We start from the raw sequence: 115,343 nt of genomic DNA, 5'->3' as shown, positions 1-115,343 counted from the left end.
AACAAGCACTTCGCCTCACCAACCAAACCGGCATGATTGGTAATTTCTTAATTGATGGCAGCAAGATTGGTCATCTGCTGGAGAAGCTGGTTCACAAAGGTGAGCTAGGGGATTTGGAGCGCCATCGTGCCCATCTGCTGCTCAAGGAGATCTCCACCACTCAGCGCAGCCGATCCATTCATTTTGATGAAGAGTTTGTCGAAAAGCTGGTGAATCACCCGAACATTCCAGAGCTAGTGCGCACTAGTCCACTCACGCAACGTGAATGGCAAGTGCTTGGGCTCATCTACTCCGGTTTCAGTAATGAGCAGATTGCCCATGAGTTGGATGTGGCCGGTACCACCATCAAAACCCACATTCGTAATCTGTATCAGAAACTCAATATCGCCAACCGCAAAGAAGCGGTACAAACGGCCGAGCAACTATTGCAGCTGATGGGCTACTAAATCGACCTGACAAACGCAAAAGAGCCAGCAAACGCTGGCTCTTTCTATTTAAATTCTTTGCCATATTTAGAATGGCTTAGGCGCAAAACCCGTCATCACTTCGACACGCAATGCTTTACCGATTTTGGTGGTCGGATGCACGATCACTAACCCTTTCACCGATTTTTTCAGCTTACCTAAATCCGCTTGCTCAAGCTTAGTCAGCTCACGAGAGAAAGGCATATCGGCAATGGTTTTACGCATTTTATTGAGTTCGTAATCTTGCTTGCCTTTCACGCTATTCAAACGCTTAGTCAAGGCTTCTAATTCATCGGTAAACTTGCTGACCATCTCTGAATCGGCACGACTTTTTGCAGCATCCAACTTACGGCGGCAAGTATCGATGCGATTGTTGAGTTGTTGAATATCGGTTTTAAGGTTCATGATGGTCGCTCTATCGAACTGAAAGGGCGCAGAGTATAGCACGCTCTCTTTGCTTATACTCAAACATCTTCCGCCACTCACTACACAATATCCCTTTTTGAACTAGGCTTATTAATAAAGTTCTCATATCCCCAAACGACTTGGAGTTGCAGATAGGTGCAAGCAAGTTGATCCCCATGAGCATAAGCAGACGATGTGATTGGGGTAAACGGACGTAGCCAATACCGATACCGCTTCAACGAGAAAGGGAATAATAACTAACGAAGTGAGCCACAACTATGAGCCTGACGATTCGACAACGCCTGTACATCCTTTCTTTGGTGCCTTTACTCACCATAGCATTAAGTATGATGTACTTTACTTTTAGCGAAACCCGCTTACTCAGCCAAGAGCAGATGCGCAATACCCGTGAGGCCATGATGGAAATGAAACAGGCCGAACTGAAATCCTATTTGCAAATCGCGGATACTGCGCTTGCTCCACTCAAAGCCCGCCAAGCCCCTCTCGATGATGCAATCGCGATATTACGTGAAATTCAGTTTGGACAAAGCGGTTATATCTTTGGTTATGATTCAAAAGGTACTCGCCTGTTATTAGGTAAAGCGACGAATGGCTTAGGCGACAACTTTATGAACATGCAAGACACCCAAGGCAACTATCTGATTCAAGATTTGCTGAAAAACGCCAAATTAAACCAATTCACAACCTATTATTTCCCCAAACCCGGCGAACAGACGCCCTTACCTAAACTGAGTTATTCGGTCTATCTCCCGCAGTGGGATCTCACTATAGGGACCGGTTTTTACACTGACGATGTCGATGCTGAAATTGCAGAGATGGAAGCGCGCGCAGAAGAGCAGCTCGAACAAGGACTATATACACTGGCTGGCATTACGCTGCTTATTGTCATTCTGGTTAGCGTGATGGCAATAATGATTAACCGAAGCATCATGCGCCCACTGGAGCTGTTTGATAATTCAATTAGTTCATTTGCCAGTGGCGATGCGGATTTAACCGCGCGCATGGAAAAATTCAGTGTTCCTGAATTTCATAAATTGAGCCACAACTTTAACCGCTTTGTAGAGAGCTTGCAAAACATCATTAAACGGGTCAATCAAGTTGGGCAGCAAGTGGTTGAAGAGACCAATGCCATGAGCCAACGGGCGACTCAAGTTGACCATTTAGCATCGAATCAAAGAGAAGAGACCGAACAAGTGGCCACTGCGATGACCGAGATGACAACGACCGCTCAAGAGATCTCTAACAACGCGAATAATGCCGCGCAGTCAGCCAAAGATGCTGAAGATAACGCGACCGACGTTCATAACATCGTTAACGCTGCGGCTCGCTCAGTCCAAGCTTTGGCCGAAGAAGTGGCCGATGCCAGCAGCGTCATTGCCAAACTTGAAGGCGATGTCAATAACATCACTAGCTCATTGGCCGTGATTCAAGATATTGCCGAACAGACTAACCTCCTCGCCCTCAACGCAGCAATTGAAGCCGCGCGTGCCGGAGAGCAAGGCCGCGGTTTTGCCGTGGTCGCCGATGAAGTCCGTAAGCTTGCTAGCCGTACTCAAGAGAGTACTCAGCAAATTCACACAATGATCCAACAGTTGAAAGCGGGCTCAGACGCAGCCGTAAAAGCGATGGAATCGAGCCAACAGCGCAGTATTACTACCGTGCGTGAAGCTAACGCGGCGGCCGAAGCGCTCCAAAAAATCCAAGCGTCAATTGGCACTATTATGGATATGAACGCCTTAATCGCGACGGCTACTGAAGAGCAGAGCATTGTCGGACAAGAGATCTCACAACGTATTGTGGTAATTTCTGACCAAAGTAGCGAATCGGCGGATTTAGCGAACCAGAACCGTCAAGGTAGCCAGACATTAAATGGACGAGCTCACGAGCTGTATGAGCTGGTGGCGCGCTTTAAGGTGTGAGTTGTTTACAGTGTAAATTGAACCGCTATACCACGAACTGCACCAAGGTCACTGTTGACCCAAAGCGCCTCTCACACTGAGGCGCTTTTTGTGGTCAGCATGGTTATTTCTTAGCAGCTTCTTTTACCGCTTGAATCAGTACGGAAGTATCCATACGACCTAACCCCTGCGCAGAAAGGCGCTGGTAAGCGGTCATCGTGTTTTCTGTCATCGGTAATCTCAGGCCTAACTGCGCGGCTTCATCTAGGCAAAAACCCAAATCTTTGATCATCCAATCAATCGCAAAGCCAAAATCAAACTTCTCTTGGCTCATGGTGAGCGCGCGATTTTCCATCTGCCAAGAGCCAGCCGCCCCATTTTTCAAACACGCCACCAGATTCGGGATATCCAAACCGGCTTGCTCTGCCAACATCAGTCCTTCAGACAGACCATTCAGCACACCGGCAATACAGATCTGATTGACCATCTTAGCGCGCTGCCCCTGCCCTGCCGCACCCATCAAAACCGAAGAGCGCCCGTAAGCGGCAAAGATAGGTTGCATCTTGGCAAAGAGTGCTTCGTCGCCACCACACATAATGGTCAAGACGCCATTTTCAGCGCCAGCCTGACCACCAGAAACAGGAGCATCCATAAAATGCAAACCCGCTTGCTGCGCCGCTGCCGACAACTCTTCAGCCAACAGTGCTGAGGTCGTGGTGTGATCGATCAATACTGCGCCCGGTTTCATCGCGGGAATAGCGCCAGTAGCTGCCGTGGTCATGCTGCGTACATCATCGTCATTACCTACGCAAGTGAGTACCACATCGGCGTTCTTGACACATTCTGCTACCGTTTCAGCATACTGCCCGCCAAACTGTTTCGCCCACGCCACCGCTTTCGCCTGAGTACGATTAAAAACCGTGACGTCAAAACCGGCTTTTTGTAGATGTCCCGCCATGGGATACCCCATCACGCCTAATCCAATAAAGCTGACTCTCATCTTGTTCTCCTTATGATTTTTGTTTTTATACCCAAATGACTTGGCGCTGAAGGTAGGATGCTGATATCCCAAAATGAAAAAGCCGAGCTTTCGCTCGGCTTTTTAAGATAACGATTATTCGATATCCGCGTTGTGGTAAACCTGCTGTACGTCATCGCAGTCATCCAGCATATCGAGGAACTTCTGGAATTTTTCTGCGTCTTCACCGCTTACAACAGTGCGGTTTTGTGGAACGAAAGTGATCTCTTCCACATCCAGAGTCAGATCTGGGAATGCTTCGTTCAGAGCAGTTTTCACTTTGAAGAATTCGGTGTTAGGTGCAAATACAGTGATCACACCATCTTCATGCTCGATGTCTGTCACTTCCGCGTCAGCCATCATCAGCGCTTCAAGAATAGCTTCTTCATCATCGCCTTGGAATTGGAAAACCGCTTGGTGATCAAACATGTGTGCAACCACACCTGGAGTACCAATTTTCGCGCCCGTTTTGACGAAGCATTGGCGCACGTCTTGGTAGGTACGGTTACCGTTGTCCGTTAGACAGTCAACGATCACACTCGCGCCACCAGGGCCGAAACCTTCGTAACGTGCTGGTTGGTAATCTTCACCTGCTCCACCGCTGGCTTTATCCAGTGCTTTTTCGATAACGTGTGCGGGTACTTGGTCTTTTTTCGCTTTCGTGATCAGATGACGCAGCGATAAGTTCATGTCAGGGTCAGTACCGCCGTTTTTCGCACAAACGTAAATCTCTTTACCGTATTTTGAGTAAACTTTAATCTTTGCGCCTTGAGTTTTCGCCATTGAGGCTTTGCGCACTTCAAAACTTCTTCCCATTGGGATGTTCTCTCTAATTCAATGTGTTGCGACGGATTTTAGCAGAAGGCTTGCTGTTTGCAATTTGCCACCTGCTGAGCATAGACGCTACGCAACGCCCATCACTCTTTTGTACTTCTCTATCGACTGTTGAAACCACTGTTTTTCGCTTTCAGAAGCAATCTTGGCCATCTGCTTAGTGATCTCTTCCGGTCCCGCTTTTGCTTGCTTAAGTCGCCAAACAAGGTAAGAAGCTTGTTTATCAAGTTCTACTCTGTTTTTTTCTGCCGCAGTCAGTAATGCAAGGTTGAAAGACATTAGTAAGCCCACAGTCAATAAAATCGTGGGGCGAAATATAACATAGGAATGCGGAAAATTAAGAGTCAAAATGTTGCTTTGGGTGCTTCAAATCAACTAAAGCAATAAAAATAAGTAAGGGTGACCTAAGTCACCCTTCATCGATATCTCTGATACCAAAGGCTAGTGCAACAAACCCAGCTCTTTAGCTTCCTCGATAGTCAGGCCGCTTTCGCGTATCTCACGTAGCGTTTCAATACGGCGTCGAGCTTCCGCTGACTTCAAGTTCTTTGTTGGTCGCTGGGATTCAATTTCTTCAATTGAATCCCATTTGTTGGCAATGTTCGTCATGTCATCATGGTCAATAGAATTAATGGACATAGATACCTCCGAAAAACCATGCTAGGAACAGCTAATCTGTAGCAAAGGCGCTGTGCTTTGTTAAGTAGATTTAATCCATATTGTGATTATGGCAATACTTCAGAAATCCTATCAATAAAACTATAGATATTCTTTTTGCTAATACCCAAACTCACCGCTAAATTGGCGCGTTATTTCGCAGTACAACGCCTCTCTTCTCGGTCATTTTATTGATCTTCCCCTTTCCCTATCAAGAGTATATGGCAAACATTGCCTTCGTGAACCACACTACAAGAATGAAAGCGTGGCATCAGCCATATGGTTTGCTTCAGATCGTTGATCTTATGGGATCAACTCTTTTTTTGATGATCGAGACTTACGGTATGAATGAACTACAGCACTGGTTACACACCATTCATCACTGGTATCAACATAACGATTGTGCTGCCGTCGCTGAATTACAACCTTTGATTTTTGGCGCACCGCAAGCACTCTGGCAGCCTGCGCTCAATTCCACTCAAAGCAAAGCGATTGCCTGCTGGCTTGATGCCTGTTTGCGTCAATTTGAGTTTTATCGCGAGACGGATACCGAGAAGGCCTTGCAATATCTCAATTTGGCTTACGGTCGATTCCAGCTCTGCGCCGCTCAACCTGAGTGTGACTTGGAGTTGAAATCTTGGTGTTTGCTACGGATGCAACAGCTGATGGTGCTGAGTCTTGAACATCTCAACCATCAAGTGGGTGGAGAATCTCAATCTCACGCCTTGATCGATGCGCATGTACGTTTTATGGCGTTTCATGCTTGGAACGATGATCAAGGAACTCGAGATCCGATGCGCGGATAGTCGGGATAGAAAGCACTGAGTCAGGATTTTGCCAAATCGTAGGCAAAAAAAGAGCGAGCTATTTAAACTCGCTTAAAACATATGAGCCAATCTACAATTCATCAGATAGGACAAAAGGTTGTCTATTCGTGAAGCAGTGTATCGGCGGTTATTCGGTTCAATGTCAGACTGTTGTCAGGTTTAAGTCACAAAACCAACGCCCAGCCTAATCCGTTTTGGTTAGGCTCCAGCGGCCATCTCATCTAAGGCTCGATACACCGTTTCGTCAATGTGCCCATCTTGAACCAATTTACAGACTTTACGGCGTACCGCTAAACCTGCGATCAATTTTTCGATCGACAGATGTTTACTCTCATTTTGGCTGTTGTAGAGCTCAAGCAGCTTGCTCAATGTCGGGTATTGGATCACATCGTTTTCAACACGCAGCCAATCTAGCTTGTCTATGAGCTCTACACACTCTTCTTTGATTGATGAAGGGGCGTGTCCAGTCATAGCCGCTAAAGCCGTTATACTGCGTTCTAGCGCTTCTGGAGAGGTATAACGCGATAGAGTAATGGTGATTTCATCAGCATTGATTTCGACAAGATGTTTACGTAGCTTCACGCGCCGACCTAAGCGGCCTCTCGGCGAAGGGGCTTTGCGCTGGATTGGTTCAAATTCACCATCGATGATGCTCGATAACTCAGCCAGTTTCTGCTTGGAAACCAGCTCGTTACGTAAAGGGTTAGGCAAGGTTGGAGCCATATTGCGTTTACCCGCGTTGGTGGTTTTGGCGCGTGAATAGCGCAGTACCTCTTCCACATCACATTTGATATCGACTTGGTAATCCACCACTTTGCCTTTCTCTTCAATGCTTTTCACAGTCAAGTGATAACCCCAGAGATTGACCACAAACAGATCTTCACTCCCCTTCCCTTCGGAGAGACGACGAAGTTCGCGGATCAGATCCATAGAAAACCGTCGCCATTCGATGTTTCTGGCTAATTTTTGGTTGAGTTCACTCAGCATCATTACATCGGTATGACGACGAGACATTCGGCTACGGAAATAGGAGTAGAGCTGAAATACCAAGGTATGTTGTTTCAAGATCTCCGGTGGAAATAGGAAGAAATAATCTCGCGTCAATAGCTCTTCAAAAAACGAAGGCTCCCACACCAAAATGTACAGATTGGGTTTGATGCGGATCTCGCCATCACTGCCTTCCACAGGTGCCTCTTCGGAAGCGGTGATGGTGCGCGCTAAAAAGCGAAAACGATCGCTTTTAAAGCCTTCTGGCATATTCTCACTGAGCCAACGACCCGTCAGTTCATGCAACTGAAAATCGGTAAATTCAATACGATCAATACTGTCACGGATCGAGTCACGTGCCGGGCCGCTGTCTTTTTTGCCACGTAAAGAGAGAATGTCGGTGATATACAGCGGCGTTTTGTTTGGTGCTTGTTTAGCATTGAAATGGTAATCATCTTGGTGATGATCATGGTATTGCACTGTTAAAGTGAATAAGGCAAACAAAGTCATCAGATCGTCGACCGTCATGATGTTTTTAGACGATCGTGTTTCAATCACAGCACGAGTACCCGATATCGAAACCATAGACTTTTGGTAGCTCTTGCGGGTTCTGGGTGGCGCTAACGCTTGATCAATGATCCCTGCCCAGTTAGTCGGTGAGACCACAAACTGATCAGCCTCATCTTTCATGGCTGGCGGTGTATTTAAACCATGCTCATGCAGTAAACGTTGATTGACTTGCGTCTGCGCTAATGCTTTTGAGCGCTTTTGCTTTTCATTTTGCTTAACCGATTCAGTGACTAAGCTGGTTGAGCCGAGTACCGAGATCAATTGGTTGGGGTTAATGAAACGATGGAGCATGGTTTTGCCAGCCAGCCCCTCTTCAAAACGCACTGGGATTTGTTTGAACAATCCAACAGCTACCGCTGCTCTCAAGCGCTGCTGGATGGCTGCACGCGTCAGCTGCCCATCGGTTGCATCAATCAGTTCTGTGGTTGAAACTAAGCCATCTCTACTGCGTAATCCACGCAGTGAGATCAGATTCAAAAGTTCAACAATGCTTTTCGTGACACCTTTAAAGTGTTGATACTGTTCAATCCAGTCAATCGCGGCTTCAGAGACTTCAAAAAGATGACCATCTTTGTGAGTTCTTGGCAATTTGATCAATCGTTTTTCTTCTGAGCTCATGGTTAGATCCGTATCACACTTACCGTAATATCACTATAGTTCCAAGAGAATAAAGAAAAAGAGATCATAAATAAAGAAAAATTTGTTGTTTTTAAATAACTGATCTTTCTGATTTAAATGATTAAATATGATTAGAGTGATCTAATGATCTGTGACGATTTTTAGTTCTAATTTATTGTAATTAAAAGAGATTATTTTAAGCCATTCAGAAGCATGATCATGTATCGATGGAAACCATGATCAATACAAGATCGAAAGCATGATCATTTGTTCCTCTAAGCATGATCATCAGTCAACAGAATCAATGATCAACGTAAGCTTCTAAGCATGATCAAGGTGCTCACACAGTTTATCCACAACCTGAGTGGATGACATCAAGATAGGTCGTTGTATCTCCTTCCTCTCGTACTCTCATGACCACGGAAAGATGATCAAGAGAGGATGATTTCTTGGCCATATCGCAATGAATACTTGTGACTTGTGCTTCCAATTGACATCTTCAGCGCCATATTGCGCTGGCCAAGGTGACGGAGCGGGATTACGAAAGCATGATCATGGCTGTTGTTCTGTTTATCTTGTTTTGACTGAGACTTGTTAGGATAGACGGTTTTTCATCACTGACTAGCCAAAGCCTTACTCTGCCTGACATCGACCGTAAATTGATAATGAATTTACATGCTTCCGCGACGATTTACCTCTTGATCATCGATCCGATTGAAGATCTTCAATTGTTAATTCTCTTGCCTCGACTCATAGCCATGATGAGCTCTTGATCATGTTTCCTTAACCCTCTATTTTTTACGGAAGAATGATCAAGCTGCTGCTCTTGATCATCGTTTCGGTGATACCTATTCGCTGGAGGAAAGATAGGCATTTTCTCATCTTGCTTGAATCCTGCGCATCATTTCAATCAGAATGGCATTCACCGTAACTTAGTGGCTCGGTTTAATCGTTCCGCTTACGGCTCGCTTTTATTTATTCATCATCACTTCAAAACGTGGCTTTACATTGTAAATAAGTGACACTGTAATATTTAAAATGTTTTCTCCTTATCGAAGAATATGTGGGTTATTTAAACGCGGTTTTTATACTTAACTTTGTTCGTTTGGTATCAATTTTCTGTTAATACTCCAATATGTGTGATTTTGATTCATTGTTTTATGTTCACCTTTTTGTTGTTTTAAATAAACTATGCTGTACAATCTGTTTAAAGCCCTAATAACGGAAATTGGCAATGAAAAGAGAACAAACGATAGAGAATCTCTACCAGCTTGCACAACTTACCCAACAAGTGCAGGCCGATCGAATTGAGATTGTATTAGAGGAGCGCCGTGATGAGCATTTTCCTCCAATGTCTAAAGCCCTTATGGAAACTCGTTCAGGCTTAACACGTCGCAAGCTTGATGAAGCTATCGCTAAGATGGAAGAAGCGGGACATCAATTTACCAAAAATAACGCGAATCACTACTCTATCTCTCTTTCCGAAGCGCATATGTTGATGGATGCCGCTGGCGTGCCTAAATTCCATGAGCGCAAAAAAAATAATGAGAATAAACCGTGGATCATCAACGTGCAGAACCAAAAGGGTGGTACGGGGAAATCAATGACCGCGGTACACCTTGCCGCTTGTTTAGCGCTCAATTTGGATAAGCGTTACCGCATCTGCTTGATTGACTTAGACCCACAAGGTTCATTACGCCTATTCTTGAATCCACAAATCAGTCTGGCTGAGCATACGAATATCTATTCCGCGGTTGATATCATGCTGGATAATGTGCCAGATGGGGTGCAAGTGGACACTGAGTTTTTGCGCAAAAACGTGATGTTGCCAACTCAATATCCGAATTTGAAAACCATTTCTGCGTTTCCTGAAGATGCGATGTTTAACGCAGAGGCGTGGCAATATCTCTCACAAAATCAATCACTAGATATTGTTCGCTTACTCAAAGAGAAGCTGATCGATAAAATTGCCAGCGATTTTGACATCATCATGATTGATACTGGTCCACACGTTGATCCACTGGTATGGAACGCGATGTATGCCTCGAATGCCTTACTGATCCCTTGTGCGGCGAAGCGACTGGACTGGGCTTCTACGGTCAATTTCTTCCAACATTTGCCCACGGTGTACGAGATGTTCCCTGAAGATTGGAAAGGGCTCGAATTTGTACGCCTGATGCCAACCATGTTTGAGGATGACAACAAGAAGCAGGTGTCGGTACTGACCGAAATGAATTATTTGTTGGGCGATCAAGTCATGATGGCCACCATCCCACGCAGCCGTGCGTTTGAAACCTGTGCGGATACTTACAGTACCGTCTTTGATTTGACCGTTAACGATTTCGAGGGCGGTAAAAAAACCTTGGCGACCGCTCAGGATGCGGTACAAAAAAGTGCTTTAGAGCTAGAGCGCGTACTTCATTCACATTGGTCTTCACTGAATCAGGGGTAAGTAACTTATGGCAATTAAAACTTCTGAACTGAACGCAAAGCTGTTTGGAAAGGCGGATAAGCGCCGTGCAACGACGCCTGCAGAAGCGCAATCTGCGGTGAAAGCACAAGCACAGATGATTGAGTTGGCTGTAGCGGGTGAAGAGGTAGTGACCTTTGAACTGATGCGAATTCCGGCTGATGAAGTCGCGGAAAAAACCGTGGTGTTTGCTCAAAATGCCCGTGAACAGGCGTTTTTAACCGAACATGCCTTGGCTGATGTTCTGACCACATTGCGTGAGCGTGGACAGCAATACCCAGCCGTTGGCCGTAAAACCGCAGATGGCAAAATCGAAGTGCTTGATGGTAGCCGTCGTCGCATGTCTTGTATCTTGGCGGGCAAAGAGTTTTTGGTGTATGTGGCTGAAAATATCAATGCTGAGCACGCTAAGTTTTTGTCTGATGTCGCGAATGCGCATAAACCTCTTTCTCTATATGAGAAAGGTAAAGAGATGCAAGCCAAGCTCGATAGTGGTGAAGCGGAAGACCAAAAAGCGCTTGCCAAAATGTTCCAGTGCAGCGAGGCATTGGTCAGTGGTGCCTTAAAAGCCGCCGCTTTACCGCTAGAGCTTTTGCAGGCGTATCCGAGTGTTGTCGAGCTGGGCCGCCCTACTATCGTTAAATTACATAAACAGTTTAACGAGCTGAATGAGGCTCAGCGTGAGCAATTATTAGCGAAATGCCATCAAGAAAATGGTTTCGTGTGGCAGCAATCTCAAGCTCAAGGTGTGGCGCGTATTACCAAAGAAGTCACGGAAACTATCGAAAGCTGGATTCAAGATGTGTTACCTCCTAAGCGCACCGAAACACCGAAGGTGGAGCTCATCAAAGGCCGCGCCAGCTATGCTCGTAAAGGCAATAATTTGGTGCTGAATTTGAAGAAAATTGATGATGAGCTGATGCAAGATATTCTTGATTTTGTGCAGCGTAAGCTAAACTGAGTCAACTCAAATAACAAAGCCCGCTGATGCGGGCTTTGTGCGTTTTAGGGGGCTTAGCCTTATTGGTTTCTTAGGCGCTGCCAGTACTTTTCATAAATCGCCAGCGTTTCTGGGCCGACATCGTTAATGAACTCGCTTTTTTTCATATCTTCATCCGATGGGAAGATAGTCGGGTTATCACGCAGTTCTGCCGGTAGCAGCGCTCGACCGCCTTTGGTGGCAGAGGCATAACCTAAGCTTTGTACAATCTCAGCTTGGTTTTCTGGTTGGTACATAAAGTTAATAAACTTGTGCGCCAACGGAATGTTCTTGCTGCCTGAAGGAATGGTGAAGTTATCCATCCACAGTACCGCGCCTTCTTCTGGCATAACGAATTTCAGCTCAGGCATTTCCACTTGGCCTTGGTAAGCGTTGCCGTTCCACTGCATGCCCAGTGTGGCTTCGCCAGAAACGTAAGGCACGTGTGGCGCATCTGAGTTATACAGCAATACGTTTTTCTTCAGTGCCACCAGAGATTCGTACGCTTTCTTGATTTCCTCTTCATTTTTGGTGTTGATGCTAAAGCCGTTAAGCTTTAGAGCCATACCAAACACGTCGCGGATATCGTCAATCAGCATGACTTGCTGTTCGTATTGCTTATCCCACAGATCTGCCCATTTTGTGATTCCGTTAGGCAGGGTAGACGAGTTGTAGTAAAGACCCGTAATCCCCCAAATGTAAGGGAGTGAGAATTTGTTTTGAGGATCGTGCGCCAGTCCTAATACGGTTGGCATTGCATCTTTCATGTTCGGGATTTGGTTATGATCGATTTCTGCCAGTAGCCCTTCACGGCCCATCTTTTCGATAAAATAAGCGGACGCAAACACGACATCGTAACCAGTGCCTTTCAGAAGTTTGAGTTTGGTATACATTGACTCATTATTCTCAAAGGTTGAATAGTTAATAGTAACGCCTTCTTGTTGTTCAAAAGCTTTCAGCGACTTCTCTGGCAGATAGCCACCCCACGCATACACGTTTAGGGTTTGCTCTGCATAAACCTGAGAAGAGGCAACGACTGCAGAAAGTACCAATCCTTTAATGAAAGTTTTCATTGCATTTTGATTCCTTTTTAGCCCAGCCCAATGCCGGGGTTCGAGTGCATAATTAGTGAATTTTTTGCTGTGATAAAGCAAATATAATTTGTCGTTAAGAAAAAATATTTTAGCCTTCTGTTAACAAATGTTTCCTCCTTCTTACGATGCCTTTCAAGGCGTTACAGCGATCGGTTGGGCTTGTGCTAACATGGCGCATCATTTTGGAATATCGCTCGTTATGACTCAGCCAATCACCTATTTATTGCAACTTCAGCAGCTCGCCAAGCAAGGACAGATTCGCTTTGGCTGTTGGCTGCGTGGTGATGCACAGTGGCAGCATCACTTATTGAAAACACTTGTTCCGCACTTTGCCGAACAACCGATATTGATGTTAGGACAAACTGAGCTAGAGGGTGTGACTTGTGTCGACTATCGCCAAGGTCAGCAATGGTTAGGGCGAGAATGCCAACTCCTGATCGTAGATTTAACGCAAGGTTGGGATGCCAATAGCTTTAATGCGGTGCTGGGTACCTTGGTGGGCGGCGGATTACTGTTGGTGGTTGGCGAACCGACTACGCTCAACCATTGTGCGCGAGTCTGGCTAGAGCGCGCTTGTCATCGCTTGCTTGTGATTACGCCACAAACGGTGCCGGCTTTACCCAATTCGGATTCGGTTACGCGAACGAATACCGAACAAACTTATACCGAACAAAGATTGGCGATCGACAGCATCATTAAAGTCGTGACTGGGCATCGCAAGCGTCCTTTAGTGCTGACTGCCGATCGCGGGCGTGGAAAAACCAGCGCACTGGGATTGGCGGCCGCAGAGCTGATGTCATCGCGCTCTATGCATATTGTGGTGACTGCACCTACTTTGGCTGCCGTGGAGCCGCTGTTTGTGCATGCCCAGCGCACATTACCGCAAGCCCATCGCCAGCGCGGTGAGGTGCAAACGGCACAGTCAAGCTTACGTTTTATGGCTCCGGATGAGCTACTGCGCACTCAACCTGAGAGTGATTTATTGCTGGTCGACGAAGCCGCTGCGCTGCCGTTGCCATTTTTAAAACGTTGGGTGGAGCGCTATCACCGCGCAGTATTTTCTTCGACCATTCATGGCTACGAAGGGTGTGGGCGCGGTTTTTCTCTAAAATTTCAGAGTTGGTTGCAAGTACAGCGCCCGCAGATGCGCTCACTGCATCTTGAGCAGCCGATCCGCTGGGCGGCGGGGGATGCGCTGGAACAGTGGCAAAATCAGGTATTTCTTCTACAAAGTGAGTTGCCTGAAGTTGCCCTAGAGCAGGCGAGAGAACCGCTGTCTTTTTCTTTATTCAGTCAGCCTGAGTGTGTGGAGCAACCTGAGCGATTAGCACAAGTGTTTGCACTTTTGGTCAATGCGCATTATCAAACCTCGCCCAACGATCTCTTTGCTTTACTGCAAGATGAAGCGATGACGTTGTTCGTCGCTTATCAAGGAGAGGTGTGCGTCGGTTGCGTTTTGGCGGTCCGTGAAGGGGAGTTAGACGCGCCGACGATTGAGGCGATTCAACTGGGAACGCGGCGTCCGAAAGGGCATTTAACCCCCGTGACTTTGGCGAATCAATTAGGAATTAGCCAAGCGGCGCGCCAATCTTGTTGGCGAATATTACGCATTGCCGTCCATCCCGACTGCCAACGCCAAGGTATAGGTAGCCAATTGTTGACCCATTTTATTGCGCAGCATCACGCGGATTATTACGCCACCAGCTTCGGGGTGAGTGAAGATTTGTTGCCATTTTGGCTAGCTAACCACTTCGTACCAATAAAACTCGGTTCGCATCGAGATCAGGCGAGTGGTTGTTACTCTCTCTTGATGGTGCGCGGAGAGCATCTCGATTGGTTGGAGCAAGCCAAACAGCAGTTTAGTGCGCATTGGATTTTTGAACTCAGTGATTCTCTACAAGCGTTGGAGCCACAAATCATCCAACAGCTTTTACCTAGCACTGTCGCATTGCCTCAACCTCTGATCCCTTTAGAATTGATCGAGCGTTACGCGCGAGGTGGAGCAAATTACGAAAGCGTGGCGGTGTGGCTTTATGCTTGGCTACTGGCAACGGCTCCATCACTAGAGAGCCTATCCCCTTTGTTGATCAGTAAAATTCTGCAGCGTAAAAGTTGGGCGGCCTGTGCCGAGCAGTTTCAGTTAAGTGGGAAGCGGCAAGTCGAGCAAGCGGTGCGAACGGAAATCTTGGCTTTGCTTGTGAATTTACAGTGTAAATATACTTTACCTATTTGACGTTGCGGCGGTGCTGGCTAGGTGGGTTTGCCTCAAGCATCGAACTTGTCTCTGCTCATCAGGATGAACGTATTGGCTGGCGAGCTGCTAATTTAAGTCGTTTCGGTATATTAAGGGATTCTTAAGTTAGGTGGATTACTTTTGACTTACAGAGTAAGCAAAGGGAAACACCAATGAAACCTCTACCTTGTCTAGCCGATTTGACACTGGAAGTCATTACACCCACGCATCCACGTTGGAATGAGGCGATCAAACTGGTTGATGAGCGCTATCAGCAAGCGTTTGATGCCCACCTCACCGCTTATATGCCTGCTTATTTAGCGCTACTTGATAAACAGGTCATGAAGTCTGTCTGTGGATACCGGATTGCAGAGCAAGAGCCGCTGTTTCTTGAACAATATCTCGATGAGCCTGCCGATCGTCTTCTTGCACAACGTTTTGCATGTCCGATACCTCGTGGCAAGTTGATTGAATTTGGCCATCTTGCTTCTTTTGGTCGCGGGCTTTCAGCGTTTCACTTTCGTTTGATGGCACAGCAGTTGGTCGCCATGGGGTTTGAGTGGTGCATTTTTACTGCAACCGATCCTCTGCATGCCCTGATGCGTCGTTTTGGCCTGCAACTCACCTTGATTGCCCAAGCTTCTCCAGCTCGTATTCCCAATGCTTCTCAAATCTGGGGAACTTACTATCAGCACCGTCCGCGTATTTTGGCGGGCAATTTAGTGCATGGTTGCACCCATCTCAATCAATTACACCTTAATCAAAAGCAAGCGTGAGTAGTGAAAGATGAATCGAATTCTCGCTGCGCTGCAGCAGCATGCCTTGCACCAACCGCAGAAAATGGCTTTTGTTGGCCATAACGCTCAGCAAGAGAGGATAGCTCTCAATTATTCTCAACTGTTAGAGCGAGTCGACCTGATCGCTAATCAGCTGCAGCGGTTATCCGCAAACTGCATCGCATTACGTGCACAAAACAGTGTCGACTGGGTTGCGCTCGATTTAGCCGCGATGTGGTCACACATCGTTATGGTTCCTGTCCCGACCTTTTTTACATCAGAACAAGTCGCTCATTTACTGAATGAGGCGAATGTTGAACTCTGTCTTGGTGATTGGCCTGAGTTGGGTTCGCCTTCACTGACAGTCGGTGGCTTTGACGCTTGGCACTATCAGGGCAATAAACCGAGGAATAGACCCAATCGCGTTTTGGCGGGTACACAAAAAATCACGTTCACCTCTGGCTCAACAGGCACCCCGAAAGGTGTTTGTTTGAGTGAAGAAAATCTAGAGCGCGTTACGCTGGCCATCGCAGAGCAGATGAGCGCGCAAGTTGAGCAGCATTTGGTGATGTTGCCGCTCGCCACGCTGCTGGAAAATATCACAGGAATTTACGTGCCTTTGTTGCTCGGGGTGACTTCAAGCGTACTGTTTGGTGAATCGGTAGGGCTGTCTGGCTCTAGTCAATTTTCTCCCACTCAGTTTGCCAACGTATTGAGCGTTTATCAGCCATCCAGTTTGGTTCTTACCCCAGCGTTATTGATGGCGCTGATTCAGGTGGTGAAACAGGCTCCCGAGTTGGCGAAGTCGCTGCAATGGGTGGCGGTAGGGGGCGCGCGCGTTGCGGCTGAACTTATCCATAGCGCACGAGCTCTGGGCATTCCTGCTTATGAAGGCTATGGACTTTCTGAATGCGCTTCGGTGGTTAGCATGAATACACCGCAACATGACCAGCCCGGTAGTTGTGGCAAGCCGCTGAGCCATCTACAAATCCAATTGGCTGAAGATGGTGAATTGTGGGTTCGTGGCAATAGTGCGCTGGGTTATATCGGCGAGCCATTGACCGACGAATGGCTTGCCACGGGTGATCTGGCGACACTCGATGAGCAGGGATTTCTTTGTATCGTAGGGCGCAAAAAAAATCTCATCATTACTCCGTTTGGGCGCAACATCGCACCGGAATGGATTGAGTCTCACGCGCAAGTTTGGTTACCGCAATGCCGTTTCGTGGTGGTCGGCGATGATGAGGTGGGGTTAGTGGCTGTGATTGATCGCCTAATGCCCGATCTGGAGCAACGTGTGCAACAAATAAATCATCAGTTACCCGACTACGCACAGATCCAACAACTGCTTTTCGTCAATCAGCCGAGCGCATGGCAGGCTTGGTTGACGGCCAATGGCCGACCCAAGCGAGCGTTGATTGAGAACGCGCAGCACACTTTTCGTCGAGTGCGTAATGCGCCCGACCTCAATTGGCAATACCTGTATCCCCTTCCGGCAAGAAGCGGTAGCGGTATTGGCGACATTTCACGGTAAGTCGTTCGGGCCTCTTTGAGGCTCACGATGAGGAGAACTCTCATGACAGGATTTTTTCAACGTTTACAAAAAGAGACGCAAGCGGCTCAGCAACAGATGTTACAAGCTCCAGTATTTGCAGCTTGTGCTCGCGGCGAGATCACGCTTGACATGTACTTAAGCTTTTTGACCCAAGCCTACCATCACGTCAAACATACCGTACCACTGTTAATGGCGTGTGGGGGACGATTGAGTGATCGTTATGAGTGGGTGCGCATTGCCATTGCCGACTATATCGATGAGGAGAAAGGTCACCAAGAATGGATCCTCAATGATATTCGAGTTTGTGGTGGTGATGCTCAAGCGGTGCGAAATAACCAAGGGGTGGGGCAAGTCAGTACACCGATTGAATTGATGGTCGCTTATCTTTACCACCAGATTGATCGCGCCAATCCGCTCGCGTTGTTTGGTATGGTCTGGGTGCTCGAAGGGACGAGTGTGGGCGTGGGCGGCAACATAGCGCGCTTGGTCAAACAGCAGCTCAATTTACCTGCTAAAGCCATGAGCTATCTCACCTCACACAGTGAACTGGATCAAGACCACATTCGCTTCTTCGAATCCTTAATGGACAAAATTACCGCGGAAGAGGATCAGCAAGCGATTATCCACTCGGCGAATCAGGTGTTTTATCTGTATGGGCAGATGTTGCGTGAATTACTGCCCCAGACCCAGCAACAGGCAGCTTAGGAGGCGTTTATGGACATTCATCAACAATATGTGTTGTTAACGGGCGCTTCAGGTGGCATTGGCGAGCCTATCGCCCATACTTTAGCGGCGCGTGGTGCGCGGTTAATCTTGTTAGCGCGTGATGCGCAAAAACTTGAAGCATTGCGTCAATCACTCCCCAAGCCTGAGCTGCATCGGGTTGTGAGCGCAGATTTAACCAGTGAAGCGGGAATGGAGCAACTGCAGGCTTTGGTGGAAGAATTAAACCGCGCCCAGCAGCGCATCGCCGTCGTGATCAATAATGCAGGGACCAATCAGTTCTGTTTGTTGGCGCGTCGTTCGATGGAGTCGGTGCAGCGTGAGTTAGCTCTGAATTTAATGACGCCAATCCAAATCATGCACCATGTTTTGCAATGGAGCCGTAAACCGCAGATGGTCATCAATATTGGTTCCAGTCTCGGGGCGATAGGGTATCCGGGCTATGCCAGCTATTGTGCCGCGAAAGCGGGATTGCACCGTTTTAGCGAAGCGATGAACCGAGAGCTCGCGGGGACGGGAATGAAAGTGCTCTATTTAGCGCCACGAGCCACCAATACTTCGCTCAACAGTGAGGCCGTTCAACAGCTCAATCGAGCACTGGGGAATCGCAGTGATGAGCCTTCCTTGGTTGCTGCGCAGGTGGCCAAAATGATTGAAACGGAGCAAAACGTCATGTGGATCGGTTGGCCGGAGAAACTTCTGGTGCGTCTTAACCAACTACTGCCGAGCTTGGTTTCTCGGGCAATTAGAAAGCAACAACCCGTCTTATTGTCATTTTTAAATCGCTAAAGCGTGATAATTCAAGGAGAAGAGTTTATGAACATTATGCTTAAATGGATGAGTCTTAGCGCACTGTTGCTCGGGTATGCCCACTCAAGTTACGCGATTACGCCTTTAGAACAAGTGCAAACGGATTGGGCAAAATGCCAATACCGTACCGCTTCTGCTAAGGAGCAAGAGCGCTGTTTTGAACGCACGATCGCGCGTAATCGACTGGAGTTAACGATTTCGGGCGATAACCCCGAGTTGAAAGTGTGGCTGGCCATCAACCAATCTTCTTTAGCGGGAGTGAGGGGCGGATTGGGGGCTTTATCGCTGGTGAAAGAGGCCAAAAGTTTATTTGAAGAGGTCATCGCGCAAGCGCCAAATACTCTGGAAGGCTCCGCGTTGACCAGTTTGGGCACGCTATACTATAAAGTGCCGGGTTGGCCTGTCGCCTTTGGGGATAAAGAAAAAGCAGAGCAGCTGCTTAAACAAGCCTTGACCGTGAATCCCAATGGCATTGATGCCAACTATTTCTACGGAGATTTTTTGCTACAAGAAGGCCGTAGCGCAGAGGCAAAGCGCTATTTACTGCAAGCTCAGCATGCACCCGCAAGACCGAAACGAGAAATTGCGGATGCGGGACGTCAGGAAGAGATTGCGCACTTATTGGAGAGCATCAAGTAACCTTATGCGTTTACTATTAGTTGAAGATGACACGTTGCTCGGTGAATCAATGCAAGTAGCGTTAAGCCGACAAGGCTATACGGTTGACTGGCTGGAGCGGGGTGGTGGCGTCGTGACCGCCCTGAAAACCGAGCAATTTACGGCACTGATTTTGGACCTCACCTTGCCAGATATGGATGGCTTGGAAGTCCTGCGCCAAATTCGGCGAGCGGGTTATACATTGCCTGTCATGATACTCACGGCACGGGATGATATCAGTGATCGGGTCAAAGGGTTGGATGGCGGTGCAGATGAGTACATAGGTAAGCCGTTTGCGCTCGAAGAGCTGCTCGCACGTTTACGCTTGATCATTCGTCGTAGCTCAGGGAGCGCAGAGGAGCTCATCTCCGTTGGGGAACTTGACCTTTCGCTCTCTAAACAAGAAATCTACTACGCTCAGCAAGCTCTGAAATTAACGCGAAATGAGTACAAAATCCTCGCCAGTTTGATGACCCAAGCGGGAAGAGTGATGAGTAAAGAGCTTTTGCAGCAAGCACTGCACGGCTGGGATGAAGGCAGCAGTGATAACGCAATCGAAGTACATATTCATAATCTGCGCAAAAAATTGCCGGATAATCTGGTTAAAAATGTACGAGGTGTGGGGTACATGATTGAAAAATAAACCTCTCTTTTCCATTAAACGCCGACTTACCCTGACTTCTGTTTTGCTGAGTACCGGTTTGATGCTGGTCTCGTTTGGGTTCAGTTATTCCAACGCCCAACATGAAGTGGGAGAAGTGTACGATGCCCGTCTTGGGCAGTCCGCCAAATTATTACTGATCGCCACTTCTGTTTCGGCCAATGAATTTGCAGATCGTAATCAGCATGAGCAGTTCAATCTGTGGATGCAGCATATTCAGCGCCTTTCCAAAGCCAACGATGATGTCGCCACGCTCTTTGGCCACCCGTATGAACAGTATTTATTATTCCAGTTTTATCGAGAGGGCGATCTTCTCTTTAGCTCTGATACTCATTTGCCTGCGCTGAGTCTTGGCCGTGATGCGAATGGTTTTAGTGATATCACGCTCAACGGCGAAAGCTGGCGTTATTTCCAGTTGAGTCTCCCTGATCAAGAAAAGGGTAAACAGTATGTTTTGGTTGCAGAAAAGCAAAGCATTCGTGATGAAGCGATTAATGAGATCGCCTTATCCACCGCACTTCCGCAATTAATTTTAATTCTGTGCTTGATTGTGGTTTTGGTGGTGCTGATTGAACGTAGCTTTCAGCCAATCCAAGCGCTGAAAGCAGCGATTGCTCTGCGCAGCATCCATAAGCTAGATCGAATTTATGTCGAAAAACCTACGGTGGAACTTTTGCCTTTGGTGGAGACGTTGAATCAACTGCTCAATGAGCTAGAGCAAGCATGGCAGCGTGAGAAACGTTTTACTCGAATGGCGGCACATGAGTTAAAAACCCCGCTGACCGTTTTAAGAGTGAATGCCGAAAATGCCCTGCGTAGCACCAATCAGGAACAGTTAAAGCAAGATTTAGAACGTATTTTCAAAGGTATAGAGCGCACCGATAGATTGATTCATCAGCTCTTAATGCTGGCCAAAGTAGAAAGTACACAAACCTTAAGGAAACAGCCGGTTGAGCTGGCAAACGTCATTAAACAAGTGATAGCGGATTTAGCACCTATCGCTTTTAAGCAGGATCAGCAGCTGAGTTTTCATGGCGAAAGTTCGCGTTTATGGGGAGATGAGTTACTCCTGGGCATTTTATTTAAAAATCTGCTGGATAATGCCATTCGTTATTCCGGCCACTCTAGCCAGATAGCGGTAGAGCTTAGCGACCACGATGGTGAGATTGAAGTGCGTGTGTCGGATACTGGGGCCGCGATTGACGATCTGACTCGTGAAAAAATGTTTGATAACTTCTACCGTGCCAACAGCCAAAAAGGCGATGGCGCAGGGCTTGGCATGTCGATCTGTCGTGATATTGCAGCGCTTCATGGCGGTCAAGTGCTCTTGCTGCCACGTACTGATGAGCGTAATACCTTTGTTGTTCGTTTTCGCAATTGCGAATAACGTCCTAACTTATCATGTGGCTTTATCCCCTTCCTGCTTAACGTTGTCGCGGTGTTGGCTACGTTCGTTTACCCCAAGCCATAGAGCTTGCCTATGCTCTTGGGGATGCACTCATTTGCCCGCTACCTAAGGCTAAGTTGTTTGGGTATGGCTAAGATTGGCTGGTTCTACACTTCGCAAACAGATCCAAATTGGCTTGGTACGCTTTGGTTGATACATCCATCACGCCGAGCAGTGAGTGAAACAGATTCTGGTGCGCATAAGGTAATTCACTGTTGCTGCGCAGGCATTCAACATCAATCCCTTTACTTTGGCTAAACCCAGAGGACATCCAGATAAGGAGAGGGACTCGAGTCTGGTACTCAGGCGCTAGGCTATAGGGCATACCATGCAAAAACAGGCCATTTTCACCTAATGATTCACCATGATCGGAGATATAAATCAGCGCGGTATTATATCGGTCTTGCAGTGAATCGAGCTTAGCGAGGAGCTGCGACATCACATAGTCGCTGTAGCGAATGGTGTTGTCATACGTGTTTACGATCTGCTCGACGCTACAGTTTTCAATATCTGCTCTTGGGCAGTCAGGCTGGTAAACTGCCATCTCTTTTGGGTAACGTTTAAAGTAAGTGGGGCCGTGGCTACCGATGAAATGCATGAAAATCATTCGGTTGCCCTGCTGCGTGGCGATCTCCTGATCTAAATTCTCTAACATCGCAATGTCGTAACAGGTGTCGCCATCGCAAATCCCTTCTCGGTTATCTCTAGCTAACTCTTTAAGCGGGATATTCTTCGCGACATTTTTATCGCCACCGTCATTTTCCTTCCAGAGCAGACTGATGCCCGCACGCTGCAGAATATCCAGCACATTGTCTTGGTTGTCCGCCCGAGAGCGATCAAAATTTTGGCGATTCATGTTGGAGAACATACAAGGCACTGAAACGGCGGTTGCTGTACCGCAACTCGCCACATCTTTAAAAAAGATCGGCTGGAAAGGGGCGGTATAAGCATTGGTATCACGCGGATAACCCAAGTATTGGTAGTTTTGTACTCGTGCAGTTTCACCTAACACAAAAAACACTAAGGTCGGCTTTTGGGTTGCCTGACGAACGGCGCTTGGCTTTTGCTGCGCATCCTGACCGATCTCCTGATACACCATTGGTTCCGTGAAATAGCGCTGTTTGACTAACCCAAAACTGCTGTAGAGAAAATGGGTCGGGATGATCATTTTTTTGAGTGAGCTGTTGTTGCGTCCAACGGACGAGTAATTCTGATAATAAAGCCCAGCGATCACGCCAATCACGACAACGGAAACCAGCATGGATAGCCCCTTTTTCATCAAAAAACGCAGGGCACTTTTTTCTGGGCGGATTGGGGTAAAAAGCAGAGCTAGCGCAGGCACGAGGCCAAACCCGAGCAACCAAAGTACAGAGTAGATTGTGAGATAAGATCCCGCTTCGCCGCGGTCGGTTTCCAACACATTCACTAACATATCTTGATCGACAATCACACCGTATTGAAAGCCAGCGAAGCTGATTAAGGCCGACAGCACAAGTAACACAGCAAAAAAGGCTTGAACAAGTAAGGCCAACTGAAAATCTGGAAGATAAAATTCAGTGCAAACAGGAAAAATAACGGAATAGAGAGGGCGAATCCCCAATCAAGGGACGTAGATTGGTTGAAAATATGCGCTAATTGAGCGTAAACCGGAAGATTGAGTGGCAGCGCAAAATAGGCTGCCAGCAAAAAGACTAATTGGAGATAGGAGAATGGCTTAATGTTGAATGTCGGCATGATGACCACGCTAAATTCTGTGAACGTTAAGCCATTTATAAATGGGGTTTCTTAATACTCGCTTAAGAAAACGGTATGAGATAAACCAAAGGGTTAATCCATGTGGATTATCGGTTTACCTGCACCATTGACTGTGTATCCCTTCCTATTTGCTGCTTATCAGCCACTTTAAGTTGCTTGGGGTAATCGTATTTACACTGTAAACGAGGGTGAAACAAACGAATTCATGAGGCCATTCGGCCCCATGAATGACAAGACTCGTCTTACAAAGAGAGTACACGATGGCAGGTTTTCTCAAGGGCGAGCTTGTCGTGACTGATCAAGACCAAAGCGCAGCCGATCTCTTGAGTTAACTCGATGATTAACTGCAAGGTACTGGCTGCCGTGATGGGGTCAAGTCTCGAGGTGGGCTCATCGGCGACTAAGAGTGTTGGCCGCGTCAGTAAAGCGCGCAGAATCGCAAAACGTTGTAATTCTCCGCCTGAAACTTGATTGGCTTTGCGTGACAGTAAGTTGGGTGACAAAGCGAGGCGTTCCAGTAAACGAGGAATTTGGCTGCGTTCGACCGAATGCTGACGACACACATCTTCCAATAGTGTCTGTAAAGTGACGCTTTTCGCCAAGGCGCTAGGCGGATCTTGATAGAGTTTCAGTGCCTTACCGAGAGGGATCGCTTGTAGGCGATGAATACGGCCTTGGCTGGGTTTAAGTAACCCGAGTAATAGATCGGCAAGAGTAGATTTCCCGCAGCCGCTATCACCACTGATGCCAAGAATTTCTCCGGCGCTGAGGGTGAAACTCAGCGAATCAAACAAGCACTTCTCCCCGCGATGCATGGCGATATTGTCCACGGTCAACAGGGGCTCTCCTGTTTTACTCTGCGGTGTGGTTGGCCAATATCTGGGGTCAGCGTTAATCAGCGCCTTGGTGTAATCTGATTGAGGATGACTCAGCACTTGTTGGGCTGGCCCTTGCTCTTGAATAACACCTTTGCGCATCACAATGATGGTTCCACCGAGCTTTTCGGCAACTTCGATATCGTGAGTGATGGTTAACAACGCACCACGAGTTAATTGTGCTTGCAATAAGGCAATGATTTGATCGCGGCGGCTGGCATCTAAACCTTTGGTTGGTTCATCGGCGATAAGCAAAGGTGCCTGCGTTTGGGTGGCACACAAATAGGCGACGCGTTGCGCCATGCCGCCAGAGAGCTGATGTGGGTACTTGCTCAGATCCTGATGAAGTGCCACTTGCTGAAAAGCGGAGTCGGTTAATGCTGCGCTAGCGGCGTGATTGCCCATCACCAAGCGATGCACCTCCGCCACTTGTTCGCCCGCGCGCATGATTGGGTTGAGTGCATGCCAAGGCTCTTGGGGCAAGACGGCAAGTTGTTTTCCCCATAGCGCTTCACGTTCTGCTTGAGTTCGCTGATGTTGATATTGGCCAAATAACGCAATCTTACCTTGGCTACGCAGCCCAGCGGGCAAATTGCCAATAATCGCGTTCGCCAACAAGCTTTTGCCTGATCCCGTTTCACCTAATATCGTCAGCGCTTGGTGAGCATGCAGTTCAAAGGACAAGCTTTCAACTAAGGTTTCTTGCGCAGTAGAAATCGCGAGTTGTTGTACAGAGAGGAGCGCGGTCACGATATTTTTCCTTTGGCCAGCATTTGAAAACTTAACACTAAAATAAATACCACTAAGATGGGTTGGGCGAGTACCCAAAGGGCTTGGTGATAGTAGCGAAAGAGCTCCACCATCATCATGCCTAATTCCGCTTGGGGTGGCTTAAGTCCAACATAAAGAAAGCCGATGGAGGCGAGCGCTAAAATCGCGTTACCCGCACCAAAACAGGCCAGCGTGAAGAGATCTTCCCTTAGCTCAGGCCAAAGATGTCGGCGAAATAGATACCAAGCATTGAAGCCATACAATCGTGAGGCTTCAATTTGTGGCTGTTCAAGTAATGAGAGGGTTTTGCTGCGCACTACGCGGAAAAATTCCACCCATAACATTAAGGCAATAGCGAGATAGAGGATGAAAAAAGAGCCCGGTACCATAGCGCCAAACAGTAACACCAAGATTAAACCGGGCATGGCCAGCAACATGTTGAGTAGCCAAGAAAAGCCTCTATCCCACCAACCGCGTTTCCATGCTGCGACCACGCCAGTGACTAACCCCAGTAACGCGGAACTGCTTACGCAAGCGACGGCCATGGTTAACGAGGTCGCAATTGCAGAGCTTAAACGTGCGAAGTTACTGCGCCCATAGTGATCGGTACCCAGCGGTTCACCCCAACTGGGGGCGGCTAAAGCGCGATTGAGATCTTGTTTGGCCGGATCGCCGCCATACAGCAGATGTTCGATCAGCACGAGCATCACGAGCAAAATCAGCAGGCTCACCCCAAGCCATTGTGGTTTCGATAAGTGCAGTTTCATGTTAGGCCTCTGGTTGAACATGTCGGCTTAAACGTAGGCGAGGGTCTAATGCGTATTGGACTAAGTCGACCAGCGTATTGAGCGCGACAAACAATAATCCCATCACCAGTGCAGAGCCTTGGATCATTGGAATATCGCGTTGGAAAATCGCATGTGACAAGGCATGTCCCACACCGGGCCAAGAGAACAGCGATTCAATCATCACTATCCCTTCTACTAAGCTCACCGCCTGAATGCCGACAAACGCCATAACAGGAAGGGCGATATTACGCTGTGCGTGGCGCGTAAAGGCTTGCTCGTGATTCAAACCTTTCAAACGCGCGAAAGCGTAATAGGGGGATTGCAACACTTGAGCAGTGGCATTACGGATCATGCGACTCGACATCGCTGCCATACCCAGCGCTAAAGCCAGCGCAGGCAGAATAAGGAATTTGGGATGACCAAATCCAGCAACAGGCAACCAATTCAGTTGTAAAGCAAACAGGATGACAAGCCCCAGACCAATCAAAAATACTGGCTGCGCTTTAATCATGATTGAGGTGAGCAGGGCAAGGTTATCTGCCCACCGATCGGTACGTTTACCGCAATAGACCCCAATTGGGATCGCGATAAACAGCGAGAGCAGTGTTGCAGCGCCTGCAAGTAAAAGGCTGTGTCCGAGATTATGCATAATCGCATGAATGACGGGTTCACTGCTGACCAGAGAATGGCCTAAATTAAGATGCAGTAAATCCCATAGCCATTGCAAGTAAAGCTCAAAAGCGGAGCGATCCAGCCCTAGCTCAGCACGCACTGCAAGTGCGGCGTCGGCATTGACATAATCATAGCCATAGCGACCTGCTGCAATGCGATAAGCCACATCACCCGGAATAAAGCGCATCAAAATAAAGGTCAGTGTGCCGACGGACCAGGCCACAAAGAGGGCCTGGTAAAAACGGTGAACAAGAATCTTAGTCATTGAAACTCATCTGCGCGACGCGGTAGTTAATTTCAAAGGGATCAAACGAAAATCCAGCGACTCGTTTATTGACCGACACAATCTGGCGGTAATAAGTCACAGGGATGAGCGGCATCTCATCGGCCAGTAATTGAGAGGCTTGGGCGGCCAATTGCTGATAACGCGCATTGTCTGATTCGGTCGAAAGCTCAGCCAGCAGTTGGCTAAACTGAGGTGATGACCAATTGGTTGGGCCCCAATCCGATCCTTGATGCGTTGCAAAATCACTCAAAAGCAGTGGCAGAGGATCGGCAATAGTACCGAAGTTGCGGGCAATCAAGGCCATTTCTAGGGTGCCATCATGATGTTTGGCGGGGATGGCACTTGAGTTATCGATCGCAATATCCACTTGAATACCAATCTCTTTGAGCTGGGCTTGTAGCGCGGTGGCGATCAAAGGTAGTTCAGGGCGATCAGCATAAGTCAGCAATTGAACTCGGAACGCTTGGCCTTCTCGCTCCAGTAAACCTTGGTCATTGAGCGTCCAGCCTTGATTGGCTAGCAGGGTTTGCGCGGTCGCTAAATGACGCTGCGGCTGTGTTTTGTCTGCTAAGTGCCAAGCTCCGAGTGCGGGAGAAAAGAGTTGATGCGCTTCTGATCCCGGTAACTTAAGTACCGATTGAGCAATACCTTCACGATTGATTGCCAAACTGATTGCTTGACGAACATCGGCGTGATTAAGCAAAGGGTGTTCGTTATTGAGTTTGATCAGAACTGTACGCGGCATCGACTCAATGTAGAGATCCAGATTGTGGCTCTGTTGTAAACTCGGAATGCTAATAGGGTCAAGGGTGTAGACCAGATCGGCTTGCCCAGTTTGTGCTAACAAAGCGCGGCTTTCTGAGCGATGGCCTGCCAGATAATTGATGGTTTCGATACTGGCGGGTTTACCCCAATAAGCGTTAAAGCGGATAACACTGGCTTTATGAGGCGCTTGCAACTGTGCGATTTGATAAGGCCCCGTGCCTAAGAGCCGAATCACGTTACCACTGGCATCATAAGAGCTGGGGGAGGCAATCGCGAGCGAGTAGTGAGCAAGCACCGCTGCGAGCGGGCGATAGACAGTGTTAAGTTCAATCACCACTTGATCGTTTTGCGCGGTAATCGCCTTGATCGGTACTTGTTTTATTACTCCCGGCTTACCTAGCGCATGATTAAGAGCCGTCGCCGCCGCTTGTGCCGTCAATTGGCTGCCATCGTGAAATTGTACTTCAGGACGTATTTGGAAACGCCACACTAATCCATCATCACTTACCGTCCAGCTTTTTGCCAGCAAAGGGTATGGTTGTGAGTTCTCATTGATGCCAACCAAGGATTCAACCACTTGTAGACGCGAAAACAGGAATCCGTCCTTGGCTAAATCTTGGCTGTTAAACTCAAAGGGGCCTGAAATCTCCAGCGAACTCGGTGCAGGCTCCGTTTTCGTCAACCAAATCCCTGCACCTCCTAGCGCTAAAATCAAACCGAACAACCTTTTTTTCATCAAAATGTCCTTAATTAAAATGTTATAACATAACAATTAATTAAAGCATGAGAATAAAAATCATGTCTATATGTGTCTGGTTGAAAAAATAAACAATCTTGAAACTCGGGATCCACTGGTATTTGTCGATTACTGCAGGCAGAGCACACGACGACTTTGGTGAGAGATATTCTTGCTGCATTTGATAATTGGCTAATCCCTCCTAAACTCAAAAATGGGAAGTAGGAAAATGGTTGACTATTCATTTCATCTTAAAGGTTTGGATTTCCATGTTGATACTGAATGAAGTTCTGGACATTGCGCATGTACAAGAGTGCAAGCAGCAGCTTTTGCCGTGGATGAGCCAAGAAGCACCGATAGTGATTGATGGTAGCGCCGTTGCTCGGGTGGATGCCGCGGGTGTTCAACTATTGGCTTCCTTATTTATCACCGCACAGCACAATGGGCAGCAGATCCATTTTGAACAATTATCTGACGTGTTAGCTGAAGGACTTGCCCTGCTGGGGATGGCAGACCTGATGCAGCTAAAGAGTGAATGAGGGAAACACTATGGCAAAAGTTTTGGCAGTAGATGATTCAATTTCGATTCGACAAATGGTTTCTCATACTTTGCAAGACGCGGGTTATGAGGTTGAAACGGCAGCCGACGGGCGTGAAGCTTTAGCCAAAGCGCAGAAGGCGCGTTTTGACGTCATCATCTCTGATGTCAACATGCCAGTGATGACAGGTTTTGAGTTTGTAAAAGCGGTGCGTATGCAAAGCCAGTATAAGTTTACTCCCATTTTGATGTTAACCACCGAAACCAGCCCAGAAAAAAAACAAGAGGGCAAAGCAGTCGGTGCAACAGGATGGCTAGTCAAACCCTTCAACCCAGAAACCCTGCTAAAAACTTTGCAGCGCGTTTTGTAAAAAGCTGAACTCTAAAAGAATCAAAACTAGTCAGTGGGCGGGTGAGTTATGGCTTTAGATATGGAACAACTGCGCAAGATTTTTCATGTTGAATGCCGTGAAAATCTTGAGACTTTGGAAGGGGAACTGTTGCAACTGGATCCTTCTCAGGTCGATCTTGAGGTACTCAATACGATTTTTCGTGCGGCTCACTCGATCAAAGGGGGAGCCGGCACCTTCAATTTGCATGAGATCAGCGAATTTACCCATGCGGTCGAAACCTACCTCGATTTAATCCGCAACCAGAAAAAGCAGCTCACCGCACAAGGTGTTGATACTTTGCTCAAAAGCTGCGATGTCATACGCAACATGTTGGATAGTCGGGAACAAGAGACAGCGATTGACGAAGCCTTGAAACAGCAAGTCGGGGCTGAACTGCAAGCCTTGTTAGCGGATCAGGGAGCCGATAGGGTAATGAGTCAAGCGCAGCCCGTATCATCCAATACGCACACATCGAATACGCACGCCGATGCTATTGCAATCCCAGATGCGACGGCACAAGGCTGGCGCATCCGTTTTGTTCCTCATGAAACACTGTTTTATAGCGGTAATGACCCGCTGCGTATCTTACGTGAGCTGCGTGAGTTAGGTTCTGAATATCAAATAGAGCTAGACCATCAAGCTCTACCAGAGTTAGCTGAAATCGATCCTGAACTCTGTTATCTGAGTTGGACGATCCGGTTAACAGGAGATGTGTCGGAAAACGATGTGCGTGAGCTGTTCGACTGGGTTGAAGATGAGTGTGATTTGCACATCGCCCCAATACTCAGTGACGAGGCTAGCGCTCATGTAGAGGATGAGCAGGCTGCTCCTGCAGCGACGCTTCAAAGCAATCCCCAAACTCAGGTCGAGCCTGTTGCCATCGTTGACTTACCTGCGGTAGAACCGCCGGTTGCAACTGTCGCTCCTGTCATCGCTAACCCCAAAGAGTCCGCGACTAACAAGCCTGCGAAAACCGACTCAAGTGTCTCCTCTATCCGCGTCGATATCGAGAAAGTCGATAACCTGATTAATTTGGTCGGCGAGTTAGTGATTACCCAATCCATGCTCACCGAACTCGGTAATGACTTTTCAATGGACAAATTGGACAAGTTAAAAGCCGGTTTAGCGCAGCTGCTGCAAAACAGTAAAGATCTGCAAGAAAACGTACTCAATATTCGCATGCTACCGATGAGTTTTGCGTTTAGTCGTTTTCCCCGTTTAGTTCGGGATTTGTGTGGTCGTTTGGGGAAAAAAGTCGATTTACAAATCCAAGGTGAACAAACGGAGCTGGATAAAACTGTGCTCGAACGGATTGTGGATCCTCTCGTGCATTTGGTGCGCAACGGTATCGATCATGGTGTTGAAATGCCGGATGTCCGCCTTGCCAAAGGTAAGCCTGAAACGGGAGTGATCACGTTAAAAGCCTTTCATCAAGGTGGCTCGATCATTGTCGAAATCAGTGACGATGGGGCAGGGATTGATTGCGACAAGCTTTGGCGCAAAGCGGTGGAAAAGGGGGTGTTAGAGCCTCAGACCCAACGTAGTGATCTGACCGATAAACAGATCATCAATTTAATTTTTGCGCCCGGGTTTTCTACCGCCGAGCAAGTCTCAGACATCTCAGGCCGTGGTGTCGGTATGGATGTGGTGAGACGCAACATTGAAGAGCTCGGTGGACAGATTGAAGTCGATTCAGAATTAGGTCGAGGAAGCCGTTTTACCATCAGTCTGCCTCTGACACTGGCGATTTTGGATGGTCAACTGGTCAAAGTGGCCGATCAGGTCTACGTCATCCCGCTACTGACGATTGTCGAATCGATTCAGATCAACACTGCCAGTGTCAAACATGCGGCAGGCGGGATCGAACTCTACCGATTGCGCGAAGAAAATATCCCGATTTTACGTTTGCAAGATGAGCTTGCGATGGGGCGCAGTGGCAGTTTAGAGAAGCGCTTGATCTGTTTTGTCGAATCAGCAGGACATAGGGTAGGTTTGCTGGTGGATGATCTGCTTGATCAGCAGCAAGTGGTGATCAAAAGCCTAGAATCCAATTATGCGAAAGTGGCTGGGATCTCAGGAGCCACGATTTTGGGTGACGGCTCCGTCTCTTTGATCCTCGATATTCCTGGCTTGATCGCCCACTTTATGAAGCGCAGTTCATCTTCCACGACCAAAGGCAAAGCGGCATAGGAGCAGGTATGAATTCAGCGAATTTGACCACATCATCCAGTGCCGCTCTTGAGCCAATCTTGTCGATGGATATGGGGCTGACTGGGGGCGCAGATTTTTTAAGTTTTATGCTCGGAACTGAGCTTTACGGGGTGACCTTATCTCATGTCGAAGAGATCCGCGTTTGGGAAAAACCTACGCCGATCCCGAGAGCGCCGCATTTTGTTAAAGGCGTGATTAACCTGCGCGGCATGATTGTTCCCATTATCGATTTACGTCAACGCTTTGGACTCACCCAATACGAGTATTTGCCAACAACGGTTGTCTTGATCTTGAGTGCTCGCGAACAAGAGCAAAAACGCCTGATGGGTTTAGTGGTTGATTCCGTCAGCGATGTGATTGGCCAAGGCGATATGCCGCTGCATCCGGCAATCGGTGAGAGCATGGTGGTGCCTTTTTTAAGTGGCATTTTGAATGTCGGGGATGAGGTGATGTCTTTGCTAGACAGTGATGCATTGCTGGATATGGACCGAATCCTTAATGAGGGACAAGCATGATGCAGCGTGAATTTCTCAGTTTCGTTTTAGATGATGAAGAGTACGGCATCCCGATTCTGGAAGTGCGTGAAGTGCGTGGATGGAGTCCTGTGCGCATCCTGCCTAATGCGCCACCGTTTGTGATTGGCTTGTTGGATATTCGTGGCGAGTACATTCCGATTGTCGATCTGAAGCGTCGCTTAGGCTTAGTACCGGTTGAAATTAACGCCACCACAGTGGTGGTGGTGATTAATGCGGCGAATCAGCAGCCGTTGGGGCTGATTGTGGATGCGGTCGCTGAGGTGTATGCCTTGTCTGAGCAAGAGATCAAACATGCGCCCAGTATTTCCACTGTGATCGGCAACCAATACGTGAAAGGAATTGCGGCAGTGAAAAGCAAACATCTTGTTCTTATTGATATTGATGCGCTGTTCGACGTTGAGGCGCTGCGCTTAAGCACCACTGCCGAAAGCATATAACGAGGGAAGACACATGGCATTTTGGAATCGTAAACAACAGGTTGTGCCCCAGTTTGTTGAGCCAGCCAAGGAGAGCGCCACGAGCGAATTTGACGAGTCGGAGACCCAAAGCGGTTTATCTAACTATCAATTGCTTTCCGCACTCAATGCGGCACAAACAGCACTGATGATGATAGATCGCGACTTTCGGATCACCTACTTCAATAATCAAACGCTCAAGCTGCTAAAACAACACGAAACGTTGTTTCGTAGCGTCTGGCCTGATTTTCGTGCCGAGGCCGATTTTTTACATGGCTACTGCATTGACCATTTTCATCTTAACCCTCGCCATCAGCGCACCATGCTCGCGGATCCGAGCCATTTACCCTACACCACCGTCATCAACATCAAAGGAGTAAAAATCGAGCTGATTGTAGGCGCGATTATTGATGATCGTGGTTCTTACATTGGCAATACCTTGGAATGGCGTGATGTGACCGAAGAGCTCTTGCGTGATCAGCAAATAGGTCGTTTAGCTTCGGCGGTCGAAGGCATGACGACGAATTTGATGATGGCGGATAAAGAGGGGATTATTCAATATCTTAACCCCGCACTGTTACAACTGTTGACCCACCGTGAACCAGAACTCGCGCAGGCCTTTCCCGGCTTTAAAGCCGCGGAGTTGGTGGGGAAAAATATCGACATTTTCCATAAAAATCCTGCACATCAGCGTTCGATCATTAGTAACCCAGAACGCTTGCCTTTCACCTCCATGATCAAAGTGGGCTCTTTAGAGTTTAATCTGACTTGTATTGCGATGCGCGATACAAAAGGCGAATACATAGGTCCTGCGTTGCAATGGGTAGATATCACCGAGCAGCGTGATGGCCAGCGCCAAGTGGAGTCTTTGATCCAAAAAGCGATTAAAGGTGACCTGCATGACCGGATCAATACCAGTGGCTACAACGGTTTTATGCGTGAGTTGGGAGATGGCATCAATAACTTGCTTAACACGCTGGTGGAACCATTGGGCCAGTGTATTACGGTGATGAGCCGAGTGGCTGAAGGCGATCTCAATACCAGCATGTCTGAAGAGTACCAAGGCGAATTTGGTCGATTAGCCAGTGCGGTCAACGCTTCGATTGTGAACCTACGCAATATGGTCGACAAAATTACCGTTTCTTCTGCTCGAGTTGCGACCGCTTCTACAGAGATAGCGGATGGCAATAACGATCTCAGCCAGCGTGTGGAAGCTCAGGCTTCTAACTTGGAAGAAACTGCCGCCAGTATGGAAGAGATAACAGCAACCGTGCGTCAAAATGCGGATAACGCGAAAGATGCCAATCTACTTGCGACCGATGCGGCGAAAAAAGCTGCCCGAGGCGGAGAAGTGGTTGGTGAAGCCATCAGCGCGATGGGGGCAATCAATACCGCCAGTAAGAAAATTGCGGACATCATTAGCGTGATTGATGAAATCGCTTTCCAAACCAACTTGTTGGCTCTGAATGCTGCGGTAGAAGCGGCGCGGGCCGGTGAACAAGGGCGTGGCTTTGCCGTGGTTGCCGGAGAAGTGCGTAATCTCGCGCAGCGTAGTGCCGGAGCGGCGAAAGAGATTAAAGGTTTGATTAACGATAGTGTCGATAAGGTGAATGAAGGCTCACGCTTAGTCAATGAATCGGGATCGACACTTAAAGAAATTGTTGAAGCGGTAGTGAGAGTCTCGGATCTGATTGCACAGATCGCCGCTTCCAGTGTGGAGCAATCCACGGGCATTGATGAAATCAACCGAGCGATTGCTGCTATGGATGAAATGACCCAGCAGAACGCTTCACTGGTGGAAGAAACATCAGCGGCGAGTCAGTCACTCAAAGATGAAGGAAAAGAGCTGCTTAATTTGATGAATTTCTTTGTCACCGAAAATAATGTCACCACTTTTGAGCGCAAACCTCGCCAATCAACGCCACCCAAAACCAAGCCTGTGGTTAGCATGCATAAAGCACCGATAAATCAGGCCGTACATAAAATGCCAGCTCGGGCGGCAGAAGAAGGTGACGAATGGGAAGAATTCTAATCTAGGGATAACGTATGTTGGCGGTCAATGAGCAAGAATTTGAACTCACAGATAAAGATTTCAAATTTATTCAATGGTTTATGCATAAAACGGTCGGAATTTATCTCCCGGATTCCAAGCGTACCATGGTGTATGGCCGCTTGAGTCGGCAGATGCGCCGTAAGGGTTTACGCCGTTTTACACAATTTCGTGAGCTGATTGAAAGTGATGAGCAGGAGCGCATTCACTTCATTAATACCTTGACCACCAACAAAACAGAATTTTTCCGTGAGAGCCATCATTTTGAATTTATTGAAAAAGTATTGGTTCCAGAGTGGAGTAAAGAGCGGGTAGGCCAACTGCGTTTTTGGTCAGCGGGATGTTCGACCGGTGAAGAGCCTTACACTTTAGTGTCGGTTTTAGATCATGCGGGAGTCATGAACTTTTGTCCGGATATCAAAATTTGGGCAACCGATCTGGATACGGCAGTGTTAGAGAAAGCGAGTTTGGGGATTTATCCCATTGAATCGCAAAGCTCGATTCCTGAACGGTATTTGCGTCGTTGTTTCGTCCGTGGGGTCAAAGATCAGCAAGGCAATATGAAGATTAAACAGAGTTTGCAACGCTATATCGACTTTCACCAATTGAATCTGATTCAGGAATGGCCGTTTAAACAGAAGCTGGATCTTATCTTGTGCCGCAACGTGATGATCTATTTTGATCGTCCGACCCAAGAACAGTTGATTGAACGTTTTCACCAGCAACTCAAGCCGGGTGGCGTACTGATGCTAGGGCATTCAGAGAGTGTTGGTCGTTGCAGTTCGCTTTTCCATCATCTGGGACATACTGTTTATGTCAGACAGTAAACTTGCCACTAAGCGCAAACTAAAACAGGAAGAAGCGAAAGGCCAATATTATCGCTTCAACCACCCTAGTGATCATCGGCATTGGGTCAAAGTGATGCCGGGAGGCGTCTATGCTACGTCCGATCAAGAAATTATTCATACTGGATTGGGTTCTTGTGTGTCTGCTTGTGCTTGGGATATTGAGATGAAAGTGGGAGGTATGAACCACTTTTTGCTGCCTTTTAATAACCAATTTGAAAGCCAACATTGGCATCCACAAGCGTTATTGTCGGACTCTTCTCGCTACGGATGTTATGCAATGGAGGTCTTGATTAATCGGTTATTGTCCATGGGGGCAGAGCGAGAGAGATTGAAGTTTAAACTGTTTGGTGGCGCTCACTTAATGGGGTACCAGTCGCTGGTTGGGGAAAAAAACGTCGAGTTTGTGCTTGAGTATGCCAAACGTGAAAAGCTAAACGTCGTGGCGCAAGATTTGGGAGGCGCTCAACCGCGAAAATTGTTGTTTGATCCACAGGCCGGGCAGGCATGGGTAAAACGCATTGGATTTAGTTCGGCGCATGCAATTAAACAGGATGAAGAACTCTATCAACACAGCATAGATAAGCAAATTCCCTCTGACGATGTGGAGTTGTTTCAATGAAAAAAATCAAAGTCTTGATCGTGGATGATTCTCCGGTATTTCGGGCTTTATTAACCCAGTTGATTGATAGCGACCCCGCGTTGCAAGTGGTGGCGAGCGCAGAAGATCCTTACCAAGCGCGTGAACTGATTAAGCACTATCAACCCGATGTGGTGACCTTAGATGTTGAAATGCCCAAAATGAATGGTGTGCAGTTTCTTAAAAATCTGATGCGCCTTCATCCATTACCTGTGGTGATGATCTCCACCTTAACCCAGCACGGTGCGGAAGCAACGTTGGCGGCTCTTGAGTTAGGCGCTGTGGATTATTTCCCCAAACCTTCTTCAGATAACCCGGCTGAAATGCTCAATTATAAAAACTTGGTGAATGACAAAATCAAAATGGCGGCACAAGCCAATGTAGGGTTTGTGCAGAGTGCGACGGTTTCAGCGCCCATTACGGAGCGAGTTTCCACCGATTACCAGTTGATTGCTATCGGCTCTTCTACTGGTGGTACGGAAGCCGTCAAACAAGTCCTCGCAGCATTACCTTCTGGCTTACCTCCTATCGTCATGACTCAGCATATTGGCGCGCAGTTTACGGCCTCCTTAGCGAAACGATTAAATGACAGCAGCGCTCTCCATGTACAAGAGGTGACACAACCAACGACAGCACTTGAGAGTAGCTGCGCCTATCTCGCTCCAGGCGATAAGCATATCGTGGTCGTGAAACGGGCTGGCAAACTTTATGTTGAGTTAGATGACAGACCTGCGGTGAATCGGCACAAACCCTCGGTGGATGTAATGTTTAATTCAATTGCTCAGCATGTAGGCAGTAAAGCGATGGGGATTTTGTTGACCGGCATGGGACAAGATGGCGCGAAAGGCATGTTGGCGATGCATCAACAAGGAGCGGCGACCGCAGCGCAGGATGAGCAATCAAGCGTGGTTTGGGGCATGCCGCGAGTAGCGATCGAGCTGGGGGCTGCGGATGTCGTCAAACCTTTAGGGGCAATGGCGACTTGGATTGTTGAACAACTACAAAAGAAGCACGCATAACATCAGTACGCATAAGAGCAGAAAGACGTCGAGAGGTTTAGGATGATAACGAGAAAACACAAAATAACGGCGATACTGATTGGGCAAATACTCTTGCTGCTGGTGATTTTTCAGTTTGGGCAGATTTGGTGGTTAGGATTGATCGCTATCTGTATTGGATTACTGCCATGGTTGGCGGGGGGAGCTCCACAACCGAGTATCGTAACAGCTCAACCAACGGACGATGTCCGCTTATCGGCAGAGCAACAACAGGCTCTCAGTCTGCTTGAGCAGGTTTTAAAAGAAAACATTCAGCGTGTTGCAGAACCTTTAGAAAAACAGCGCCTTATAATCAATAGTTCAGCGGAGACGCTCAACAACAGTTTCTTTGGTTTGCAAAGAGTGAGTGAAGAGCAATCTTCAGTCTCCACTCAACTAGTGGACAACTTAATGGCCAACCAAGGCAGTGAGTTTGATCTGATGCAGGTGTTACCGAAGACCGAAGCGATCATTCAGCAGTTTGTGCAAATCTTGGTGGATGTGTCAGAAAAAAGTATCTCTGCCGTACACAGCATTCACGATATGTCGCAAAAGCTGGATATGGTTTTTAAACTGCTGAATCAAGTGCGCAGCTTGTCTGAGCAGACCAATTTACTGGCGCTGAACGCCGCCATTGAAGCGGCGCGAGCGGGCGAGGCAGGACGCGGTTTTGCCGTAGTGGCACAAGAAGTCCGTAATCTCTCTATTCAGGCCGCTAATTTGAATACGCAGATTGAAACAGAAATGAAAGTCGCCCAAGACACGGTGGATATCGCAAACCGTACAGTGGGTGAAATGGCCTCATTTGATATGACTCAAGCCATTGAATCTAAAGAAAAAGTAGACTACATGCTGCGTGGTGTCCAGCAACTGAATACCGAGATAGAACAAGAAGTGAATAAACTTCAACGGCTAGGTCAACAGCTCACTCAACAAGTTCGTGAAGGTACTCGAGCATTGCAATTTACGGACATAGTCTATCAACAAGGCGAGTATGCATTGGGCTCAATCACCTTTTTACAAGAAGCGTCCGGCTTACTGAAAGCGGTACAATCTAATTCACGTAATGTACAGCAACTTATTGAAAATATTGAGGCATTACAAGAACGCTCACGTAACCGTGGGGGATTGGCTGCTAATCAGCACAGCATAGATGAAGGCGAAGTTGAGTTATTTTAGGAGATCACCATGAGTGTGCATACGGACATCGATAGTCACAATAAACACATTACCATTTCGATTGAAGGTGCTTTTTGCTTCAACCTTGTCCACGATTTTCGTGCAAGTTATGCCAAACGGCATGATCACCGATTCACCATAGATTTACGCAAAGTCGACTATATCGATAGTGCTGGGCTTGGCATGTTGCTCAATATGCAGAAATACCTTGAGCAAGCGGACGGCGCGATTCGGATTGTCAATGTCTTACCTCAGGTAAGAAAAATCCTCCTGATATCGCGCTTTAATAAGAAATTCGATATCGAATAAATCGCTCATAAGGAGAGATAGCGGTGAGAGTAATGATAGTGGATGACCACGGTACTAACCGTGAATTGTGCCGATTTATCTTGGCGCACATCGCATCACACATAGACACTTTTGAAGATGGGCAGCAAGCGATTGATGCAATGCGTGAAATGGAAATCCTGCCTGATGTGATCCTGCTTGATGTGATGATGCCGATTAAAGACGGATTTGTTACCGCTAAAGAGATCCGCCAAGCGTTTGTGAAGCACCATATCCCGATCATTTTTCTAACGGTATTAGACGATCGCGATTCGTTTGAAAAGTGTTTGGCACTGGGGGACGATTTCATCCTAAAACCGGTTGAGCGTAGCGTACTCATTGCCAAAGTACAGGCACATTATCGCATTGTGAAGATGCACAATGAGGTTATGGAACAACGTGATGAGCTGCGCCATTTCCGTGAGCAAGTTCAGTACGATTACGCGATTTCAGAATCGATTTTCACTAATTTGATGGAAGAAATGTGCCATCAAGTTGAGCACATTTTCGGGATCCATTACATCTCTACACCATCGACTATTTTTAATGGCGATTTGATTGTGGTCGCGAATCGGCCTCACGGCGGAGTCTATGTGATGATTGCAGATGCCACAGGGCACGGTTTACCTGCGGCGATCTCGACGATTCCCGCAACCCGAACTTTCTTCTCCACTGCACAAAAGGGTTTATCGCTGGGAGAGATGGTGATTGAGCTGAATCACTCTCTAGAGCGTTTTTTGCCCGTTGGAATGATGCTGGCTGCCAGCGTGTTTGAAGTTCGCGCTAATGGCTTTGAAATTTCTTGGTGGGGAGGTGGCTTACCTGAGGCATATTTACTTGACCATCATGGGAATATTGTGAGTCGTTTAATCTCCAACCATATGCCGCTTGGGGTATTGCCTTCCAATGAATTTGAGGCGGATGTGCAGCATTTCAAACTAGAGCCTAACCAAAAGCTGGTCTGCTATACCGATGGCATTATCGAAGCGATGAACGAACAAGGAGAGTACTTTGGCCAAGAGCGTCTTGAACACGTTCTCACAAAGGCCTATTCCGAGGCTTTGATTCCAACGTTGTATGATGCGGTGAAAAAATTTTCTAATCGGGGCAAAGGGGATGATCTCTCTATCTTGACCATGACGTTCCCTATCACCAACAGTAACTCGAGCGATAAAGCCTTACCTAAGGTGGTATTGAGCTGCATCCCCCTACAGACAGAATTGCATTTCCCAGCCGATGTTCTGCGTAAAATTTCCCTGATGAATGAAGTACGTCGATTTTTAACCGGGATTGTCAGCGGTGGCGAGGATCTCGACTTACTCTGTTCAGTACTTTCAGAACTCTTTGCCAATGCTATAGAGCACGGGTTATTGGAGCTCGATTCCTCGTTGAAAGAAACACCGGACGGTTTTTTTGAATTCTATCAGTTACGTGATAAACGATTGAAAACCTTACCCGAATACCATTGGCTAATCCTCAAAGTCAATTATCAACCTGATAAGCAGCGTATCGAAATCGATTTAGAACACAGTGGTAAAGGGTTTGATTGCCAAGCATTAAAGGACGCAAGCAATCAGAAAAGCTATGGGCGAGGTATTCTTCTTGCGACCCAGTTGTGTGAGTCCTTGGAATACTCGAATCAAGGCCGCCGAGTGACTGCAGTATACTCCTTCGCTCGCAAAGACACGCTGCACTATTCTCTGCCTAGCTGACGTTATTGTTTTGTTGGCATGGCTTACTGACCTTTGCCGTACGGTTTACAGTGTAAACGGCGGCTCGTTGACGATTTCGCGGGCGAAAAAAGGTGCCCGTTTTCTCATCTACACCCTTCCGCTTAGTTTATAAATGACTCTTTTTGGTGATTTACAGAGTGACCTAAGCCTGAATTTGCAGGCTGCGTAGTTTAGCTATCTGTATTCTTCTTATACACTCAATTCATGGATATTCTGTACCGTAAAAGATAAAGCGTTATGTGGAAAGAGATACTCGAACTCACGCCAGATAGACAGAAAGTGATTGCAAAATTAGGTGCACAAGGTGCCGCTAAGGAGCTCAATCGCAGCGAATTGCCTATGGTGTTGGCACAAATTGGAGCGGGTAAACTGTTCATATTGGATGAGGAAGTCACTCGTTTTATCAATTGTGTGAAAGAAAGTAAGCGCGCTGCGTTTGAAGGTATCGTGATTGCTGAAGTGCGTAACGCGACGGTTTCTGTTGTGCTTGGTGAGAAAGAAATGCTAGCCAGCATGGTCGTCACTGGAGCTTATGGCGGACGCGGTCTACGCGGTAATGAACTGGTTCATGCTCTAGCACAAGCCAGCGTGCTGAAAGGAATTAACAAACTGGCATTGAAAAAAGTACTGCTGGTGAGTGGTCAATTAAAACCCGGTGAGGTGTTTACTCAGCCTGTCGCTCGTGGCAAGGAGCCCATTCAAGGGCGTGATACTCAATTTGTACCATTAGTGGAAGACGTCTCGAAGCGCGTGCTGCGCCCTCAGCAGAAAGCGGGTGAAAATAAACTCGATATGCGCAACTTAGGAGAAACCATCACGGTTGGTGAAAATGATCCTGTGATGCGCCGTTTGCCTGCGACCAAAGGCGAGATGGGTTACACCGTTCAGGGCAAACCTATCCCACCTAAGCCTGGTAAAGAATCCGCTTTGGTGGCGGGTAAAGGTACCCATATCTCCCCGAATGACCCCAATTTGTTGCTTGCCAGTCAAGCTGGCATGCCCCTTATTAAAAAGAACACCATAGAAGTGGACAGTGCGCTTTGCCTAAATCATGTCAGTGTGGCCACTGGGCATATCCGCTTTAAAGGTAATGTCGTGATTGCTGGGGATATTGAACCGGGCATGATTGTTCGCGCGACGGGGTCGATTACGGTTGGCGGTTTTATTGAATCTGCTAACGTTCAAGCACAAGGCGATATAGACGTCGGTAAAGGCATCATCGGACACATGGTGACGGATGATGAAGAGCGCAGCTGCGTGGTGAAATCTGGCGGCAGTATTCGCGCTAACTACGCGCAGTATGTTGAGTTACAAGCGGCGGATTCTATCCATCTTGGCGTACACAGCATTGGCAATATTATCCGTTGCGGAAATGATTTGACGGTGCTCGACAGCAAAATGACCCAAGGCACACTCAGTGCAGGAAACGCCAAAGTGGGTGGGAAAGTGCTCTGCTTTAATCTCGGTGTGGAGGGCGACACGGCGACTCATGTTGAGGCTTTTGCGCGTTACCAAAGTTATAAAGAGAGAATCAACAAACACAAAGAACTCTATAAGCAAGCTCAAGACACGACAATGGCGTTGATTCGGCGTGAAATCGAGTTTAAAAAACGTCCGAAAGCAGAACGTAGCGATGAAGAAGCTCAAGAAATAGAAACCGCGAAAGCAGACGCGTCGACCCAGATGGAAAAAATCAAACTTGCTTTGGATATGCTCAATGAAGAGTTTGAGCAGCAGCTATTGGAAAATACGGTGGAAGCGAAAAATAAAGTATTTACCCATGTCACGATTCAGTTTGGTGATGAGAAAGTGCTGACCAAGCGAGAACACGGCGCCTCGATTTTCAAATTTAACCAATACGAAATTAAGCTCTCTTCACTATTGGAAGCGGAAGATATTGGTATTTAAGTCCGCTAGCGGAAGCGGAGTCGTGCAATCTGTCTGTGGAGTAATAAATCTGCGGAATAATGAAAAAGGGAACGTTAAGTTCCCTTTTTCATCGCTCAACCGTATGAGGGGTTCGTCTATTTAAAGACACCAAACTATTGCACTGCGCGTACATTACCTTGGCGCAGATCGTTCAGCACTTCGTGCTTTGGACCATCGGCAATAATGCAGCCTTTCTCCATCACAATAACGCGATCAACCACATCCAGCATCGAGGTTTTGTGGGTGATAAGGATCAGCGTCTCACTTGGCTTGAGTTGGCTAAGTTGTTGCTTAATGTGCATTTCTGAGCGGTTATCCATCGCGCTGGTGGGTTCATCCATCAGTAAGACGGGAGGGCGGCCAAGGAAAGCGCGCGCAATCGACACAGATTGACGTTGACCACCCGAGAGCAGCATACCCCCTTCACCCACTTGACGTTCTAGCCCCGCAGGATCTTGTTGAGTAAAGACCGTAACACCCGCTCGGTTGGCCGCATCCATTACCTCACGATCATCGGAAAGTGGGCGACCGAGCGTAATGTTGTCGCGGATCGAGCCATAAAACAGCACACTGTCTTGCGGTACACAGCCAATATTGCGGCGAATATCGATGTGATGCAGCTGCGAGATATCCGTATCATCAATTCGCACATGCCCTTCAGTTGGCTTGTACAGGCCCATGATCAAGCGCTCAAGCGTGGTTTTACCCGAACCAATTCTACCAATAATCGCCACTTTTTCACCCGGATGGATGGTAAGACTTAAATCACGGACGGAGGCGATAGGTGAATTTGGATAATGGAAAGTCACGCGGTCCAGCTCAATCTTGCCTTGAATGATGGGACGATGGATATAGCGTTTGCCTTCCTCCTGTTCATCAGGCATCGACATCACTTGTTCAATGATAGTCATAGAAGATTTGGCTTGGTTGTAACGGGTTGAAAGCAGTGAGAGCTGTACTAAGGGGCCAATCGCACGGCCACTGAGCATCGTTGCGGCAATCAGTCCACCCATGGTCAGGTCACCGTTGGAAATCAGGTAGACCCCGACAATGATCATGCCGATATTGGCTGCTTGCTGCACAAAACCGGCGGTGTTTTGAATACTATCGGTGATGCGGCGACTTTTAATGTTCCAATTCGCCATGTGCGCTACGGCTTCTTCCCAGCGGTACTGGAATTGTCCTTGCGCGCCAAACAGCTTCACCGTTTCTAGTCCTGCTAAGCTTTCGATGAGGTTGGCGTACTTTTGTGAGGCGAGTCTTGAGCCTTCTTCAATTGCCCGTTTTAAGCGGCTTTGAATGAGAAATGAGTAAATCACCAAAATCAGGACACCGATCACAGGCACCCACACCAAATGTCCAGCCATTAACCAGATCAACACTAAAAAGAGCAGGGCGAATGGCAGATCAATCAGTGAAGAAATCGTCGCGGATGTAAAAAATTCACGAATCGATTCAAACTCTTGCAAATGGCGAGCAAAAGCACCAACCGAAGGTGGGCGAGCCTCCATGCGGATGCCCATCACTTTACTAAACAGTTTGGAAGAGATCAGAATGTCCGATTTTTTTCCTGCGACATCAATGAAGTAGCTGCGCAGCATTTTAAATACGAAATCGAACAAAAAGATCACTAAGATGCCGCTAGAGAGCACCCACAAGGTTTCAAAAGCCAAATTGGGGACGACTTTGTCGTACACAATCCGTGAAAACATCGGCGCTGCAACGGCAAACAAGTTAATCAGCAGTGACGCTATCAACACATCGCGATAAATATGCTTGGATTTATAGATGGTGCTCCAAAACCAGTGCCCATCTCTGGGTTTCAGGACTTCTGGTGAGCGTTCATCAAAGCGAAACTGCTTTTTGACCATAAAGTAACGGCCAATATACATCGCTTCTAAATCACTGAGCGAGTAAGCGACGGGGACTAACCCCGACTCTGCGGTAACAATTTCAGCCTCTTGCGTTTCCTGATTGATGCTATTGAGTACGCAGGCCTCACCGCCTTTGAGCAGCAATACCACAGGAAACACCAGATGAGGAATTTGGTCTAACGGCGCGCGGTTTTCTTTTGCGATCAGCCCAGCTCTTTCCGCCGAGCGAGGAAACAGAAAAGGCGTGAGCTTGCCGTCAGCCAACGGTAAGCCGTTGATCAGTGCTTCAGGAGAATTCGCTAAACCATAATAACGGCTTACGTACACCAGCGAATTGAGTAACGTATCTTGCATGCCTCTGACCTTGGTTACTTATCAACAATGAAGCCTTGGAAGACTTCGATGAAATGTTCTGAAAGAAAATCGAGCTGAGTCTGTGTTTCAACCCGTGATGCGATGGTGGTGATCCCTAAGTTATGCGCGGTGCGCGAGATTGAGGTCAGGGTAAATTTCTGGCGTTCATCATCCAAATGGTGAGTAAATAGATAATCCAGTTTGACGTATTTAGGACGGAACTCGTTGATGTAGTCGAGAGATTGGAAGTTACGTCCGTAGTTGTCTACCCCAAAGTCCGCCCCTGCATTGCGTACTGCGTTACAAAATAGCGCAGTGTAATGCGGTTCATTGACGAAACAGCCTTCTGGGATCTCAAAATGCAGTAAGTTGGCCACAGAAAGATGCTTGCTTAAGGTTTGGCTGATCCAACGGATAAAGCTCGGTTGAGAGATACTGCCTTGTGCGATGTTGATCGCGAGTGGATCGGTCAGTTCGCCTTTTTCAAGCTGTTGAATCACACGTTCAATCACGTACTGATCGAAGATATGGCTAGCATTGAGCTGTTCAAGGGCAAACAAGAATTGGTTTGCCGTGTAACGCACGCCGTCTTTCTCAAACGCAGAAAAGACCTCGCGATGGAATGTTTTTCCCCAACTGCTGTTGGCGGCTTGGTAGCGGAAAGTAAACCAGTCGTTATGGATTGCCTCTTCGACCAGAGTTTTCCACTGCTGTTTGCCCAAGATGATTTTATCAGTATCACTGCTAATAAAGCCGTAGTTCAGCTCAGGATTGGATTTCGCTTTAGCTAACGCATTATCCAGCAGGGACAAGAGCGTTGTGGTGCTGGATTGACGCTTATTGCTTACCACGCCAAGCGATAAATTGGCTTTCGCCATACCAGTAGGATCAGGGTTAATGTCGTCCACACAAGTGATGATGCTCTCTGCCACGATTTTGAGCTCAGTTTCATCCATGTTAGGCATGATGATACCGAACTCGTAAGTGGAGATACGAGCGATAGAGATGTCCTTGATGGTGATGGAGTTTTTAAGGCGATCCGCCAGTTCGCGCACCATGCCATCACCGGCTTCATAGCCCTTCTCTTCATAAAGCTCTTTGATGAATTCAGCTTGTAGAATGGCTACACCACCGATGCCGCTTTCAGAGAGCCAGCCACTCAATTGGCTCATGTAGTATGCTCGGTTGCCAAGATGAGAAACTGGGTCAAGATAAGCACGTTCACGCAGTTGCTGCGCCTCTTTGGCTTGGGCTTTAAACGCTTTCTCGACCTGTTCAGACATCTTATTGATGCCATCTACTACATAAATCAGATCTCGAGTGTTGGGGCGCGGTAGAGGCTCACCAAATTGGTTGTTAGCAACCTGCTCCATTTTGTTGACGATGAGTTGTAGTGGTCTTAGAGAGCGCTTCAAAATGAAGGCGACGGCAAACATACCAATCACTAAGATCGCCAAAAACGCGATACTTAAACGAATTAATGCTTTCCAGAGTTGAGCGTAAGCCGCACCAGGATGGCTGACGATTTCCACTTCCGCCAATTGCATCCAACCACTGGTTACAACACGCCGATCATGGATGGGCTCAAACAGATTTAACTGAGTAAACCAAGCCGGCACATTATTGGGTTGGATAGGGTATGAGCGCAGGATTTCCGTACCGTCATCGAGAAAAATCAGACGTACGATCGAGTAACTACTGCCATCAAACAGCGCATTGATGACTGACTCTACCGCAATGGTGTCTTTCTTCTCCAGATAAGGCGCTAAAGCCAAACCCACCGTATTTATGGTGTTGTTGACTTCAGAGCGTTGTTGTTGTTCAAGACTGTTGCGAGTGGTGTTGAATTCGATAGTAAAAACCGAAATCAACAACAGAATAAACACCGCAATCATCCCTGCGACTAGTTGTTTGTATAGCGTCATAGTGCCTACTCATCATAGCTAACTAGAGGTTTATTTAATTTCAGTGAGCGCTCTCGTGCTCTTAAATCATTCCATAAACTGAGTCTCGAAGAGTCCCCAGCCAATTGACCGTTATTCGATTTCATTAACCACAAATTTTTACCGTTAAAGCTGTAAATCGGCAGTAGATCTTTACGTTTCGACGCAGGTTTAATTTGTGGGTTGATATTATCCAAAATCACTGGTTCGGCACTCGGAGTGGAGTAATACGCCAACACCATATGAAATTGATTTAATTCAATGGCTTTAACATACACGAGACGAAGTTTCTTATCTGATACACCGAGTTCTAACAGCGAGAAATACTTCGCAATTGTGAAATCTTCACAGTCTCCCGCGTTGCTACCGAGAAATTCTAAGGGGGTCGCCCAGTAGTCTTTCGAGCCCCATAGGTGAATATCGTTGACAAAGTTGAGCTGATTAAAAAAGGCATTCACTTCTTTTAATTGCTCTTGCTCTGATGCGGGAGCGAGCTCAGCCATTTTGCGACGCCATGTTTCGACGCGTTTGCCTGCTCGCTGGCCATACGTTGCCTTCACCGCATCTACCCACTGTTGCTCTTTGCTTGTGAGCGCTAGCGAGAGTGAGGAGGCACAGATAGCCAGAGACAGCACAATCCAACGTTTCATAGGGCGGGCTATTCCCTCAGCGCATTGCTTTGCGCACTTAAAATCGGTTTCAGCAGATAATCTAATACAGTTCTTTTACCGGTAATAATGTCGACAGAAGCGGTCATTCCCGGAATGATCGGCAAATTTTGATCATGCCCGAGAGTGGTTTCTTTAGTGCGTACGCGAACCAAATAGAAACTATTCCCTTCCTCATCCTGTGTAGTGTCCGCACTGATGTGTTCGAGCGTGCCTTCTAAGCCACCATAGCGCGTGAAATCATAAGCACTAAATTTCACAATAGCTGGCAGATCTGGGCGCAGAAAGGCGATGTCTTGCGGCGCAATTTGAGCCTCGACCAATAGAGTGTCTTCAGTCGGTACGATTTCGATGATGTTCATTCCCGGTTGAATCACCCCACCTACCGTGTTCACATAAAGGGTTTTTACGGTGCCTGTTACGGGGGAAACCACTACCGTACGGTTCACTTTATCCTCGAGGCCGACCGCCGATTCAGTGAGAGATGAGAGCTTATCTTGCGCTTGGTTGAGTTTATCTTGCTGCTCAGTTCGGAATTTTTGCGCGGCATTAATTCGACTGAGCATCGCTTCACGGACCGCGGATTTGAGTACGGGAATTTTTAGCTCAGTTGAGGTTAACTCTCGGCGAGTATCATTCAACTGGCGCTGTAGTTTCAGCAGTTCAATTTTCGGGACTACGCCTTCGTTGGCGAGAGGCTCAGTGATGTCGAGTTCTTTTTTCGCGTAATCATAACTTTGGCGAAGGTTGATGATTCGCGCTTCGGCTTCAATCAAATCTTGCTGTTTCTGCTTGATTTGTTGAGAGAGAACGGACAATTGGTTGCGCAGGTTATCGAGATCTTGGCGATATTGATCTCGTTGGCGTTCAACCAAATCTGGCTGGCTATCACTCAATACGGGAGGGAAAGCAAGCTTGCTGTAATCAAGTTGTACGCTATTTGCCCAGTTCTTCTCTTCAAAATTCTCATCGATAATGACGCTTGAAATGGAAGCAGAAAGTTGTAGAACACTGGCGGTTAAGTTTGCAACTTGCTGCTCGCGCTCGCGAAAATCGGAGCGAAAGCGTGTGTCGTCGATCAAGATAAGCTGTTGGCCTTTTTGGACTTGCTCACCTTCACGGACGAGGATCTGCTTGACCAGTCCCCCTTCCAAGTTTTGGATCACTTGCACTTGTGAGGAGGGAACCACTTTACCTTGGCCGACCGTGACTTTATCGATTTCTGCCCATGACGCCCAAGCAATCGCTAGAATAAAAAATGCCACCATGACCCAGAGAATGATTCGTGCGCTGTGCGGCGTATTGAGTAGCAGTGCGGCGGTTTTATCGTCCACATAGTCTAATTCTTCGGCGGTGAGCTTGTTATAACTGCGATTGCTCATGAGTGGTTCCTGTTCACACCATTGATAGTCGGTTGATTTTATTACGTGGGCCAATAATTGTTAAGGATATGCTATCTGCGGCGAAAGGCCTATTCAGCATTTTAATAAATTACTTAATTTTTAGAATTTGTGATCTTATTTTGTCGGCCTTGGCATCACTTTGCTCGCTTGAGTTATCAGCGGGATAGGCGCACAATCGGGCAAAAATCAGTGAGGAGCAGAAATGGATCTTTCAGATATTCGCCGCGAATACATTCATGGTGGTCTAAGAAGAAAAGATTTGCAGGCCAACCCAATTGACCAGTTCAATCTTTGGTTGCAGCAAGCAATTGACGCCAACTTGTCCGACCCAACCGCGATGACGGTTGCGACGGTAGATGAACACGGGCAACCTTTTCAGCGTATCGTGCTACTGAAAAATGTCGATGATGTCGGTTTTGTGTTTTACACCAACTTGGGCAGCCGCAAAGCGCAGCATATTGCGCACAATAACAAAATTAGCCTCCATTTCCCTTGGCATCCGCTAGAACGTCAAGTGCACATCACAGGTGTGGCGGAAAAACTGACCGCCATGGAAAACATGAAGTATTTCATGTCGCGCCCGAAAGAGAGCCAGATAGCAGCAATCGCTAGCCACCAAAGTAGCCGAATCTCTGCTCGTGGAGTATTGGAAGGCAAGTATCTTGAGCTTAAGCAGAAGTTTGCAAACGGTGAAATTCCTGTGCCTAGCTTCTGGGGCGGTTACCGCATCAGGCCGGAAAGTCTGGAATTTTGGCAGGGTGGTGAACATCGTCTGCATGATCGCTTCTTGTATTCGCGGCAAGATGACAATTGGACAGTCGATAGACTGGCGCCATAAGCCCAATCAATCAGCTTGACGTTGTTGCTTACTGGGCGACAACGTCAACTTTTTTGGGGATCGTGTGATCGCTCAGCACAACGGAAAGTTGTTTTCTAAGCAAGGTTTTCGGGATGACTGAGCCGAATCCCCGATCTAAAGCAAGGTCAATCAGTTGGTCTTTGCTCAATGCCCCAAATTTACTGCGTAGTTTGGCCTCATACCCTTCCACCGTTTTAATCGAAATCCCCATTACTCGTGCAATGTGCTGCGGTTTTTTACCGTATAAGAGCAGAAATAGGACTTCTGATTCACGCGCGGTCAGTTTCAAGGTATCGCGATCGGCGACCGATTTAAATGTGGTGGAGGTGGATAACCCAGTTGCTCGGCAGACCCAATGACCAACTTCAAGAATCGCAGTGTCGGTTAAATCTTGCCCGAAGAAAATGGTGCCTTGGATCTTGCCTTGGCTATCACGCCACGGTGTCTTGGTAAATATATGCGCATGCCAGTGGCCATCAGGGTAGGGATGAATATCGAGCACTTTGACGGAATGCCCCGTTTCAATCACATAGCGATCTTGCTGTTGAAATTCGGCAGCACAAGCTGCTGTTGGGCTAGGCATTTCAAAATCGGTGCGCCCGATGCAATCTTCAGCGCGCTTTAAGCCGATCAATTCGCCATAGGCTTGGTTGGCATACACAAAAACCGAGTTTAAGTCCTTGCATCCCCAATAACCGGGTAATTGTTTGAATAAAGAAATCTGCTCTAATGTCAGATGGTTAGGCACGCCATATCCTCCACTGGAAATGCGGCGATATGATACCAAGAGCAGGGTCGATTGTAAGCTTATCTTGCCTATTCGGGGGACTGTTTGGATGAAAAAAAGCCAGCCTGAAGACGGGCTGGCATAAATACAAGAAACATATCTTGTCGACGTGTAGAAGAGGTTCCATGAATCCAGCGAGGGTCTGCTGAACACACAGAGGTATCATATTGATACCAAGCATCAGTCATGCAACTCATGCTCTGGTTTGTACTTTACCGAACGCGGTACAAATGAAAAAGGGGGGAAATCCCCCCTTTATGCATAATTGTTTGAGTCAACATTACAGCTCGCGCAATACTCGGAAACCGACATAATTGGCCGCCGTTGTTGGGCCAACAAAAAGCTCGCTATAGGCTTTTGCCATTTCAGGCGAGAAGCTCCAAGCGCCACCTTTGGCTAAACCGCGTGAATCGCCAGTCCATTCCCAAACATTACCTACCATGTCGTAAAACCCTAAGGCGTTAGGAGCGAAGGCTTTGACTGGGGAGGTACTTTTGTTAGACCAAGAGGTTCCTGCCCATCCCGTGTTGGCTTTACCAGCACCAAATTTATTGCCCCACCAGTAATCGGTTTTGCTGCCTGCACGAGCGGCGATTTCCCACTCTTCTTCCGTGGGTAAGCGGTACGTAAAGCCTGTTTCTTTAGAAAGCCAGCGAGCATAAGCTTTGGCATCATTCTGGCTGACGCACACAACGGGTGAATCTTTACTCTGTTTGAAACCTGGGTTGCGCCAATCGCTATCGGATACTGGAGCAATTTCCGATTCATTCACCGAAATACAGAGATTTTTGAGTTCCGCATCAGTTTTGTATTTGGTTTGAGTGACGAAGTTTTCAAACTGGCTAACTGTCACGGGCGTTGAGCTGAGTGCGAAAGCATGATCAAGGTTATATTGTTTGGCGGCATTTTCGCCCAACAGATATTGCCCCGGTAGAATGGTGATCACCTCTGGTGCGCTGACTTTACTTTTTCCCGAATCGGCAAATTTCTGTCCGACACGTAAAGGGTTCGCCTTTTCATGCAAGTTAACCCGAATGGTCTGATCGGAGGTGATGTTGACTTCTTGCTCAAAAGTGCGGAAGCCCTCTTTTTCAATTTTTATCTGATGTTTACCAACAGGCAGTAATACTTCAACCGGAGTACTGCCATAATTGACACCACCAATGGTCACCCGATCGCCATGTTGATTGGAGCGGATGGCTAAGTTAATCCAAGCCACTTCTTGTTGCTGCTGCGACATATCACCTTGACCGGGCGCGAAACAGTACTGCGAGTCAATATTCAAGAGCTTACAAGGAGCGTTTTCCGCGGGACGAGCTTCAAGTTGAGCATTCACTATGCTTCTAAACCGCATGCCGTCATAGAAACCAGAATCGACCACTTCATGTTTGAGCAGATGGATATTGAGCGAGACATTACTCAATTGTCCTTTGATCGCGTTGGACTCACTGCTTTCATCGATAAGCCAAAGTTGAAATTGGCTGACCGCTTTCTGCAACGCTAAATCTGTGGTCTGTTTGCTACATTGTGCAAATGTCATGTCCGAACTACACACATTGGTGAAGCTGACTTTTTGTTCACCAGAACGTTGCAACTCCTCGCGCAGTCTATCCACACGTGCGCGCATTTTGTCTTGTTGGAGTAGGGCAATACTCTGCTCTATGGTCTGCTGTTGCACCTGGTATTGTGCCAATACCGACTGCATCTCTTGCAGTTTTTGTTCAGCATCCAAACGTGCGACTTGGTTCTGTTTGACCTGAGCCCATGCGGCTTGATACGCGTTTTGTGATGGCTGGATGTCGAGATCCGGCTCATCAATCATTTTTTGATAATCACGCTCAAGGTTGGTTTTGGCTGTTTTTAGCGCCGCATCCAAAGCTTTCGCTTGCTGAGTCAAGCGATTCAGCTCGGCCTGTTGGTTATCGACGGCCACTTTTTGAAGTTTGGTTGCATCCGTGGCATTTTGCAGCTCGGTATGTTTGCCAAACAGCGCATCGTCAATGGCAAGAACAGAAGAGGTGACTTCTTCTGCTAGCACTGGTGCTGCCATTAAGCAAGGTGAAAGTGCTAATAATAAAGCGGGAATCCCTTGTCGCATGGTGGTCTACTTCAAGTTAGGAAATTAAGTCTAAGTTATGAGCATTCTAAACGAAAACGCCATTTTGTCAGAAGTCATCTTTCAATAACTTAGTGACAAAATGGCGTTTTATCGACAGGTTTGTGAATTCCGACAAGAAATCGTTGGATTTTTGTGCGGCTAGCTGTCTTTGTTTGGTCTGAGTTTTACCCACACCGTGTCATTGCCATTGACCGTAATCACACGATTGTAGGTTTCATAACCTTCTTTCGATACGGTGACTTGGTGTTTACCCGCTGGTAATACGAGTTCAACGGGAGTACTACCATAGTTGACGCCATTAATGGTCACAGAATCATTGTATTGATCAGAGCGTACTGTCACGTTCGCCCACTGTTTATCTTGTTTCTTAGGAGCCGCTTGTTCTGACTCACCCTTTAAACAGTAACGGGTTTCCACATTCAGCAGTTTACACGCCGCGACAGCTTCTGGTTTGGCTTGTAGCTGAGCTTGCATTTGGGTGAAGTATTCGTTGTTACCTTCAAAACCTGAGCGGATCATTTGGCTTTCTTGAACGTGAATATTGAACTCAACGCCTTTCAAGTTTTGCTTCGCGATCGCGGATTCCGTGACATCATTGATGAGATTTTCACGGAAAGTTTTCACCGCTTTCTGCTTCGTCAGGTATTGGCCCTGATTAGCACATTCACCCAGTGTCATGGTGGTTGAACAGGTCGTCTTGAAGGTAGTTTCTAACACGCTACTTTCACGCAGTTCCGCCGCTAAACGCTTAACGCGAGCCTCAATTTTGGCTTCTTCCAAATTGGTCAGCTCAGTATCCAAACGCGCTTGTCGCTGTTTGATTTGCGACAGACGCATTTCAATTTCAGTCACCGCTTGTTCGTTGTCGAGTTTTTGTGATTGATTCGACTTGAGCGCATTCCACGCCTCTTGGTAGCGTTTTTGAAAGGTGACTAGGTCGGTGTCTGGATCTTCAAGAAGGCGAGTATACTGTTTGTCCAACTCAGACTTAGCACGATTACGCTTAGCATCTAGCTCTTCGCCTTCACGTTTTAATCGACTCTGCTCATTTTTCAGTTGTTGCAGTTTACCGCTTTCCACCTCGTAGTCGGTGAGAATCGCGTTGATTTCATTTTGTTTGTTACTCAATTTCTCATCGATAGCCGCAACGGGGTCAGCCTGAGTGACCTCCTCTGCGTACACCGATGCAGATACCCATAAAGGGGATAGCGCAAGCAATAGCGCTGGGATGCGACGTTTAATCATAGGTCCCTGCAACATATTTATGTTTAGCCACATAAAGTGGGAAAGACAAACTTTTGACAGCTTTGTAGATAGCTGAATTATTAATGCAAATTTTATTCCGCTTAGTCAGAAATCATCACAAATCTGTGCACTAGGTGACTGATTTTTTGAACTTTAGATCTAAGCATTTTCATTTTGAGCAGATTCGAGAAATATGCAAGCTGAGTTTTCCGATCTACTTTAACGTTTTTTAAATTGAGTACACATTGACCGTAATTTATGTGCACTTGATCATTGTTCCGAGATGAGAATTGAACCCAATTGCAGCCAAGATCTTTTATTAATATGTGCGTAATTGGCTATCAAAGCCTCTAAATGGGAGTGATTTCGTTTTGAAGCAATTTGAGATACCATGGCCGCGCAAATCCCACCTGATGAGGTTGAAATGGCTCAATCGCATGCCCCAGAGGCTGGCAAGGCTTCTTCCATTGCCAAAGTTTTGTCGCCTAAACCGGCAGAACTGATCACTTTGCCTTCACATATGGCTTGCCATGATCATAGTTACACGCAAATTGTGATTGGCTTGAAAGGGCAGGCTGAATTTGAAGTCCGTGGTATGGGGAATATTGTCGGGCCCGGGCAGGGGTGTGTGGTGACATCCGGTTCGGATCATGCGTTTGGTGGTGTCGTGGGGCAATCGGATATTCTGGTGCTCAATATGCCAGTGCCGAGTGACGATGATCCGCTACTACTGCGCAAACTCAATGAACTCGTGGTCGGTGACGTTTATTTTCAACTCGATGGTCAGATCCAACGTTTAATTCAAATGCTGGTGCAGGAGATGCAAGCCAGTCCTGACGACTTGCTGCTTGGCCGAGCTTGTAACGATACGGTTGTTGCACTTTTGCAGCGCCACATCAGCGCGCTGGCCAGTGTCCATAAAGAGTCTCGCTTTGATATGGAAGTGGTGGATCGCTATATCGAGCAGCACTTAGCGCACCGAATTTCCGTTGCACAGTTAGCAGGAAGCGTGTTCTTAAGTGAAAGCCAATTTCATGTCTTGTTCAAAGAGCAAATGGGGCTCACGCCGCATCAATATGTGTTGAACAAACGCGTCGATATGGCGAAGAAGTTGATTGAGCAAGGTCGACTTAATTTGGGTCAGATTGCGGAGCTGACGGGTTTTTCCAATCAAAGTACGTTCACGCATACTTTTTCTCGGTTACATGGTATTTCACCTTCGCAATATAAGCGGCGCTTTTCTTCTTCGATCTAATGTTGAGTGATCCTTGAATTCCTCGTTTATTGAGCTCGCGAAGACTCAATCCTCAAGCCTTTTATCTCTTGGTGACAAAACTCTAGTGACTACGCATCTGCCTGCTTATTGATGTAGAGTGGCTCACTTTTTGTCGTTGTTGAGTTGCAACAATTGCAAAATAATTGGCGATGAAACTTACTTGAATTGGTGTGATCTTGTTTTTGTTTTGTTAAAACTCAGAGTTATTGACAAAATACTAGGACTTTTTGACAAGTTTTCTTCTCACGCTCAAAATACACTGCCAGCCATTGCAGGAAACCTGACTCAATCTGTCAGGTATGAGATGAAGGAAACCACATGTTTACAGCAACCGATGTGTTGAACGCAGCGTTTATCGAGCAGCCGCTGGATAAACTATGGTCGCTGATCTCGCCACTGTATATGGTGGACGAATCCCAATGGCTGACCCAATTATTGCCTCTCGCAACGCCAAGCCATGCTGAAAAAGCAGCAATGGCAGAGAAAACCACGCGCTTAATTGAAGCGATCCGCAGCGATAAAAAAGCGGTGCAGATGATTGATGCACTGCTTTTGGAATACAGCTTGGATACCCAAGAAGGTATTTTGCTGATGTGTTTGGCGGAAGCGTTAATGCGTATTCCTGATGCGGAAACGGCTGACGCGTTTATTAAAGACCGCTTGGGTGTTGCGGATTGGAAATCCCACCTGAAAAATTCAGATTCTGTATTCGTGAATGCTTCAACTTGGGGCTTGATGCTGACAGGTAAAGTGATTGGCTTGGCAGATGGAGATATCGCAAGCCCAGTGCAAGCGGTGAATCGCTTAGTGAATAAGCTGACTGAACCTGTGATCCGCAAAGCCATGCATCAAGCCATGAAGATCATGGGCCATCAATTTGTGCTTGGACGCACCATTGAAGAAGCGCAGAAAAATGGTCGCCCGATGCGTGATAAGGGTTATACCTATTCGTTTGATATGTTGGGTGAAGCGGCGCTGACTTCTGCCGATGCGCACAAGTATTTCAAAGATTACTTGATGGCGATTGAAGCGGTAGGCCGCGATAAATATGGTCTGGAGACCAGCCCTGCGCCGTCGGTCTCGATCAAACTTTCTGCTTTGCATCCTCGCTACCAAGTGGCGAATGCCGATCGCGTGATGACCGAGCTGTACAGCACACTTATTCAACTGCTTGAGCGCGCGAAAGAGCTGGATGTCGCCATCACGATTGATGCCGAAGAAGCGGATCGTTTAGAGCTGTCACTGCATCTGTTTGAAAAGCTCTACCGCAGCGACACGCTGCGTGGTTGGGGTAAGTTTGGTTTGGTGGTTCAAGCCTACTCCAAACGTGCGTTGCCAGTATTGGTTTGGCTGACGGCTCTCGCGAAAGAGCAGGGCGATCTCATTCCTGTGCGTTTAGTCAAAGGTGCGTATTGGGACAGCGAAATTAAGATGTCACAGCAACGAGGCTTTATTGGCTATCCGGTTTATACGCGCAAAGAAGCGACCGATGTTTCTTATCTCGCTTGTGCTCGTTTCTTACTGAGCGAATCGGTACGCGGCAATCTGTTCCCGCAATTTGCTAGCCATAACGCGCAAACCGTTACCGCGATTGCGGTGATGGCACAACACAAAGATTTTGAATTTCAGCGTTTGCATGGCATGGGGGATGCGCTTTATCACCATGCGAAAGCCGCTTATCAGCAGTCGGTACGGATTTATGCCCCCGTGGGCAGCCATAAAGATCTGCTGCCCTATCTGGTGCGTCGATTATTGGAAAATGGTGCAAACAGTTCGTTCGTACACCGCTTGGTGGACTCGCGCTGCCCGATTGGTGCGTTGACTCAGCATCCAGTCGATATGCTGCTTGCGTTTGAAACCTTAAATAACCGTAAGATCCCACTGCCAACGGAGATTTTTGCCGAGCGCAAAAACTCATTGGGGATCAACATTGATATTGAGAGTGAAGCGAAGCCGTTTGAAGCTCAGATCCACGCTTGGTTAGATAAGACGTGGCATGCGGTACCGATCATTGGCGGGCACTCTTATTACGAAAGCATGATCAAGGCGGATCACAGTGCAGAGCCCGTCACTGCGCCTTACGATCGTCGTATTCAAGTCGGTCAGGTGTTTCACGCTAACCTTGATCATGTTTCCGATGCGATCGACTCTGCTCAACAAGCTTTTGCAACTTGGAATGCGCTTGATGCCAAAGTGCGTGCGAGTAAATTGGATGCGCTGGCGGATCTGCTTGAACTGCATATGCCTGAGTTGGTGGCCTTGTGTCACCAAGAAGCAGGCAAAACCATTCACGACAGCATTGATGAAGTGCGTGAAGCGGTCGATTTCTGTCGTTATTACGCCAAACAAGTCGATGTGCTGGGCGAGTTCAGTGTCGAAAGCTTTGATGGATCAACACGTCGTGTTAGCCGTCAAGGTCGTGGTGTATTTGTGTGTATCAGCCCGTGGAACTTCCCGCTGGCGATTTTCCTTGGCCAAATCAGTGCTGCCTTGGTGGCCGGAAATACCGTGATTGCCAAACCTGCCGAGCAAACCAGTTTGATCGCGTATCGCGCGGTTGAGCTGATGCAAGAAGCGGGTTTCCCTGCTGGAACCATCCAACTTTTGCCGGGACGCGGTGCCGATATCGGCAGCGCACTCACTTCTCATCCGGCCATCGCGGGTGTGGCGTTTACTGGCTCGACCGCCACGGCGCAGCGCATTAACCAAACGTTAGCGCAACGTGAAGCGGCTCCGGTACCATTTATTGCAGAAACTGGCGGTCAAAACGCCATGATTGTCGACAGTACCGCGCTGCCAGAGCAAGTGGTGCGTGATGTGCTGCGTTCCGCTTTTGCCTCTGCTGGCCAACGCTGTTCGGCACTGCGTGTGCTGTTTGTACAGCAGGATATTGCCGATCGCGTGATTACTTTGATTCAGGGCGCGATGCAAGAGCTGAAAGTCGGTGTGCCACATCTGCATCAAACCGATGTCGGTCCAGTGATTGATGAAAAAGCCAAACAGAAACTGTTGGCGCACATTGAACACATGAGCCAAACCCAGAAGAAAATCGCTCAGCTTACTTTGGATGACGCTTGCCAACATGGCGACTTTGTTGCGCCAACCGCCTTTGAAATTGATGATATTGCCGCGCTGAGTGAAGAGCAGTTTGGCCCGATCTTGCACATTGTTCGGTTTAAAGCACGCGAATTGGCGCAGATCGTCGACAAAATCAACCAAACTGGTTTTGGTTTAACCATGGGCATTCATAGCCGTAACGAAACCACGTATCGCTGGATTGAAAAACATGCTCGAGTGGGCAACTGCTATATCAACCGCGATCAAGTCGGGGCTGTGGTGGGGGTACAACCGTTTGGCGGACAAGGCTTGTCAGGAACGGGGCCGAAAGCGGGCGGGCCTCACTATCTTTACCGCTTTACTCAAGTGCAATACCAATAACCCACAGCAAGGAGACGTATCATGGTGCATCAAGTAACCCGTTTTTCAGACGCCTTTTCTGCTTGGGAAAATTGGAATCTGACCGACTTTGACTCGAAATGTGAGTGTTTACTCGCGTTGAAATCTTTATTGGAAAACAGCATGCCCGGTGTGGCAAAAGTGATTTCCTACCATCTTCAACAGGCATCGACTTTGTTGGCGCATACGCACCAACTGATTGGGCCTACCGGAGAAACCAATGAGCTTTATACCGCAGGGCGTGGTGTTGCCCTGATCATCCAAGAGGATAACGGTATTCAAGCCAAACAAGCCGTAGTGGCTCAACTGACTGCCGCACTCGTAGCGGGGAACAGTGTCGTTTTTTGCAGTGACGATAAAGAGTTGAGTTCTGCGTTAGTGGCTGCTTACCAGCAGTCATCCCTTCCGGCAAATTTGTTGCAGTTTGCTTCTTTCGATGCGTATCACCAACTGATCGAATCAGATGTGAGATGCGTTGGATATGTCGGAACCCCGTCGGTTGAGGCCACGATCAACCGTCAGCTCGCGAAACGTACAGGCGCGATTGTCAGTCTCGTTTCAGAAACGGATCTGCTTACCTTGCCGGTGGCACATGATCCACATTTATCACTGCGCTTTATTACCGAGCGCACACGCACAATAAATATAACAGCAGTGGGTGGAAACGCGACGCTCTTGGAGCTAGGTGTGGATACTCATTAGTCCTTTCTGCGTTTGCCCCCTTTGGATAAGAGGGGGCATGAAAGGCGATCTTGAAAAAGAGGACAAAACACAATGGAAAATAGCTTCGCTATTACAACCACCTTTATCGTCTACCTCATTTTGATGTTGGCGATTGGGGTTTACGCTTATCAGCGAACGAAAAACTCAGCCGATTACTTTCTGGGTGGCCGTTCATTAGGGCCATGGCCTGCAGCACTCTCTGCTGGCGCATCCGACATGAGTGGCTGGTTACTGCTCGGTCTGCCGGGTTACGCGTATGCCGCCGGCATTGAATCATTCTGGTTGGCTGGCGGCTTGCTCGTCGGTACTTGGGCTAACTGGTTAGTGAATGCTAAGCGTCTGCGCACCTACAGCATCACCACGGACTCTCTGACTTTACCTGAGTTTTTGTCACGCCGTTTTAACGATAACTCAAAACTCATCCAAACCATTTCTGCGTTCTTTATTCTGCTGTTCTTCCTCTTCTATACCAGTTCGGGTTTGGTGGCAGGCGGTAAACTGTTTGAAACCGTATTCGGCTTGGATTACTCCACCGCGGTGATCATAGGTACGGTTTGTGTGGTGTCGTACACCCTGTTTGGTGGCTTCTTAGCGGTCTCTTGGACGGACTTGGTGCAAGGCTTGCTCATGGCAGCGGCACTGATGATCGTGCCGATTGCGGCAATGAATGGTGGCTTTACTCAGCTTAATCACGATTTGGCAGCGATTAACCCTGAACTGCTGACCTTGTGGAATGACGCGAAAGGCGAACCTCTGTCGGCGATTGCCATCATCTCTTTAGTGGCTTGGGGCTTGGGCTATTTTGGTCAGCCGCACATTCTGGCGCGTTTCAAAGCCTCACGTTCCAATAAAGATCTGACCACGGCGCGCCGTATCGCAGTAGTGTGGACTGGGCTTTCAATGGCTGGCGCGATTCTGGTCGGTTTAACGGGTCTGATTTTCGTTACTCAATCAGGCACGATTGGTCTGGATGATGGCGAAAAAATCTTCATGCTATTAGTGAACTCGCTGTTCCACCCAGTCATCGCTGGTATTTTGCTGGCCGCCATTTTGGCGGCAATCATGAGTACTGCGGATTCGCAGCTGCTGGTCTCTTCATCGGCACTCGCGGAAGATTTCTACAAGCAAGTGTTCAAAACCGATGCTAGCTCCGAAGACATTGTCCGCGTTGGTCGCATCGCGGTGATTTTGATCTCGCTGATTGCCCTGTTTTTAGCGATGACGCCAGATAGCTCAGTGCTGGGTTTGGTGTCCTACGCTTGGGCTGGCTTTGGTGCGGCGTTTGGTCCTGCTCTGGTCTTGAGCCTGTACTGGCCGCGTATGAACCGTCATGGTGCGCTATCGGGGATCATTGTCGGTGGTGTGACGATTGTGGTTTGGAAACAACTGTCTGGCGGTTGGTTTGATGTGTACGAAATCGTACCGGGAATTATCCTTTCAACCCTGTCGATTGTTGTGGTCAGCCTGCTCACCGGCGAACCGGATGAGAAGGTAAAAGCGCAACACGCCACCTTCAAAAAGCAGTTGATTGAACTGGAATAAGTCCATTTTACTCTACGGAACAAGCCTCGCTTTGCGAGGCTTTCTTTTTGCTCTGCCTGGGCATTATTGAGTAATTTTCAAATATAGGTCACGAAATTTGCACAACAAATTATGTCTACGGAACCTATCGCTGCAAAATGCGTCAACTGTCAATAGTGACCAATCGGATAGGAGATCTCCGTCATGCCTAAAGCGTATTGTCGTAGTTGTGGTAAACACACCGCACACAAAATGGTGATGAAACGTGTGCAGTCACAACCTGAAGGCTGGCAAGGTTTCCAACAATTTCTCACCATGCTGATGCAAGGCCAACACTATTATCAGATGGAGCAACGCTATTTCTGCCGAGTCTGTAACCAGCAGAATGAGCGAGCGGCGCAGCGTGATTTATTCGCAAGCGCATGATTTCCGCGTCATGATTGGGCTCACCTAAGACGAGCTTGCGGCTGTGCAAATCGGTTTTAGCGTCACCTTTCACTCGCTGGCTGCTTACCGGCCACTTCAAATTGTATCGGCATATGGCATCTCAACTGCGGCATATTCATGATATTGGATGGGAATGCATGGCAACGCTTTGTTTCTATTTTCTTTTAAGTCCAATGCTTACTGATGGGGCCAGCTAGTGGCTTTTGTGCACCATTATGGACAGAAGCTCACACTTTAGTCATTCCTTGTTATCACTCATTACGATTGTGGGAGTTTTCGCAAGGTAATTCCTCGTCATTTCGCTAACTTGCTCCCATATCAGTGCAATTTGATATGAATGGAGTATTGTTCATGAGATTGAGTTTAAAGAGAAAAATGGTTTTCTCTGTGGTCGTGGCGATTGCCGTGACGGCGGCGGCGTTAGTCGCCGCAGGGTATCAGACCTTTGAAAAGGACAGTTGGCGGGCGATTGAAAGTGAAAGTCGCAATACTTTACAAGCGCATGCCAAAGGGATTGGTGACTGGTTTTTGGGCAAGCAGCTCGCGCTTAAAGGGCTACGTGAAGAAATTGAACGCAATCCGCAGTTAGAGTTAGTCCCTCATTTAAGACAGACACTGCAGTCTGGCTCTTTTGGATTGAGTTACTACGGTAATGAGCAGGGCGAAATGTTCCGTCAAGATCCGTCACTCAATACCGCAGATTATGACCCTCGAGTCCGTGGTTGGTACAAAGAAGCAAAAGCAGCCGGCAAACCGATCACGACCGAACCTTACGTGAGCGTCACCATGCAAACCTTAGTTGTGACCTTGGCAGAGCCTGTTCGCTATCAAGGTCAATTGATTGGGGTGGCCGCCTCCAATCTTGCGTTAGATAAGCTGATTAAAGATGTGTTAGCGATTGAAGTGCCCGGAAAAGGTTACGCGATTCTGGTGAACCAAAAAGGCAAAATCGTTGCTCACCCAACTCAAGATTTGATCCTAAAGCCGACGGAAGAGATGTCGGCTCAACTGACTATTTCTAAGCTCAATATCGCGGCCAAAGACCATTCGCTCTTCCAACTGAGCATGGACGGGCGAGATAAGGTCTTGATGGCTGAGGAAGTGGCGAATACCGATTGGTTACTGGTCATGGTGATGGATAAAGGGGTTCTGGAGCAGCCACTGAATGACATGTTGATGGTGCAGATCGGGATTGGACTAGGTATCTTGCTTGTGATGGCACTGCTTACGTCTTGGTTTGTGGCTCGTCAGCTTAATGAGCTCGGTAATATCGCTAATGCTCTGGCGGATATCGCCGAAGGGGATGGCGATTTGACTCGTCGTTTGGATGTTCGCAGCCAAGATGAAGTCGGTTTGCTGGCGGATAAGTTCAACAAGTTCGTCGATCGCTTGCATCAAATGGTAAAAAATGTGCGTGAAGTGTCGGTGGCGCTGACTCAAGGGGCTGACCACGCGGCCGCCTCGGCGACTCAAGCCAGCAAACGCATTCGCACCCAGCAAGATGAAATCACTATGGTCGCGACAGCGGTGACGGAAATGGCGTCGGCGACAGCTGAAATCGCCAGCAATGCCGAAAATACCGCGAAGAACGCCACTCAATCGGTGCAATTGGGCGAAGATGGCTTTGCGCAAATGCAACAAAGTAAACAGTCGATTGACCAGCTTGCTCAAGAGTTAACTGGCGCGGTGCGTATCATCAGCGAGCTTGAAGTGCATGCCAATGAAATTTCCACCATCTTGTCGACCATTCGTGGCATCGCTGAACAGACCAATTTGCTGGCATTGAACGCCGCGATTGAAGCGGCGCGTGCCGGAGAGCAAGGACGCGGTTTTGCGGTGGTTGCGGATGAAGTTCGTGTGCTGTCACAGCGCACCCACGCATCGACGGAAGAGATCCAGACTAAGATTGCTGGCTTGCAGAAAGTCACCACCACTGCGGTATCGGTAATGACCGAAAGCCATAAGTTGGTGGAAACCAGTGTCGCGGATGTCAACCAAACCGGAGCAAGCTTGCAAGCGATCAGTGAAGCGATTCAGCAGATCAGCGATATGGCGACGCAAATCGCTTCAGCGGCGGAAGAGCAATCGTTAGTGACGGCGGATATCAATGTGAATACTGAATCTGTCCGTGAAGTGAGCGACCAGTTAGCCGAAGAAGCTCAGCAATCCGTGCAGCAGGCGAAATCACTGCATGCGATGGCACAAGAGCTGAATAAGGAGATTTCACGCTTTAAGCTATAAGCTACAGCGGTGCAACATCGCGTGATTTGACTGGAACTGGGCGGACACGGTAGCCGCTTCAGTCGCAAGGAGAAAACCAAGGGCATCGTAAGATGCCCTTTTGCGTGAGGTACATCACGCCTTGCCGCACACTATTTCTGCCGATTGGGGGTTATCAGTATTGTATTCGGGTCTAAACAGTCAAAGGATGTTGCTGTATGAGTCTGGATCGAGTTGACCGCGATATTTTGCGGATCTTACATGCCAAAGGGCGTTTACCGGTCGTTGAGCTGGCCAAGTTGGTGAATCTCACGACATCGCCCTGTTCAGAGCGGGTAAAACGTTTAGAAAAAGAGGGATACATTCGCGGTTACCACGCGGATCTCGATCCGGGAAAGTTAGGCTTGGATGTGCAGGTCTTTATCCATATTCGGCTTGATCAAAGCAGCTTCTCAATTTTTGAACGTTTTGCTCACGCTGTTGCGGATATCCCAGAAATCGAAGCCTGTTACTCGCTCTCTGGTGATTTTGACACCATGATTAAAGTGCGCGTCAAAGACATGAAAGCGTATCAAGCGTTTATGTCGGGCAAGTTGGGCTCTTTACCCGGCGTGATTCAAACCCGTAGTGAGTTTGTGATTGAAGAGCACAAAACCAGTTTTGGTATCAACCCTGAGCTGATTTACAGCTTGCCAAGTTAAGATACTCTACGCCCGAGGGGGGCTTATCCCCTTCCTACTTGAAGCTGCAGCGGCGTTGGCTACGTTTGTTCACCTCAATCACATAGTGTATCTATGCTCATGGGGATGAACTCACTTTCCTCCTACCTGCAACTCCAAGTAGTTTATATATTTTATTTCTGCGGAGTTTACTATGGTTCAACTCTCTGTGGTGTCTCGTGCTGAGTCACCAGAAATCTCGTCAGCAATCGAAGCTTTGCAGGCTGAATTTACGCGCCTAAAAAGGCAGTATGCCAATACGCCTTATCCGAGTTTGACCCACCGTTTGCAACGTTTAACCCAGCTCAAACAGGCTTTATTGCGTGAAAACGAAGCCCTGATTGCCGCAGTCAATCAAGATTATGGTTTCCGTAGTCGTTTTGATAGCGGTCTGTGCGATTTACTGCCAACGTTAAATCATCTCAATTACACGGCTAAGCAACTGAAAAAGTGGATGAAGCCGCAGCGGCGACATGCAGGATGGATGCTGCTGCCTTCGCGTGTTGAAGTGCAATTTCAGCCCTTGGGTGTGGTGGGGGTAATGGTACCTTGGAATTTTCCTATTTTGCTTAGTATTGCACCACTGATCACCGCTGTTGCTGCGGGGAATCAGGTGATGGTGAAATTGAGCGAGTACACACCTGCCACCAATCAGGTACTAGCGCGTGTGATTGCCGCGTTAGGCGATATCGCGGTTTGCGTGCAAGGTGATGCGAAGGTTGCTGCGGCTTTTAGTGCCTTGCGATTTGATCATCTGCTGTTTACGGGTTCAACCGCCGTAGGCAAGTTAGTGGCGCAAGCGGCCGCGAAAAATTTAACACCTGTGACGTTAGAGTTGGGGGGCAAATCTCCAGTGATCATTGCTGACGATGCGGATCTCGCGCGTAGCGTGGATAACATCATGCTGGGTAAAACCACCAATGCCGGGCAGATCTGTGTCGCACCGGATTACGTCATGCTGCCGCAAGCGAAAGTCGCGACCTTCGTTGAGCTTTATTTGCAGCGTTTTGCGCGCCGTTTTATCCGTCATGGTAGTATGGATGTGACACAAATCATTAACCAAGCGCAGTTTGACCGATTACAACACTGTTTGGATGATGCACAGCAAAAAGGTGCCAAACTCAATACTGTAGTGGGCAAAACAGTAGAACTTGAAGCAAGGCAGATGCTGCCGCATCTGTTAACCGAAGTCAGTGATGACATGCTGGTGATGCAACAAGAGATCTTTGGCCCGATCCTGCCGGTGATCGGTTATCGCAATATTGAAGAAGCGATTGAGCGAGTCAATCAAGGCCCACGGCCATTGGCGCTGTACGTGATGACCAAAGAGAGCCATCTGGCTAATCATATTTTGCAGCGTACCCACAGTGGTGGTGCGTGTGTGAACGATACCTTAATGCATGTTGCGGCGGATGATGCGCCATTTGGCGGCATTGGTGAATCAGGGCAGGGGCATTACCACGGAATCGAAGGCTTTAAGACTTTTTCGCACAGTAAGACGGTGCTGCGTTCAGCCGCGTGGTTGCCACGTAGTGGTTGGCTGCTGACTTATCGTCAATCGATGTTACGCGTCCTCACTCGATTTTTTGGGCGCTAATCTTTCTGATGTCGCTCACTATATCAAGCCAGCCAGCGTCTGGCTTGATGCGATCCCATTCCTACTTGAAGCAGCCGCGGTGTTGGCTACGCTCGTGCATTCCAATCATAAGCCTGTGTATGTTGATGGGGATGAACTCACTTGCCACCTACCTGCAACTCCAAGTAGTTTGGGTATAGCAGGATCTCACGTCAAATTGAAAAACAGCAGTGTTATTGAATGTCATTAAATATGTGGCATTTGTTGTTAATGTTGCATTTTATCCGGTTGGATTACGAGTGTTTGATAGTGCGTTGTTCTGTTTATTTTGTTCTCCGCTATATTATTTTCTTATAGTTTTGCTCAATTCCTAGGATATATATGGTAATACCTATTCTTGTTGGTAAATAAATCTAAAATATATATCTATGCGTATTAAGGTGTGATAATGGTCAAATTTTAATTTTTCCTTGGGGTATAGAATGCGCCTGCTTTCTAAGCAAAACGACGTAAACTGGTTTCTTGATTATTTGTAACGGAGTTGTATATGAAAAAGAAATCAAAAATCATGGCACACATTCGCAGGACTCGGCACATCATGATGCCGTCTCACCGTGACTACTTTGACTACTCTTTCTTTACCCAATCGACATCTCATCTGTAACGAGAGCTTTAGGCTGCTTGTCAGCTAAAGGTTCGTCCTATACCTGCTTTCCTCATGTTGAGGTATTAAGGCATATTCATGGATTTTTACGCCCTTTGGCGTGATGTGAAATCATGTTGGTTTTGCCTGCTCCTACCGAAACTGAGTGAATCTCTAGGTATGCCCAAGAAAAATCATTATTAAGCAAAAGAATATTCACCCGTTCTTAGGCTGGGGCTCTCCATTATTTCTATCTCAGCCTTTGTGACGGCAATATTTATTTTGCTGAGCGATTTCCTGCACGCTAAAAATAATTTGGCTTGGAATTCGTTTACTCAAAAAAAATAAGAAAGGCTAAATATGAATTCATTAAAAATTGCTACGAGTTTATCGGTTCGCTCTTGCTTCACAACCCAACGTGAAGTGGTGGATGTACTGAAAACCGACTTCTGTGACATTGGTGCGGCGGTGGTTTCCGTCGAAGACGTACAAAACGGCATCATAGATAAAATGAATGCGACCGGTTTGAAACTGCCGATCTTTGTTGCTGTGTGCTGCGAAGACCAATTCCCAGATGATTTTTGCGCCGATATCACCGGGGTATTTGAGCTGTGTGATGCCAAAGTCGAGTTCTACGGTAAGCAAGTGGAAACTGCCGTGCGTCGTTATCAAGAAAGTTTGTTGCCACCTTTCTTTGGTACATTGAAAAAATACGTGGACATGGGTAACTCCACTTTTGCTTGCCCAGGCCATCAAGGTGGTCAGTTCTTCCGTAAGCACCCGGTTGGTCGCCAGTTTTTTGATTTCTTTGGTGAAACCTTGTTCCGCTCTGATATGTGTAACGCGGACGTACGTTTGGGCGACTTGCTGATCCATGAAGGTGCACCGCATGATGCACAGGCTTACGCCGCGAAAGTGTACAACGCGGATAAAACCTACTTCGTACTTAACGGGACTTCAGCTTCCAACAAAGTGGTGTGTAACGCCCTGCTGACACCGGGAGATCTGGTGCTGTTTGATCGCAACAACCATAAATCCAACCACCACGGTGCGTTAATTCAAGCGGGTGCGACACCGGTTTACTTAGAAACGGCGCGTAACCCATTCGGTTTTATCGGTGGGATTGATACGCACTGCTTTAACGAATCTTACCTACGTGATGCGGTACGTAATGTCGACCCAAGCCGCGCGGAAGCGAAACGCCCATTCCGTCTTGCCATCATTCAGCTCGGTACTTACGACGGCACGATTTACAACGCGCGTCAGGTGGTGGATCGCATCGGTCATTTGTGTGACTACATCCTGTTTGACTCAGCATGGGTGGGCTATGAACAGTTCATTCCCATGATGAAAGATTGCTCACCACTTCTTCTCGATCTGAAGCCTGAAGATCCGGGCATTATCGTCACTCAGTCTGTACATAAACAGCAGGCAGGTTTCTCGCAAACTTCGCAAATCCACAAGAAAGATCACCACATTAAAGGCCAAGAGCGTTACTGCAACCATAAACGCTTTAACAATGCCTTTATGCTGCACGCTTCAACCAGCCCATTCTACCCGCTGTTTGCGGCGCTCGATGTGAACGCCAAAATGCACGAAGGGGATAGTGGCCGCTACCTATGGCGCGAAGCGGTGAAAACCGGTATCGAAGCCCGTAAGCTACTGATGAAAAAATGCAAATACATCAAGCCGTTCATTCCACCAATGATCGAGGGTAAACCTTGGCAATCTCACCCCACCGAGCAAATTGCCGATGATTTGCGTTTCTTTGAATTTGAACCGGGTCAGAAATGGCATGCGTTTGAAGGTTACGAACATGGTCAGTATTTCGTTGACCCTTGTAAGTTCCTGCTCACCACACCGGGGATTGACCCAGAAACCGGCGAATACGAGCACTTTGGTATTCCGGCCACCATACTGGCCAACTTCCTGCGTGAGAACAACATCATCCCAGAGAAGTGCGATTTGAACTCGATCCTCTTTTTGCTCACCCCAGCCGAAGATATGGCGAAGATGCAGCATTTAGTGGCACAAATTGCTCGTTTTGAACGCTTGATTGAAGAAGATGCACCACTGAGCGAAGTATTGCCGAACGTGTACCGTGCGAATCGCGAACGTTACAAAGGCTACACCATCCGTCAGTTGTGTCAGGAAATGCACGATCTGTATGTCAGCCATGATGTGAAACAGCTGCAAAAAGAGATGTTCCGCGCGCGTTATTTCCCACGTGCGGTAATGAACCCACAAGAAGCGAACTTGGCCTTTGTACGTGGTCAGGTTGAGCTAGTCCCACTGCGTGAAGTGGAAGGCCGTATCGCCGCTGAAGGCGCACTGCCTTACCCTCCGGGTGTGTTGTGTGTGGTTCCGGGAGAAATATGGGGCGGTTCAGTACAGCGTTACTTCCTCGCTCTAGAAGAAGGCATTAACTTGCTGCCGGGTTTTGCGCCTGAATTGCAAGGGGTGTATTTGGAGCCGACAGGCGAGGGACGAGTGCAAGCCATGGGCTATGTACTGAAACGTTAATCGGGGCATCGGGGCAGAGGTTTCTGCCCCGATGACAACACGAAAAGACCCATAGAAGGGGAATATCATGAGTAAATCCAATAACAAAATTGGTGTAGTGCAACTCACCATCCTGACTATCGTTAACATGATGGGATCGGGCATCATTATGCTCCCGACTCAGCTTGCCCAAGTCGGCACCATTTCTATCTTATCTTGGTTAGTCACTGCCGCAGGTTCAACTGCCTTGGCGTTTGCCTTTGCAAAATGCGGTATGTTCAGTAAAAAATCCGGCGGTATGGGTGGTTACGCCGAATACGCGTTTGGCCGCAGCGGCAACTTTATGGCCAACTATACTTATGCGGTTTCCTTGTTAATTGCCAACGTGGCGATTGCCATTTCCGCTGTCGGTTATGCCGATGTGCTGTTTGGTTTTCATCTCACTCCGATTGAAACCTGTATCGCGACTATTTTGGTATTGTGGGTAGCCACTGTGGCTAACTTTGGTGGCGCACGTATTACCGGCCAAGTCTCGAGTGTTACCGTTTGGGGCATCATCATTCCGGTGATTGGGGTATCCATCATCGGTTGGTACTGGTTTGATTTTGACTTATATCGTTCTGCATGGAACCCACATGGCTTGCCATTTTTCCAAGCGTTGGGCGGCTCAATTGCAATGACGTTGTGGGCATTCTTGGGTTTAGAATCGGCGTGTGCTAACGCCGATGCGGTGGAAAACCCAGAGAAAAACGTACCGATTGCGGTCATGGGCGGCACCTTGGGGGCTGCGGTAATTTACATCATCTCGACCAACGTGATTGCCGGGATTGTACCAAACGCCGATCTGGCTAACTCGAACGCACCCTTTGGTCTGGCTTTTGCGCAGATGTTTAACCCAACCATGGGCGCGATTGTCATGGCGTGTGCGATTGTGTCTTGTACCGGTTCACTGCTTGGCTGGCAATTTACCATTGCGCAAGTGTTTAAAGCCTCGGCCGATGAAGGTTTCTTCCCGAAATTGTTCTCTAAAGTGACCAAAGCCGATGCCCCTGTGCTGGGTATGCTGACCATTGTCTCGATTCAAACGGTGTTGAGTTTGATGACCATCAGTCCCTCACTCAATAAGCAGTTTGAGGCGTTAGTGAATTTGGCGGTCGTGACCAACATCATTCCGTACATCCTCTCTATGGCTGCGCTGGGCGTGATGCAAAAGCAGCTCAATGTACCGGTGAGCCAAGCGAAAGTGGCCAACGTGATGGCCTTTATTGGTGCCATGTACAGCTTCTACGCGCTGTACAGTTCCGGTGAAACCGCGGTTATGCTTGGCTCGATTGCCACCTTCTTCGGTTGGGTGCTGTACGGGGCGATCTCTCGCTCACAGCTCAATACACCCATGAAACACGCCTGATCGGGTTTAAAGCTTAAGCTATCAGGTCAACAGCGCAGCGAGTCTGCGCTGTTTTTCTATCCGCGCTGATGTTCTTTTTATCGACTTTTCTTGCTCAAAAACGGTGATATTCAAAACAAGTTTGTCCGTAACGCTTTTCACCGCCCGTTGAACTGACTACACTAAGCGGCGTTTCAGAATCGTCTGAAACACAACAATATTCTCAGGGCGGGGCGAAATTCCCCACCGGTGGTATGCCGCAAGGCGAGCCCACGAGCGCTCGATTCGTCGAGGTCAGCAGATCTGGTGAGAAGCCAGAGCCGACGGTTACAGTCCGGATGAGAGAGAATGACAAACACACTGAATTTCAAGGTGCGGCTTTGCTACATCTTTCGGTTTTCAGTGCTTTTCGTTTTGGATTTTGATCCCTCATAAGCCCTGATTCTGGTCATTTTTTGGAGTATTACCATGAATCAGTCCTCATTACTTGCCGAATTCGGCGACCCCATTACTCGTGTAGAAAACGCACTGCAAGCCTTACGTGAAGGGCGTGGTGTACTGCTGCTCGATGATGAAGATCGCGAAAATGAAGGCGATATTATCTACGCAGTAGAATCTCTTACTACAGTGCAAATGGCATTGATGATCCGTGAATGCAGCGGCATTGTCTGTTTGTGTCTGACTGAAGCGCAAGCCGATCGTTTAGCCCTACCGCTTATGGTGGTCAATAACAACAGTGCGAACCAAACGGCGTTTACGGTATCGATTGAAGCCAAACATGGCGTAACCACAGGAGTTTCCGCGCAAGATCGCGTCACCACCATCAAAACCGCCGCGAACCCACAAGCAAAGCCAGAAGATTTGGCGCGTCCGGGTCATGTATTCCCGCTACGTGCTCGTGCGGGTGGGGTATTGGCGCGTCGTGGCCATACTGAAGGTACGGTGGATTTGATGCAGATGGCGGGCTTACAGCCAGCGGGTGTGTTGTGCGAACTGACCAACCCAGATGGCAGCATGGCAAAAACGCCAGAAATCATCGCGTTTGGCAAACTGCACAATATGCCCGTATTGACCATTGAAGATATGGTGCAATACCGCATTCAGTTTGATCTAAAACTGGCTTAAGCGAAGAAAAACAGCCCTGACGAACAGATTCATCAGGGCTGTTGGTTATTGATGAGGGGAGGGATTACCACCCTGCTTCTTGGTGATCAATCTCGTTATGAATTAGCGTGACACATTGAGAGGCAAACAGCATTTTGGGGCCAAGGCTGATTTTTTCTACCCCAAGACGTTTCATCGAGTTACCACTCTTTTTCGGCATCGGGATATGGTCGGTCAGAATAAAACACGGGTTCGGGCCAATCTTAATATCACGAATGGAATCGCCTTTTTTATCCATCATGTACAGCGAATGATGCTCCGCCAGCTCACCGAGTAGCGCTTCAAAGCTGATGGTGCGCACGGTTAAACCCGGCTGAACCACACGCGTTTGTTCTTTGCCCATGCCAACTGAGGCATCCAGCGCTTTCACCAATAGAGCAATCAACGCCGCTTCATGGAATCCGCCCACATCACTGATTTCATTCGCTTCAACGGTGATGGTGCGTGAATAATCGCGCGTGCTTTCCAATACCAGATGAATCACCACATCTTCACGATGCGACTGCGCGGTAAACAGGCTGTTCATCATGCAGTGCGCCAAAATTTCGGTATGGCATTTGCCACCAATTTCGTCCAGTAGGCGTTGGCTATCGGTCGGTGCGGAGCGAGCTCGAAGGATAAAACTGCGCATGGTATTTCTCATTCGTTGTCATTCAAAGTGCGGTATTGTCGCTAAGCGCGCCGAACTTGACCAGTCTTTTATGCTGCCGTATTGCGAGAGTCGTGACTCGTAGATTTATTCGATGATGCCCTGCTCAAAATAACGCTTACTGAACTCAATAAACCGCTTTAAGCGCACTGGTTGATATTTGTCTTTATGGTAGATGAGCGAAAACTCAACGCTTGGGATATGCCAATCCTGAAACACTTCGACCAATTCGCCGCGGGCAATCTCTTGGTGGCAGTAGAACGTCGGAACGCGAATGATACCGTTATGCGCCAATGCCGCTCGAACTAACACTCGGCCGTTTTTACACTGTAAATCTCCATCAACGGGTACTTCGAGAGCCTGCTTCGTCTCTTTATGTTGGTAGCTCCAACGTTTCACCGACCCCGTTAAACAGCGATGCTCGGCGAGCTGTTTGGGATGTTGAGGTTGACCACACAGGGTAAAGTACGTGGGGCTAGCGAGCGTGCTCATACGGATTTCGGTGAGTTTACGCGCTACGAAGCTGGCATCTTCTAATTTTCCCATCCGAAATGCCACGTCAAAGCCTTCTTCAATCAAATCAACGCGATGACTACTGAAATCGAGGTGAATACGCACTTCAGGGTTTTCTTGCATAAAGGCACTGCAAATGTCCGCAATTAACTCTTCCCCAATATGCCCGCCCACACTGTTGATGCGTAGCTCCCCGCGCGCTTCTTGCACATCATCTACAGCGGCTAACACGGCTTGTTCAATACTGCTCAGGGCTTGTTCACATTGACGATAGAAGAGTTCCCCAGCATCCGTGAGCGAAAGGCTGCGTGTGGTACGGATGACAAGAGTGACGCCCATGCTGTTTTCCAACTGGCTCAGCTGGCGTGAAACATGTGAGCGAGAAACCTCTAGCTCTTCCGCGGCTTTAGTGAAATTGCCGAGTTTGGCAATCAGTACAAAGGCGCGAATGTCGGCCAGATTGAGTTGGTTAAGTTGCATCGAGAGTCCCTTTTATTTGTCGTAATTTGGCAACAGTTTGTGACCCTGTCGACTATATATCAACAATCAGCTTTCGCCTAGAATGCCCGCATTGCAACGAACTCCTGTGCTCAGGAGAATTTTTCTAAGAATGAATGAGGTAATCCAATGAAATCATTAGTCGTAATTACAGGTGCAAGTTCTGGTATTGGTGAAGCGATTGCTCGCCGTTTCAGTGAAGCGGGTCATCCGTTGCTGTTGGTCGCGCGCCGCGTGGAACGTTTAGAAGCCCTGAATTTGCCCAATACACTGTGTGAAAAAGTGGATGTGACAGAGGCGGCGACCTTAGTGGCTGCGATTGCGAAAGCCGAAGCGCTGTATGGCCCTGCGGATCTGCTGGTGAACAATGCCGGTGTCATGCTGCTTGGGCAGATTGATACTCAAGAAGCGAATGAATGGAAGCGCATGTTTGATGTGAATGTGCTAGGCCTGCTCAACGGTATGCACGCCGTGTTGGCCGATATGAAAGAGCGCAACCACGGTACGATCGTGAACATCAGTTCTATTGCGGGTAAGAAAACCTTCCCGAATCATGCTGCTTACTGTGGAACTAAGTTTGCGGTACATGCGATTTCTGAAAACGTGCGTGAGGAAGTGGCCGCCAGCAATGTGCGCGTGACCACAATTGCTCCAGGAGCGGTAGAAACAGAGCTGCTTTCACACACCACATCAAGCGAAATTAAAGAGGGCTACGATGCTTGGAAAGTGGACATGGGCGGCGTGTTGGCCGCGGATGATGTGGCGCGTGCGGTACTGTTTGCTTATCAGCAGCCACAAAGCGTGTGCATTCGTGAGATTGCGTTGGCACCGACCAAACAACAGCCCTAGTTAATCAAAAAAGTGCGATTAAGCCCCTATACCCAAACTACTTGGCGTTGCAGGTAGGCGGCAAATGAGTAATCCCCATGAGCATAGATAGACTATGTGAATGGGGGGGGGGGCGAATGTTGCTAGCACCGCTGCAGCTTCAAGTAGGAAGGGTATATTTGAACAACATAATTGAGCGACCTGAAAGGGTCGCTTTTTTTTGAACTATAATCAACTCGTTGACTATGGGTTGGCCGGATAACGACAATTTCTGCGGTATTTTTTGGTAGATGGAATAGGGGATGACTATGCTTGCAATGAGTCTTTATTCCTATAACAAAGAAGTTTTGGTTTTATGACGTATCGTTGGCGACTCTTTACCTCTATATCTGACTGAGTTTCTCAGGGGAAAAGCATGAAAATTGCCAACAAAATCGTATTGTCTATGACATTGCTGTCCATTTTTTCGGTCGTGATTGCAGGAGTGTGGGTGGGTTGGAGCGCCGCCACTCTGTCTAAACAAGCGATCTATGAGCGAGCCTCGAACCAACTCCTTTCGGTTCGTGAAACCAAAAAAAGTGAGATTGAACGCTATTTAACACGAGTAGCGGGGCAACTTGTGACCTTAGCTAATATGGTCTCCACTGTGGAGGCAATGGAAGGCTTGACTCAAGCCTACCAAGCTTACCCCGTTGAACAGGTGCCAGCTTCTTCGCTCATTGCCCTAAAAGACTATTACACCACTCAATTTGGTCAGAATTATCAGAAGTTAAACGACGGCCAAGATGCGAACCCGTTAGCGCGTTTGAATCTGTTATCCAGATCCGCGGAAGCGTTACAAGCCCGTTATATTGCCAGCAACCCTAACCCGCTTGGCGCTAAGCATGAGTGGGAGAGTGATTCGCTAGGTAACGCGTATGATGCTTTGCATCAAAAGTACCATCCTGGGATTAAGCAGTATTTAGAGCAGTTCGGTTTGTATGATGTGTTTATGGTCGATAATGACGGTCATGTGGTGTACACCGTATTCAAAGAGCTTGATTTTGCGACCAATTTGCTGAGCGGTCCGTACAAAGAGAGCGGACTAGCAAGGGCTTATGTGCAAGCCAAAACCTTAGCCAATAATCAGTATTATCTTGACGATTTTGCACCTTACTATCCCTCTTATGAGGCGGCGGCTTCATTCATTTCGACCCCTATCTTTAACGGTAGTACTCGAGTTGGTGTTCTGATCTTTCAAATGCCAGTGGATGAAATTAATAGCATTATGACGTTCGATTCCCGTTGGAAAGAAAACGGGCTTGGGAATACCGGCCAGAGCTATTTAGTGGGCAGTGATCACCTGATGCGTAGTCAGCCCCGTTTACTGCTGGAAGATGCTTCGGCCTTCATCGGGACATTGAATTCATTAACGGGTGATCGAGCGGCAATCAATCAGATCCGCAGTAAACAATCCGCGATTGGTTTGCTTAAGGTCAGTTCGCAAGCCGTGGATAAGGCTTTGAGAGGCGAGAGTGGATTAATGATGGAGAGTACGCATGCCAGTGTGCAGTTACTATCAGCATACACACCGCTTGATGCATTAGGGTTACGCTGGGCGTTAGTCACTGAAATGCAGGCAGACGAAGCGTTAGCCGATATTGCGAAGCTTTCCGACGAACTGATTATGAAAGTGCTGATCGCCATCGTGATCGGCGCAGTCATTGCGACACTTGCGGCATGGATGGTGGGGAATGGAATTTCTAAACCGATTCGTGATTCGATAAGCCAAATTCAACGGATGAGTCGAGATAATGATTTAACGGTGCGGTTATCTGAGCAAGGCAGTGATGAGATCCGACAGTTGGCGCAAGCGCTCAATCGTATGCTGAGCCATCTGCAAGATACGATTTGTCAGTTCGCTCATACGACTGACAAACTCAACTCTCACACTCAAACCATTACACATAATATGACCGGAACGCGTAATTCGGTATCTGAGCAGCATGAGCGTACGGATTCGGTGGTCACGGCGGTAAATGAAATGAGCGCTTCGATTACCGAAGTGTCTGAATTTGCACAGCGAGCAGCCACTTTTGTGCAGGAAGCCAATCAAAAGGGCCACGGCGGTGTCTCAGTGGGCAATGAGCTTGCGCGCGATATGACATCAATAAACCAACAAATGGCCTCGGCCGTTGAAGCGATTGCACGGTTAAATCATGAAAGCCAATCTATCGCCTCGGTACTCGATGTGATCCAAGCGATTGCCGAGCAGACCAACTTGCTGGCGTTGAATGCCGCCATTGAGGCAGCTCGCGCTGGAGAACAAGGGCGAGGCTTTGCGGTGGTCGCGGATGAGGTGCGTAATCTTGCCGCAAAAACGCAAACCTCGACTGAAGAGATCCGCACCAAAATTGATCGCTTACAAAAAGAAACTCAGTCTGTCGTCAACTGTATCGAAGAGGCGAATAATACGGTGGTTCGCGGTGTGGCTACCTGTCATAGCAATACCGATATGCTCAAACAGATTGTCGATATGCTCAATGAATTAAACGAGATGAATATCCAAATCGCGACTGCAACTGAGCAACAGCGTGGTGTTACTGAAGAAATTAACGCCAATATCACCTCAATTTCGGATGTTTCTGCGTCTGTGACGGTGCAAGTCGGCGAAGTGAACGCCATCGTGAATGAGTTATCCGATGAAGCGATGGAATTAAGCAAGCGAATGGGACAGTTCCGCTATTAATCCTTACAAAGTACCCCCGAGTGTAAAATCGGGGATTGGCTTTTATGGCCAGAGCAAATCTTCTTGCCAACGCTCGGCGAGAAAATCAATAAACTGTCTGACCAAAGGTGTCTGGTAACTGCGCGACAGATACACTGCCCAGATTGAACTGCTTGGCAGATAATAGTCCGGCAGTAACGCTTGCAGTTGTCCAGCTCGCAACAGCGGATTGGCCAAATCACAGGGGAGACGAATGATCCCTTTATGATTTAATGCGGCGCGGCATAAGGTACCCATATCATTGGCGCGAATATTACCATTGACCAAAACGCTAAACTGCTCGTTATTTTTAACGAAATCCCATTTATTGCCACTGATATGCACTAAGCAGTTATGGTGTGTCAGATCTTGTGGTAATTCGATAGGCGCATGTTGTGCCAGATATTCCTGAGTGGCACACACCACCATGCCGACTTCAAGCAAGCGGCGTGCAATCAAATTTTCATCGGGCTGCTGCGTAAAGCGCAGCGCGATATCGACACGTTCATCGACCAATTGTGAAAAACGATCGGAGGCAAGCACATCAAAATGAACTTGTGGATGCAGGTCGGTAAAGGCCTGTACCGCATCCAGCAGCATGTTTTGCGTGAGACCTATCGGTGCAGAAATTCGAATGCTGCCGCGTAATGCTCCTGACTGCTCCAGTGCGCGCATTTCCAGCTCCATGGTCTGATGGAGAATTTGCTCACAGCGTTGTAGTGCCTCCTCACCCGCTGCGGTGAGGCTGACTCGGCGTGTCGTGCGATGCAGCAAGCGCTGCTTAAGCCAATCCTCAATTTCCTGAACATGGCGCGATACCTGTAAACGGCTGAGGTTTAGGTTATCCGCTGCTTGAGTAAAACTGGCGGTATTGGCGACTTCAATAAAGCTGCGCATGGCAGTTAGGCGATCCATAAGTGCTCTCATTTGCAAACTAACTAGATACAATGTACATCATTTTTGCGCATTTATCGCTCGCGATGCGACAAACTATACTTATCCTCGTTGAACACACTCATCTAAATAGATTCAAGAGGAAGGTAAAAAATGAAAGTAGCAATTCTAGGTGCATCTGGTTGGATTGGTAGCCATTTAGCGGCTGAAGCGAAAATGCGCGGACATGAAGTGGTTGCTGTCGTTCGTGACCCAGCCAAAGTCACCCTCAAAGGGGTAGCGGTACAGCAACTGGATATCCTAAACCCAGAGAGCTCACTCAAATCTGTGCTAGAAGGCGTGGATGCTGTGATTGCCTCTATCGGCGGCCGTGCCGCAGGCAACCATGAAATGGTCGCGAAAACCGCGCAGCGTCTACTCAATGAGTTGCCACAAGCTGGCGTTGCTCGTTTATTGTGGGTTGGTGGTGCGGGTTCTTTGGAAGTGGCTCCGGGCGTGAAATTAGTCACCGTTCCGGGTTTCCCAGAAGAGTACAAAGGTGAAGCTCTAGCTCAAGGCGAAGCGTTGGAAGTTTTCCGCGCAAGCAACAGCGATGTGAACTGGACTTTCGTAAGCCCAGCGGCCGAAATTTTCCCAGGCGACAAGCAAGGCCAATACCGGGTGGGCGGCGATCAACTGCTGACCGACAGCGAAGGCAACAGCCGTATTTCGGTTGCAGATTATGCGGTCGCGCTGATTGATGAGCTGGAATACGCTGAGCATCCTCGCCAACGCATTGGTGTAGCGTACTAATCCACACAAGCGGTTTAATCATTGGATAACTCAGGAAGGTGCGTGCATCTTTCTGAGTTTTGCTATTTCGGCGTTTTAAAGCTTGTGGCACACTGCATGCTCATTAAACCGACAAGGAGAAGTCGAATGTCTAGTGCCGTATCTCGTGTGCCCGCAGCGTCCAGTGCCGATGCTCTGGCGCATTTTGAAGCGTTGTTGCAGTTTGAAACCGATTGTTGGGATGTGCACCACGCGATCACCAATGAAAGACAAGATTTTGTGTTACTCGATGTTCGCGGTGAAGCCCTCTATGCCGAAGGACATGTGCCATGTGCCATCAGCTTGCCGCACTCACGCTTGAACGAAAAAACCTTAGCCGATTACCCTATGGGCACGCTGTTTGTGGTCTATTGCGCGGGGCCTCACTGTAATGGCACTGAAAAAGCGGCGATTCGCTTAGCCAAATTAGGTCGCCCAGTGAAGAAAATGATTGGGGGTGTGACCGGTTGGTTGGACGAAGGTTTTACGTTGGTCACTGAGTAGCTTGCTTCGCCCCCCCCCCCAACATTTGGATGCCATTAAGATAAGCGGTCGCTGGTCGTTTTTATTGGTGAGTGAGTCTAAATTTCTGGTAAGCCCGTTCGGGCGAAACGTTTCTATTGCGAAATATTGCTGAACTGATACCGTCTGTGTCATTCAAAATATCGCAGTACAAGGGAACGAAATGGAATATTTAGGCGCGAGTGCGTGGATTGCCATGCTATTGGTTTTCATGGGTTCCTTTGTGCAGACCGCGATCGGCTTTGGGCTCGCGGTCGTTGCATCGCCGCTGCTGTTTCTTATTTCGCCGGACTATGTGCCATCACCGATCTGCTTAGTCGCGCTGTTTATTTCGGTGCTCAATGCGATGAAACATCGCGAGAGTATTTCGATTGGCGGCTTAAAAATGGCCTTAATTGGGCGCATTCCGGGATCGATTGTGGGTGGTTTGCTGCTGATGTGGATTTCCACGCAGGCGCTGGCGCTGTGGCTTGGCTTGTTGGTGCTGTTTGCGGTGGCAGTAAGTTTGCTGCCACTGCGCATTGAGCCGAACCCAACTCGAATGGGGATTGCGGGCTTTTTCTCAGGCGTATTTGGTACCAGCAGTGGCATCGGTGGTCCTCCTATGGCGCTCCTGCTTCAGCACCAAGAAGCTAATCAATTGCGCGGTAATTTGTCTGCCTTCTTCGTGTTTAGCTCGATCATCTCTTTGATGGTGCAGTGGCCGACGGGTTTTTTAACGTGGCACCATGTGCTACTGACTCTGCCGCTGATCCCTGCGGCTTGGCTAGGCTATGTGTTAGCCCGTAAAACCACTCACTCATTGCCAAAAGAAAAAATTCGCTTTGCGGCGCTGGCGCTCTGTTTGGTGAGTGGTGCGACTGCGGTGTGGCATGGATTTTTCTGATCATTCATTTTCTGTTCATGGTCGCCGCATTAGCGTTAGGCGCATGAAACACCTTCAACAACGTGAGGTAAGGTAATGTTAAGAACACTAGGCAACATTATTTGGTTTTTATGTGGCGGTATAGTGATGGGATTGGCTTGGTGGCTAGTGGGAGTACTGGCGTTTATTAGCATCATTGGCATTCCGTGGGGACGCGCTTGTTTTGTGATCGGCAATTTCTCATTCTGGCCGTTTGGCTATGAAGCGATTTCCCGTGATGAATTAACTGACCAAACCGACATTGGTACCAGCGGTTTCGGCGTTTTGGGCAATATCATTTGGTTTATTTTGGCCGGTTTTTGGTTGGCGGTGGGGCATATTTTGTCTGCGGTGGCCTGTTTTATCACCATCATCGGCATTCCGTTTGCCCTGCAGCATTTAAAGCTGGCGGTGATTTCATTGGCGCCGATTGGTAAAACTGTGGTGCCAATTGAAGAGGCCGCGCGTGCGCGTTATCGCACTCGTTAATACGCTTTAATACCGAACTCACGCAATTTTGCGGGCAAAATGTCATCCAGTTGCGTGATCTCATGAGATTGGATCTCAATCAGTGCTAACCCGTGTGCTTGATAAAGTGCGCGGGTTTTTTGTTGTTCACTCGGGGCAATGTCACCTTCATCTGTTCCCCAAAATTGCAAATAGACCTTGCCGCTTGGCAGATAAAAATCACTGGTCACTTCCTCTTCAATCGGTAGTGGGCGCTGATAAGCGTGTACCACGCCAGCCAGATACAGCCAGTTATCAATCAGCAGTTCACCCGTTGAACGCACATAATGTCCATCTAAAGTACGGTGTTTGGCAGCAAACTTCTGGCGAAAGCTGGAATAAGATTTATCGGTCGCGTGAGCCTGTGCTTCTTGGCCGAGAAATTCCACGACAGATTGGCGTAAGTGGCGGTTACGCAGGATGGCTTCATGCCAGACCACAAATCCATTACCTGAGCTTTTCTCTTCACGCTGCTGTGCTCCGGCACGTAGGCCACTTTCCGTGGCGTGCCACCCCGACTCGCTGCGCGCTATCCAGCCTAATTCGCTGAATAACTGATTCATTTTCTTCGGGTTTAATTTGAAGTATTCCCCGACTTGCGTAGCGGTGAGTGTTTGGCCTGAAGTGGCGTGCAAGTCGATCAGCAAATTCTCAGGCCAGACAATAAAACGCCCATACTTAGGGTGCTGGGCATACTCTCCCCCAAATTTGGTGCCGAGATCGGTCAATATCCACTGCTCATCATGGCGATGGATATAACCGGCGGTTTTCAAATCCTGAAACAGCTGTTTAGCATCTTGCTGGCGCTTTTTTGCCAAGGCGGAGGTGGAAAGTTTGTCGGCCATACTGAAATTCCTCTGTGTCTGTGCTCCATTCAAGCATAAGACGAGGAAGGGGCTCAATGTCAGTCAGCAAGAACGACCAAGAACTGTGAGGCTTTAGGCAATCCTGCGCAATTAGTTAACTGATTTGAATCAGTGATGTTCTTGTTTCGATCTATTTGTTCAGCTTAAAGCACAATAAGCTGTAGCTCTATTGATGCACCACGGAGACCCCAGCATGAAACTTACTCGTACCCTTTTGACTTCAGCCCTGCTATTACCCGCGTTTTCAAGCTTAGCGGCTTTAGAACTGCAAACGTATAACCCAGGTGAACATGGCATTTTCCCCGTCAGCTCAACCCTCATCAGTGACGAGAAACAAGCCATTCTCGTTGATGCTCAATTTGGTGTGAATGATGGTGCTAAGCTGGTCGACATGATCAAGCAATCAGGCAAAGAGCTCACCGCTATTTACATCAGCGCGGGCGATCCGGATTACTATTTTGGCCTACAACCTCTGGTGGAAGCCTTTCCAAACGTTCCGGTTCTAGCCAGTGAAAGTGTGGTCAAACACATTGAAGCGACTAAAGACGCCAAAATCGAGTATTGGGGACCCATCCTCGCTGAAAATGCGCCGCAAAAAGTGATTGTACCTAAAGTCGATAATCGTACTAAGTTTGTGCTCAATGGCGGTAAAATTGAGATCAAACAGCTCAATCATCCGCAAGCCTATCTGTGGTTGCCTGCAGAGAAAACGATTTTGGGTGGTGTCGCAGTAATGAGTGATATGCATGTTTGGACTGCGGATAGCCAAACCAAGCAAGCACGTATGGAATGGGTAGAAACCTTAGATCGTATGCTCGAACTCAAACCAAAACAGGTGATCCCTGGTCATTATGGTCATGAAATCCCACAAGGTACGCAAGCCATCTCTTTCACGAAAGAGTATTTGGTGAAATTTGAACAAGCTTTGGATAGCTCGACGCACTCTTCACAAGTGATTGAGAAAATGCGTGCGCAGTATCCGGTCTTACCGGATGACGGTAGCTTACAGCTTAGCGCTGAAGTGAACATGGGCGAAAAAAGCTGGTAAGTCCCCCGTGATCTCGTCATCACAAGCATACTAACGAATGACAAAGCCCCCACCTTAGCGCTTCTCTCTATGGTGGGGGCAACGTTGGTGGGGACAACGTTTAGCCCTTGGTTACCTGTTGAGTGATCTGCTGGCAAATCGCTTCAGCCAGTTGGTGACTGGCTAAGTTACGTTCAATGATATGAGTGGGTAGTTTGCCTGCTGCTGCAACTTGCAACCAATCTTGCACCATAGCGTCAAAGCCTTTACTGGCGAGCATCGGTGTCCAATCTTTTAAGGCCACTCGACTTTCTTGGTTATCTCGCCACATTTTTCCTTGAGTAAAGGAATCAAACAGATAAGCCACATTGTCATAACTGGCCGTGACATGCTCTGTGGTTATCCCAAACTGACGGTTCATCGAAGCGTGCAATAAGGTATCGCCCGTTTGCCATTGAACATCAAGGCGGGCGAGGAGTCCTTCACTCATGTGATAGGTGAGATGGAGGTCATCTAAATTGCACTGACGCGAAAGGTTGACGCTATCTAGAGGATGAATGAAATCATCGAACACAAAGGTGCGAATATCGCCGGGCAGGGCATGGCGATGTTTTTCCCAACGCAGTGAACGCAGCGCCCCACACTCTTGTTGAGCCAGCTCGGACAAATGTTGGTTGTAGAGCGGGATATGACGTCGGTTAAACCCGACATAAAGTGGTTGGTGATGTTTCTCCGCTAACTCATACAAGTTTTCACACTCTTGCGCGCTCGCGGCGAGTGGTTTATCGACAAAAGTTGGGATCCCTAGATGCAGAAAAAACGCCGCAAGTGTGCTGTGTACATCGGTCGCCGCATGGATCATCACTGCATCCACACCATACTGCAACACATCACGGTAGTCGGTGCACGTCGCGCTGACTCGGTAACGCGTCGCTAGAGTCCCCAATACTTTCGGATTTCGGGTGCAGAGCACCAATTCAATATCTGGCCATTGAGCCAATACGGGAAGATAAGCTTTCTGGGCAATATCTCCCAGACCAATCATAGCGATTTTCATGCTTCACTCGTTTGTCATCAGAAAGGCTTCAGGCTAACACGATACGCAAACAAGATGAAAAATGGATGTGGAAGTTGAGCGGAGAACACGCGAAATCGGCGTGCACCTAAACGTTAAAACGGGCTGTCTTTGTTGAGTGCATTACAAATTTGAATGATGGCCAGAGAGAGACCAGATTTGATCACTTGCTGTTGGCGTTGCAATTGCAGGTGGTAAAAGCTGAGGTCAATATCGTCGTCTGGCTCCACGACGTTTAAATGCAACATGCCCATTTTTTTGACCAGATTGAGTGCTTTGATTGGCGCGAGAATTTGCGGGTCGGTGAATTGGTACTCGGTTGCATCATGATTGAGCTGATTGCGCAGTTTGATTAAGTGTTCAATATCGTGGAAAACCTCATCTGGGATCACGCCCAAACCAAATAAAAGTTTCAGGCGAACCGTTAGGTCACCCAGCGGTCCTGTATCGTGCAAGAGTGGTTCAACTACGGATTTCACCGCGAAATTGTCTTTACGGAAAATACGTTGCATCAGTGCATCAATGGCTTCGGTTAGCACATCAACCGTTGTAATGAAGAATCCTCGTACCGTGTGGGTCTGATTCAAGCGCTCCAGAATGTCGGATTCGTTAATTTTTTCTGCCATAAACTGATCTGTTGTTGAGTTAAGTCGAGAGCGAGTGACAGCTCTCGACATTTTAAGACTACCGATAACCGCATTTTTTCAAACGGTTATCCTGATACTTCAATCCATCTGTTGGTAGAGAGCTTCAATTTGTTGTGCTTCCACACTTTCGGCGGCTAACCCGGTATAGCGGGCAAGTGTAGAGCGAACACCTTCTTTTTCAATACTTTGTTGTAATTCGACGGCTTGGGGATCACTGCTATTGCGATATTTCAGCGCTGCGGCAATCCCTTTCAATAACATGCCGTTTGGTAAGCCGTACTCAATTGTACCGAGTAAAGGTTTGATTAATCTATCATTTGCGCTAAGTTTTCTCAGCGGCTGACGACCAACGCGATCCACTTCATCCACCAGATAAGGATTGGCAAAGCGGCTTAGGATTTTCTCGATGTAGGCGCTGTGCAGGGCGCGATCAAAACCATAGCGGCGGATCAGCACTTCGCCGCTCTCTTGCATCGCTTGTTTCACCTGTGCATGAATGCACGGATCTTCAATCGCTTCACGGATGGTACGGTGACCTTTTAAACAGCCCAGATAAGCCGTCACACAGTGACCCGTGTTGAGGGTAAACAGTTTGCGTTCGACAAACGCCATCAGGTTATCGGTTTTCTCCATTCCCTCAATCTGTGGGATCTCGCCTTTAAACTGCTGCTCATCCACAATCCATTCGCTGAAGCTTTCTACGGTCACTTCCAACGGATCGTCGTTAGCTGCTTGCAACGGTGGCACAATGCGATCGACTGCGGAATCCACAAAGCCCACTAAAGCATCAGCTTGTTGTTGTTCCTCGGTAGTGAGGAATTGATACACCTGCTGCTTAAGGTGAGTCGTACCGCGCACCATATTCTCACAGGCGATGATGTTGAGTGGTTGCGTATTACCTGCGGCAAAGCGAGCGCTCAAACCCTTGGCGATGGTTTTGGCAATGATATCCAGCACTGTTGGCCCAACCGCCGTGGTGACTAAATCGGTTTTGATAATCCGCTCGATCAAGGCTTCACTAGCACTGTTGACGGCGGTGACGTGGCTAACGGTTTCCATTTTGCATTCGCTACCGACCACTTTGACTTTGTATTCTTGTTGATGACTCAGTTGATCCACAAGGGGTTCGTTGACATCGGCGAAGGTGACGGCAATGTCGGCATCCGCCAGAAGTTTGCCAATAAAGCCACGGCCAATGTTGCCAGCACCAAAATGAACTGCATTCTTTTTCATCTTTACCTACCTCAATGTTGAATGTTTCTCTCACCGCCTGAGGTGAGGTCAGCCACATAGGGGGCGTTGCTGACCTCGTTTTGCCTCAGGAGCAAAAACGTTATGCCGCTTGGCTGGTGGCCAAAATGCTCAATACATCACTCACATCCTTGGTGGAGGTGAGTTTATCGATAGCATTTGGGTCATCGAGGGCATTGGTAATGGTGGTAATGACTTGAATATGTTCATCATTCTTGGCAGCGATACCAATCACGAGTTTGGCGACATCGCCGCTGTCTTCACTAAAAGCGACGCCTTGTGGGTATTGGCAAATCACAATGCCGGTTTTAATCACGCGATCTTTGGCATCCACAGTACCGTGCGGTACGGCAATGGACTCACCAAGGTAGGTTGAAACCAGCTTTTCACGCTCGAACATGGCATCGACGTACTCTGGGTGGACGTAACCCAGTTCAACTAGTTTATTACCCGCGAAGCGAATCGCCTCCTCTTTATTTTTGGCGTTCAGGCCAAGGTGAATGTTCTCCTTTTGCAGTTGGAATACGCTTGGCTGCTGTACTTCATAGCGGTCATCGTTAGCGGCCAAAATCGAAGGCTTGATCAGCTGACTATCATTGGCCGCTTGGCGCTTTGCGGCCAGAAGTTGAGTCACTAACTGGTTGTACAACGCGCTATCTAGGAAATTATTGAGTGAAATATGCTCGGCATTCGGCGCGTGTTGACGTGCACGGTCCGTCAAATCTTGGTGGGTGATCACCATATCCACATGAGCAGGGAGTGAGTTGATGGCCATATTCGTTACCGTAACGGGCAAACCGACTTCCTGAATTTTTTTACGTAGCATGCTGGCACCCATGGCACTAGAGCCCATACCCGCATCACAAGCGACAATAATGCTTTGTACATTCGCCATGTCGATTTTTTTGCTTTGGGTCGCCGTCGGTGCCGCTTGACCTTTTGAACCCGCTTTCATCTCTTGCATTATCGAGGTGGCTTTCACCAACGCGTCTTTATCGCCATCTTGCTCGGTTGAAGTTTGTGCTTTCATCAGTAGCGCTGCGACGGTAAAAGAAACCGCTGCCGCTGCAAAGATGGAACACACTACACCTAAGATTGAGCCCTTATTAGTCATCAGCAGTACCGCGAAAATAGAGCCCGGAGATGCTGGAGATACCAGACCAGCATTAAATACGGTGAGCGTAAACACACCGGTCATACCGCCCGCAATCGCCGCCAAAATCAGGCGTGGATTCATTAGGATGTAAGGGAAATAGATTTCGTGAATACCACCAAAGAAGTGAATGATGGTCGCGCCACCCGCGGTTTGGCGAGCTGTCCCCTTACCAAACACCATGTACGCCAGCAAAATACCAAGGCCAGGACCTGGGTTGGCCTCAATTAAGAAGAAAATAGATTGACCTGTTTCACTGGCTTGCTGAATGCCCAGCGGTGAGAAAATACCGTGGTTAATCGCGTTGTTGAGGAACAAAATTTTGGCTGGCTCAACAAAAATGGACGTCAGAGGGAGTAGGTGAGCGGTCACGAGGAAGTTAACTCCAGCCGCTAATGCGCCTGACAGCACTTTCACAAATGGGCCGATCAGGAAGAAAGCGATGATGGCACATAGCATACCGATAATGCCGGCAGAAAAATTGTTGACCAACATTTCAAAGCCACTGCGCACTTTACCATCGATTTTTTTATCGAACGCCTTAATTGCCCAGCCACCCATAGGACCGACGATCATCGCGCCCATGAACATGGGAATGTCGGTACCGACAATCACGCCCATCGTGGTGATGGCACCCACTACCGCACCGCGCTCGCCACCTGCCAGTTTACCGCCGGTATAACCGATCAACAGTGGCAATAAGTAGGTAATCATAGGCCCAACCAAAGAGGCTAACGTCTCATTGGGTACCCAGCCTGTTGGAATAAAAAGCGCAGTAATAAAGCCCCACGCAATAAAAGCGCCAATATTCGGCATAACCATGTTTGATAAGAAACGGCCAAAATTTTGTATCTTGACCTTGGCGTCTGATGATATCATCGCGTCCCCCGTTGGATGTTCCGTTTGAATTTAATCGTAGTAACGGTTCGGCAAAAACCGTTGATTGCTTAGTACACAATCACTCTACCACACAAATTTCGAATGGAATCACCAACGGGTTTTTTGTGACTTACGTCGCTAAAATTTGTACTTATTCACAGGTTTATGGTGATCTATTTCAACTTTTTTCACGCGTCCTTTTGGTAAATTATTATTTTTTATTTTGTCAATAATTTTTAAGTTGATGTAAATCTCGTTTTTGTTATTTTTTACACGGGCCATAGTGTGACCTGTGTCATGTTTCGGTGTTATTTTTAATTTTAAATTAAAAATAATTGATATTTATCACTCTTTTTGATTTCTTGGTGATCGGCATTATCCATCTCCCCTTCCATTTTTATTCGATTTGTAATTAAGCTACAGAAATGGTTTTTTTACCTATGAACGTACACTATACGTAAGTAGGAAGACCTACACATAGTACAGATGAAGGTTGTTTTTAACTTAAATGACTTTCATACAAATAGACATGGATAATGTCATACGCACAACTTTGCGATCCAGATGAAGAAATGAATTGGTATGAAAGAAAGAATGATTGTTTCTGTTTCCTCTATCCGTGGAACTCAGCATTTTTATTTAGGAAAAGTATTTCGCTTCGCTCTCAAAAGTATGGGGTACATCATATTAGTGGGGGGGGGTACTACTATTGGCGTAATTTTTTATCTAAAAAACCAAGTTGATTTTGCCAAACTCAAACAGAAAGAGCTGGAAAGTCAGTCAGTGTTTTTACTGGAAGAGGTTTCTTCACTTAGTGAGCTAAAAGAAAACCTTGAAAGTGATTTAGCGGTACACGAAGAGAGGAGCCAGATAGTATCTGAGCGCCTCGGTGATTTAGAGAAAGTGCTTGGTGTAAATGAAACCGATTCAGAACTGGAATCTCGTTTAGATTATGCAGCACTTACTTCCTCACTACGAATATTAATGTTGGCACAAATTCCAAGTGGTTCTCCGGTACTGGGGGCGCGCACTTCTTCCGGCTACGGTAAGCGTATACATCCAGTAACGGGTCAACTAAAAATACACCGAGGGCAAGATTTTGCGGTCAATATAGGTACCCCCATTTATGCTACTGCAGATGGCGTGGTAGAAGTAACTCGTATAAGCAAAACTGGATCAGGTAATTTTATTCGCTTGTTACATGCGTATGGATTCAGTAGTTCGTATTCACATTTACATAAATTTGTTGTGAAAAATGGTGATTTTGTGAAAAAAGGTGACTTATTGGCTTACTCTGGCAATAGTGGGTTGTCGTCAGGCCCTCATTTACATTATGAGATTCGTTTTATTGGTAGGCCATTAGATCCGAGGCCTTTTGTCGATTGGGAAATCAATAATTTTGAAACTATATTTACTAAAGTAAGAGGAATAAGATGGGAATATTTAGTAAACAACGCCGAGCAAAGAGTCAGCTCTCAGCTACAACTCTCATCGCAAAAGGAAGCCATTTTTCCGGAGAGTTAAAGGTAGAAAACTGCATTCAAGTTGATGGTTTAGTTGAAGGTAAATTACATGTCGATAAGACTCTTGTTGTCAGTGAAAGTGGCACGATACATGGAGAAGTGTTTGCCGAACATCTAATCATTAATGGCTTCTTTGAAGGAACCGCCCACGCAGAAAAAATACAGATTTTCAGCAAGGGTTGTGTTAACGGCACTTTGTGTAGTGATGATTTGAGTATCGAGCCAGGCGGTCGTTTTACAGGTGATATAAACTCTTTACATCAGCATCAAGTGGTTGAATTTCCAGAGACCAAAGTTGCCATTGAAAATTAAGTAAACAAAGAGAGATAAATCTCTCTTTGTTTACTTAGTGCATATATCTATTGGGAGATTACAAGCTGGTTTGATGCTCTGCAATCAGCAGCGACATCTGCTCATCGGCCCGCTCTTGCGCGCTCACAAAATCTTCCCCAGCCGCAAACGGCGTCACTACCTCGTAGTAGCACTTGAGCTTAGGTTCAGTACCCGATGGGCGCACAATCACGCGAGCGCCACCGTCCAGATGGTAAATGAGCACATCACTGGTTGGCAGGGTAATCGTTTCGGTTTTGTCATCGGCAAAGGTGCGGCGTGCCAGTTTAAAATCTTCCACGATGAGCACTTTACGTCCTGCAATGTCCTTTGGTGGCGTGGCACGCAATTTATCACCCACCGGTGGCGAGTTCGGATCCAGCGCAATGCTGCGCTGCGCATTCACGTGCAGGCCATGCTGGCGATACAGGGCTTCAAGCTGATCCCATACCGTTTTGCCTTGCGCATTCAGCTCTGCCGCCAGTTGAGCAAACGCAACCAGAGCAGACAAGCCATCCTTATCCCACACTGTGCTACCAATGGTGTATCCCAAGGCTTCTTCATAAGCGAACAGGAATTGGTGCTGCTCGGTTTGCTCTTGCATCGCCACGTTGGTCAACCATTTGAAACCAGTGAGGGTTTGGTAATAACGCGCGCCATGAGCTGCGGCGATTTTGCTGAGCAAGCTGGAAGAGACGATAGTGTTGCCGACCAGTTGACGATGAGCATCGGTTTGCGAGAGCAGATAGTGACCAAACAGTGAGCCGACTTGATCGCCGGTCAGCATTTGATATTCGCCATCGGCTTTACGCGCGGCAACCGCAAAGCGATCCGCATCGGGATCATTCGCACAAGCAAGCTGAGCGCCGACTTTTTTGGCCAGTGCCATCACCATATCCATCCCGCCCGCTTCTTCAGGGTTCGGGAAGTTGACGGTTGGGAATGTGCCATCCGGCTCGCGCTGTTCCTTCACGCTGCTGACGTGAGTAAAACCGACATCGGCGAGTAAGGTTTCTGCCATATTGGCACCCACGCCATGCATCGCGGTGTAAGCCAAGCTTAGCGCTTGCGGCTTAGTGTGATGCTGCAAGAGTGGGCTTGCACCAATCGTTTTACGGTAAGTTTGGTAATACTCATCACGCAGCCAATGCAGCAGGCCTTGTTGCTCAGCCTGTTCAAGGGCGAGGTAAGGGATCGCTTGCTGCGCCGCTTGGTCAATACAAGCCGCAATACCTGCATCATGCGGCGGAATAATTTGCGCGCCGTTTTCCCAATACACTTTAAATCCGTTGTATTCCGGCGGGTTGTGGCTTGCGGTTACTACAACTGCGGCGGCCGCATTGAAATGGCGTACGCCGAAAGCCACGATAGGGGTCGCCGCGACTTGGTAGGTCAAATAGGTTTTGATGCCGAGTGAAGTCAGCACGCTTGCGGTATCGTGAGCAAACTGCTTTGAATCTGGGCGGCCATCGTAACCAATCACTACGCCGCGGCTTTTGGCATCGGGTAATTGAGCAATCAAGTAATGCCCCAGACCCGCCGCCGTTTCTTGGATCACTAAACGGTTCATTCGGTTAGGGCCACAGCCGACTTTGCCACGCAAACCCGCAGTACCAAATTCAAGGCGTGATTGAAAGCGCTCGGCAATCTGCGCGTCTTGCTGAGTATCGATCAACTGTTGCAGTTCTTGACGAGTCTTAGGATCCGGATCTCTGGCCAACCAGTGTGTGACTTGTGAATTCATGGGGTCACCTTTGTCTATTGAGGTTTTGAAGTTTCAGTCTAATTGATATTTATTCTCAAAAATATCGAAGCAATCGCTAAACTGGCTTTGCTTCGATACCGTCTTTCATCGTTCAACGGCTTAAATGGCGTAAGCTGCGCTTCTCTACTTGCTTAAACAGCATAGACAGCGTGAGGCAAAGCACCAGATAGGCTGCGCCGACAATCAGCCAAATCTCAAAAATTAGTCCAGATGAGTTGGCGATTTCGCTGCCGACAAAGGTCAGTTCTTGAATCGAAATCAGCGAGATGATCGACGTGTCTTTGATGAGGGATATTGTCTGCCCAGCCAGCGCTGGGGTAATGGCGGTCAGCACTTGTGGGGCAATCACATAGCGGTATTTGCCCCACGTTGGCAAGCCAAGCGAATCCGCGGCCTCCCATTGTCCCTGTGGGATGTTGGCGAGCCCCGCTCGTACGATTTCAGCAATATAAGCAGAAGAGAGCAACCCGATACACAACACGCCGGACAACAAGTTTTCCCACAAGCGGGCAGGGCCAAACAGCCAAGTGATCAGCGGGTGAACTTCCGCTGTGTGGTAGCGCAGTAACTCATCCAAACCCAGTAGCGGGATGAGTTGATTGGAGATGAAAAAATAGAAGATAAACACAAACACCAGTGGTGGAATATTGCGTACTAGCTGTACAAATGCGTTAGCGGGTAAACGCACAAACCACGCCTTTTGGCTGCGCGCGATGCCGATCAGTGACCCTAACACTAAAGCCAGTACCATGCCCCACAAGCTTAAACGTAACGTTGCGCCTAAGCCTTGTAAGAAGTAGGGCAAGCTGCCATCGGCACGCGGCGTGAAAATTAGCGTCCACGCTTCACGCCAATGCCACTGATAGTGAATGCCTACTTCCGAACGGTAATAGAGCCAGCCGATGAGGCTGGCGATTGCGAGCAGTAATCCGCCATCCAGCAAAGTAAAACGATAGCCCGAGGAGGATTTTGCGCCATAGTTATTCATTTACTGACCTGAGGCGATCTGATCCTGCCAATCTAAAGTGGAGAACCAGTATTCGTAACGCGCTTGCAGCCAGCCATCAGCAGTGCGGTCCGCAATCCATTGATCAAAAAAGGCTTTCTTATCTTCTTCCCCTAAACGCACTGCAAACGCTTCATTGCCTTTACTTAAACGCTCACTGAAAGGAAGGAACAGCGAATCACTGTGTTTGATGCTTTCATGCTCGGGTTTTGGGCTTGAAGCAATCACCGCATGCGCGTTGCCGTTGATTACTTCTTGGAAAGCTTGGGCATCGTCATCAAATTGCAGCACGCTGGCTTTCGGGAAGGTTTCACGCGCCACTTGCACGGTAAAAGCACCTCGGCGAGCCGCGATTTTTACGTTGCGCTTATTAAAGTCTTCGAGCTGAGTAAAACCTTCCGCGAGCTTTTTATTGGCAGCGAGTTGCACACCAGAGTGTGAGTAGGGTGCAGTAAACAGCACACTTTTTGAACGCTCAGGCGTGACCGACATTCCGCCAATGATCACATCAAATTTTTTGGCCAGCAGAGCGGGAATAATGCCATCCCATGCGGTCGGCACAAATTCCACTTGCCAACCTGAGTCGGCGGCTAAGCGTTTAGCGACATCAATCTCAAAGCCAATCAGCTCACCCTGCTTATCGCGCATTGCCCAAGGCACAAAGGTCGACATACCCACGCGCAGCGTGCCACGCTCTTTAATCGCATCAAGATTGGGTGTGTCGCTCGCCACTGCTGGCAAAGTGAAAGCCAGACCCAACAAGCCCGTAAGTAAGGTTTTAACGCTGAATCGACCTAAACGTTGTCCGAATAATTGCATAAGAGTTCCCTTTTTATTTCGCGCATTTTTTCGCGTTATGGTGAGCGCCACTGCGCGCCCAGTTTATGTTCTAGCCAAGCTGATAACGCTGATAGAGTCAGGGTTAACAACAGATAGATCGCCGCGACGCTGAACCAGATCTCAAACGGCATCGCGGTTTCCGAGACGATATTTCGTCCCTGAGTGGTGAGATCAAAAATCGCCATCACACTGACAATAGACGAGTTTTTAATCAGCGACACCATCTCATTGGTCAGTGGAGGTAATGTACGTTGCAGAAGTTGCGGTAGGATCACATCGTAAAAGGTAAAAAAGCGCGATAAGCCTAGCGAGCGTGCCGCTTCATACTGGCCTTGCGGAATGCTGTTTAACCCGCCGCGAAATACCTCTGCGGTATACGCTCCTTGAAACAGAGCGAGGGCAAGCACCGCGGTGGCAAAGCGGTCGAGCCCAATGACGGGGCCAAACACAAAGTAGAGGAGGTAAATTTGCACCAAAAGCGGCGTGTTGCGAACTACCGCGATGTATCCGGTGCCTAAAGCTCGCCCGACCAGTGAACGTGACTGACGCAGCAAAGCGGTGGTTAAACCCAAAGCCAAAGTGAAAATCAAACTGATCCCAGTGAGCTGCAATGTGACCAACAGGCCGTGCAGTAAATCACCTGCCCACCATTCGCCGTCTTCAAAAATCAACACATACTCAGGCACGCGATGCCACTGCCATGTATAGCCCATCGCCTCTGCGCCGGAATCGAGTAGCCAGACCAATCCGGCAAACACTAACATCATTTGCAGGGCGGCAAACAGCAGAGGGCGGAAAAAGCGTTTTATCATCAATGGCTCAGGATCTGATTGAGAAATTGTTGGGTACGTGGATGCGTTGGGTTTTGGAACAACTGTTCGGGTGAACCCACTTCGAGAATTTCCCCTTCATCCATGAACATCACGCGGTGCGCGACTTTACGCGCAAAGCCCATTTCATGAGTCACGCACATCATGGTAATGCCATCTTGCGCGAGGTCGACCATCACTTCGAGTACCTCGTTAATGGTTTCAGGATCGAGCGCGGACGTAGGTTCATCAAACAGCAAAATCTCCGGTTGCATGCACAGGGAGCGAGCAATCGCTACCCGTTGTTGCTGGCCGCCAGAGAGTTGAATCGGGTACTTATGTGTTTGATCGGTGATCTTCACCCGTTGCAGAAAATGATAAGCACGCTCCTTGGCTTCTTGCGCAGAGAGCTTGAGCGTGCGGATGGGCGCGAGGGTGAGATTTTCCAATACGGTTAGATGTGGAAACAGGTTGAAATGCTGAAACACCATGCCGATCTTACCGCTGCGTCGCGTGCGTTCATCCAATTCGGGTAAAACGATAATTTCACCGCTATCAATACTTTCTAAGCCATTTACGGTGCGGATTAGGGTTGATTTTCCGGAGCCGGAAGGACCACAAATCACCACAATCTCTCCTTTATTGACCGTAAGAGAAATCGATTTGAGCGCTTGAAATTGACCGTACCATTTGCTGACTTGGTGAAACTCTATCACTTTCATCTTGTTATCTTTGTGATTCTTATTGCCCTACCTTAGCAACATAAAACTCACAATGCATTAATTGATTCGGTTTTACTGAGCCGTTTTTTGAGTGGCTAAGGCTTACTCAATAGGGTGTAATTTATTATTTACATCTTGTTTTTCCTGTAAAGAAAAGTGGAATCTTGCCTTTATTTAAAAATAGTGCTTGCGATATTTTTCAAGTGCCGATAAGTTACCCGAAGAAACGACAGGTGCAGTGATTACCAAGGCTGGAGCCGTTGACTGGCAAGGTAACCAGAAAGTAAAGGAAGAAGTAACGATGTTTCAAACTGATGATGTAAAAATTAAGAAGATTAAAGAGCTACTGCCACCAGTCGCGGTGTTAGAGAAATTCCCAGCGACCGAAACGGCGTCGTCCACGACGTTTCAAGCGCGCGAAGCGATTCATAACATGCTGCAAGATAAAGACGATCGCTTGTTGGTGGTGATTGGTCCATGCTCTATTCATGACCCGAAAGCAGCGATTGAATATGGTCAGCGCCTAAAAGCACTGCGTGATGAGCTCAGTGGTCAGTTAGAAATCGTGATGCGCGTATATTTTGAGAAGCCACGTACCACAGTGGGTTGGAAAGGTCTGATCAACGATCCGTATCTCAATGACACTTATGAGATCAATGATGGCCTACGCATGGGGCGTAAATTGCTGCTGGATCTGACCGACATGGGGATGCCGACCGCGAGTGAGTTTCTCGACATGATCACGCCGCAGTACGTGGCGGATTTGATCAGTTGGGGCGCGATCGGAGCACGCACCACTGAATCACAAGTGCATCGTGAATTGGCTTCGGGGTTGTCTTGCCCTGTAGGTTTCAAAAACGGTACCGATGGCAACATTAAAATCGCGTCTGATGCGATTCGCTCTGCTGGTGCCTCTCACCACTTCTTGTCTGTTACCAAGTTTGGTCATTCGGCGATTGTCGAAACCGCAGGTAACCCAGATTGCCACATTATTCTGCGTGGCGGTAAAGAACCCAACTACAGCGCGGCGCACGTGAGCAATATCAAGCAAGAGCTGGAAGTGGCTGGCTTACCACAGAAAGTGATGATCGATTTCAGTCACGCGAACAGCTCTAAGCAGTTCAAACGTCAAATGGTAGTGGCGGAAGATGTTGCGGCGCAGATTGCGCAAGGCGAGCATGCTATCTTCGGGGTGATGATTGAATCGCATCTCGTTGAGGGACGTCAGGATCTGACCCCAGGTTGTAATCTGACTTACGGTCAATCCATCACGGATGCGTGTATTGGCTGGGAAGACACCGAAACAGTACTTCGCCAACTGGCTGCTGCGATTGAAGCGCGTCGTCAGCGATAAGCGAACGAAAATAAAAAACCGCCTTTCTATTTCTAGAGGCGGTTTTTTTACGACTCAAGCAATAAAAATATGCCTTTGTACGAAAGTGAATACTTACACGTAATAAGCTTCAACCGTGCCTTTCAATTGGATCAGCATAGGGTTGCCGTAGCGATCTTTCGCTTTTGGTGATGGAATTTTAATCCAGCCTTCGCTGATGCAGTACTCTTCTACATCGGTACGCTCTTTACCGTTAAAACGGATACCGATTTGGTGCTCAAAGCACTCTTTGATAAAGAATGGGCTGCGTGAATTACCAGATAAGCGATCGGGTAGGGTGGGTTTTGCTGTAGTGTTGTTCATTGTATGTGACCTGACTCGATAAAAGTGCGCCATTGTAGACAGAGCGTGCGTAGGGTTCAAGTAGGCCAATATCCCATACCAAGCCTTCCTAATTTAAACAACCGCGAAAAGCGCGTGTCACAAATCGTGATGTCCAACTCGCGGCTTTTATTTAATCTGTCTATGTTTAACGTATCTTTTCATTGAATCATGAGGATAGGTTCATGGGTTTATCTATCGTGCAGCGCATTATCGCTGGCTTCGTATTGATGCTCCTGTTGTTAATCCTATTAGGTGTCATTAGTACTTTGAAAATCCGCGGTATTAACGATGGGTTATCAGAAGTGTCAGATCGAGCCACACCTTTAGTGATGGCGGTTGCGGGTCTTAAGGAAGCGTTACAAGAGAGCAACCGTTGGGTGCTGGAATTTCGCACTAGTGAAGAGGCTGGTGAGCTCCCCCAACTGTCGAACAAGTTCAAAGATCAGCAAGCACGCTTTCGACAATTGAGTCAGCAAATGAACGCATTGACGGATTCAACCGAGAGCCAAAAGCAGTTCCAAGATGTGTTACAGGCCACCAATCAGTTTTATAGCCAAGCGGATCAAGTACTGACTCAACATAGTGAATGGGTGAATGCGCTGGCGCAGCGTCGCAAATTAGAAATTGCCTTTATTCGCTTAGAGGATACCTATCAATGGGCCGCCGATTTGTTATTACAACAGAGCTCGGGTCAACGTTCGATGCGTAACAAAGCTGAGCTGATCACGTCTGGAATTGCCCGCGATTTAAAAAATATTCGCCGAGCGGATGCCAAGACAGATTTAAATGAACTGGAAAAAGTTCTGAGTAAAGACATCGAAATGGCGAGAAAACGACTCGATCGTGTATTGGTTCCTGACGATGTAAAAGCGCGCTACATCGCAAACCTCAACCGCCTACAAGAGCTCGCTTTGGGCCAAAATGGTTTGCTGGCAACCATGCGTAAAGCGCAGCAGTTGGAAAATGCTCTGCTCATTCAAAACCAACAGGTCGATGCCAGTCTTGCCAGTAGCTTAGCGAAACTGGATGACATGGCGAAATATGCCGGCTCAATTGCTCAGCAAAGTCGTATGCTGGCGGATGCTGCGGTGAGCAGTGCGAATTTCTGGATTATGGCGGTCTCGGCGATTTCTGCTGCTGTTGCGTTAGTGATTGGTTACACCACGGCGCGCAGTATTCAAAAGCCGTTGCAAAAAATTAATCACGAGCTGGCTTATATGGCTCGAGGCGATATGACACGGCGCATTAACTACCCAACTCGTTGCGAGTTTGGGGCGCTTTCTCGTTCAATTGACATTCTGGCGGACAAAACCGGTGAGCTGCTGTCACAAATCAACGCCGGTTCACGCCATCTGGTGAATGAAGCAAGCCGCTCAGCGGAGATCAGTGAACGCGCTATGGCGCGGGTGCAAGAACAAAAGAGCCAAACCGACCAAGTGGCAGCGGCCATTACAGAGCTTGAAGTCAGTGCCACCGAAGTAGCGCGTTCAACCGATGGTGCGAAAGACGAGGTGGATCGCGCGGATGCAGAAGCAAAACAAGGGCGTCAAAAGGTCGCCACGACACGTCGTATTACCGAGCAGTTAGCGAGTGATATGGAATCGGCCGTGGGCATTACCCATAAACTGGGCGAGTTTAGTAATAACATTGGCAGTATTTTGGATGTGATCCGCGGTATCGCCGAGCAAACCAATTTGTTGGCACTCAATGCGGCGATTGAAGCCGCGCGTGCCGGAGATGCCGGACGCGGTTTTGCGGTGGTGGCGGATGAAGTTCGTGCTTTGGCTACGCGCACTCAAACCTCGACCGAAGAGATCCAACATATGATTGAGAACTTGCAGGAGTCGAGTAAGCAAGTGGTCGAAGTGATGGGGCGCAGCCAAGAGCAAACTCGTGCTTGTGTTGAGCAGACAAGGGAAATGGATTCTGCGCTGCAATCGATCGCTGATCGTATGGGAGCGATTAAAGAGATGGCCGATCAAGTTGCCCATGCGGCGCAAGAGCAAATCGTAGTCAGTCAAAGTGTTGCGCACCATGTAACTGGGATTGCAGAAGTTGCCCATGAAACGGAGCGTGAAGCGCGTGAATCCGCCAACAGCAGTGAAGTGTTGGCTGATCTTGCAGCTAAGCAGCAACAACTCATTGCACACTTTAAGGTCTAGGAGGGCTTATGACGAACAAGTGGATTGGAGCTCTAGGTCTCCTACTATCGGGTCAGTTGATGGCCAGCGAATTGGTGATTGAAAGTTGGCGCGCCGATGATAAGGCGCTGTGGGAGCAAAAAATCATCCCCGCTTTTGAAGCTGCGAATCCTGGCATCAAAGTGAAATTTAACCCAGTGCCGAATGTGAACTATACGCCAACGTTGTGGGAAAACTTAAAAGCTGGAAAAGCGGGAGATTTGATCACTTGCCGCCCGTTTGATGATTCTTTGGCACTTTTCAAAGCCGGGCACTTGGCAGAAATCACCGAAATGGCTGGGATGGAAAATTTCCCGAGCTTTGCCCAAGCGCCTTGGCAAACCGATTCTGGGGCACAAACCTTCTGTGTCCCTATGGCTTCAGTGATACATGGTTTTTTCTATAATAAGAAAATTTTCAATGAGTTAGGGTTGAGTGTGCCGCAAACCCGTGAACAGTTTTTTACCGTTCTCGATAAAGTGAAAGCGGATGGACGTTATATCCCCTTATCGATGAGTGGTTCTGAAAGCTGGGTCGCATCTGAATTGGGCTATCAAAATATCGGCCCCAATTATTGGAAAGGGGAAGATGGTCGTTTGGCTTTGATTAATGGCCAAGAGCATTTGGACGATTCACAGTACGTGAAGGTGTTTGAAGAGCTAGCGCGTTGGCGAGCCTATTTAGGTGAGGACGGTGAGCTGAGGGATTATGGCACCAGTAATGAGCTCTTTACCTCGGGTAAAGCCGCGCTTTATGTGGCGGGTTCGTGGGAAATTGCACCATTTACCGATAAAGTCGATTTTGGCGTTATGCGCCCTCCTGTCGCAAAGCAAGGGGATGGCTGTTTCTTTACTGACCACACTGACATCGGTATGGGGATGAACCCGGCCAGCAAAAATCCGCAAGCAGCGATGGCCTTTTTACAATGGTTAACCACACCAGAGTTTGCTGAGTTGTATACCAATTCGCTACCGGGGTTTTTCTCGTTGTCTAACCACTTCTTTGACGTCACCAATCCTGCGGCGCGTGAAATGATGGAGTGGCGCGATCAATGTGACTCAACCATTCGGGTCGCAACGCAAATTCTTTCGCGTGGTCAACCTAAGTTAGGTGATGAGCTTGCCGAAGTGAGCCAAGCGGTATTGGTTGGCAAAATGACACCAACCGCTGCGGCAGAGCGCCTAGAGCAAGGTTTAAAACGCTGGTACGCTCCCCATCAAACTCGTAAAGCGAAAGAACAAGAGTGTCAATGTGTTGAGCCCATATCTCCGACGACGCGCCTAAATACACTTCCTGTTGTTGATATTGCTCCTGTCGTTGCAAGCGATCCTGTACCCCCAACGGAGGCCACAATATTGTCGGAATAAGTTATCGACTCAATGTGTTCAAACCATATGGCATTGCAGGTAGGTAAAACTACGACAGCTTAAAGTGGAGAGCCTAGTTAGAAATCAAGCGGCAACCGTTATGCCGCTTGATTTATTTCTCGCCCGATATGTTTTGAAACACGACAGGGAAGGGGCGGGAATAGTGGGCAGATGTTTTGTTTAGCTAAACGGCAATTCACTATTTTTTGACAGCGTTCTGGAAGCGTTCGGGTTACTCTCAGCACAAAATTGTGATGGAGAAATGGAATGGTGTGGAGAAAACGCACAGCAGTTTTACTGGGTATGGTGTCCTTGAACGCAATGGGAGCACCGATTTGTGAGGTGACAATAAATCAACTGCAGGATGTGGATCGGGGCTACCAAGTCTTTGAACATGACGGCAGTAAGACCATATCACCAAACCCACCATTGCGCTGCGCCGAAATTTCCTTGACGCTATCTCAACATCAGCAAAAAGTGGCCGTTTGGCTCACTAAACGGCTTAAAGCGACATTAATTAATGGGCGAGAAGTTGAAGCAACTCAACTTTCATTTAGAAAAGAGGATCTCAAGGCAGGATACGTTAGCTTTGACGCTCACCAAGCTAAATCCGCCTATGTTTGCTTTGACGAGGATGCGGCAGCGATAAGAACTATTGAATGTGATTGGAACTGAATCTGGATTGATGTGCTGTGAGAGTGGCTTGAATCATAAGTTCGGCATTCCACTTAGAGATAAAAAAGGGCGATGAATATCATCGCCCTATCAAATACCTATTCGTTCGAACTATTACAAACGAAAGCGCTGTACCGTATCTTGCAACTGGCTCGCTAGCTGGCTGAGTTCTGCGCAAGATTGAGCAGCGCTAGAGGAGCCCTGTGCGACTTGCTTGGCTGACTCGTTGATTCGCTCAATGTTACGGCTGAGTTCTTCACTCACCGAATCTTGCTCACCACAGGCGCTGGCAATTTGAATTGTCATATCGGCAATTTGGCTACTTTGGTGACGAATTTGCTCAATCGCTTGCTGTGTTTCTTGGCTTTGCTCTACACAGTGGTTGATCAACTCACGACTGTTGTTGGTGGTTTCGCGTGCTTTTTGTGCGCAGGCTTGCAAGTTTTGAATGATCTCAACGATATCGCCAGTGGACTGCTGGGTTTTACCTGCCAGCGAACGTACTTCGTCGGCGACTACCGCAAAGCCACGGCCTTGTTCGCCAGCGCGCGCGGCTTCAATCGCTGCGTTCAGTGCGAGTAGGTTCGTCTGTTCCGCGATGTTACTGATCACATCAACCACCATGTTGATTTGTTGCGCTTGGCTTTCTAGCTCCAGCACACGCTGTTCTGTGCGGCCGATCTCTTGATTCACATGTTGAATCGAGTCATTGACGGCGCGCATTTGTTGTGAACCCACGTTGGCGTGTTGGCTGCTGTCGCGTGATGCATCTGAAGCGACTTCAGTATTACGAGCGACTTCTGCTACGGTCGATTTCATCTCGGCCATGGCTGTTGCAATTTGCATCACTTCTTCTTGCTGGATCTGCATGCCTTGTGATGTTTGCTCGGACACCGCGCTCACTTCATCCACCGCATGCGCCAGTTGAGTCGCGCTAGTAATGATCTCTTCGACCATCAGGCGCAGGTTATTTTGCATTTTGCTGCAGGCATCTGCCAGTTCACCTAATTCGTCGTGACCGATGGTTTTGCGATCTAAGCGGTGCGCTAAGTTACCTTCGGCAATCGCATTCGCTTGAGTGACGACTTGCATCAGTGGACTGCAGATAAGATTGGTGAGCAGCCACGTCACCGCACTCATAAAGGCGAGGAGGGCAACAATGCTTGCGACAGAAAATTCGCTAATGTTATCAATAAGCTCGGTCAGCTCACTGCGGTTATTATCCACATAAGAGAGGTTGAGTTTCAGCAGTTCGTCAATCGCTGTTTCCAACTTTTCAAACGTAGGTAGAGAGCGTTGCAGATCTTGCTGCGCTTTGATCATCTCTTTTTGTAGGATGTCGTTGTTAAATGAACCGAGCTGGCGTAAGTACTCGTTCCATAAGTTTTTCACTGGCATGAAGATGCTACGTTCGTGATCGGTCCAAATGCTGCGCTCATAGCGGCTCAGATCTTGGGCGATTTGTTGATAGTGATCGTTCATCCAGCGGATGTCTTCGGCGATTTCTGCTTCATCGGTTGAGGAAAGTAAGCTGATTTGCGCTCTACGCACGGAGGACATATTGTACTTGATACCGTTCACCAACATCATCGAAGGTAAGGTATCGTCAGTCAGATTGAGTACGTCGCTTTTAATGGTATGAAGGGAGTTATAAAGGTAGCCACCAAAAGCTAAGTTGATTAAGGCAATCACGCCAAACGCGACTGCGATTTTTTTGCCTCTCGCTAAATTTTTGAAGAAAGCCATAAAGAGTCTGTGACCTCGTGGTAAAGCGGGTTGGTCACGTCCATATGTTGAATGCGCTGTCCAAGTTGCGGTTCACGAGCGAAGTTGCATAACGCTGGTGAAGAATTGCAGCGGAGTATAACACCGATTGCATTAATAAAACGAAATTATGTGCGATCTATCGCATTTTATGTCGGATTGTGAAGAGATTTTATGACGATAAGGTGTAAACACGGGTGAACAGACATTGAGCGCTATGAGAATTTTGGGCGTGAGTTGTGGTGAAAAAATGACACTAGGATCAGGCTATGTATGAACCGCTATTCATCATAGCCTTTTGCTATCCTCTTGCTAGTTGAAGCTGCAGCGGTGTTGGTTGCATTCGCTCATCCCAATCACAGAGTGTCTCTATACTTATGAGGATTCACTCATTCACCGTCTATCTGCAACTCCAAGTCGTTTGGGTATAAAAGGTAGTGGCCTATTGTTGGAGCTTGGCTTTCGCTGCTTCTACTTTTGCGAAGTCGAGTCCCAGCTCTTCAACGGCTTGTTTGATCAGCGCCGGATTTTGCATTACTTGCGCCAGTACCATTTGCATTTTGTCTTGAGGAAGACCGAGTTGCGCCAGCGTGGCCATGGCGGCAAGCGGGTTTTGGGTCAGAGTTTGAAACAACTCGTTGATCTGCTCGTTACTGATATTGTTTTCTTTCAGCATCGCTAGAATGGGGTTCATTCAATTTCCTCTGTTTTTCTATAGCTCTGTAACGCGAAAGCAACGAGAACGTTGCTTCTGTTGGTGTGAACGGCACGAGACGGTGCCGCTCTAAAGGTTGCCATTGTCGCAGCTTGCTGCTCTCTTCGCTACTTTTAAGCCGATTTTTTCTTTGGTTGATAGTGCAGAATCGACATTGAAACAGGCAGTTGCAACACTTCACCTTCAGCATGACCATGCTGAGCATGGCGCATATTGGTATCGCAAATCAAACGCCAATCCTGCTGCCTATCTTTAGGGAGCACAAAGCGCGCTGGCGCGTTGGTTTGATTAATCAAATACAACATTTCAGGGCCATCACTACCGATGCCGATATGCAAGGCGACCGAGGAGAGGCGATTCCAGTCATCCATTTCCATAGGTTTGCCATCCACCCTACGCCAAGCAATACGGTTATTGTTACGGTTTTCGCCACTAAATGCGCGAATAAAGGGCACCATGTAGGTTTGTCTTGCTGCTACCATACCGGCAAGCCATTCACGAAAATCTTGTTTGGTTTCGTTGTTTTCCCAGTTTAACCAGCTGATGTCGTTGTCTTGACAGTAAGCGTTATTGTTGCCTTTTTGAGTGTGTGAGAGCACATCGGCGGTGAGAATGTGTGGAATACCGAAAGCAAACAGCAGGCTAGCCATAAAGTTACGTTTCTGCCGCTCACGAGTCGCGCGGATCACGATACTGTCGGTGTCACCTTCAAAACCGTAGTTGTCTGAGCGGTTATCACCATGGCCATCGCGGTTTTGTTCGCCATTCGCTTCGTTGTGTTTGTGTTTATAAGACACTAAATCTTGCAGCGTAAACCCATCGTGATAGGTGATGTAGTTGACGGTCAGTTTGTAAGGCCAGTTAGCCGCGCTGTAGAGGTCGCGTGAACCCATGAGGCGTGTTGCAAACTCCTTCAAAAAGCCTAGGTCGCCACGCCAGAAGCTACGGGTAATATCGCGTAGTTTGTCGTTGGTTTCATTCCAACCAAAAGGAAAGTTACCCACTTGGTAGCCATTGGGGCCAATGTCCCAAGGTTCGGCAATCAGCTTTACTTCGCGCAGCACCGGATCTTGTGCAACGGCTTTGAAAAAGGCCGCTTCTTTGCTGAACTCATCACCACGTCGGCCGAGGGTGGCGGCTAAATCGAAACGAAAACCGTCAATCTGATATTCTGTTACCCAACAGCGAAGCGTGTCCATCACTAAATTCAGAGCCGCTTGGTTGGAGAGATCGACCGTGTTGCCACATCCCGTGTAGTTGGCGTAGTGATCGCCATGGTGCAGATAGTAGTTTGGATCAAGGGCTTTGAGGTTGAACACCGGTCCATTGGTTCCACCTTCTGCAGTGTGGTTATACACCACATCCAAAATGACTTGGATGCCGTTGCGATGCAGCTCACGGATGGTGGTTTTTAGTTCATTGACGGCGTCTTTACTTGCGTAACGTGGATCGGGGGCCATAAATACATAAGGGTTATAACCCCAATAATTGACCTTGCCACTTTCCAAGAGATGGGGCTCATGCATACAAGCTGCAATTGGGAGTAGCTGCAGAGTATTAATATTTTGCTGGCGATAAAAATCCAGCATAGGTTGGCTCACCAACCCTAAATATTTGCCACGTAGGGCTTTTTCTACATCCGGATTTAATTGGGTTAACCCTTTGACATGGGTTTCAAATAACACCATCTCATCTCGGGCGATACGCGGCTTAGCCACGTTTTGCCAATCAAAGTGGGTATCTGTGACTACACATTTTGGCAGATCAAAACTTTTATGGCTGTCAAATGGCGGAGCATAATGCAGCGGCCCTTCTAACGCTCGAGCGTAAGGGTCAGAAATATAATGCAATTCATCATTGAGCTGGATTAAATAACCGTATTTCTGCCCAGCATGAATGCCAGAAATATGCGTATGTTTGACCCCTGCATATTCATGTTCAAGCTGATGTGTTTCATAGCTACCGTCAGCATGAAAGAGAGCCAAGAGAATATCTCGATTGGCTGGAGCATAAATCGCAAAGTTACAACCCTCTGCATCGAGTGTTGCTCCTAATGGGAAAGGCGTTGACAGGTTCATTTTCATTTTTAATCGTTTTTTAGCGCACCACGTTATTAAGTAAAAGGCTTTGCTTGTCTTAGGTCAAGCGCGCGGTCACAAATATTTATCTGTAATTTTATTTCATATTAATGACGAGAATGGGGCTAAATAGTGATCCTCCATACACTTTGTATTGGTTTATTTAGAAAGTGGCTAACCTACTCCCCCTAAATAACGTGATCTAAGTTTTAAAAACAACATACTGTAATTTTTCTCATCCTTTCTCCTCCCCCCCAAATAAAAATGGGGTGGAGGAAGTGCCTTTTATCCTCCTCACGTAATCTCACCACAGTTGAAACAACTGGGGACTCGTTCCCGTCTTACCTCTCTTTTTATGCTGCCAACTTTCTGCCTTTGGGGGCTCGACAGAAAAGAGGGTCAAGAATCCAAAATAAAAACCCTAAATGGAGTTAACGATGAAAAAAGTAAGTGTAATTGCTGCCGCAGTGGCCGCGACGCTCGCAGCTGGTTCTGCTTTCGCTGTCGATTTCAATGGCTACTTCCGCGCTGGTACTGGAATTAGTGGTAACGGTAATGCTGACCAGGCTGTAAACAAAGCAGGAACAGGTCGTCTTGGTAACGAAAACGACAACTACTATGAGTTTGGGTTTGCTGAAGAACTGAAAACCGGTGAACAGACGTGGAAAGTCGAGTCAATGATTGCGCAAGGCAATAGCGGCGCAAATGGTTGGGAAGATGGCGATTTTAACGTAGCACAGTTCAACGTTCAGGCTAAAGGCTTACTTGCTTCTGACCAAGAAGCAGTAATGTGGGCGGGTAAACGCTACTACCAACGTAAAGACATTCACATTACTGACTTCTACTTCCTAAACACATCGGGCACTGGTGGTGGTATTGAAAACCTTTCTGTGGGTAATCAAAAACTCTCTGTTGCTTTGGTTCAAGATGGCGATAATACGAATTCTTCAGGTTACATCTTTGATGCTCGTCTAGCGAATATTGGTCTATGGGAAAACGCATCTCTTGAACTGGCAATGGCCTACAACTTTGCCACTGAGAAAGACAGTAAAAATGAAGTCGCTGATGATGGTGTTCTAGTTTCGGCTATTTTACATCAAGGCCTGAGCAATGGTTTTAACCAAACTGTATTCCAATATGGTACAGCGGGTTATGGCGCTCAAGCTGCTAATTTTTGGGGTGCTGGTTCTTACTATGCACGAGGAACCGAGGCATTTAATGATGCGTCAGGTTTCCGTTTATTAAACTGGGGTGTAATTAACCTAGGCGAAAATTGGGAAATGGGACATCAATTAGCTTACTTAGCAGGTAGTGATATTGGTGGTCAGTTTGGCGGTGATGGCGCTAATAAAAATACTTATACAGGTAAGAGCTTCGATATTGATCAATATTCTGTAGTAGTACGTCCAATGTATAAGTGGAATGACACCATGCGCACTGTGTTTGAAGCGGGATACAATGCTGGTGAGAAAATTTCTAACGGTGGTTTAGCTACGGAAGATTTTGGCAATGCTAAATTCACAGTAGCACAAGCTTGGGCTATGGGAGACAGCTTCTGGGCACGTCCTGAACTGCGTGTCTACGGTACTTATCTTCTAGATACTGAAAATGACAAAGCGTTTGGCGATGATGATACTGAGTTTGTAGTGGGTATCCAAGTTGAAGCTTGGTGGTAATTAACCCACTGACCTTTAACGTTTATTGTCCATAATTCAAATAGCCGATGCAGATCGGCTATTTTTTTCAAGGCTCATATCATATTCAATATGTGAAGCCATAAGACACCCTAGTTTGGGGGTAACGCACAAATTTGTGCGCTTATGGTTTCTTGCCAACAGGTTTGATGAGAGTCTTTAAAAAAATGATAAAAAGGAGTCGTTATGGTGCTTAGAGCTTTATTACTTGGGGGATGTATTGCATTAGCGGGTTGTCAGAGTACAGCTGTTGTTGAGCAAGTAAAGCCTAATACAGGGCAGGAGGTTCAGCAGATTGGGCAATTGCAAGCGACCAAGGTGAAATTACCTAGCACGACTAAGGTGGCGTTGACCAAGGAAACGCAGTATTTGCGCAATCAGGTGATTGCAAGCCCTGTCGCATTGTTTGAGATCCCCGCGGATCGTGGCCAAATGACATTGACGATCACCAGTGAGATTAGCGATTCGGTATTTTACCCGCATGTGATGATTGTCGATGCGCAAGGTCAAGTCGTGGAATCCTATGAAGAGGTGACTTTTGAGTACCGTAAACCGCGTTTGCATTTAGGTAATCGCTTAGTCGCAGAGTTGGATTTCTATCCACCGCAAGGTTACAAATCGTTGTTTGTTTTGGTTTACACCAAACAGCAAGACTTAAAAGGTGTCACGTATGTTGCGCATCCTGCGAGGATTGATGCTGAGGCACGGGGAAACTATCTGCCGGAAGTGAAAGATATTCCAGTACCTCACACCTTAACCGGAACGATTGAGCTGGATGTCTCTGGTCCTTCTTTCTTATCCTTTGTACGCAGTGAAGATCGCCAAACTACAACATCAACGGATGCTGCGAAAACTCAAATTCAGGTTCAACCAGATACGCAAACCTATTACTTCTCCTCCATAGAGCGAGCTGTGCAAGCGAATGATTTACCTAAGGCGCTGAGTCTATTAGATGAAGCGAAAGCACTGGGAATTGAAGGTGCGCAAGAAGTGTTTGTGAAAGCGGTTAATGCTCGCAAATAATGAAACCGACCGACGAAAATGGGTGGAGGATCTCCACCCATTTTTTATCGCACATAGTTTCTACGTTGGATGTAAAGTACAATTCAACCATCGTTTAGTTTTGCCAGCCTTCAAACTGCGCAGGCAAAGGCAGTGACCTAGTTAGAGAAACTATGAATATTATCGGAATTGCGATTGGCGCTACCGGGCTAACACTTATCCTGATTTTTGTCTGGATGATTGTGCTATCCGTCAGACGTAAGCGGTTAGAGGAAGAACGTAGAGCCAGAGAAGAGGCGTATCGCAAAGCGTTAGAGCGTAACCGAGAGCAAGAGCGCAAAGAAAGATTGTTTAAAGCCGAATCCGGACACATTCCAACCATTTTGTTTTTAGCCAAAGAGGCGGAACGCAACAGTTTAAAAGAAGCCTTGTTTTGGTATGAAAAAGCCGCCCATCTCGACAATATTCCCGCCATGTACGGCATTGTGCGGGTTTGTCAGCGGATCCGAGAAGATGTGATTGCGAAAGAGAAGGCCAAATTTTGGCAAACCTGTGTGCGTGGTGTTGAAGGCGATCTGGCTGCCAAATTTGAAACTGGCATGGCATGGCTATACGGTCGTGGGGTGGAAGTTAACGTTTCGCGTGGTATTGGGCTAATTCAAGAAGCGGCAGAAGCCAATTTCATTGATGCGATTTTGTTTATGGGCGGATGGTGCGTGTCGAAAGATAACATTGCTCCGACGCCTTCAGATTCGACGTTTTGGTATGAAAAGGCCGCTCGTATGGGCAGTGCCGAAGGCATGATGAGATTAGGGCAAAACTTGCTACATGGTATTGGTGGCGCCAGTGATTTTCCGATGGCGTGTTATTGGTTAGAGCGTGCCTCAGAAAAAGGGCACCCTGAAGCCATGTATCATGCCGGTGAAGCGTGGATTGACCGTGGTGCTCACGGTAAAGCAATTGCGTATATTTGGTTGTTCCTTTCGGCTTCTATGGGGTATGAGCCTGCGAAAAATCTGCGTGATTTGGTGGGGGGTAAGCTCGGAGTGGAATCGATTGTCGGTTTACAAGCCTTGGCCAAACCGTTGCAACGTAAATTAGCCACCAGTTCGGTGACTAAACATTCGATGATTCGTGCGCTGAATAAACTGTATAAACGCCAGATCCCGATTCCGACGAAAGATGTGGTGGATCCTCTCGCAGAGCAAGAAGCCGAGTCTTTAATTGATTTAATTGAACCTAATGCTCTCAATGACTTGCCTCATGTTGCCAGTGAGCGACTGGATTTCTCACAAGGCCCAATCGATAGCCTCCCGTTTGACAAAAGATAATGAGGAAAAGGCTCTACTTCTATCGAGGCTCTTCTTACTTGAAGTCGCAACTCGTAGTCGTTTGAGGAGAGATAGCAATAAAAACGCCCCGAATATCGGGGCGTTTTTATTAGCTTGATTGAGATTTATCTTAGAAGCCTACGATGTTTTTGGCTTCTAACTCAGTGAAATATTTAACGGTTTTCACTTTCAGCTCTTGGGTTGATGGCTCGTCACACACGATCACCGCTTTAGGGTGTAGTTGCAGTGCAGAGACAGTCCATAGGTGGTTTACACTCCCTTCAACCGCTGCTTGTAGTGCCAGTGCCTTGTTGTGGCCAGTGACTAGAATCATGATCTCTTGTGCATCCAGCAGAGTGCCGACACCGATAGTCAGTGCATACTTAGGCACTTGATTGATATCACCATCAAAGAAACGTGAGTTAGCGATACGAGTATCTTCCGTCAGGGTTTTGATACGAGTGCGTGAAGAGAGAGAAGACGCTGGTTCATTAAAGGCGATGTGGCCATCGTTACCTACACCACCCATGAACAGGTTGATCTTACCGTAAGATTTGATTTTGTCTTCGTAGCGCTTGCATTCTGCTTCGTGATCATCGGTATTACCGTTCAGCAGATTGATATTTTCTTCTTGGATATCAATATGATTGAAGAAGTTGTTGTACATGAATGAGCGGTAAGACTCAGGGTGGTCTGCGGCTAGGCCAACATACTCATCCATGTTGAAAGTGACGACGTGTTTGAAGCTCACTTCACCCGCTTTATGCATTTCAATCAGCGCTTTATAAGTCGCGAGTGGTGTGCCACCAGTAGGGAGTCCCAATACAAAAGGACGTTCAGCTGTTGGTTGAAACTCGTTGATACGCTTAACAATGTGTGCAGCCGCCCATTTACCAACTTGTGCTGCCGCTTTCAGTGGGATAAGTCTCATGTATTGCCCTTAGATTTGAATTTATGATGCCTTGCAATTCCCTTCCTACTGAGTGCCCTAGTGCAAACAAAGCAGAGTGGGTTTATGTTAATTTGCATTATAAAATAAGTAAAATTGAACTGCCATTGTTTTAGGTCAAAAAATTATAGTCTTGATAAAAGCGGCCAACCAATAGGCTTGAATCGGGTGGATGTTCGGCAATCTAGAGCCTTGTCCTATCAAGATAAGCTTCGTCCAATATAACGGGTCTCAAAAAATTTATGGCCAAAATTAAGTGTTTTTTTGCGCTGACGCAGATCATAAACTGGCAAGCTGGCGCCTAACTGCCAATACTGATTATGGGCACATGTCGAGGAAAAAGATCATGAAAAATGAACTGGAACCGAGCAAAGTCTTATCGGCGTATGAAACGGTAATGGAAAATGGCTCACCCACTGAATTTGGCAAGATCTATGAAGGGATTGAAGCGTATGCGGATTATGATGGCTACAACATCTTCATGCGTGGTAACGGTGTTGAGCTGAAGATTGGCTTCCACAATACCTACCATTTGGCCTATGAGCAGGAGCACTTACGTGACAGTTTCCTGAAAAAACTGAGCATATTGGCGAAATAATGCAGGATATTTTTTACCTGATGCTTTAAGTCATTTGGATATAGTGCTGATTCATCTCCCTAAAAAAGCCCTGAGCAGTGGCCTGCTTCAGGGCTTTGGGAGAAAGATCCTATTTTATCGAATGAGTTAGTGGCGTAGCGACTCAATCAAATATTTGAGGGTGGGCTCTGGCTCGCTGCCTAAATCATCGAAACGGAATCGGGGTTTAATCAGCCAACCGCGCTCGACCAGCTCATCAATTAAATCAAGATATTGATAGCTGCATTTCCCGACCAACAGATTATCTAAACTGCGCTTTTGTGCTTGCTGCAAGGTATTGATAAACCCTTCAAGATAAAGGTGATCTTTGGTGAAACCTCCGCCGCGATACACCCGTGTGGTGGTCACAAAGGCGCTTTCTCGATCGACACCATACTCTTCGGTTAAGTAGCTGAAGGTTTGGTAGAAATTGTGCTCTTTAAGCATGGAATCGACCGCCAACACTCGCGTTGCCAAGGTTTTGAGTCGCTCATGCGACATATAACCCGCTTTGTATTCCGCCAAAATGGCTAACCCTTCTTGTGACTCAGTTGCACCGGGTAAACCAATCGAAAACACGCGCAAAGGTTGCATACGGCCGTTAAAGGTGGTGGCGAGATGAACGCCAATTTCATGCTGAATTAGGCGCTGTATCTCTGCATGTGAGTACATCACCTTGCTATTGAGATATAAGGTTGGAGGCTTTTTGCCACTCACCATCGCCCGCGCTGCCAGTGATGCTGTGGGCGTAATATGGCAATGCATACCCCATTCCTGTGCTTTTTTCAGCATAATTTCAGCGGCTTGATCCGCGTTATACAACTCGCCTTTCTCTTCCGGTAACGTCTTGGCGTAGAGTAGAAATTTCGCGTTTTCTATCGCGGTACGATTCGGTCGGCCATAAAAACGCAGCGAGTTATACAGGAAGGATTCCTGACCTATGCTGGTGAGCAGATCGATTTTTTCGCTCAGTTTATCGACCATCGAGCCGTACAACTGTTTCAAATCAGGATCGGAAATGGTCTCGATTGGCAATTGATACAGTTGCTGTTTAAATTCATTGGCATTGATGGGTAACTGTTTGTAGCGAAACTCGGGTTTGTAGCGACTCGGTGCCGCTTCAAAACGCTTTTGCTCAATATTGATATTGGTTGGGTTGACGTATTTAAGTGTCTCAACTTTGCGCGTCAGTTTAGACAGCGCATCATCAATACTCAAAATCGCGGGTTCAATGGATGAACCAAGCATTTTTGCTTTGCTTATTCGGCGACGATTATGACGACGCTGAAAATAGGCACTGGTTTGGCTCAATGCACCTTTAAGGCCGCTACACAGCGCGTTTAACACCAAGGGATAGACAGTGCCAGTATCCTCCTCCATGAAGACTTTTTTTACTTCAGTGGGGAGTACTAACGTTCGGTCAAAATGAGCGTTGGTATGGGCAATTAAATAGCCACGGCCTTCAAATACCGCGTTGATTTCGGTGCTATTTTCGATGTGCGGTAGCTGAATTTTACTCAGTTCAGCACAGAAACGCTTCACCACGGAGCCCCAACGCTGCATGTCGATTTGTGCGGTACCCACGTTAAACACTGGAGTGGGTTTATCACCCAGCTGTTTATAGTTGTAAGCGTACATATCAAACACAATCACCATGCCATGCATCGCTTCAAGTTTGCGGATTAACGCCTCATAGAGTTGATAAAACTCGCTGTGCTTACGATGGCTCTCTGTACGCTGTTTATCGCTCAAAGGGCGATTCCAGGCAGATTTATAGCGGGTACTGAGGGTTTTCGCGCGGTTCAGATCGTACTCGAAGCGAGAATCGAGGCCACACAAAGTGATAGGCTGGGAGGCAATAAATTGATCGGTATAAGGTGCTTCTTCAAGATTACGTTCCGTTTTGCTCAGTTGGCACTGTTTGAGCAAATCTTCGCGTAAACGGCTTCCTGCATGGATAGCAGTACAAACCACAGGCAGATAGTCTTCTATCTTGATAAAACAGCCAGCGGATTCTAGCTCTCCGGCGAAAGGCTGCTCTCGCTGGATCAGCGATAACATCTCTTCAAGAGAATAAACGTTAGAAACTGGGTTGGGCATCTTTCCTCCCAAAGGACGCCAATCGTCGTCCATCCATGTCAGAGGGCTACAAATGATTTATGTAGCCCGAAGGAAAGATTAATCTTCCTCAGTCAAGCTTGGTTCGTCGTCGGTGTAATCTTCAACGCCATCAGGCTTGTTGCGGCCATTCAAGGTATGGAAACGCTTGCGGCCACGAGCCAGACGGGTGTATTTCAACCAAGCTTTCTCTAATTTGTTTTCTGCTAACTCTGGGTTTGCGAGCACTTTTAGAAAATGTTCTTCATCGGCATTTTCGGGCTGTAGCTCACCACTCTCCAAACCGAGCATAGTGTCGCCATACCGAGTTAGGATATCCTCTTCTGCTAGAGTAAAGTCTCCAGATTTAGCAAAGCCTCTTGGGAACTTCTTAGTATCGAAAAAACGTTTTTTTCCTTGACGAAATGCTGTCTCAGACATGTCAACCTCGTGTGAATATGTTCAACCACCTTGTAGCCGTGGGTCACGGCGAAAGTTAGGCGTAATCTTCGGAAAAGAAAAACAAAAATTTTTTATCGTCATAATACTTCTTACTTGTTAATCTTCACGGGTAACATCAGAGGAAACTATATGGACGTAAAAGTCTTTCGCACCTTTCTTGAACTGGCCAAAGTTCGCCATTTTGGTCGTGCTGCTGAAAATCTGTATTTGACGCAAGCGGCGGTGAGTGCGCGCATCAAGCAACTTGAAAATCATTTCGATGCTCAGTTGTTTACCCGTGACCGTAACAACATCAAATTGACCTCAGCAGGCGAGCGTTTGGTGGGGTATGCTGAGGTCATGGTTGCAACGCTGCAGCAGGCGAAATTTGAATTATCGCTTGAAAGCGGTAAGGCTTTGCAGCTCACATTAGGCGGTACGCCTAACATTTGGGATGCTTACTTACAGCACTGTTTAAGCCGCATCACCGATACATTTGAAGGCTATGGTTTTTTGGCGGAAGTGATGGGGCGAGAGCAACTCAATCGTGGTTTGCTAGAGCGCACTTTGGATATGGCTTTCGCTCTGGATCCGATCAAAGCCGAAGAATTGCAATGCAAAAAAGTGGCTGATTTGGTTCTCGTGTTGGTATCCACCAAGCCTGACGATGCCGATAGCGTGTTTGAAAATCGCTACGTTTATGTCGATTGGGGCGCACGTTTTGCTTCAGAGCATGCCGACCGCCACCCTAAAGCGCCAGCGCCTTTTTTAAGAACGTCGACGGCAAGAATTGCGTTAGATTTCATTTTGGAGAAAGGGGGCAGCGCTTACTTACCGCAAACCATGGTGCAACCCTTATTGGATGCAGGGCAATTACATCGTGTGTCCGAGGTGAATGATTGGCAGCGCCCACTTTATCTGAGCTATCGCAAAAACAGCTCTTCCATTGAGGCGATAGTGCAGGTGGAGAAGTTGATGAAAACGTTAGATCCTTTCAGTGTGGTGCGTACGGTGGGCAAAGTGGAAGCCGTGTGATTGATCACTGATTAAGTCTTAGGTACGAGAAAGGGGGAATCGCTTAACACGATTCCCCCTTTATGCTTGAAGTGACTTATGCCAGACGCTTTAGTAGCAGATTATCGAGGCTCAGACGACCTGCACCTGAAATCAGCAGTGAAACAGAGCCTGCCAACAGAGCCAAGCCAAACTCGTAACCGCCGTTGCTTAAGAATAAGCCGTGGCTAAAGTGCACGCTAAAAATCGCGACCAGCATGGTGACGGAGAGTACCAGTGCGGCAGGACGTGTCAGCAGACCTAGCAAAATGGCTAATCCGCCAAAAAACTCCCCACTTCCGGCCAGAAATGCCATCGCTACACCAGGCTCTAAGCCAATCGAAGCCATCCATTGACCTGTACCTTCAAGGCCGTAACCGCCGAACCAACCAAACAACTTTTGTGCACCGTGCGCCATAAAAATGATGGCTAGGGGAAGGCGCAGTGCTAGGGGGGCCCATGAATTTGGTGAAGTTAAAGCAGTTTTTAATAAAGTATTCATCAATAAATCCTCTCGGTTGACTCAGGCTATACGCTGATAGACTGGGTTGAAATTTTCGAACGACTCAAATGGTCTGTATGTTTGATGAAATGAAGTTTATGGGATGAGCCTTGCGCAGAGAATCCCATTAGGCTGATGCTCTTGTTCAAAATTATTGAAGAAACTTTTGCGGCTTAGTCTCTGCATTCCGTTCCGAAAATGGCTAGTCTAGACAGCGGAACTGGGTAGACTGAACAAAAAAGCGAGCAGGAGGCTTGGATGACATTGCTTAATGAATTATCCGCAGAGGTGTGCCAACGCGCTCGGATGAGCCGAGATCCACGGTTTGATGGGCGTTTTTTTGTTGCGGTTAAAACCACAGGGATTTTTTGCCGCCCGATTTGCCCAGCCAACCTACCGAAAGAAGAGAATGTTGAGTATTTTTCCTCGCAAGCGTTAGCGGTATCGGCGGGCTACCGACCTTGTTTGCGCTGCCGGCCTGAAAGCGCTCCCCATTCATGGGCGTGGAAAGGAGCCGAAACCTCATTTCTACGTGCCTTGACTCTGATTGAGCAGGGAGAGCTGGACGGCAGTTTAGAGACTTTAGCCTCACGCTTAGGTATCAGTGACCGTTATCTGCGCCAGCTTTTTCAGCGTCATTTAGGAATGCCGCCTAAACAATATGCGCAGATCCAGCAGCTCATGTTTGCCAAACAATTACTGCATACGAGCCAAATTTCGATTACCGAAGTGGCTTACGCCAGTGGATTTCAGAGCACCCGCCGTTTTAATGATGCGTTCCAAAAATTATTTCGGTTGACGCCGACCCAAGTTCGGCGAGAACGAGCCGCTCTTCCTTCTCGAAATCATCTGAGCTTAGCTTTTCGCGGCCCTTTTGACTGGGCGCATATGTTGGATTTTTATCGTCTGCGAGCGATTGAAGGCATGGAGCTGATCGATGAACAGAGCTATCAACGTCATTTTGTCCTTGGTGAAGGTACAGGATGGTTTAAGGCGAGCATGGCACAGTCGCACTTAGACATTGAGTTTGAGATGGAGCGTTTGAGTGATCTTCGCCACTTAGTCGCTCGGCTGCGACGAATGTTTGATCTCGATGCAGACCTGATCAGTATTGAGGCTCATTTAGAGCAGTTAGCTCCGGGATTGGTACGGCGCACCGGGATCCGTATCCCCGGGGTATGGAATGCATGGGAAGCGGGAGTGCGCGCAGTGCTCGGTCAACAAGTTTCAGTCAAAGCCGCAATTGGACAATTGAACTTGTTAGTCTCCACGCTGGCGGCTAGCGAAG

General features: G+C 47.8%; 97 protein-coding genes, 2 pseudogenes and 1 riboswitch (2 of these 100 cut by a window edge). Of the genes and pseudogenes, 58 read left to right on the top strand and 41 right to left on the bottom strand.

The annotated features are described in order from the left end of the window. Positions 1–446 carry the final stretch of an HTH-type transcriptional regulator MalT gene (gene malT / locus T411_RS0103490; RefSeq protein ID WP_000264934.1) on the top strand. It extends 2,263 nt beyond the left edge of the window, so only the last 446 of its 2,709 coding nucleotides appear in the window; its start codon lies off the left edge, out of view; its stop codon occupies positions 444–446. 66 nt (positions 447–512) lie between these two features. Here malT and T411_RS0103485 read toward each other — a convergent pair whose 3' ends face one another. After that, complete coding sequence (locus T411_RS0103485; RefSeq protein ID WP_001050215.1) at positions 513–869, bottom strand: YibL family ribosome-associated protein; 357 nt, start codon at positions 867–869, stop codon at positions 513–515. Positions 870–1,147: 278 nt separating this feature from the next. Between T411_RS0103485 and T411_RS0103480 the strand changes: the two genes are divergently transcribed. Continuing rightward, positions 1,148–2,809: a methyl-accepting chemotaxis protein gene (locus T411_RS0103480; RefSeq protein ID WP_000059787.1), complete on the top strand. Its 1,662-nt coding sequence runs from the start codon at positions 1,148–1,150 to the stop codon at positions 2,807–2,809. Between the two features lie 103 nt (positions 2,810–2,912). Here the strand turns inward: T411_RS0103480 and T411_RS0103475 are convergent, their stop codons facing one another. The 4 genes from T411_RS0103475 to T411_RS0103460 form a co-directional block, all read right to left on the bottom strand. Next, entirely contained in the window at positions 2,913–3,860 is a 948-nt protein-coding gene (locus T411_RS0103475; RefSeq protein WP_001889815.1) for an NAD(P)-dependent oxidoreductase, read from the bottom strand. Between the two features lie 42 nt (positions 3,861–3,902). Beyond that, positions 3,903–4,622 carry a YebC/PmpR family DNA-binding transcriptional regulator gene (locus T411_RS0103470; protein WP_000533705.1) on the bottom strand — a complete coding sequence of 240 codons (720 nt, stop codon included), beginning with the start codon at positions 4,620–4,622 and terminating at the stop codon, positions 3,903–3,905. Between the two features lie 87 nt (positions 4,623–4,709). Beyond that, positions 4,710–4,919: a DUF3283 family protein gene (locus T411_RS0103465; RefSeq protein WP_000009502.1), complete on the bottom strand. Its 210-nt coding sequence runs from the start codon at positions 4,917–4,919 to the stop codon at positions 4,710–4,712. 162 nt (positions 4,920–5,081) lie between these two features. Further along, positions 5,082–5,279, bottom strand: coding sequence for a PA3496 family putative envelope integrity protein (locus T411_RS0103460; protein WP_000026548.1), 198 nt, complete (start codon positions 5,277–5,279; stop codon positions 5,082–5,084). A 362-nt stretch (positions 5,280–5,641) separates the two neighbouring features. Between T411_RS0103460 and T411_RS0103455 the strand changes: the two genes are divergently transcribed. Next, positions 5,642–6,103 (top strand): hypothetical protein, encoded by a 462-nt coding sequence (locus T411_RS0103455; protein WP_001916918.1) that lies wholly within the window; start codon positions 5,642–5,644, stop codon positions 6,101–6,103. Between the two features lie 219 nt (positions 6,104–6,322). Here the strand turns inward: T411_RS0103455 and T411_RS0103450 are convergent, their stop codons facing one another. Continuing rightward, on the bottom strand, positions 6,323–8,299 hold the full coding sequence (locus T411_RS0103450) for a replication initiator protein RctB domain-containing protein (RefSeq protein ID WP_000093519.1): 1,977 nt from the start codon (positions 8,297–8,299) through the stop codon (positions 6,323–6,325). 1,234 nt (positions 8,300–9,533) lie between these two features. Here T411_RS0103450 and T411_RS0103445 point away from each other — a divergent pair. Both T411_RS0103445 and T411_RS0103440 read left to right on the top strand, forming a co-directional pair. Next, entirely contained in the window at positions 9,534–10,751 is a 1,218-nt protein-coding gene (locus tag T411_RS0103445) for an AAA family ATPase (protein ID WP_000817997.1), read from the top strand. A gap of 7 nt (positions 10,752–10,758) precedes the next feature. Beyond that, positions 10,759–11,730, top strand: a complete 972-nt coding sequence (locus T411_RS0103440) for a ParB/RepB/Spo0J family partition protein (protein ID WP_000985780.1) — start codon at positions 10,759–10,761, stop codon at positions 11,728–11,730. A gap of 59 nt (positions 11,731–11,789) precedes the next feature. On the opposite strand, the gene T411_RS0103435 is transcribed toward T411_RS0103440, so the two are convergent. Continuing rightward, positions 11,790–12,821 carry an ABC transporter substrate-binding protein gene (locus T411_RS0103435; RefSeq protein WP_000846695.1) on the bottom strand — a complete coding sequence of 344 codons (1,032 nt, stop codon included), beginning with the start codon at positions 12,819–12,821 and terminating at the stop codon, positions 11,790–11,792. Between the two features lie 220 nt (positions 12,822–13,041). Between T411_RS0103435 and T411_RS0103430 the strand changes: the two genes are divergently transcribed. The 8 genes from T411_RS0103430 to T411_RS0103395 all read left to right on the top strand — a co-directional run bounded on the left by T411_RS0103430 (position 13,042) and on the right by T411_RS0103395 (position 21,644). Beyond that, positions 13,042–15,075, top strand: a complete 2,034-nt coding sequence (locus T411_RS0103430; RefSeq protein ID WP_001912353.1) for a GNAT family N-acetyltransferase — start codon at positions 13,042–13,044, stop codon at positions 15,073–15,075. Positions 15,076–15,248: 173 nt separating this feature from the next. Then, entirely contained in the window at positions 15,249–15,851 is a 603-nt protein-coding gene (locus T411_RS0103425; protein WP_000803562.1) for a thermostable hemolysin, read from the top strand. A 10-nt stretch (positions 15,852–15,861) separates the two neighbouring features. Continuing rightward, positions 15,862–17,385 carry an AMP-dependent synthetase/ligase gene (locus tag T411_RS0103420; RefSeq protein WP_001079865.1) on the top strand — a complete coding sequence of 508 codons (1,524 nt, stop codon included), beginning with the start codon at positions 15,862–15,864 and terminating at the stop codon, positions 17,383–17,385. 42 nt (positions 17,386–17,427) lie between these two features. Beyond that, complete coding sequence (locus tag T411_RS0103415; RefSeq protein ID WP_000145529.1) at positions 17,428–18,111, top strand: iron-containing redox enzyme family protein; 684 nt, start codon at positions 17,428–17,430, stop codon at positions 18,109–18,111. A gap of 9 nt (positions 18,112–18,120) precedes the next feature. Beyond that, complete coding sequence (locus T411_RS0103410) at positions 18,121–18,918, top strand: SDR family oxidoreductase (RefSeq protein ID WP_000351197.1); 798 nt, start codon at positions 18,121–18,123, stop codon at positions 18,916–18,918. Positions 18,919–18,945: 27 nt separating this feature from the next. Then, positions 18,946–19,578, top strand: a complete 633-nt coding sequence (locus T411_RS0103405) for a tetratricopeptide repeat protein (protein ID WP_001024366.1) — start codon at positions 18,946–18,948, stop codon at positions 19,576–19,578. Positions 19,579–19,582: 4 nt separating this feature from the next. Next, positions 19,583–20,239, top strand: coding sequence for a response regulator (locus T411_RS0103400; RefSeq protein ID WP_001238038.1), 657 nt, complete (start codon positions 19,583–19,585; stop codon positions 20,237–20,239). A 61-nt stretch (positions 20,240–20,300) separates the two neighbouring features. Next, positions 20,301–21,644: a sensor histidine kinase gene (locus T411_RS0103395; protein WP_001909445.1), complete on the top strand. Its 1,344-nt coding sequence runs from the start codon at positions 20,301–20,303 to the stop codon at positions 21,642–21,644. 151 nt (positions 21,645–21,795) lie between these two features. On the opposite strand, the pseudogene T411_RS0103390 reads toward T411_RS0103395, so the two are convergent. From T411_RS0103390 to T411_RS0103370, 5 genes and pseudogenes are all read right to left on the bottom strand, one after another. Then, a pseudogene (locus tag T411_RS0103390) lies at positions 21,796–23,438 on the bottom strand (phosphoethanolamine transferase). A gap of 263 nt (positions 23,439–23,701) precedes the next feature. Then, on the bottom strand, positions 23,702–25,084 hold the full coding sequence (locus T411_RS0103385) for an ABC transporter ATP-binding protein (RefSeq protein WP_000125956.1): 1,383 nt from the start codon (positions 25,082–25,084) through the stop codon (positions 23,702–23,704). Beyond that, positions 25,081–25,872, bottom strand: coding sequence for an ABC transporter permease (locus T411_RS0103380; RefSeq protein ID WP_000766237.1), 792 nt, complete (start codon positions 25,870–25,872; stop codon positions 25,081–25,083). The genes T411_RS0103385 and T411_RS0103380 overlap by 4 nt, the downstream gene beginning before the upstream one ends. Position 25,873: 1 nt before the next feature. Further along, complete coding sequence (locus tag T411_RS0103375; protein ID WP_000161523.1) at positions 25,874–26,830, bottom strand: ABC transporter permease; 957 nt, start codon at positions 26,828–26,830, stop codon at positions 25,874–25,876. Further along, entirely contained in the window at positions 26,823–28,352 is a 1,530-nt protein-coding gene (locus T411_RS0103370) for an ABC transporter substrate-binding protein (protein WP_000746530.1), read from the bottom strand. The genes T411_RS0103375 and T411_RS0103370 overlap by 8 nt, the downstream gene beginning before the upstream one ends. Positions 28,353–28,621: 269 nt before the next feature. Here T411_RS0103370 and T411_RS0103360 point away from each other — a divergent pair, with 269 nt between their 5' ends. The 13 genes from T411_RS0103360 to T411_RS0103300 all read left to right on the top strand — a co-directional run bounded on the left by T411_RS0103360 (position 28,622) and on the right by T411_RS0103300 (position 42,203). Further along, positions 28,622–28,891: an STAS domain-containing protein gene (locus T411_RS0103360; protein ID WP_000906369.1), complete on the top strand. Its 270-nt coding sequence runs from the start codon at positions 28,622–28,624 to the stop codon at positions 28,889–28,891. Between the two features lie 10 nt (positions 28,892–28,901). Next, on the top strand, positions 28,902–29,261 hold the full coding sequence (locus T411_RS0103355) for a response regulator (RefSeq protein WP_001151341.1): 360 nt from the start codon (positions 28,902–28,904) through the stop codon (positions 29,259–29,261). A 48-nt stretch (positions 29,262–29,309) separates the two neighbouring features. Beyond that, positions 29,310–31,472, top strand: a complete 2,163-nt coding sequence (locus T411_RS0103350; protein WP_001162438.1) for a chemotaxis protein CheA — start codon at positions 29,310–29,312, stop codon at positions 31,470–31,472. Positions 31,473–31,480: 8 nt separating this feature from the next. Further along, positions 31,481–32,008: a chemotaxis protein CheW gene (locus T411_RS0103345; RefSeq protein WP_001083360.1), complete on the top strand. Its 528-nt coding sequence runs from the start codon at positions 31,481–31,483 to the stop codon at positions 32,006–32,008. After that, on the top strand, positions 32,005–32,466 hold the full coding sequence (locus tag T411_RS0103340; protein WP_000983692.1) for a chemotaxis protein CheW: 462 nt from the start codon (positions 32,005–32,007) through the stop codon (positions 32,464–32,466). The genes T411_RS0103345 and T411_RS0103340 overlap by 4 nt, the downstream gene beginning before the upstream one ends. 13 nt (positions 32,467–32,479) lie before the next feature. Further along, on the top strand, positions 32,480–34,516 hold the full coding sequence (locus tag T411_RS0103335) for a methyl-accepting chemotaxis protein (RefSeq protein ID WP_000896388.1): 2,037 nt from the start codon (positions 32,480–32,482) through the stop codon (positions 34,514–34,516). A gap of 14 nt (positions 34,517–34,530) precedes the next feature. Then, positions 34,531–35,361 carry a CheR family methyltransferase gene (locus tag T411_RS0103330; RefSeq protein WP_000881719.1) on the top strand — a complete coding sequence of 277 codons (831 nt, stop codon included), beginning with the start codon at positions 34,531–34,533 and terminating at the stop codon, positions 35,359–35,361. After that, positions 35,348–36,001: a chemoreceptor glutamine deamidase CheD gene (gene cheD, locus T411_RS0103325; protein ID WP_001284058.1), complete on the top strand. Its 654-nt coding sequence runs from the start codon at positions 35,348–35,350 to the stop codon at positions 35,999–36,001. Before T411_RS0103330 ends, cheD begins: the two co-directional genes overlap by 14 nt. Further along, on the top strand, positions 35,998–37,038 hold the full coding sequence (locus tag T411_RS0103320) for a protein-glutamate methylesterase/protein-glutamine glutaminase (RefSeq protein ID WP_000721526.1): 1,041 nt from the start codon (positions 35,998–36,000) through the stop codon (positions 37,036–37,038). Before cheD ends, T411_RS0103320 begins: the two co-directional genes overlap by 4 nt. Before the next feature lie 42 nt (positions 37,039–37,080). Then, positions 37,081–38,235, top strand: a complete 1,155-nt coding sequence (locus T411_RS0103315) for a methyl-accepting chemotaxis protein (protein ID WP_000632948.1) — start codon at positions 37,081–37,083, stop codon at positions 38,233–38,235. A 9-nt stretch (positions 38,236–38,244) separates the two neighbouring features. Beyond that, the gene (locus T411_RS0103310) at positions 38,245–38,544 is read left to right on the top strand and encodes an STAS domain-containing protein (protein ID WP_000110728.1); all 300 of its coding nucleotides are present in this window, start codon (positions 38,245–38,247) and stop codon (positions 38,542–38,544) included. Positions 38,545–38,576: 32 nt separating this feature from the next. Then, positions 38,577–40,274 carry an ATP-binding SpoIIE family protein phosphatase gene (locus T411_RS0103305; protein ID WP_000634466.1) on the top strand — a complete coding sequence of 566 codons (1,698 nt, stop codon included), beginning with the start codon at positions 38,577–38,579 and terminating at the stop codon, positions 40,272–40,274. Positions 40,275–40,532: 258 nt separating this feature from the next. Continuing rightward, entirely contained in the window at positions 40,533–42,203 is a 1,671-nt protein-coding gene (locus T411_RS0103300) for a flagellar assembly protein A (protein WP_000265356.1), read from the top strand. 134 nt (positions 42,204–42,337) lie between these two features. On the opposite strand, the gene T411_RS0103295 is transcribed toward T411_RS0103300, so the two are convergent. The 4 genes from T411_RS0103295 to T411_RS0103280 are packed head-to-tail and all read right to left on the bottom strand — an operon-like array spanning position 42,338 to position 48,445. Continuing rightward, the gene (locus T411_RS0103295) at positions 42,338–44,452 is read right to left on the bottom strand and encodes a type I secretion system permease/ATPase (RefSeq protein WP_001154355.1); all 2,115 of its coding nucleotides are present in this window, start codon (positions 44,450–44,452) and stop codon (positions 42,338–42,340) included. A gap of 14 nt (positions 44,453–44,466) precedes the next feature. After that, positions 44,467–46,377: a bifunctional diguanylate cyclase/phosphodiesterase gene (locus T411_RS0103290; RefSeq protein WP_000177439.1), complete on the bottom strand. Its 1,911-nt coding sequence runs from the start codon at positions 46,375–46,377 to the stop codon at positions 44,467–44,469. Positions 46,378–46,382: 5 nt separating this feature from the next. After that, entirely contained in the window at positions 46,383–47,045 is a 663-nt protein-coding gene (locus T411_RS0103285) for a transglutaminase-like cysteine peptidase (protein ID WP_000832895.1), read from the bottom strand. A gap of 8 nt (positions 47,046–47,053) precedes the next feature. Continuing rightward, positions 47,054–48,445 (bottom strand): HlyD family type I secretion periplasmic adaptor subunit, encoded by a 1,392-nt coding sequence (locus T411_RS0103280; RefSeq protein ID WP_000071261.1) that lies wholly within the window; start codon positions 48,443–48,445, stop codon positions 47,054–47,056. A gap of 223 nt (positions 48,446–48,668) precedes the next feature. Here T411_RS0103280 and pdxH point away from each other — a divergent pair, with 223 nt between their 5' ends. After that, positions 48,669–49,304 carry a pyridoxamine 5'-phosphate oxidase gene (gene pdxH, locus T411_RS0103275; RefSeq protein WP_000365911.1) on the top strand — a complete coding sequence of 212 codons (636 nt, stop codon included), beginning with the start codon at positions 48,669–48,671 and terminating at the stop codon, positions 49,302–49,304. A 28-nt stretch (positions 49,305–49,332) separates the two neighbouring features. Here pdxH and T411_RS0103270 read toward each other — a convergent pair whose 3' ends face one another. The 3 genes from T411_RS0103270 to T411_RS0103255 form a co-directional block, all read right to left on the bottom strand. Further along, positions 49,333–50,073, bottom strand: coding sequence for a helix-turn-helix transcriptional regulator (locus tag T411_RS0103270; RefSeq protein WP_001132600.1), 741 nt, complete (start codon positions 50,071–50,073; stop codon positions 49,333–49,335). A gap of 319 nt (positions 50,074–50,392) precedes the next feature. Then, a complete protein-coding gene (locus T411_RS0103260; RefSeq protein WP_001882860.1) occupies positions 50,393–52,210 on the bottom strand; it encodes an SUMF1/EgtB/PvdO family nonheme iron enzyme in 1,818 nt (605 codons plus the stop codon). Positions 52,211–52,369: 159 nt separating this feature from the next. Beyond that, positions 52,370–53,476, bottom strand: coding sequence for a PEGA domain-containing protein (locus T411_RS0103255; RefSeq protein WP_000596058.1), 1,107 nt, complete (start codon positions 53,474–53,476; stop codon positions 52,370–52,372). Between the two features lie 391 nt (positions 53,477–53,867). On the opposite strand from T411_RS0103255, the gene T411_RS0103250 reads away from it, so the two are divergent. The 11 genes from T411_RS0103250 (at position 53,868) to potE (ending at position 69,967) form a co-directional block, all read left to right on the top strand. Next, the gene (locus T411_RS0103250; RefSeq protein WP_000741190.1) at positions 53,868–54,731 is read left to right on the top strand and encodes an AraC family transcriptional regulator; all 864 of its coding nucleotides are present in this window, start codon (positions 53,868–53,870) and stop codon (positions 54,729–54,731) included. Between the two features lie 339 nt (positions 54,732–55,070). Beyond that, positions 55,071–58,190: a bifunctional proline dehydrogenase/L-glutamate gamma-semialdehyde dehydrogenase PutA gene (gene putA / locus T411_RS0103245; RefSeq protein ID WP_000493408.1), complete on the top strand. Its 3,120-nt coding sequence runs from the start codon at positions 55,071–55,073 to the stop codon at positions 58,188–58,190. Between the two features lie 21 nt (positions 58,191–58,211). After that, positions 58,212–58,910 carry a 1-pyrroline-5-carboxylate dehydrogenase gene (locus tag T411_RS0103240; protein ID WP_000233685.1) on the top strand — a complete coding sequence of 233 codons (699 nt, stop codon included), beginning with the start codon at positions 58,212–58,214 and terminating at the stop codon, positions 58,908–58,910. Between the two features lie 72 nt (positions 58,911–58,982). After that, on the top strand, positions 58,983–60,473 hold the full coding sequence (putP, locus tag T411_RS0103235; protein ID WP_000431682.1) for a sodium/proline symporter PutP: 1,491 nt from the start codon (positions 58,983–58,985) through the stop codon (positions 60,471–60,473). Positions 60,474–60,656: 183 nt separating this feature from the next. Further along, on the top strand, positions 60,657–60,878 hold the full coding sequence (locus tag T411_RS0103230; protein WP_001123610.1) for a hypothetical protein: 222 nt from the start codon (positions 60,657–60,659) through the stop codon (positions 60,876–60,878). A gap of 372 nt (positions 60,879–61,250) precedes the next feature. After that, positions 61,251–63,140, top strand: a complete 1,890-nt coding sequence (locus T411_RS0103225; protein WP_001893297.1) for a methyl-accepting chemotaxis protein — start codon at positions 61,251–61,253, stop codon at positions 63,138–63,140. Positions 63,141–63,337: 197 nt separating this feature from the next. Then, complete coding sequence (locus T411_RS0103220) at positions 63,338–63,820, top strand: Lrp/AsnC family transcriptional regulator (RefSeq protein ID WP_000050915.1); 483 nt, start codon at positions 63,338–63,340, stop codon at positions 63,818–63,820. A 172-nt stretch (positions 63,821–63,992) separates the two neighbouring features. After that, positions 63,993–65,435 carry a coniferyl aldehyde dehydrogenase gene (locus T411_RS0103215; RefSeq protein WP_000250427.1) on the top strand — a complete coding sequence of 481 codons (1,443 nt, stop codon included), beginning with the start codon at positions 63,993–63,995 and terminating at the stop codon, positions 65,433–65,435. A gap of 526 nt (positions 65,436–65,961) precedes the next feature. Beyond that, on the top strand, positions 65,962–66,078 hold the full coding sequence (gene speFL, locus T411_RS1000000119975; protein ID WP_001893294.1) for a leader peptide SpeFL: 117 nt from the start codon (positions 65,962–65,964) through the stop codon (positions 66,076–66,078). A 339-nt stretch (positions 66,079–66,417) separates the two neighbouring features. Next, the gene (gene speF / locus T411_RS0103210) at positions 66,418–68,580 is read left to right on the top strand and encodes an ornithine decarboxylase SpeF (RefSeq protein ID WP_001086685.1); all 2,163 of its coding nucleotides are present in this window, start codon (positions 66,418–66,420) and stop codon (positions 68,578–68,580) included. 67 nt (positions 68,581–68,647) lie between these two features. After that, positions 68,648–69,967 carry a putrescine-ornithine antiporter gene (gene potE / locus T411_RS0103205; RefSeq protein ID WP_000045949.1) on the top strand — a complete coding sequence of 440 codons (1,320 nt, stop codon included), beginning with the start codon at positions 68,648–68,650 and terminating at the stop codon, positions 69,965–69,967. Between the two features lie 21 nt (positions 69,968–69,988). Here the strand turns inward: potE and T411_RS1000000119970 are convergent, their stop codons facing one another. Then, positions 69,989–70,108, bottom strand: coding sequence for a hypothetical protein (locus tag T411_RS1000000119970; protein ID WP_001889345.1), 120 nt, complete (start codon positions 70,106–70,108; stop codon positions 69,989–69,991). A 53-nt stretch (positions 70,109–70,161) separates the two neighbouring features. After that, positions 70,162–70,300, top strand: a riboswitch (FMN riboswitch). A gap of 114 nt (positions 70,301–70,414) precedes the next feature. Here T411_RS1000000119970 and ribB point away from each other — a divergent pair. After that, on the top strand, positions 70,415–71,071 hold the full coding sequence (gene ribB, locus T411_RS0103195; protein WP_001076652.1) for a 3,4-dihydroxy-2-butanone-4-phosphate synthase: 657 nt from the start codon (positions 70,415–70,417) through the stop codon (positions 71,069–71,071). 64 nt (positions 71,072–71,135) lie between these two features. Here ribB and trmY read toward each other — a convergent pair whose 3' ends face one another. Further along, entirely contained in the window at positions 71,136–71,741 is a 606-nt protein-coding gene (trmY, locus tag T411_RS0103190; RefSeq protein WP_001256106.1) for a tRNA (pseudouridine(54)-N(1))-methyltransferase TrmY, read from the bottom strand. Between the two features lie 105 nt (positions 71,742–71,846). Then, positions 71,847–72,752, bottom strand: a complete 906-nt coding sequence (locus T411_RS0103185) for a LysR family transcriptional regulator (protein ID WP_001176687.1) — start codon at positions 72,750–72,752, stop codon at positions 71,847–71,849. 147 nt (positions 72,753–72,899) lie between these two features. Here T411_RS0103185 and T411_RS0103180 point away from each other — a divergent pair, with 147 nt between their 5' ends. Further along, positions 72,900–73,619, top strand: coding sequence for an SDR family oxidoreductase (locus T411_RS0103180; RefSeq protein WP_000839400.1), 720 nt, complete (start codon positions 72,900–72,902; stop codon positions 73,617–73,619). A gap of 394 nt (positions 73,620–74,013) precedes the next feature. After that, positions 74,014–76,326, top strand: a complete 2,313-nt coding sequence (locus tag T411_RS0103170; protein WP_000684938.1) for a methyl-accepting chemotaxis protein — start codon at positions 74,014–74,016, stop codon at positions 76,324–76,326. 42 nt (positions 76,327–76,368) lie between these two features. Here the strand turns inward: T411_RS0103170 and T411_RS0103165 are convergent, their stop codons facing one another. Further along, positions 76,369–77,259, bottom strand: a complete 891-nt coding sequence (locus T411_RS0103165; protein ID WP_000375520.1) for a LysR family transcriptional regulator — start codon at positions 77,257–77,259, stop codon at positions 76,369–76,371. A gap of 132 nt (positions 77,260–77,391) precedes the next feature. Between T411_RS0103165 and T411_RS0103160 the strand changes: the two genes are divergently transcribed. The 4 genes from T411_RS0103160 to T411_RS0103145 all read left to right on the top strand — a co-directional run bounded on the left by T411_RS0103160 (position 77,392) and on the right by T411_RS0103145 (position 79,963). Next, positions 77,392–78,030 carry an NAD(P)-dependent oxidoreductase gene (locus T411_RS0103160; RefSeq protein ID WP_000861284.1) on the top strand — a complete coding sequence of 213 codons (639 nt, stop codon included), beginning with the start codon at positions 77,392–77,394 and terminating at the stop codon, positions 78,028–78,030. A 126-nt stretch (positions 78,031–78,156) separates the two neighbouring features. Beyond that, a complete protein-coding gene (locus T411_RS0103155) occupies positions 78,157–78,552 on the top strand; it encodes a rhodanese-like domain-containing protein (RefSeq protein WP_000093074.1) in 396 nt (131 codons plus the stop codon). Between the two features lie 181 nt (positions 78,553–78,733). After that, on the top strand, positions 78,734–79,456 hold the full coding sequence (locus T411_RS0103150) for a sulfite exporter TauE/SafE family protein (protein ID WP_000456110.1): 723 nt from the start codon (positions 78,734–78,736) through the stop codon (positions 79,454–79,456). 75 nt (positions 79,457–79,531) lie between these two features. Next, positions 79,532–79,963 (top strand): YccF domain-containing protein, encoded by a 432-nt coding sequence (locus T411_RS0103145; protein ID WP_000946562.1) that lies wholly within the window; start codon positions 79,532–79,534, stop codon positions 79,961–79,963. Here the strand turns inward: T411_RS0103145 and T411_RS0103140 are convergent. Next, positions 79,960–80,826, bottom strand: coding sequence for a hypothetical protein (locus tag T411_RS0103140; RefSeq protein WP_000764034.1), 867 nt, complete (start codon positions 80,824–80,826; stop codon positions 79,960–79,962). The genes T411_RS0103145 and T411_RS0103140 overlap by 4 nt on opposite strands. A gap of 214 nt (positions 80,827–81,040) precedes the next feature. Here T411_RS0103140 and T411_RS0103135 point away from each other — a divergent pair, with 214 nt between their 5' ends. Then, positions 81,041–81,895 carry a Vmh family MBL fold metallo-hydrolase gene (locus tag T411_RS0103135; protein WP_000779375.1) on the top strand — a complete coding sequence of 285 codons (855 nt, stop codon included), beginning with the start codon at positions 81,041–81,043 and terminating at the stop codon, positions 81,893–81,895. Between the two features lie 100 nt (positions 81,896–81,995). Here the strand turns inward: T411_RS0103135 and T411_RS0103130 are convergent, their stop codons facing one another. The 4 genes from T411_RS0103130 to T411_RS0103115 all read right to left on the bottom strand — a co-directional run bounded on the left by T411_RS0103130 (position 81,996) and on the right by T411_RS0103115 (position 86,879). Further along, positions 81,996–82,931, bottom strand: a complete 936-nt coding sequence (locus tag T411_RS0103130) for a Gfo/Idh/MocA family protein (RefSeq protein ID WP_000684891.1) — start codon at positions 82,929–82,931, stop codon at positions 81,996–81,998. 113 nt (positions 82,932–83,044) lie between these two features. Then, entirely contained in the window at positions 83,045–83,575 is a 531-nt protein-coding gene (locus tag T411_RS0103125; RefSeq protein ID WP_000818298.1) for an MltR family transcriptional regulator, read from the bottom strand. 99 nt (positions 83,576–83,674) lie between these two features. Beyond that, on the bottom strand, positions 83,675–84,829 hold the full coding sequence (locus tag T411_RS0103120; protein WP_000739122.1) for a mannitol-1-phosphate 5-dehydrogenase: 1,155 nt from the start codon (positions 84,827–84,829) through the stop codon (positions 83,675–83,677). A 100-nt stretch (positions 84,830–84,929) separates the two neighbouring features. After that, positions 84,930–86,879: a PTS mannitol transporter subunit IICBA gene (locus T411_RS0103115; protein WP_000625706.1), complete on the bottom strand. Its 1,950-nt coding sequence runs from the start codon at positions 86,877–86,879 to the stop codon at positions 84,930–84,932. Between the two features lie 582 nt (positions 86,880–87,461). Between T411_RS0103115 and T411_RS0103105 the strand changes: the two genes are divergently transcribed. Together T411_RS0103105 and T411_RS01000000118985 are read left to right on the top strand one after the other, a co-directional pair. Then, on the top strand, positions 87,462–88,403 hold the full coding sequence (locus T411_RS0103105) for a M23 family metallopeptidase (RefSeq protein WP_000664562.1): 942 nt from the start codon (positions 87,462–87,464) through the stop codon (positions 88,401–88,403). Next, the gene (locus T411_RS01000000118985) at positions 88,313–88,714 is read left to right on the top strand and encodes a bactofilin family protein (RefSeq protein WP_001882826.1); all 402 of its coding nucleotides are present in this window, start codon (positions 88,313–88,315) and stop codon (positions 88,712–88,714) included. The genes T411_RS0103105 and T411_RS01000000118985 overlap by 91 nt, the downstream gene beginning before the upstream one ends. Before the next feature lie 58 nt (positions 88,715–88,772). On the opposite strand, the gene T411_RS0103095 is transcribed toward T411_RS01000000118985, so the two are convergent. The 5 genes from T411_RS0103095 to T411_RS0103075 form a co-directional block, all read right to left on the bottom strand. Continuing rightward, positions 88,773–90,476 carry a phospho-sugar mutase gene (locus T411_RS0103095; RefSeq protein WP_001088340.1) on the bottom strand — a complete coding sequence of 568 codons (1,704 nt, stop codon included), beginning with the start codon at positions 90,474–90,476 and terminating at the stop codon, positions 88,773–88,775. A gap of 112 nt (positions 90,477–90,588) precedes the next feature. After that, complete coding sequence (locus tag T411_RS0103090; RefSeq protein WP_001067242.1) at positions 90,589–91,485, bottom strand: amino acid ABC transporter permease; 897 nt, start codon at positions 91,483–91,485, stop codon at positions 90,589–90,591. Beyond that, complete coding sequence (locus T411_RS0103085) at positions 91,486–92,322, bottom strand: transporter substrate-binding domain-containing protein (protein ID WP_001175798.1); 837 nt, start codon at positions 92,320–92,322, stop codon at positions 91,486–91,488. A 35-nt stretch (positions 92,323–92,357) separates the two neighbouring features. Beyond that, a complete protein-coding gene (locus T411_RS0103080) occupies positions 92,358–93,155 on the bottom strand; it encodes an amino acid ABC transporter permease (protein WP_000595720.1) in 798 nt (265 codons plus the stop codon). Next, positions 93,155–93,868 (bottom strand): amino acid ABC transporter ATP-binding protein, encoded by a 714-nt coding sequence (locus T411_RS0103075; RefSeq protein ID WP_001918017.1) that lies wholly within the window; start codon positions 93,866–93,868, stop codon positions 93,155–93,157. Before T411_RS0103075 ends, T411_RS0103080 begins: the two co-directional genes overlap by 1 nt. 307 nt (positions 93,869–94,175) lie before the next feature. On the opposite strand from T411_RS0103075, the gene aroG reads away from it, so the two are divergent. Continuing rightward, positions 94,176–95,228, top strand: coding sequence for a 3-deoxy-7-phosphoheptulonate synthase AroG (gene aroG / locus T411_RS0103070; RefSeq protein WP_000487857.1), 1,053 nt, complete (start codon positions 94,176–94,178; stop codon positions 95,226–95,228). A gap of 93 nt (positions 95,229–95,321) precedes the next feature. Here the strand turns inward: aroG and T411_RS0103065 are convergent, their stop codons facing one another. After that, positions 95,322–95,570 (bottom strand): DUF3297 family protein, encoded by a 249-nt coding sequence (locus tag T411_RS0103065; protein ID WP_001066591.1) that lies wholly within the window; start codon positions 95,568–95,570, stop codon positions 95,322–95,324. Between the two features lie 203 nt (positions 95,571–95,773). Between T411_RS0103065 and T411_RS0103060 the strand changes: the two genes are divergently transcribed. The 3 genes and pseudogenes from T411_RS0103060 to T411_RS0103050 all read left to right on the top strand — a co-directional run bounded on the left by T411_RS0103060 (position 95,774) and on the right by T411_RS0103050 (position 99,813). Next, on the top strand, positions 95,774–97,753 hold the full coding sequence (locus T411_RS0103060; protein ID WP_000524461.1) for a HAMP domain-containing methyl-accepting chemotaxis protein: 1,980 nt from the start codon (positions 95,774–95,776) through the stop codon (positions 97,751–97,753). A 59-nt stretch (positions 97,754–97,812) separates the two neighbouring features. Further along, positions 97,813–99,030, top strand: a pseudogene (locus tag T411_RS0103055) (ABC transporter substrate-binding protein); the annotation flags it as partial. Positions 99,031–99,459: 429 nt separating this feature from the next. Further along, positions 99,460–99,813, top strand: coding sequence for a hypothetical protein (locus tag T411_RS0103050; protein ID WP_001893521.1), 354 nt, complete (start codon positions 99,460–99,462; stop codon positions 99,811–99,813). 114 nt (positions 99,814–99,927) lie between these two features. Here T411_RS0103050 and T411_RS0103045 read toward each other — a convergent pair whose 3' ends face one another. From T411_RS0103045 to glgX, 3 genes are all read right to left on the bottom strand, one after another. Further along, positions 99,928–101,559, bottom strand: coding sequence for a methyl-accepting chemotaxis protein (locus tag T411_RS0103045; RefSeq protein ID WP_000863753.1), 1,632 nt, complete (start codon positions 101,557–101,559; stop codon positions 99,928–99,930). Positions 101,560–102,019: 460 nt separating this feature from the next. After that, entirely contained in the window at positions 102,020–102,271 is a 252-nt protein-coding gene (locus T411_RS0103040) for a DUF2999 family protein (protein WP_001068179.1), read from the bottom strand. A gap of 134 nt (positions 102,272–102,405) precedes the next feature. Further along, positions 102,406–104,376 (bottom strand): glycogen debranching protein GlgX, encoded by a 1,971-nt coding sequence (gene glgX / locus T411_RS0103035; RefSeq protein ID WP_000783456.1) that lies wholly within the window; start codon positions 104,374–104,376, stop codon positions 102,406–102,408. Between the two features lie 431 nt (positions 104,377–104,807). Here glgX and lamB point away from each other — a divergent pair, with 431 nt between their 5' ends. From lamB to T411_RS0103020, 3 genes are all read left to right on the top strand, one after another. After that, complete coding sequence (gene lamB / locus T411_RS0103030) at positions 104,808–106,046, top strand: maltoporin LamB (RefSeq protein ID WP_000757932.1); 1,239 nt, start codon at positions 104,808–104,810, stop codon at positions 106,044–106,046. 204 nt (positions 106,047–106,250) lie between these two features. Next, entirely contained in the window at positions 106,251–107,087 is an 837-nt protein-coding gene (locus T411_RS0103025; RefSeq protein ID WP_000244228.1) for a MalM family protein, read from the top strand. 152 nt (positions 107,088–107,239) lie between these two features. Beyond that, the gene (locus tag T411_RS0103020) at positions 107,240–108,397 is read left to right on the top strand and encodes a tetratricopeptide repeat protein (protein WP_001021273.1); all 1,158 of its coding nucleotides are present in this window, start codon (positions 107,240–107,242) and stop codon (positions 108,395–108,397) included. Positions 108,398–108,527: 130 nt separating this feature from the next. Here the strand turns inward: T411_RS0103020 and nagB are convergent, their stop codons facing one another. Further along, positions 108,528–109,328 (bottom strand): glucosamine-6-phosphate deaminase, encoded by an 801-nt coding sequence (gene nagB, locus T411_RS0103015; protein WP_001237050.1) that lies wholly within the window; start codon positions 109,326–109,328, stop codon positions 108,528–108,530. Positions 109,329–109,692: 364 nt separating this feature from the next. Here nagB and T411_RS0103010 point away from each other — a divergent pair, with 364 nt between their 5' ends. Continuing rightward, on the top strand, positions 109,693–109,944 hold the full coding sequence (locus T411_RS0103010) for a DUF3081 domain-containing protein (RefSeq protein ID WP_000787144.1): 252 nt from the start codon (positions 109,693–109,695) through the stop codon (positions 109,942–109,944). A gap of 126 nt (positions 109,945–110,070) precedes the next feature. Here the strand turns inward: T411_RS0103010 and T411_RS0103005 are convergent, their stop codons facing one another. Continuing rightward, entirely contained in the window at positions 110,071–112,062 is a 1,992-nt protein-coding gene (locus T411_RS0103005; RefSeq protein WP_001133571.1) for a flavohemoglobin expression-modulating QEGLA motif protein, read from the bottom strand. A gap of 78 nt (positions 112,063–112,140) precedes the next feature. Beyond that, positions 112,141–112,500: a MaoP family protein gene (locus tag T411_RS0103000; RefSeq protein WP_001882815.1), complete on the bottom strand. Its 360-nt coding sequence runs from the start codon at positions 112,498–112,500 to the stop codon at positions 112,141–112,143. Positions 112,501–112,650: 150 nt separating this feature from the next. Between T411_RS0103000 and T411_RS0102995 the strand changes: the two genes are divergently transcribed. Then, positions 112,651–113,535, top strand: coding sequence for a LysR family transcriptional regulator (locus T411_RS0102995; RefSeq protein WP_000382702.1), 885 nt, complete (start codon positions 112,651–112,653; stop codon positions 113,533–113,535). A 76-nt stretch (positions 113,536–113,611) separates the two neighbouring features. On the opposite strand, the gene T411_RS0102990 is transcribed toward T411_RS0102995, so the two are convergent. Further along, positions 113,612–114,055, bottom strand: coding sequence for a DoxX family protein (locus T411_RS0102990; RefSeq protein WP_001094294.1), 444 nt, complete (start codon positions 114,053–114,055; stop codon positions 113,612–113,614). Between the two features lie 258 nt (positions 114,056–114,313). Between T411_RS0102990 and T411_RS0102985 the strand changes: the two genes are divergently transcribed. Next, positions 114,314–115,343, top strand: the 5' portion of a protein-coding gene (locus tag T411_RS0102985; RefSeq protein WP_000173609.1) for a DNA-3-methyladenine glycosylase 2 family protein. 329 nt of this gene lie beyond the right edge of the window; only the first 1,030 of its 1,359 coding nucleotides appear in the window; it begins with the start codon at positions 114,314–114,316; its stop codon lies beyond the right edge, outside the window.

The sequence above is a fragment of the Vibrio cholerae ATCC 14035 genome (assembly GCF_000621645.1).
In the GTDB taxonomy this organism is placed as follows: domain Bacteria; phylum Pseudomonadota; class Gammaproteobacteria; order Enterobacterales; family Vibrionaceae; genus Vibrio; species Vibrio cholerae.
The sequence above is the reverse complement of the archived record's forward strand: the minus strand, read 5'-3'. Positions and strand labels throughout refer to the sequence as shown.

Coding starts and splice junctions, on each gene's coding strand:
- T411_RS0103485 (WP_001050215.1), bottom strand. CDS start 869: ATGAACCTTAAAACCGATATTCAACAACTCAACAATCGCATCGATACT.
- T411_RS0103050 (WP_001893521.1), top strand. CDS start 99,460: ATGGGAGCACCGATTTGTGAGGTGACAATAAATCAACTGCAGGATGTG.
- T411_RS0103130 (WP_000684891.1), bottom strand. CDS start 82,931: ATGAAAATCGCTATGATTGGTCTGGGAGATATTGCCCAGAAAGCTTAT.
- speF (WP_001086685.1), top strand. CDS start 66,418: ATGAATTCATTAAAAATTGCTACGAGTTTATCGGTTCGCTCTTGCTTC.
- T411_RS0103395 (WP_001909445.1), top strand. CDS start 20,301: ATGCTGGTCTCGTTTGGGTTCAGTTATTCCAACGCCCAACATGAAGTG.
- T411_RS0103010 (WP_000787144.1), top strand. CDS start 109,693: ATGAAAAATGAACTGGAACCGAGCAAAGTCTTATCGGCGTATGAAACG.
- T411_RS0103300 (WP_000265356.1), top strand. CDS start 40,533: ATGTGGAAAGAGATACTCGAACTCACGCCAGATAGACAGAAAGTGATT.
- T411_RS0103150 (WP_000456110.1), top strand. CDS start 78,734: ATGGAATATTTAGGCGCGAGTGCGTGGATTGCCATGCTATTGGTTTTC.
- T411_RS0103415 (WP_000145529.1), top strand. CDS start 17,428: ATGACAGGATTTTTTCAACGTTTACAAAAAGAGACGCAAGCGGCTCAG.
- T411_RS0103440 (WP_000985780.1), top strand. CDS start 10,759: ATGGCAATTAAAACTTCTGAACTGAACGCAAAGCTGTTTGGAAAGGCG.
- speFL (WP_001893294.1), top strand. CDS start 65,962: ATGAAAAAGAAATCAAAAATCATGGCACACATTCGCAGGACTCGGCAC.
- T411_RS0103000 (WP_001882815.1), bottom strand. CDS start 112,500: ATGTCTGAGACAGCATTTCGTCAAGGAAAAAAACGTTTTTTCGATACT.
- T411_RS0103470 (WP_000533705.1), bottom strand. CDS start 4,622: ATGGGAAGAAGTTTTGAAGTGCGCAAAGCCTCAATGGCGAAAACTCAA.
- T411_RS01000000118985 (WP_001882826.1), top strand. CDS start 88,313: ATGGGAATATTTAGTAAACAACGCCGAGCAAAGAGTCAGCTCTCAGCT.
- T411_RS0103005 (WP_001133571.1), bottom strand. CDS start 112,062: ATGCCCAACCCAGTTTCTAACGTTTATTCTCTTGAAGAGATGTTATCG.
- T411_RS0103125 (WP_000818298.1), bottom strand. CDS start 83,575: ATGGCAGAAAAAATTAACGAATCCGACATTCTGGAGCGCTTGAATCAG.
- cheD (WP_001284058.1), top strand. CDS start 35,348: ATGTCAGACAGTAAACTTGCCACTAAGCGCAAACTAAAACAGGAAGAA.
- T411_RS0103095 (WP_001088340.1), bottom strand. CDS start 90,476: ATGAATTCACAAGTCACACACTGGTTGGCCAGAGATCCGGATCCTAAG.
- T411_RS0103280 (WP_000071261.1), bottom strand. CDS start 48,445: ATGAGCAATCGCAGTTATAACAAGCTCACCGCCGAAGAATTAGACTAT.
- T411_RS0103465 (WP_000009502.1), bottom strand. CDS start 4,919: ATGTCTTTCAACCTTGCATTACTGACTGCGGCAGAAAAAAACAGAGTA.
- T411_RS0103220 (WP_000050915.1), top strand. CDS start 63,338: ATGAGTCTGGATCGAGTTGACCGCGATATTTTGCGGATCTTACATGCC.
- T411_RS0103405 (WP_001024366.1), top strand. CDS start 18,946: ATGAACATTATGCTTAAATGGATGAGTCTTAGCGCACTGTTGCTCGGG.
- T411_RS0103345 (WP_001083360.1), top strand. CDS start 31,481: ATGAATTCAGCGAATTTGACCACATCATCCAGTGCCGCTCTTGAGCCA.
- T411_RS0103230 (WP_001123610.1), top strand. CDS start 60,657: ATGCCTAAAGCGTATTGTCGTAGTTGTGGTAAACACACCGCACACAAA.
- T411_RS0103340 (WP_000983692.1), top strand. CDS start 32,005: ATGATGCAGCGTGAATTTCTCAGTTTCGTTTTAGATGATGAAGAGTAC.
- T411_RS0103090 (WP_001067242.1), bottom strand. CDS start 91,485: ATGAATAACTATGGCGCAAAATCCTCCTCGGGCTATCGTTTTACTTTG.
- trmY (WP_001256106.1), bottom strand. CDS start 71,741: ATGCGCAGTTTTATCCTTCGAGCTCGCTCCGCACCGACCGATAGCCAA.
- T411_RS0103350 (WP_001162438.1), top strand. CDS start 29,310: ATGGCTTTAGATATGGAACAACTGCGCAAGATTTTTCATGTTGAATGC.
- T411_RS0103065 (WP_001066591.1), bottom strand. CDS start 95,570: ATGAACAACACTACAGCAAAACCCACCCTACCCGATCGCTTATCTGGT.
- T411_RS0103060 (WP_000524461.1), top strand. CDS start 95,774: ATGGGTTTATCTATCGTGCAGCGCATTATCGCTGGCTTCGTATTGATG.
- T411_RS0103305 (WP_000634466.1), top strand. CDS start 38,577: ATGATAGTGGATGACCACGGTACTAACCGTGAATTGTGCCGATTTATC.
- T411_RS0103040 (WP_001068179.1), bottom strand. CDS start 102,271: ATGAACCCCATTCTAGCGATGCTGAAAGAAAACAATATCAGTAACGAG.
- T411_RS0103255 (WP_000596058.1), bottom strand. CDS start 53,476: ATGATTAAACGTCGCATCCCAGCGCTATTGCTTGCGCTATCCCCTTTA.
- nagB (WP_001237050.1), bottom strand. CDS start 109,328: ATGAGACTTATCCCACTGAAAGCGGCAGCACAAGTTGGTAAATGGGCG.
- T411_RS0103310 (WP_000110728.1), top strand. CDS start 38,245: ATGAGTGTGCATACGGACATCGATAGTCACAATAAACACATTACCATT.
- T411_RS0103120 (WP_000739122.1), bottom strand. CDS start 84,829: ATGAAAAAGAATGCAGTTCATTTTGGTGCTGGCAACATTGGCCGTGGC.
- T411_RS0103185 (WP_001176687.1), bottom strand. CDS start 72,752: ATGCAACTTAACCAACTCAATCTGGCCGACATTCGCGCCTTTGTACTG.
- T411_RS0103285 (WP_000832895.1), bottom strand. CDS start 47,045: ATGAAACGTTGGATTGTGCTGTCTCTGGCTATCTGTGCCTCCTCACTC.
- potE (WP_000045949.1), top strand. CDS start 68,648: ATGAGTAAATCCAATAACAAAATTGGTGTAGTGCAACTCACCATCCTG.
- T411_RS0103355 (WP_001151341.1), top strand. CDS start 28,902: ATGGCAAAAGTTTTGGCAGTAGATGATTCAATTTCGATTCGACAAATG.
- T411_RS0103450 (WP_000093519.1), bottom strand. CDS start 8,299: ATGAGCTCAGAAGAAAAACGATTGATCAAATTGCCAAGAACTCACAAA.
- T411_RS0102995 (WP_000382702.1), top strand. CDS start 112,651: ATGGACGTAAAAGTCTTTCGCACCTTTCTTGAACTGGCCAAAGTTCGC.
- T411_RS0103410 (WP_000351197.1), top strand. CDS start 18,121: ATGGACATTCATCAACAATATGTGTTGTTAACGGGCGCTTCAGGTGGC.
- T411_RS0103240 (WP_000233685.1), top strand. CDS start 58,212: ATGGTGCATCAAGTAACCCGTTTTTCAGACGCCTTTTCTGCTTGGGAA.
- T411_RS0103025 (WP_000244228.1), top strand. CDS start 106,251: ATGGTGCTTAGAGCTTTATTACTTGGGGGATGTATTGCATTAGCGGGT.
- pdxH (WP_000365911.1), top strand. CDS start 48,669: ATGGATCTTTCAGATATTCGCCGCGAATACATTCATGGTGGTCTAAGA.
- T411_RS0103375 (WP_000161523.1), bottom strand. CDS start 26,830: ATGACTAAGATTCTTGTTCACCGTTTTTACCAGGCCCTCTTTGTGGCC.
- T411_RS0103165 (WP_000375520.1), bottom strand. CDS start 77,259: ATGGATCGCCTAACTGCCATGCGCAGCTTTATTGAAGTCGCCAATACC.
- T411_RS0103425 (WP_000803562.1), top strand. CDS start 15,249: ATGAAACCTCTACCTTGTCTAGCCGATTTGACACTGGAAGTCATTACA.
- T411_RS0103435 (WP_000846695.1), bottom strand. CDS start 12,821: ATGAAAACTTTCATTAAAGGATTGGTACTTTCTGCAGTCGTTGCCTCT.
- putA (WP_000493408.1), top strand. CDS start 55,071: ATGTTTACAGCAACCGATGTGTTGAACGCAGCGTTTATCGAGCAGCCG.
- T411_RS0102990 (WP_001094294.1), bottom strand. CDS start 114,055: ATGAATACTTTATTAAAAACTGCTTTAACTTCACCAAATTCATGGGCC.
- T411_RS0103260 (WP_001882860.1), bottom strand. CDS start 52,210: ATGCGACAAGGGATTCCCGCTTTATTATTAGCACTTTCACCTTGCTTA.
- lamB (WP_000757932.1), top strand. CDS start 104,808: ATGAAAAAAGTAAGTGTAATTGCTGCCGCAGTGGCCGCGACGCTCGCA.
- T411_RS0103180 (WP_000839400.1), top strand. CDS start 72,900: ATGAAATCATTAGTCGTAATTACAGGTGCAAGTTCTGGTATTGGTGAA.
- T411_RS0103290 (WP_000177439.1), bottom strand. CDS start 46,377: ATGACGCTATACAAACAACTAGTCGCAGGGATGATTGCGGTGTTTATT.
- T411_RS0103335 (WP_000896388.1), top strand. CDS start 32,480: ATGGCATTTTGGAATCGTAAACAACAGGTTGTGCCCCAGTTTGTTGAG.
- T411_RS0103115 (WP_000625706.1), bottom strand. CDS start 86,879: ATGATATCATCAGACGCCAAGGTCAAGATACAAAATTTTGGCCGTTTC.
- T411_RS0103480 (WP_000059787.1), top strand. CDS start 1,148: ATGAGCCTGACGATTCGACAACGCCTGTACATCCTTTCTTTGGTGCCT.
- T411_RS0103225 (WP_001893297.1), top strand. CDS start 61,251: ATGAGATTGAGTTTAAAGAGAAAAATGGTTTTCTCTGTGGTCGTGGCG.
- T411_RS0103400 (WP_001238038.1), top strand. CDS start 19,583: ATGCGTTTACTATTAGTTGAAGATGACACGTTGCTCGGTGAATCAATG.
- T411_RS0103315 (WP_000632948.1), top strand. CDS start 37,081: ATGATAACGAGAAAACACAAAATAACGGCGATACTGATTGGGCAAATA.
- T411_RS0103170 (WP_000684938.1), top strand. CDS start 74,014: ATGAAAATTGCCAACAAAATCGTATTGTCTATGACATTGCTGTCCATT.
- T411_RS0103380 (WP_000766237.1), bottom strand. CDS start 25,872: ATGAAACTGCACTTATCGAAACCACAATGGCTTGGGGTGAGCCTGCTG.
- T411_RS0103160 (WP_000861284.1), top strand. CDS start 77,392: ATGAAAGTAGCAATTCTAGGTGCATCTGGTTGGATTGGTAGCCATTTA.
- T411_RS0103430 (WP_001912353.1), top strand. CDS start 13,042: ATGACTCAGCCAATCACCTATTTATTGCAACTTCAGCAGCTCGCCAAG.
- T411_RS0103155 (WP_000093074.1), top strand. CDS start 78,157: ATGTCTAGTGCCGTATCTCGTGTGCCCGCAGCGTCCAGTGCCGATGCT.
- T411_RS0103140 (WP_000764034.1), bottom strand. CDS start 80,826: ATGGCCGACAAACTTTCCACCTCCGCCTTGGCAAAAAAGCGCCAGCAA.
- T411_RS0103370 (WP_000746530.1), bottom strand. CDS start 28,352: ATGAAAAAAAGGTTGTTCGGTTTGATTTTAGCGCTAGGAGGTGCAGGG.
- T411_RS0103455 (WP_001916918.1), top strand. CDS start 5,642: ATGAATGAACTACAGCACTGGTTACACACCATTCATCACTGGTATCAA.
- T411_RS0103020 (WP_001021273.1), top strand. CDS start 107,240: ATGAATATTATCGGAATTGCGATTGGCGCTACCGGGCTAACACTTATC.
- T411_RS0103135 (WP_000779375.1), top strand. CDS start 81,041: ATGAAACTTACTCGTACCCTTTTGACTTCAGCCCTGCTATTACCCGCG.
- T411_RS0103420 (WP_001079865.1), top strand. CDS start 15,862: ATGAATCGAATTCTCGCTGCGCTGCAGCAGCATGCCTTGCACCAACCG.
- T411_RS0103215 (WP_000250427.1), top strand. CDS start 63,993: ATGGTTCAACTCTCTGTGGTGTCTCGTGCTGAGTCACCAGAAATCTCG.
- T411_RS0103080 (WP_000595720.1), bottom strand. CDS start 93,155: ATGATAAAACGCTTTTTCCGCCCTCTGCTGTTTGCCGCCCTGCAAATG.
- T411_RS0103360 (WP_000906369.1), top strand. CDS start 28,622: ATGTTGATACTGAATGAAGTTCTGGACATTGCGCATGTACAAGAGTGC.
- T411_RS0103445 (WP_000817997.1), top strand. CDS start 9,534: ATGAAAAGAGAACAAACGATAGAGAATCTCTACCAGCTTGCACAACTT.
- T411_RS0103250 (WP_000741190.1), top strand. CDS start 53,868: ATGGCCGCGCAAATCCCACCTGATGAGGTTGAAATGGCTCAATCGCAT.
- T411_RS0103045 (WP_000863753.1), bottom strand. CDS start 101,559: ATGGCTTTCTTCAAAAATTTAGCGAGAGGCAAAAAAATCGCAGTCGCG.
- T411_RS0103320 (WP_000721526.1), top strand. CDS start 35,998: ATGAAAAAAATCAAAGTCTTGATCGTGGATGATTCTCCGGTATTTCGG.
- T411_RS0103460 (WP_000026548.1), bottom strand. CDS start 5,279: ATGTCCATTAATTCTATTGACCATGATGACATGACGAACATTGCCAAC.
- ribB (WP_001076652.1), top strand. CDS start 70,415: ATGAATCAGTCCTCATTACTTGCCGAATTCGGCGACCCCATTACTCGT.
- T411_RS0103085 (WP_001175798.1), bottom strand. CDS start 92,322: ATGCAATTATTCGGACAACGTTTAGGTCGATTCAGCGTTAAAACCTTA.
- glgX (WP_000783456.1), bottom strand. CDS start 104,376: ATGAAAATGAACCTGTCAACGCCTTTCCCATTAGGAGCAACACTCGAT.
- T411_RS0103145 (WP_000946562.1), top strand. CDS start 79,532: ATGTTAAGAACACTAGGCAACATTATTTGGTTTTTATGTGGCGGTATA.
- T411_RS0103105 (WP_000664562.1), top strand. CDS start 87,462: ATGAAAGAAAGAATGATTGTTTCTGTTTCCTCTATCCGTGGAACTCAG.
- T411_RS0103295 (WP_001154355.1), bottom strand. CDS start 44,452: ATGCAAGATACGTTACTCAATTCGCTGGTGTACGTAAGCCGTTATTAT.
- T411_RS0103330 (WP_000881719.1), top strand. CDS start 34,531: ATGTTGGCGGTCAATGAGCAAGAATTTGAACTCACAGATAAAGATTTC.
- aroG (WP_000487857.1), top strand. CDS start 94,176: ATGTTTCAAACTGATGATGTAAAAATTAAGAAGATTAAAGAGCTACTG.
- putP (WP_000431682.1), top strand. CDS start 58,983: ATGGAAAATAGCTTCGCTATTACAACCACCTTTATCGTCTACCTCATT.